Genomic DNA, 113843 nt, shown 5'->3' on the forward strand with positions numbered 1-113843 from the left:
CGTTCAGCATCGCCCCCGCCGTCCACGGCCCGCGCGCGTGGCGGGCGCCCTGCACGTACACCTCCACCGACTCCTCGCGCCGGTCCGGCAGCGTCAACGGCGTTGCCTCCGTGAACGCGAGCGGATCAACCGCCTACGGCTCCGGAGCCGCCGCCCGCGGTGCGGAACCGGTGCCGGCCTTTGGCCAGTTGTCGACGGCGGCGCGCCCGCGCATCCCGCGGTCCGGCATGAAGCGCGTGTAGATCTTCAGCGTGATGTCGGGCGAGGCGTGCCCCGTCCAGTGCGACACGGAGATGACGTCCTCGCCCGCACCGAGCTGCCCGCTCACGCAGGTGTGCCGCCGGCGGTGGTGCACCATCTCCCGCGACGGCTCCCCGACCCGGCTGTTCCGGACCGAACTGCACACCACCCCCGCGCGCCGGGTCGAGCGTGGGCGTCTCGACCGTGCCCAGCGACTCCTCCTCGACGGGCACGGCATCACCTCCGCCGTCGGCACAGCAGCCTCGGCAGCTACGAGACCCCGCGCCGCGCCTTCGCCCGCCATCCGGCCACCACGCCCACCGGGTACCGCAGGCGCTTCACCACCACGCACGGTCAGGTTCCGCAGCCAGGACGGCCCGGCACCGCCGCCGCGTGAGTCCGGCCGGGCGAGGGCGGTCAGCGAGCCGGGATCGGGAAGAGCATGCAGCTGCTGGTGGCATGGGCCAGGAGCCGGTCGTCCGAGTCGCGGAGCTCCGCCTGGGCCAGGGCGGTGCGACGGCCGCTGTTGAGGACGGTGCCGATGGCACGCACCTTCCCGGTGTCGACGGTGATCGGACGCAGGAACTTCACGGTCAGGTCGATGGAGGTGTATCCCACGCCCTGCGGCAGCACGGACTGGACCGCGCAGCCGGCCGCCGAGTCGAGGAGCGTGGCGTAGACGCCGCCGTGGACGCTGCCGATCGGGTTGTAGTGCTCCTCGCCCGGCACCAGGACGAAGACCGCCCGGCCGTACTCGGCCTCCTCCAGGGTGAGGCCCAGGGTGGCGGCGACCGGCGGGGCGGGCAGGCGTCCGGCCAGCATCTCGCGGAGGAAGCCGAGACCGCTGTGGCGGGGGACGGCTTCGGCGCAGAGTGCGGGGTCCTCCCAGCCGAACACGCGCGACCTGTGGGGCACCGCGCCGGCCCGGACGGCCGCGTCGGCGCTCGGGGACTTCTTCGGTGTGTCGGACACGCGTCGGCTCCTCGGAGATGTGTCGTGGGCGCGGGCCCGCGGGACGGTGAGGCGGTGTGGCGGCGGGGGTGGCGGAGGTGGTCACGCCGCGAGGTCAGGGGCTGTCCGGGCCGACACGGATGAGGCCCGGGCCCGCCTCGACGAAGGTCTCCTCGATCGGCACGTCGTGACCGTCGGCGCAGCAAGGCACCGCCCGCACCGGAGCGCCGCAGTTCTTGTGCCGCACGACCACGGGGGGCCCTTGCTCGTCGGCGGCCCAGGCGTCGCCCCACTGCCGCAGCGCCACGATGACGGGCAGGAAGTCCCGACCCTTCTCCGTCAGTTGGTAGGCGAACCGGGTCCGACTGCCGGGCTCCTGGTAGGGGACGCGCTCCAGGATGCCGACGGCCGTCAGGTCCTTCAGGCGCGCCGCGAGGGCGGGTTCGCCGACGCCCACCCGCCTGGCGAAGTCGTCGAACCGACGGGTGCCGAAGAACGCCTCGCGCATGACCAGCACGGCCGTCCTGTTGCCGACGATCTCCAGCGTCCTGGCGACGGAGCAGTTGGCCACGGACCAGGCGTCCCGGTCCTCCAGCAGATCCTTCATCTCTCCACCTTCCACCTGGCTTGCGTTGGGCATAGTCAGCCTATACCGTCAGAGCTAACTTCTGTAGACGTAAGTCAGCCAAGACATGCACGCGCGTCGCCTCTCGACGGCCGCGCACCGCACGTCGCACACCAAATGGGGAGTCATGATGGACATCAGCACCGCAACCGTCCTGGTCACCGGGGCCAACCGCGGACTCGGCAGGGCACTGACCCAGGAACTGGTCGCGCGAGGCGCCACGGTGTACGGGGCGGCCCGGCGGCCGGACCGGATCGACCTGCCCGGCGTGAAGGCGATACGGCTCGACGTCACCGACCCCGCCTCGGTCGCCGCGGCCGCCGAGGAGGCCCGCGACGTCACCGTACTGATCAACAACGCGGGCAGCTCCACGGGCGCCGACCTGCTGACCGGTGACTTGGACGCCGTCCGTCTGGAGATGGAGACCCACTACCTGGGCACCCTCAGGACGATCCGGGCCTTCGCCCCCGTGATCGAGTCCCGGGGCGGAGGCGCGATCCTCAACATCCTCTCCGTGCTGTCGTGGATCAGCTTTCCCAGTGTCGGCGCCTACGCGGCCGCCAAGTCCGCACAGTGGAGTCTGACCAACACGCTGCGCCAGCAGCTCGCGCCCCGGGACATCACCGTGTCCGGGCTCCACGTCGGCTACATGGACACCGACATGGCCGGCCACGTCGAGGGGCCCAAGAACGCCCCGGCGGACGTCGCCCGTGCGGCCGTCGACGGCATCGCCTCCGGGGCCGCCGAGATCCTCGTCGACGACCTCAGCCGAAAGGTCCGGGCCGACCTCGCCGGCGGCGTCGCCGCCCTGTACCCGCAGCACGGCTGAGACAGCATCGTCGCCCCGCCCGCAGGCTCCGCGCGAGGTCGCGGATCCGACGCCTCCATGTCGGACGTGGTCGCGCACGCGAGTGGGCTGCGCCTCCCCGACGGCGCTGTCGGTCGACATCACGGCGCATGCCGCATACGAGTGGGACGACGCCCATGCGGTCGTCGAGCACAGCAGGGAACAGCAAGGAAGAACCGGGAAGGGTGTCCATGCGTGTCATGCAGGTGGAGCTGGCGGTCGTCGGTTTCGGCAAGGGAGGCAAGACGCTGGTCGGGGCGCTGGCGAAGGCGGGCAGGCGTGTGGCCCTGATCGAGCAGTCCGATGAGATGTACGGCGGGACGTGCATCAACATCGCCTGCGTGCCGACCAAGGCGCTGGTGTACCAGTCGGAACATCCGGACGAACGGGTGGACCGGGCGGCCTGGTTCGAGGAGGCCGCCCGGAAGAAGACGGCTCTGGTCGAGGCGATGCGGGCCAAGAACTTCGAGCTCTTCGACTCGCCGGAGACCTCGACCGTGATCACCGGCCGGGCGCGCTTCACCGGCCCGCACACGCTCATGGTCACCGCGGGCGGCGACGAGCTGGAGATCCGCGCCGAGACGATCGTGATCAACACCGGCTCCACCCCGGTCGTGCCGCCGATGCCTGGCCTGGCCGGGAATCCACGGGTCGTCACCAGCACGGGGATGCTGGCGGCGACCGAGCGGCCGAAGGAGTTGGTGGTGCTCGGCGGCGGTTACGTCGGCGTGGAGTTCGCCTCGATGCAGGCCGCGTTCGGCACCCGGGTGACGCTGATCCAGCGGGGCGGGCAACTGCTGCCCGCCGAGGACCCCGACATCGCCGCCGCGATGGAGGCGCTGCTGACCGACGCGGGCGTCCGGGTGCTCACCGGCGCCACCGTCGAGCGGGTCGACGACGCGGACGCGGGCCGTGCGTCCGTCACCTACCGCACCCGATCGGGTGAGACCGCGACTGCACACGGCGACGTCGTGCTGGCTGCTCTCGGTCGGCGCCCGGTGACCAAGGGGCTCGGCCTGGCCGAGGCCGGTATCAGGGTCGGCTCCCGGGGCGAGGTGATCGTCGACCGTCACCTGCGCACGAGTCTGCCGCACGTCTTCGCGATCGGCGACGTCAACGGCGGTCCGCAGTTCACCTACATCTCGCTCGACGACTACCGGATCGTGCTCGACCAGCTCACCGGATCCGGCACCCGCTCCGTGGACGACCGCCGCCACGTGCCGCACGTCGTCTTCACCACCCCGCCGCTGGCGCGGGTCGGCATGACCGAGGCCGAGGCACGGGCCACCGGCCGGCCCCTCAGGACCGCGGTGCGCGAGGTGGCGGACATGGCGACGGTGCCGCGGGCGAAGATCGTGGGCGACCCGCGCGGCGTGATGAAGGCGATCGTCGACGCCGGGACGGACGAGGTGCTCGGCGTGACCGTGCTCGCCCACGACGCGCACGAGACGGTCAACACCCTTGCGGTCGCCCTCCGGCTGGGAGCCACCGCGAGCCTGCTGCGCGACGGAATTTACACCCACCCGTCGATGACCGAGGCGTTCAACGACCTCTTCGCCCACCTCGCCTGAGCCGCCGGTCCGGACCTGAGCGACCGGTCCGGGCCGGGCACCCCGGCACGCACCGGCCGCGTGCGACGGGCCGGCTGACGTGATGTCAGCTGCTGTGTGCGGGCGGGGCCGGCTGGTCGCGCCCGAGCCTGAGGTGGTGCAGCAGGAGCAGTGCGGCGGCCATGTTCGCGGCCGGGACCTCCCCGCGGGTGACGAGGTCGGGGACGAGTTTGAGGGGGACCCATTCCCGGCGCTCGGACTCGAAGTCGTCCACGGGGTGTCCGACGTACGTGCCCCGGTCGGCCCAGTAGACGTGGTGGCGGGCGTCGGTGAGTCCGTTGGAGGGTTCCACGCTCATCAGGTGGTGCAGCGGTCCGGGTCGCCAGCCGGTCTCCTCCTCCAGTTCCCTGGCCGCCGCCACCGCTACGTCCTCGCCGTCCTCGACGACTCCGGCCGCCAGTTCCCAGCCCCAGCTGTCGGTGATGAACCGGTGCCGCCACAGCAGGAGGACCTCGCCCGCCTCGTTCACGACCGTGGCCGCGGCCACGGGGCGCATCCGTATCAGGAAGTGGTCGAGATGTCGGCCGTCCGGCAGGACGACATCGGCGAGATTGACGCTGAACCATCGGTTTGAGTACACATTTTGTTCGCTCTGTTTCGTCCACTGCACTGTTCTGCCACCTTTCTTTGAGTAGGTGGCAATATCGCAGCAGCAGCGTTCCGGCAGCAGGCGTACGAGGGCCGCTCACGGTGCAGGGGTGGGCGCAGGGGCGGGGCGGACGGGACGCCTACAGCGGTACGCGCAGTGCCCCGTCGATGAGTGCGGCGGCCTCGGCCGTGCCCGCGCAACCGCTGCTCACCAGGTGCTCGCGCACCGCGCGCAGTCGGTCGCGCAGCCGATGGGACTCCATTCCCCGGGCCTGCTCGGCCATCCGCACGGCCGTCGCCACCGCCTTGTCGGCGTGGCCCTGACGCAGTTCGATCGTGCTGAGCATGGCGAGCCGGTGCACGCGGCCCCGGTCGTGCGCGGGGGTGTCGACGGCCGCCGCCGCGTGCTCCCCGGCCGCCGCGAGTTCACCGAGGCTCAGCAGCGCCTCCGCCACCTGGACGTTGACCAGTCCGGGCTGGACGTAGCCGGTCTCGTCGGGCTCGTACCCCCGCCGGATGCGCTCGGCGGCCTGCTCGGCCCGGCGGATGCAGGCCAGCGCGCCGCTGCCGTCGCCCAGGTGCGCGTACGCCTTCGCCTGCATCGCGTACAGGTCGGAGGCGAGCGCCGGGGTGATCTGCCGGCCGGCGGCGCGCAGCGCGGCCTCGGCGAAGGCGACGGCCTGCCGGTACTCCCGCGTGAACAGCGCCTGGTTGACCAGCAGCGCGATCACGTAGGCGCCGAGCCCCCGGTCGCCGCTGGCCTTGGCGAGCCGGAGCGCCTGGTGGAAGTAGCGCTGGGCGAGGCCGTGCGCGTCGGAGTCGTACGCGCAGATCCCGGCGACGGCCACCAGGCCCCCGGTGGCCCGGTGCAGCTGCCGCCCGGTGGCGTCGGTGTAGCTGCCGCGCAGCAGCGGCGCGGCCTCGGAGTTGAGGAAACCGACGATACGGGCACGGGTCGCGATGCCGCCGGCCTTGCGGTACATCTGCTCGTAGTGCGTACGGGCGCAGCGCACCGTCTCCAGGTCGGCCGCGGTGACCCGGTGCCGTCCGCCGCGGGAGACGTCCGTGTCCTCGGGCGGGTTCTCCCACTCCCACACGGGCAGCACGGCGGGCGTGCCGGTGAGCGCGGGGGCGCCGAGGATGTGCGGGCGCTGCTGCTGGTCGGACCGCCACAGGGCGGTCGCACGCGCCACGAACCCGGACAGTGATCCGGTGTGCGGGGCGGCGGGTTCGCCGGGCACGCCGAGGCCGATGTCGTCGAGGGTGACGGGCCGGTGCAGCCGGGAGGCGAGGACCTCGCAGATCAGGTCGGGCACCTGGCCGCGCGGCCGCTGTCCCTTCAACCACCGTGCGACGGCGGTGTGTTCGTACCTCAGTGCGAGCCCGCGTGCCCGCCCCGCCTGGTTGACGTGCGCGGCCAGTCCCGCGTGCGAGATCCCGGCCTCGTCGAGGATCGCGTCGAGCAGGGTGTTGGGCTGCATGGGTGCCCCCGGTGAATCGGTGCCGACAGCGTAGTGCGTCGGTCTTCACACGGGGTGTGAACGGAGTACGCGCATCCGCAGCGTGTGCGCGCTGTCGCGGAGAGTGCCGGGCCGGTTGACTGAAGGGCCTCGAAAGAGGCCGGCCGGGCCGCCGGCTCCCCCTCGTACAGTGCGGCGGCCCGTTTCCACGCCGTCCGCCCGGCTGCCTGCCCGACACTCCGTGGCGGGGCGGACGGCTTCGCCGGCTCCAACAGTTTCGGCTTGTCGCCGTTCAGCAGTGCGGGTGCGTTGTCGAGTGCGGGTGCGTTGTGGCTGGTCGCGCAGTTCCCCGCGCCCCTTATCGGTATGACCGCAACGCCCCTCAGAAGGGCCGCGCTCCTTGAGGGACGTCCGCGCAACGTGCCTGCTTCTGGGGGCGCGGGGAACTGCACGGGCGACCACGACGTATCCGCAGCCGCCGAACCGGCAGAAACCCCACGCCCCTTGGGCGAACCGTCAGCTGCGGAGCACCGCTCCGACCCGCTCGCCCGCGAGGGCGACCGCGGCATCGCGGGCGGCCGACGCCTCGTCGACCGTCAGCGTCCGGTCCCCCGCGCGGAAGCGCAACGCGTACGCGAGGGACTTGCGCCCCTCACCGAGCTGCTCCGCGTTGTCGTAGACGTCGAACAGCCGGATGGACTCCAGCAGTTCGCCCGCGCCCTCGCGCAGCGCGGTCTCGACCTCGCTGGCCGGGACGAACGCGTCGACCACCAGGGCGACATCCTGCGTCGCGACCGGGAAGGTGGAGATGCCCGGCGCCTGCGGGGTGTCGTCGCCGACCCGCTCCACCGCGTCGAGGTCCAGCTCCATCGCGCAGGTGCGCGCGGGCAGGCCCAGCGCCTTCAGGACCCGCGGGTGCAGCTCACCGGCGTGTCCGACGACGCGCTCCTCGCCGTCCACGGTGAGGAGCAGCTCGGCGCAGCGGCCCGGGTGCCAGGGACCGTACTGGCCCTTGCGGACGCCCAGTTCGGCGCCGGCCTCGCGGGCGACGGTGCGGGCGGCCTCGACCGCGTCGGCCCAGTCGGCCGGACGGCCCTTGCCCCACCAGCCGGCCTGCTCGCGGGCGCCGGCCAGGACCACGGCGACGTGCCGGGGCTGGTCGGGCAGCGCGGCGTCCAGCGCGGCGAGGTCGTCCTCGCTGGGGCGCCGGTCGACGGGCAGGTTGCCGGCGACCCGCTGCTCGTCGCGCGGGTGGAAGACCAGGCCGGTCTCGAAGAGGGCGAGGTCGTGCGCGCCCCGGCCGTCGTTGCGGCGCAGCGCGCTCAGCAGGCCCGGCAGCAGCGAGGTCCGCAGCGCGGGCTCCTCGTCGCTGAGCGGGTTGACCAGCCTGACGACGCGGCGGGCCGGGTCGTCGGCGTCGAGACCGAGCTGGTCGAAGACCTGCTCGCCGACGAACGGGTAGTTCAGCGCCTCGACGTAACCGGCACCGGCCAGGGCCCGCCCGACGCGGCGGTGCAGCCGCTGCCGGGAGGTCAGGCCGCGGCCCGCCGGGGGCCGGGGCAGCGTGGAGGGCAGGTTCTCGTAGCCCTCCAGGCGGATGACCTCCTCGGCGAGGTCGTTCGGGTCGGTGAGGTCGGGCCGCCAGGACGGCACGGTGACGATCAGCTCGTCCTGGCCGTAGACGTCGCAGCCCACCTCCTGGAGGCGGCGTACGACGGTCTCGCGGCCGTAGGCGACACCGGCGACCTTGTCCGGGTGGTCGGCCGGGAGGCTGATGGTGTGCGGTGCGGACGGGGCGCTGATCTCGGTCACCCCGGCCTCGGCGGTGCCGCCCGCGAGCAGCACCAGCAGGTCGACGGTGCGCTGCGCGGCTGCGGCGGCGGCCTGCGGGTCGACGCCGCGCTCGAAGCGGCGGGACGCCTCGGAGGACAGCTTGTGCCGGCGGGCGGTGCGCGCGATGGACACCTGGTCGAAGTGGGCGGCCTCGATGACCACGTCACTCGTCGCGTTCCCACCGTTCTCGGCGGCGTCGTGGTCCGCGATCTCGGTGTTGGCGCCGCCCATGACCCCCGCGAGGCCGATCGGGCCGCGGTCGTCGGTGATGACCAGGTCCTCGGCGTGCAGCTTCCGCTCGGTGCCGTCGAGGGTGACGATCTTCTCGCCCTCCGTGGCCCGGCGCACGCCGATGGTGCCCTGGACCAGACCGCGGTCGTAGGCGTGCAGGGGCTGGCCCAGCTCCATCATCACGTAGTTGGTGACGTCGACGGCGAGCGAGATCGGGCGCATGCCGACCTTCTGCAGCCGGCGCTGGAGCCAGATCGGCGAGCGGGCCTCGGCGCCGAGGCCGGTCACGGTGCGGGCGGTGAAGCGGTCGCAGCCGGTGGGGTCGCCGATCTTCACCGGGTAGCCGTAGGCGTTCGGGCCGGGCACGTCGAGCAGGGCCGGGTCGCGCAGCGGCAGGCCGTAGGCGATGGCGGCCTCGCGGGCGACGCCGCGGATGGACAGGCAGTCGCCGCGGTTGGCGGTGACGGCGATGTCCAGCACCTCGTCGACCAGTTCCAGCAGCTCGATGGCGTCCTTGCCGACCTCGGTCTCCGGCGGCAGCACGATGATGCCGTGGGTGCCGTCGTCGCCCATTCCCAGCTCGTCGCTGGAGCAGATCATGCCGTGGGACGTCTTGCCGTAGGTCTTGCGGGCGGAGATCGAGAAGCCGCCGGGCAGGGTGGCGCCGGGCAGGACCACGACGACCTTGTCGCCGACGGCGAAGTTCCGGGCGCCGCAGACGATCTCCTGCGGCTCACCGGTGCCGTTGGCCTGGCCGACGTTCACCGTGCAGAAGCGGATCGGCTTCTTGAAGCCCTCCAGCTCCTCGATGGTCAGCACCTGGCCGACGACGAGGGGGCCCTTGAGGTCGGCGCCCAGGTGCTCGACGGTCTCGACCTCAAGGCCGGCCGAAATCAGCTTGGCCTGCACGTCGCGGCCGGTCTCGGTGGCCGGCAGGTCGACGTACTCCCGCAGCCAGGAAAGCGGGACCCGCATCAGATCTCCATCCCGAACGGCCGGGTGAACCGGACGTCACCCTCGACCATGTCTCGCATGTCCTCGACGTTGTGGCGGAACATCAGCATCCGCTCGATGCCGAACCCGAAGGCGAAGCCGCTGTACTTCTCGGGGTCGATACCGCAGGCGGTGAGCACCCGCGGGTTGACCATGCCGCAGCCGCCCAGCTCGATCCAGCCCTCGCTGGAGCAGGTGCGGCAGGGCCGGTCGGGGTTGCCGACGGACGCGCCCTTGCAGACGTAGCAGAGCATGTCCATCTCGGCGGACGGCTCGGTGAAGGGGAAGAAGTTCGGCCGCAGCCGGGTCTTCATCTCCGCGCCGAACAGCGACTGGACCATGTGGTCCAGGGTGCCCTTGAGGTCCGCCATGGTCAGGCCCTCGTCGACGGCGAGCAGCTCGACCTGGTGGAAGACGGGGGTGTGGGTGGCGTCCAGCTCGTCGGTGCGGTACACCCGGCCGGGGCAGATCACGTAGACCGGCAGCTCGCGGGAGAGCGCGGAGCGGATCTGCACGGGCGAGGTGTGGGTGCGCAGCACGACGCCGGACTCGGAGCCGCCCTCCGGGCCCTGGACGAAGAAGGTGTCGGCCTCGCCGCGGGCCGGGTGGTCCGGGCCGATGTTGAGGGCGTCGAAGTTGAACCACTCGGCCTCGGCCTCGGGGCCCTCGGCGACCTCGTAGCCCATGGCGACGAAGATGTCCTCGATGCGCTCGGAGAGCGTGGTGAGCGGGTGGCGGGCGCCGGCCGGTACCCGGTCGTGGGGCAGCGTGACGTCCACGGCCTCCTCGACCAGGACCCGCGCGTCGCGCTCGGCCTCCAGCTCGGTCTGGCGGGCGGCCAGCGCCTTGTTCACGGCGCCGCGGGCCATGCCGACGCGCTTGCCCGCCTCGGCCTTGGCCTGTGGGGGCAGGGCGCCGATCTCGCGGTTGGCCAGCGCCAGCGGGGAGGTGCCGCCGGTGTGGGCGACCTTGGCCTCCTGGAGCGCGTCGAGGGAGTCCGCGGCGGCGAAGGCGGCGAGCGCCTCGTCCCGCATGCGCTCGATCTCTTCCGGTTTCAACGCCTCGACCTCGACAGGGTCGTACGACTTATTCGGTGCCGACATCTCTTCCCGTGCTTCCGGTTGGCTGGCTGGGACGCCCCGTCTACGGTCCTCGGACGCGGCGGAGACGCTTCGTCTGCGCTTCGTCTGCGGATCTGGACGCAAAGGTGCCAAAGACCGAGTCTAACGGGGCTGTGGAACGCGGATTACGCCCGTGGGGGTCGTCGGCCGCCTCTGGTCCTTCTCAGGTGAGGTACGCCGGTGCCGCCACGGGCAACGTAAATCGGAACTCGGCGCCGCCGCCGGGAGCGCGGCCGACCGTGATGGTGCCGCCGTGGGCCTCGACGATGCCCTTGACGATGTACAGCCCGAGGCCGGTGCCACCGCGCTTGCTGCCCCGCCAGAAGCGGGTGAAGACGCGGTTCATGGATTCCTCCGGGATGCCCGCCCCCTCGTCGCTCACCGTGACCGACGTGCCGGTGTCCTCCCCTTCGCGGGGGGACGCCGTGGGCGTGACGTCAATGGTGACGGTTCCCTCGCCGTGCCGCACGGCATTTTCCAGCAGGTTGCTCAGCACCTGGTCGACCTTGTCGGGGTCGGCCCACAGGTCGGGCAGCGGCTGGGCGAGACGGAGCAGGAACCGGTCGGCCTCCTGGCCCGCGGCGACGTACGCCTGGATGTGCCGGCCGACGGCGGCGCCGATGTCGACGGGCTGGCGGCGCACCTCGAGGCGGCCGGAGTCGATCCGGGAGATGTCGAGCAGTTCGGCGATGAGCCGGGTGACGCGGTCGGCGTCGGCGTCGACGGTCTCCAGCATCAGCCGCTTCTGGTCGTCGGTGAACCTCTCCCACTTGGCCAGCAGCGTGGCCGTGAAGCCCTTGACGGAGGTGAGCGGGGAGCGCAGCTCGTGGGCGACGGTGGCGATCAGCTCGGCGTGGCTGCGCTCGGTGCGGCGGCGGGCCTCGGTGTCGCGCAGGGTGACGACGACGCGGTGCACGGGGCCGAGGCGTTCGGCGCGCACGTAGCGGGCGGTGACCAGGACCTCCCGTCCGCCGGGGAGCAGCAGGTTGCGCTCGGGCTGCCGGACCCGGATGGCGAGGCCGCCGTAGGGGTCGGTGAGCTGCCACCAGCGGCGGCCCTCCAGGTCCTCCAGGGGCAGGGCGCTCTCCAGGGGCTGTCCGAGGGCCTCGGCGGCGGGGGTGGCGGTGATGCGGACGGCGGCGGCGTTGAAGCAGATCACCCGGCCGTGCTCGTCGGCGACGACGAGGCCGTCGGGCAGCTGGTCCGGGTCGATGCCGAGGCCGGCGGGATCGCCGGGCGTGCGGGGCGCGGGCGGGCGCGACACCTGGCGTGCTCCCGGTGCGCTGCTCGTGCCGACGCTCATCCCCGTACCCCACCTCTCAACCGCGCAGGGGCCCTGAGCTGGTCACCCTACTAGCTCTCGGTGACGGAGCGGCACCCTCCGGCGGCGCGCTGTGCACGCGCCGACGCGTAGAGACATACGGCGGCGGCGGTCGCGAGGTTCAGACTCTCCGCCTTCCCGTGGATCGGGACGCGCAGGACGGAGTCGGTGAGGGCGCGGGTCTCCTCCGGGAGCCCCCAGGCCTCGTTGCCGAACACCCAGGCCGTGGGGCCGCCCATGGTGCCGGCGTCCAGCTCGGTGTCGAGGTCGTCCTCGCCCGCACCGTCGGCGGCCAGCACCCGTACCCCCGCCTCCCGCAGTCCGGCGACGGCCCGCTCGACGGGGACGCCGACGGCGACCGGCAGGTGGAACAGGGAGCCGACGGAGGCGCGTACCGCCTTGGGGTTGTACAGGTCGACGGAGGCGTCGGTGAGCACGACCGCCTCGGCCCCGGCTGCGTCGGCGCAGCGCAGCACGGTGCCCGCGTTGCCGGGGTCCCGGACGTGCGCGAGGACGGCGACCAGCTTGGGCCGGGCGGCGAGGATCTCGTCGAACGGCGTGTCCAGGAACCGGCAGACCCCGACCAGCCCCTGCGGGGTGACGGTGGTGGAGATGTCCTCGATCACCGAGTCGGCGGCGAGGTGCACCCGGGCACCGGCGTCCCGCGCGGCACCGACGATGTCGGCGTACCGCTCGGCGGCCTCGACGGTGGCGAACAGCTCGACCAGCGTGTCCCCGTACCCCGCGGCCTCCCGCACGGCCTGCGGCCCCTCGGCGAGGAACAGCCGCTCCTTCCCCCGGAAGTTCCGCTTCCCGAGCCGCCGCGCGGCGGCGACACGTGGGGACCGGGGGGAGATCAGCTCGGGGCTGACAGGACGCACTCTTGCTCACCTTCACATCTGAATCGTCGTGGACTGCGACGCGCCCCACAGGGGCGCGGGGAACTGCGCGACCGGCCACAACGAACCTGGGGCAGACAACGAACCGAACAACACCAACCGAAGGGACCCGCAGGCTCCAAGCCTGCGGGTCCCTTCGACAACCGGCTGAAGCCGGCGCAGCGTCACGCCGCCTTCGGCGCGTTCACATCGCTCGGCAGCGCCTTCTGCGCGACCTCGACGAGCGCGGCGAACGCGTTCGGGTCGTTGACGGCCAGCTCGGCGAGGATCTTGCGGTCGACCTCGACGTTGGCGGCCTTCAGGCCCTGGATGAAGCGGTTGTACGTGATGCCGTTGGCGCGGGCAGCGGCGTTGATGCGCTGGATCCACAGCTGGCGGAAGTCACCCTTGCGCTTCTTGCGGTCGTTGTAGTTGTAGACCAGCGAGTGGGTGACCTGCTCCTTGGCCTTGCGGTACAGGCGCGAACGCTGACCGCGGTAGCCGGAGGCCTGCTCGAGGATCGCCCGGCGCTTCTTGTGGGCGTTGACTGCCCGCTTGACGCGTGCCACTTGTTAACTCCTTGTAGCGGGGCCGCGGTCGTTCCTCACGCGGCCCGGTGTCGAATGGGTCCCGGTCCTGCCGTACGGCGCTCAGTGGCGCCCGTACGTCACTTGCCGAGAAGCTTCTTGATCTTCGCGGCGTCGCCCGGGGCCATCTCGGCGTTGCCGGTGAGGCGACGCGTCACGCGGGACGACTTGTGCTCGAGCAGGTGGCGCTTGCCGGCGCGCTCACGCAGCACCTTGCCGGAGCCGGTGATCTTGAAGCGCTTGCTGGCACCGCTGTGCGACTTGTTCTTCGGCATAGCGCCGTTCTCTCCTCGTCGGTGGCGCTCCGGTGCCCGGTCGTGAAACCGGGCACGGTTGGAGCGTCGCTCTTGTATCGGGTATGTGTCCTGGGGACTGGCGGTCCCCCGGGGTCACGCTTCGGCAGGTGCCTCGGCCGGGGCCTCGGCGTCCTCGACCTCGTCGGCCTCCGCGGCGTTCTGCGACTTGCCGGGGTTCGCCTTCGCGTCCGCCTTGCGCGCTTCCTGCGCCTGGCGGGCCTCGGCCATCGCCTCGGTCTTCTTCTTGTGCGGACCGAGGACCATGATCATGTTCCGGCCGTCCTGCTTCGGGTTCGACTCCACGAAGCCGAGGTCCTGGACGTCCTCCGCGAGACGCTGCAGCAGTCGGTAGCCGAGCTCCGGCCGGGACTGCTCGCGACCACGGAACATGATCGTGATCTTGACCTTGTCGCCCTGCTTGAGGAACCGGACGACGTGACCCTTCTTGGTGTCATAGTCGTGCGGGTCGATCTTCGGCCGGAGCTTCATCTCCTTGATGACCGTGTGCGCCTGGTTCTTGCGCGCCTCACGGGCCTTCATGGCCGACTCGTACTTGAACTTCCCGTAGTCCATGAGCTTGCACACGGGCGGACGGGCGTTCGCCGCGACCTCGACGAGGTCGAGGTCGTACTCCTGCGCAAGCTCCAGGGCCTTGGCAAGCGGGACAATCCCGACCTGCTCGCCGCTGGGACCGACAAGTCGCACCTCGGGAACGCGAATCCGGTCGTTGATGCGGGGCTCGGCGCTGATGGATCCTCCTCGGTAGCACCACGCGACGGTCTGGCGGACAGCCGCGTAACGTCTGTGTTCGATAGACCTAACCGCGCCGGCGCACAAAAAATGCCCCGGACGATCACAGGCGGGGCTCCTCGAACTGCTACCGGAGCACCGCCGCGACGGCCGCGGGGCGCGATTTCGGGCTGGTCACCGCCGTGGGACGGGACCGCCTGACCGGTGACCCGCCGTCCGGAGGACGGCCAGGTGGGAGTTCGAAGCCTCCACTTGTGGGCCGGATCCGCTGCCGTGGGCGGGCGTGTCCGACCGGTCGTTACACAAGGTTAGCAGCTCGGCGGGGCAAGGGCTAACCGAGTCCGGGTGGGGCCCGCTCCCCCGCTGCGCCTATCGTGTGCGGCATGAGTGAGACCCCTGCTGAATCCTCGGCGAATCCCGACTTCGACGCCATGACCCGCGACATCGCCGAGGTCCCCGCGGTCGAGGTGATCGTGACGGTCGCCGTCAACCTGATGAGCGCGGCCGCCGTGAAGCTGGGCCTGACCGAGGAGGGCGAGGACCACAAGGACCTGGACGAGGCCCGCAAGCTGGTGCACGCGCTGGCCGGCCTGCTGGACGCCACCGCGACCGAGATCAGCTCGTTCCACGCGGCGCCGCTGCGCGACGGTCTGAAGTCGCTCCAGCTGGCCTTCCGCGAGGCCTCGCTGGTCCCGGACGAGCCCGGCCAGGGTCCGGGCGAGAAGTACACGGGCGCGGTCTACGGCTGACCGCCGCCCGTCCGACCCGGGCTATCCCCGCAGGTACAAGGGCTCGCCCGGCGGCGTCGCCCCGGCCGGCAGCAGTGCCAGGTCGAGGCCGCGCACCAGGCGGGCCCTCAGCGTGTCGTCGGCGGCCAGCCGCTCGGCCACGGCGCGCGCGGCCCTCGGCGCGTCGGAGTCCGGGTCCAGCACCAGTGCGAGCGTGCCGTCGGCCCGGCCCGGTCCGAGGTGGGCCCGCAGCACGGCGGGCTCGTCGGCCAGGACGGCGCGCACCGCCCCGGCCACGGCCGGGTCCGCGAGCGGGTCGGTCGTCGCACGCCCCTCGGCGAGCGCCAGCAGCACCGCTCCGGTCAGCTCGAACGGCACCGGCCCGGCCAGGTCCAGTACGACGGTGTCCGCCTTCTCGTGCGCGGCGGCCTGCAACGCCTGGTGCACGGGTACGGCGACGGGGCGGGCCGCGGGGTCCCAGCGGGCGAGCGACTCGGTGGACGTGAACGCGGGGAGCGCGGTGCGGTCACCGGCCTTCAGGGTCGGTACGGCCATGTCGCTGGTCTTCTCGCGGCGCAGCCCGTTCTCGTCCTCCTCCACCTCACCCAGCACGGCGACGACGGGCACGAGCAGCCGGGCGCCCTTGAGCGCCGCCAGCACGGGGGCCACGGCGGCGCGGTCCTCGGCCCAGGCGGCGAGCGCGGCGCTCAGCCGGGGGTCGGCGGTGCCGTCGTCGTCGGAGAAGGCGGAGTCGGGGATGTTCTTGTTCGCCACGGTTCCCGACCCTACCGGGGCGCGGGTACGGCGCTTCTCACCGGCCTCTCAGGGATCTCTCACCCGGATGTGACCTCCGCCAAAGGACCCGCACAGGCACCGCCCGGACCATCGCCGCCATGGCATCCTCCAGAGCCCGGCGGGCCCGGCGGCACCCCTCGCGGATACGGCCCGCCCTGCTCGCGTTCGCCGTCCTCGGCGCCACGGTCACCGGCGCCGCGTACGGGCAGGGCCACGCACGCCCGGGTGCGGGCGGCGCCGTATCGTCGTCGGCCTCGGCACCCTCGGGCGGGGAGGCAGCGGTGGAGACGGTCGAGCCGGTCGAGCCGGTGGTGGACGGTGACGCGCGGCTGGCGGCGGCCATGGCGTCGGTGCCGGTGCCGGACGGCGCCGAGGTGTCGGTGGCGGTGCTGGACCCGGACTCGGGCGCGGGCGCCGCGTACGGCACGGGTGCCTTCGAGACGGCGAGCATCGTCAAGGTCGACATCCTGGCGGCGCTGCTGCTCCGGGCGCAGGACGCGGGACGGTCGCTGACGGCCGCGGAGAAGTCGTACGCCGCCGCGATGATCGAGAAGAGCGACAACGACTCGGCGTCGGCACTGTGGCGGGCGATCGGGACGGCCGACGGACTCGACGCGGCGAACGAACGCCTCGGGCTGACCGGCACCGAGGGCGGCGACGGCCCGCTGTGGGGGCTGACCCGGACCACCGCCGCCGATCAGGTCGCGTTGTTGCGGCAGGTGTTCGTGGCGGACGGCTCGGCGCTGAGCGGGGCCTCACGCGCCTATGTGCGCGGGCTGATGGAACGGATCGCGGAGGGTCAGCGGTGGGGTGTGTCGGCGGCGGCCGACGCGGCCGGTGGGACGGCCGGTTCGGGGTGGGCGCTGAAGAACGGCTGGCTGCGGCGCAGCACCACCGGGCTGTGGGTCGTCAACAGCATCGGGCGGGTGGCGAGGGGCGGCCACGGCTGCCTGGTGGCGGTGGTGTCGCGGGGCAGCGGTACGCAGGCGGCGGGGATCTCGCTGACCGAGGCGGCGGCGCGCGCGGCGGTGTCCGCGGTCACGGGCGACCCGCCCTAGGAACCCGTCCGGGTGGTCAGAAGTCGTCGTGGCGTTCGCGGCGGCCCCGCCACAGGACCACGGCGGCGACCACCAGGACGCCGCCCGCGCCGCCGGCCAGCGGGGCGGCCCAGGCGGAGGTGTCGTCGTCGGAGGCGGGGGCGTCCGGTCCGGTGCCGAAGTACTCGTCCCCGTACGACGCCGCCCTCAGGCCCTCCGGCTTCAGCCGTCCGGCCGCCTCGATGGCGGCGGCCGGGTCGACGAAGCCGAAGCCCCGGGAGTCGTCGCGGCCCTCGGCCGGGGCGTTGCGGGCGGTGTCCTCCAGGACGGACTTGACCTGGGCCGGGGTGAGGTCCGGGTGGGCCGCCTTCACCAGGGCGGCGGCCCCGGAGACGAAGGCGGAGGCGGCGCTGGTGCCCCAGCCCTCGTAGTAGCGGTGGTCGGGGTCGGCGATGATCACGTCGACGCCTGGGGCACTGACCGTGGCGTACCAGCGGCGGGTGGAGAAGGAGGCGCGGGTGCCGTAGCGGTCGACGGCGGTCGCGGCGATCACACCCGGGTAGGCGGCCGGGTAGGAGATGTGGTCGCCCTTCTCGCCGCCGTTGCCGGCCGAGGCGACGACGATCACGCCTTTCCTCAGGGCGTACTGGATGGCCTCGTCCTCGGCCGGTTCGGGGTGGGCGGAGGCGGAGTCGTCGCCGAGGGAGAGGTTGATGATGTCGGCGCCGTGGTCGGCGGCCCAGCGGATGCCCTCGGCCAGGGCGTTGCCGCGGGTCTTGCGGGCCTTCGCGCGGGACGGGTCGCCGTCCTCCAGGATCACGCGGAGGGGGAGGATCCTGGCCTCCGGGGCGATGCCCATGACGCCGTCGGTGTTGCCGGGGCCGTGTCCGTGACCGGCGATGATCCCGGCCATGGCGGTGCCGTGCCGGGCCCAGGAGCGGTCGCCCTCGCTCGCGCCGAAGCCGACCAGGTCCTTGCCGGTGAGGACGTTGCCGGCCAGGTCGGGGTGGTCGGCCTCGACGCCGGTGTCCAGGACGGCGACGGTGACGCCCGCGCCCTTGGTGGTGCGCCACGCCTGCTGGGTGTGCATGGCGTCCAGGGCCCACTGCTGGGCGCGGATGCCGTCGGCGTGCGCGGCGGGCGCCGGGGCGAGGACGAGGGCGGCGGCGAGGAACAGGCTCAGGGCGCCGGTCCTGCGGCGGATGTCCGCGGGGGTCACGAGGGGTGCTCCGTGGGCGCGCCGACGTGTCTGCGCAGGGCGCGTTCGACGCGGTCGGCGAGGCCCTGCGCCTCGTGGCCGAGACCGGCCTGGGCGGGCGCCGACGCGGCACCGGACTCGATGGCCTCCTCGGCGGGTTCGGGTTCGTCGACGGTGCGGCCGTCGGCCCAGCCGGACACGGCGTAGACGACGACGGGGGCGTCGGTGAGGACCGAGACGGTCCACGATCCCCGCTGGGGTGCGCCGAAGCCCTCGGCGACCGTGTCCTTGGCCGCGTAGGGCAGGGGCATGAGGTCGTCCCGGCGGCCCAGGCCCTCCTTCTCGAACCGGCCGGCCAGCGAGGTCATGGCGGCGGCGTCGGCCTTGGTGAAGAGCAGGCCGACAGTGGTGACGTGGCTCTGGGTGGCGTCGGTGTAGGTGGCCCGCAGCAGCCGCGAGCAGCCGACCGGGTCGAGCACCTTGGCGAGGAGCCGGTCGAAGGCGCCCGCGCAGCCGCCGTCCGGGGCGACCGCGACCCGCGTCCAGGTGCGGTCGGCTCCGCCGGGGCCGGCCCCCTTGCCCTGGACGGTGGGCGGGAACAGCTGGTCGACGGGCACGCTGTGCCACAGGTCCCCGGCCTCGGTGTACGCACTGCGCGCGCCCTCGTCCCCGGAGTCTCCGGCGAGCCAGCTGCCGGTGACGGCTCCGGTGAGGAGCCCCACGCCGAGCACGAGACAGACGGCCGCGGCGACGACCTGCGGCCGCGGGCGCCCGCCGAGCGGCCGCGGCCGGGCCAGTCCGTCGTACCCCTCGGGCTCGCCGAACGAGACCCGGGGCCGCGCCTCGTACGGGGTGCTCCAGGAGAGGGCGGGGTCGGGGGTGGCCGGGGCCGCCGTGCCGGAGGGCGGGGCGGGTGTCGTGTGTGACGCGTGGGGTTCCGTGCGAGCCGACGGTTCCGCGGCCGGCGTCGTTCGCGGCTCCGGTTCCGGGTCCGGCGGGACCGGGCGCAGTCGGGCGGTCGTCTCCGTCGGGGTCTCCTCGGGAGCACCGGGACGGCGCGGCGGTGCCTGCGGTACGCCGCCGCGCGGGGCGTCACGGCCGACGGTCGGCGCGGTGTCGGGGAAGCGGGCGGAGGCACGGGGCGGCGGGGCCGCGGGGTCGGCGGACCGGGGGACGCCGAGCCGGAATCGCGGGTGGCGGGCCCGGACACCGGAGCCTTCGGCGTTCCCGTCCCGGGCGGGACCGAAGGCCGCGTCGGGGCGCGCCTCGGGCTTCGCGGACTCCGGGCCGCCGCGCTCCCCCGGCGCCCGTGCCGGGCGGGGCGGGACGCCGGGACGGGGCGGGGTTCCCGGACGCGGGGGCGCGGCGGGGCGGGACGGAGCCGACGGGTGGGTGGCGGTGTCCGGGCCGGACTCCGGGCGCGGCGGCACCGCACGGCGAGCCGTGGACTCCGGGTGCGACAGGCTGGGGCGCGGCACCGCGCCGGAACCCGGCGGGGACGCCGGCGAATCCGCCGCGGAAACCGCCGGTCCCGCCCCGGGGCCCGGGGCGGGTGCAGGGGTCGGGGCGGGTGCTGGGGTCGGGGCAGGCCCAGAACCCGAGGCAGGCCCAGGATGCGGGGCAGGCCGAGGATGCGGGGCGCGAGCAGGGGCGGAGACAGGAACCGAGGCAGGCCCAGAACCCGAGGCAGGCCCAGGATGCGGGGCGCGGGCAGGGGCGGAGGTGGGCGCAGGAACCGAGCCAGGCCCAGGAGCCGTTGCGGGCGCAGGGGGCGAGGGGGGCGCGGAGTCCGGGCGGGGCGGTGTTTCGGGGTGCGGGGGGAGGGAGGCGCGGCGCGCTTCCGTGCTCATGCACCCCCCGTTTCCTCGGGCCCGGCCCGTTTCTCCGACACGGGCCGGAGACGGTGGTCCTGACCGCGGTCTCCTGCCCGGCCCGGCGCGGAACCGATCCGTCCCGGGCACGCATACCCGCTCGGGGGGACCGCCATCCCGGCGCGGGCTTCTGGGCCCTGCCGCCGGGGCCGGGCCCGCCTTGCGTGCGCGTCACTCTACGGCGTGACCCCGCCGGAGGGGGAACCAGTCCGCGCGCCCGTGGCATTGGCCCGGATCGTCCCCCTACCCTGCGGTAATCCTGTCTGGCAGGCTTCCGTCATGACCGCACGCGCCGCCGACCGGGCCCGCTACGACCGGGCCACCGCCCATCTGGACGCCCCCGTGGCGATCGTGGACCTGGAGGCCTTCGACGCCAACGCGGACGATTTGGTCCGCCGGGCCGGCGGGAAGCCGATCCGGGTCGCCAGCAAGTCCGTACGCTGTCGTGCGCTGCTGGAACGGGCCCTGGCCAGGGACGGTTTCGCGGGCGTCATGTCGTTCACGCTGGCCGAGTCCCTGTGGCTGGCGCGCTCCGGTTTCGAGGACGTGCTGCTCGCCTATCCGTCGGCGGACCGCGCCGGGTACGCCGAGCTGACCGCCGACCCCAAGCTCGCCTCCGCCGTGACGGTGATGGTCGACGACGTGGCCCAGCTGGACCTCGTCGACGCGGCGCGCGGGGGCGACGGCGGCGCGGAAGTCGTGCGGGTCTGTTTGGAGTTGGACACCTCGCTGAGGCTGCTCGGGGGGCGGGTGCGGGTCGGGGCCCGGCGCTCCCCGCTGCACTCCCCCGCCGAGGTCGCCGACCTGGCCCGGGCGGTGGCCCGGCGGCCGGGGTTCGAGGTCGTCGGCATCATGGCGTACGAGGGGCATGTCGCCGGGGTCGGTGACGCGGTGGCGGGGCATCCGTTCCGGTCGCGTGCCGTGCGGCTGATGCAGGCCGCCGCGCGCCGGGAGCTCGCCGAGCGGCGGGCGGCCGTGGTGCGGGCGGTCCGCGCCGTGGTGCCCGGCCTGGAGTTCGTCAACGGCGGCGGCACGGGCAGCGTGCAGCACACCGCCGCCGAGGACGCGGTCACGGAGATCGCGGCCGGCTCCGGGCTGTACGTGCCGCGGTTGTTCGACAACTACACGTCGTTCACCGGTCGTCCGGCGGCACTGTTCGCGCAGCCCGTCGTACGGCGGCCGGGCGTCGGGGTCGTGACCGTGCTCGGCGGCGGGTATCCGGCCTCGGGTGCGGCCGGCGCCGACCGGCTGCCGGTGCCGTATCTGCCCGAGGGCCTGCGCTACGACCCCCAGGAGGGCCCGGGCGAAGTGCAGACGCCGCTGCTCGGCTCGCCCGCCGACGATCTGCTGATCGGCGACAAGGTGTGGTTCCGGCACGCCAAGGCCGGGGAGCTGTGCGAGCGGTTCGACGCGCTGCACCTGGTGGCGGGCGACGCGGTGACGGCGACGGTGCCGACCTACCGGGGCGAGGGGCACACCTTCCTGTAGGCGAGGGGCACACCTTCCTGTAGCGGGGAGCCCTCCGCCGGGCCAGTGTCGGTGTCAGTCCGTCGGGCCGATGCCGCTGCCCACGCCGCCGCCGGTGTCCGCGTCGCCGATGGGCCGGATGCCCTTGGTGATCTTGTCCATGCCGGCCAGGGGCGGTCCGTCCTCCCCGGCGTCGAAGACGTAGCGGACGAGGATCGGGGACTCGGTGCCGACGGTGGAGGGGAACACCATCGACTGCACGTAGCCGCCGGGTCCCTCGGCCGTCGTCACCCGCCAGCGGACGTAGTACCCGGCGCGTCCGGCGACCGCGACGGGGCCGGACGCCACCTCCTCGTGGGACTCGACGCCGCCGAAGGGCTTGTTGCCGATCAGGTCGCGGTCGTAGGCGTCGTCGGCCGCGTCCTCGATGTCCTGCTCGGCCAGGACCTTCGGGGAGGACTCGGCGTTCGCCGTGACGGTGCGCGAGACGACGAGGCCGTGCCGGCACACGCTGCCGTCGGCGGGGCAGTCGTAGGTGCCGTCGGTGGTCATCATGACGTCGTCCTCGGCGACGTACTTGGGCCGGACCCAGCCGTCCGGCAGCGGGAAGGTGATGCCGTTGAGCTGGTCCTCGACCAGGGCCGGGTCGTCGGCGGAGGGCTCGGAGGCGGTGGGTGAGGGGGACGGCGGGTCGCTCCCCGGTGCGGGGTCGGTGGCGGTCGCCGTGACCGGCGGGGTCTGCGTCCGCGGGCTGCCGTCGTCGTCCTCGCCCAGCACGAACACGCCGGTGACGATCGCCGCGACCAGCACGGCCGCGGCGGCGGTGAGGGCGACGGCCTTGCCGCGTCCGCCGGTGCCCGTCCCCGGTCCGGGCACCGGACCCGGCACGGGCACCGGACCCGGCACGGGAGCCCGGCCCACCGCCGGCCCGAACCCGACGGGCTCGGGAGCCCGGCGGTGTTCCGTCCAGGCGGTGCCGTCCCACCAGCGTTCCAGGTGCGGGGCCGACGGGTCCCGGTACCAGCCGGGCGGGGGCGTCATGCTCATCCCGGCACTGTAGGACGCCCCGCACGCTGAGCTACAGCGGTGTGACGTACGCCCCGGAGATCCCGCCGTCCACCAGGAAGTCCGTGGCGTTGACGAAGGAGGAGTCGTCGCTGGCCAGGAAGGCGACGGCGGCGGCGATCTCCTCGGCCTCGGCGAACCGCCCCACCGGGATGTGCACGAGGCGGCGCGCGGCGCGCTCCGGGTCCTTGGCGAACAGCTCCTGGAGCAGCGGGGTGTTGACCGGTCCGGGGCACAGCGCGTTGACGCGGATGCCCTCCCGGGCGAACTGCACGCCCAGTTCCCGGGACATGGCGAGGACGCCGCCCTTGGACGCGGTGTACGAGATCTGCGAGGTGGCCGCGCCCATCCGGGCCACGAAGGAGGCGGTGTTGATGATGGAGCCCCGTCCCTGGCGCCGCATGTAGGGGATGGCGGCCTTGCAGCACAGGTAGACGGAGGTGAGGTTGACCTCCTGGACGCGCCGCCACGCCTCCAGGCCGGTCTCCAGGATGGAGTCGTCGTCGGGCGGCGAGATACCGGCGTTGTTGAACGCGACGTCGACACTGCCGTAGGTGTCGTAGGCCGCCGCGAACAGCGCCTCGACCTGCTCGGGGTCGGTGACGTCGGCCTTGACGAAGGTGCCGCCGGTCTCCTCGGCCGCGGCCTTGCCCCGGGTCTCGTCCACGTCGCCGCAGACGACGTGGGCGCCCTCGGAGGCGAGCCTGCGGGTCGCGGCGAGGCCGATGCCGCTGCCCGCCCCGGTGACGACCGCGGTACGGCCGACGAGCCTGCGGCAGACGATGTCTTCGCTCACTGTGCGGGGCCCTCCGTGCTCGATGGGGTGTCGCTGATGAAGACGTTCTTGGTCTCGGTGAACGCGGTCAGCGCGTCCGGGCCGAGTTCGCGGCCGAGGCCGGACTGCTTGAACCCCCCGAACGGTGTCCAGTAGCGGACGCTCGCGTGGGAGTTGACGGACAGGTTCCCGGCGCGCACCGCGCCCGACACGCGCAGGGCGCGGCCGACGTCCCGGGTCCACAGCGAGCCGGCCAGGCCGTAGTCGGTGGCGTTGGCCAGGCGGACCGCGTCGGCCTCGTCCTCGAACGGCAGGACGACGGCAACGGGCCCGAAGACCTCCTCGACGGCCACGCGCGCGCGTGGGTCGACGCCGGTGAGGACGGTCGGCGGGAACCAGAAACCGGGGCCGCCCTCGGGTGCCTTGCCGCGGATGCCGGCGGCGTCGGCGGGGACGTGGGAGCGGACGCGCTCCAGTTGGGCGCGGGAGATCAGCGGGCCCATCTCGCTGTTCTCGTCGGCCGGGTCGCCGACGCGGACGGCCTCGATCGCGGGGGCGAGGAGGGCGAGGAAGCGGTCGTACACGGACCGCTGGACGAGGATGCGGGTGCGGGCGCAGCAGTCCTGGCCGCTGTTGTCGAGGAAGGACATGGGCGTGGCGGCCGCTGCGGCCTCGATGTCCGCGTCGGCGAAGACGATGTTGGGGCTCTTGCCGCCGAGTTCGAGGGTGACGGGTTTGAGCAGTGCCGCGCCCTTGGCGGCCACCCGTCGGCCCACGGCCGTGGACCCGGTGAAGACGATCTTGGCGACGCCCGGATGCTCGACGAGCGCGTCGCCCGCGACCGGTCCGTGCCCGGGCAGCACCTGGAACAGGCCCTCGGGAAGGCCTGCCGCCAGGGCGAGTTCGGCCAGGCGGAGCGCGGTGAGCGGGGTGGTCTCGGCGGGCTTGAGGAGGACGGCGTTGCCCGCCGCGAGCGCCGGGGCGGTGGCCCAGGCCGCGATCGGCATGGGGAAGTTCCAGGGGGCGATGACGCCCACGACGCCGAGTGGTTCGAGGAGCGTGACGTCCACGCCGCCGGCCACCGGGATCTGGCGTCCGGTGAGCCGCTCCACTCCCCCGGCGGCGTAGTCGAGCAGGTCGCGGACGTTGCCGGCCTCCCAGCGGGCGTTGCCGAGCAGGTGCCCGGCCTGGCGGACCTCCAGGCGGGCCAGCTCCTCCAGGTGCTCGTCGACGGTGGCGGCGAAGCGGCGCAGCAGCCGGGCCCGGTCGCCGGGGGCGAGGGCGGCCCAGGCCGCCTGCGCCCGTGCGGCGCGGGCGACGGCGGCGTCCACGTCGGCTGCAGAGGCGGCGGGGACGGTGGCGAGGACCTCTTCGGTGGCGGGGTTCAGTACGACCAGTTCGGACGACTCATGGGACTCGTGGGTCTCATGCGACTCGTGCGACTCGTGCGACAAGTGGGCCTCACATGCGTTCGAAGGAGCGGCGCAGTTCCCAGTCGGTGACGGCGGCGTCGAACGCGTCCAGTTCGACGCGGGCCATGTTGCGGTAGTGGGCGACGACCTCGTCCCCGAAGGCGGCCTTGGCGAGGGTGCTGTTCTCCCACAGCTCGGCGGCCTCGCGCAGGGTGCTGGGGACGTGTGCGAAGTCGGCGGCGTAGGCGTTGCCGGGGCAGGGCTCGGGCGGTTCCAGCCGCTGCTCGATGCCGTGCAGCCCGGCCGCGACCAGGCCGGCCACCGCGAGGTAGGGGTTGACGTCGCCGCCGGGGAGCCGGTTCTCGAAGCGGAGTGAGCGGCCGTGGCCGACGACGCGCAGGGCGCAGGTGCGGTTGTCGTGCCCCCAGGCGACGGCGGTGGGGGCGAAGGAACCGGGCTGGAAGCGCTTGTAGGAGTTGATGTGCGGGGCGTAGAGGAGGGAGAACTCGCGCAGCGCCACCAGTTGTCCGGCGAGGAAGTGCCGCATGACCTCGGACATGCCGGCCTCGTCGGCCATCGCGTTGCGGCCGTCGGCGTCGGCGAGCGAGAGGTGGATGTGGCAGGAATTGCCCTCCAGCTCGTTGTACTTGGCCATGAAGGTGAGGGACATGCCCTCCTGGGCCGCGATCTCCTTGGCGCCGGTCTTGTAGACGGCGTGCTGGTCGCAGGTGACCAGGGCCTCGTCGTAGCGGAAGGCGATCTCGTGCTGGCCGGGGTTGCACTCGCCCTTGGCGGACTCGACGGTGAGGCCCGCGCCGGTCATCTCGTTGCGGATGCGGCGCAGCAGGGGTTCGACGCGGCCGGTGCCGAGCACGGAGTAGTCGACGTTGTACTGGTTGGCCGGGGTCAGGCCGCGGTAGTTCGCGTCCCAGGCGTGTTCGTAGGTGTCCCGGAAGACGATGAACTCCAGCTCGGTGCCGACCTGCGCGGTGTACCCGTGCCCGGCGAGCCGTTCCAGCTGGCGGCGCAGGATCTGGCGGGGCGCGGCGAGCACCGGGGAGCCGTCCTCCCAGGCGAGGTCGGCGACGACCATCGCGGTGCCCTCGTTCCAGGGGAGCCGGCGCAGGGTGGCGGGGTCGGGGCGCATGGCGAAGTCGCCGTAGCCGCGGTCCCAGGAGGACATGGCGTAGCCGTCGACGGTGTTCATGTCGGCGTCCACGGCGAGGAGGTAGTTGCAGCCCTCGCTGCCGTGTTCCAGGACCTCGTCGAGGAAGAACCGCGCGGCGAACCGCTTGCCCTGGAGGCGGCCCTGCATGTCGGGGAAGGCGAGGACGACGGTGTCGATGTCACCGGCGGCGACGAGGGCGTGCAGTTCCTCGACCCCGAGCGGGGGTGTGCGGTCTGCCACGGGGAGAGCCTCCTTCTGGCCGGGAGCCATAAGGTATTGCCGGGAACCTTTGGTTGGGAAGGGGGCGCGGCCGCGTGCGGGAGGAATCCGGCGGAAGTGCCGGGAGCGTGACGGACCGGCTGGCGCCGGTACTGCGACCGGTGCGCGCCGGGAACGGCTTCGAGGAGGCGCTGGAGCAGATCCTCCAGGTCGTCAGGCTGGGCCTGGTGGCGGGGGGCGAGCGGCTGCCGGCCGAGCGGGAGCTGGCGGAGCGGCTGGGGATCAGCCGGGTGACGCTGCGCGAGGTGCTGCGGGTGCTCCAGGACCAGGGGCTGGTCGAGGCGCGGCGCGGCCGCTATGGCGGGACGTTCGTGCTGCCCCGGGCGGACGCGGGCGGCGGGGACGAGCTGCGGCGCCGGGTGGCCGGGGTCGACATCGAGGACGTGCTGCGCTTCCGGGAGGTGCTGGAGGCGGGCGCGGCCGGGCTGTGCGCGGCGCACGGGCTGACGGACGCGGGGGCGGCGCGGTTGCGCGAGGCGCTGGCCGGTACCCGGGAGGCGCCGCTGGCGCAGTACCGGCGGCTGGACACGATGCTGCACCTCACCCTGGCGGAGCTGTGCGGCTCACCGGCGCTGGCGGCGCAGTACGCGGCCGTCCGCGCCACGCTGAACGACCTGCTGGACTGCATCCCGCTGCTGGTGCGCAACCTGGAGCACTCCCAGCGCCAGCACGCCGCGCTGGTGGAGGCGGTGCTCGACGGGGACGCGGACGGGGCGCGGGAGATCGCCCGGGAGCACTGCGCGGGCACGGCGGCGCTGCTGCGCGGGTTTCTGGCGTGAGGGTATTGCCGTGACCACGCCCTCCGGCAAAGGTGTGAGAACGGTCCATTGCCCGATCCATCCACCCCATCACCGACCCATCACCAACCCATCATCTGGAGGACGGATGGCCGACCGGCCGCTGATCGGGGTCAGCACGTATCTGGAGTCCGGGGCGCGCTGGGGCGTGTGGGAGCTGGAGGCGGCGCTGTTGCCGGCCGGTTATCCGCGGCTGGTGCAGCGGGCGGGCGGGCTGGCCGCGATGCTCCCGCCGGACGCGCCGGAGCAGGCCGCCGCGGCCGTAGGCCGTGTCGACGGGCTGGTGATCGCGGGCGGCCCGGACGTGGAGCCGATGCGTTACGGCGCCGAGCCCGACCCGCGCACCGGCCCGCCGGCCCGGGCCCGGGACACCTGGGAGCTGGCGCTCATCGAGGCGGCCCTGGCCGCGCGCGTCCCGCTGCTCGGCATCTGCCGGGGCATGCAGCTGCTCAACGTCGCCCTGGGCGGCACCCTCGTCCAGCACATCGAGGGGCACGCCGAGGTGGTGGGCGTCTTCGGCGGCCACCCGGTCCACCCGGTGCCGGGCACGCTGTACGCCGGTGCCGTGCCGGAGGAGACGTTCGTGCCGACGTACCACCACCAGGCGGTCGACCGGCTCGGCACCGGCCTGGTCGCGTCGGCCCACGCGGCGGACGGCACGGTGGAGGCCCTGGAACTGCCCTCCGGCCGCGGCTGGGTTCTTGGTGTGCAGTGGCATCCGGAGATGGGCGAGGACGTACGGGTGGTGCGGGCCCTGGTGGACGCGGCCCGGGCGGGCTGACCGGGGCCCGAGGACCGGACCGGACCGGCCCCGACCCTCAGCCCACAACCCGCAGCCCTCAGCCCTCAGCCCTCAGCCCTCAGCCCTCAGCCCTCAGCCCCCAGCCCATGAGGGTCCCCCTTACGACCCCGGGCCGGTCGCGTCGGTGCGTCTACGCCCTGGTCAGGGACAGCAGTTGACGGGCCGGGCCGGTGGGGCGGTGGCCGGTGGGCCACACCGCTCGCAGGTCGCGGGCCAGGACGACGTCCGCCACGGGGACGCTGACCAGGCGCCGGGTGGTCAGTTCCTCGCCGACGGCGAGCTCGCTGAGGACGGAGGGGCCGGCGCCGCCCACCGCGGCCGCCTTCACCGCCGTGGTCGAGGACAGTTCGATCAGGGGGCGGGCCAGGCCGCCCAGCGCCGCGTCCAGGACCTGCCGTGTGCCCGAGCCCTTCTCCCGCAGGATCAGCGGGGTCGCCGCCAGCTCCGCCGCCTCCAGTGGGCGTCTGCGGCGGGCCCAGGGGTGACCCGGCGCGGTCACGACGATGAGCCGGTCGTGACCGATGACCGCGGAGTCGAGGCCGGTCGGCACACTGACCCCCTCCACGAAGCCGAGGTCGGCGTCGTCGGCCAGCAGGCGCTCCGCGACGGCCGCCGAGTTGCCCGCGAGCAGCGACACCGCGGTGTCCGGCAACTGGGCGCGCAGCGCGACCAGCCAGCCCGGCAGCAGGTACTCGGCGATCGTCATGCTCGCCGCGACCCGCAGCCGTGAGTCCCGCCGGTCGCGCAGCGCCTGCGCCCCCGCGTCGAACGCCTCGGCGGCCTCCACGATCCGCCGCGCCCAGTCCGTGACCAGCGCCCCCGCGTCGGTGAGCCGGGAGCCGCGCGGCGACCGGTCCACCAGGGCGACGCCGAGTTGCCGTTCCATCGAGCGGATGCGGCTGCTGGCGGCCGGCTGGGTGATGCCCAGTTCGCGCGCCGCCCCGCCGAGGCTCCCCAGGCGCGCCACCGCCAGCAACAGCTCCATCGCCCCGAGGTCCGGTACCCGGTGTGCCAGCGAGCCCGCCACCTGCCGTGCCCGCGTGTCGTGCCCGCCCTCGGTGCCACCGCTCGTGCCACCGCTCGTGCCACCGCTCGTGCCACCGTTCGCGCTGCTGCCCGTACCGCTGCCCATAACTCCAGCTTATGCCCTCATAGAGACAGGGTCCCTGGTCAGGGGTTACGCCCGCGGCGACCGTGGAGCCATGGTCACCGCAGCCCAGCCCCGCTCCCCCTCCTCCGTCGCCGGCCCGGCCGTCCGGCGGGTCCCGGCCGTCCGGCATCTCGGGCCCAACTGGTACGCCTGCGTCATGGGCACCGCCATCGTCGGCACGGCGGGAGCCGCGCTCCCCGGGCAGCTGCCCGGCCTGCGCGCCGTCTGCACCGCGGTCTGGGCCCTGTCCCTCGTGCTGCTGGCCGTCCTGCTGACCGCCCGGTCGCTGCACTGGCTCCACCACCGCGACCAGGCCCGCGCCCACCTCCTCGACCCCTCGGCGGCCCCGTTCTACGGCTGCCTGTCGATGGCCCTGCTGGCGGTCGGCGGCGGCGCGCTCGCCCTCGGCCGGGACTGGATCGGCGCCCCGGCCGCGGTCGCCCTGGCCACCGTGCTGTTCACCGCCGGTACGGTGATCGGGCTCGCGGCGGCGGTCGCCGTGCCGTACCTGATGGCCGTACGCCACCGCATCGAGCCGGGGCAGGCCAGCCCGGTGTGGCTGCTGCCGCTCGTCGCACCGATGGTGTCCGCGGCCGTCGGACCGCTGCTGGTGCCGCACCTCCCGGCGGGGCAGCCCCGCGAGACGCTGCTGCTCGCCTGTGTGGCCATGTTCGGCGTGAGTCTGTTCGCGACGCTGGTGACGCTGCCGGTGGTCTTCGGCAGGCTGCTCACCGGCGGACCGCTGCCGCTCGCCCTGACCCCGTCGCTGTTCCTGGTCCTCGGTCCGCTCGGGCAGTCGACGACCGCCGTGGGAAAGTTCGCGGACATGGCGCCGGGGGTCGTGCCGGAGCCGTACGCCGAGGGCTTCTCGGTCTTCGCCGTGCTGTACGGGGTGCCCGTGATGGGCTTCGCGCTGATGTGGCTGGCCCTCGCCGCCGCACACGTCGTACGGGCCCGCCGGGCGGGCATGCGCTTCTCGATGACCTGGTGGTCCTTCACCTTCCCGGTGGGCACCTGCGTCACCGGCGCCGAGGCGCTGGCCCGCGAGACGGACCTGGTCGTCTACGACGGGCTCACCGTCGCCCTGTACGCCCTTCTCGTGGCCGCCTGGGCCGTGGCCGCCGTGCACACCGCTCGCGGCCTGGTCAGCGGCGTACTGCTCGCAGGGCCGCGGCCAGCGTCCGGGGCGCCTCGGCCAGCGACGGCCCGTACCACGTGAGATGCCGCCCGTCGACGAGGGCGCAGGGCAGGCCGGGGAAGGCCTCCGGGCCGTCGTCGGCGGTGAAGCGGTACGGCTCGTCCGGCAGGACCACGACGTCCGGGCGGGCCGCCCGCAGTTCGTCCACCGGGATTTTGGGGTAGCGCTCGGCGTGCGCGGCGTACAGGTGGTCGACGCCGAGGCGGGCGAGGACGTCGCCCGCGAAGGTGTCGCGCCCCAGCACCATCCAGGGCCTGCGCCAGACGGGCACGACGGCCGTGGCGCGCCGCTCCGGGACCGGCTGGGCCGTCCAGGCGGCCTGCGCCTCGTCCAGCCAGCGGGGCCTGGAGGGTGCGCCGCAGGCCGTCAGTACCCGGTCCAGCTCGCTGATGGCCTGCGGGACGGTGCGGACCTCGGTCACCAGCACCTCGACGCCTGCCGCCCGCAGGGCGTCCAGGTCGGGGGCCCGGTTCTCCTCCTCGTTGGCGACGACCAGGTCGGGGGCGAGGGAGAGGACGCGGCCGGTCTCCGGGTTCTTGGTGCCGCCGACGCGGACGACGTCGAGACCGGCCGGGTGGGTGCACCAGTCCGTGGCGCCGACCAGGGCACCCGGCACCGTACGCGCCACCGCCTCGGTCAGCGACGGCACCAGCGAGACCACCCTCACCGGCACGCCCTCACCGGCGGGGGCCTTCCCGGACCGCCTCGATGTGCTCGGCTACGGCGACGACGATCAGCCGGGTGTCCGGCACGGTGGCCCGCCAGCGGTGCCGCACCCCGCCGGTGAGGTACAGCGTGTCGCCGCGCCCGAGCCGGTAGGCCCGGCCCTCGGCCTCGATCTCGACCGCGCCCTCGGTGACGTACATCAACTGGTCGTTGCGGTACTGCAGTTCCCGCCCGGCGTCGTGGTCGCCGGTGAACTCGGAGGCGTGCATCTGGTGGTGCCCGCGCACCAGGGAGCGCACCCTGGGTGTCAGCTCGGGGTCGGGGTCCTCGGCACGGACCACGTCGACGCTGCACGCGGGGTCGGCCGCGGCGAGCAGTTCCACGGCGGTGGTGCGCAGGGCGTCGGCCACCTTCTCCAGGGAGGTCTGGCTGGGCCGCGCCCGGTCGTTCTCGATCTGGCTCAGGAAGGGCACGGACAGGCCGCTGCGCTCGGACACCACGGCGAGGGTGAGTTCGAGGTCCCGGCGCCGCCGCCGTACGGCCGCGCCCACCCGGAGGTGCTGATCTTTGTGGTCGCCCATCGCTCCGGCTCCCTCCTTCGCCCGTCGTCGTACCGTCGCCGTGCCCCGCGCGGGGCACCGTCCTCCTGATGAGTTCTCTGCACCCTACGCATGTTCGGCAAACCGTTTCATGCGGCCGTCACATCGATGTCACGGTGTGGTGGCCGCGACCTCACGTTTCTCGCCACGGGTGGGACCGTCCGCGCGCCGTGGCACACGTCTTACCGGTTCAAGGCGTGGACGGCCTTCCGTGTTCCCGCCAGCCGCTGGCGCCCCGGCCGGGTCACGCTCAGGCCGGGGCTTGGCGCTCCGTGGTTGGCCGAATCCCTACCGTGTCCGGGCCGGGAAAGCCCCGAGGGGTGGGTCCGAGGCGCCCTGGGAGGACGCCGTCGGGCCCACCCCTCGGGGTGACCGTCACGGAGTGCCGCGCTCCTACGGGGTCATCCGGCCGACCATGTCCGGGTGCTCCTTCAGCCAGGCGGCGACCGCTTCCTCCTCCTGGCCCTGACCGCGGTCCTTGATCTCGGCCTCCAGGCTGCCCAGCTCGTCCTCGCTCATCTTGAAGTTCTTGATCCACTCGGTGAGCTGCGGGTACTGCTCGGGGAACTTCTTGCTGGAGATGGTCCGGATCGTGTTGCCCTCGCCGAAGGCCTTCTTCGGGTCCTTCAGCTTGGTCAGCTCGTAGTCGCTGTAGGCCCAGTGCGGCGACCAGAGGGTGACCGCGACCGGCTCCTTCTTGGCGAGGGCGCGCTTGAGCTCGGCCAGCATGGCGGGCGTGGAGCCGTCGACGACCTCGTACTCGTCCTCCAGGCCGTAGCCGGGCAGCACCTCGTTCTTCAGGAGCTGCATCTCGCCGGTGCCGGGCTCGATGCCGATGATCTTCCCGTCGAAGAGGTCGCTCTTGCCCTTGAGGTCGGCGAGGGACTTGACGTCCTTCACGTACGAGGGGACGGCGATCTCCAGGGAGGTCGGCTCGTACCAGGTGCCCAGGTCGACGAGGTTGTCCTTGTGCTTGTTCCAGTAGTTGCTCTGGGCGTAGGGCAGCCATGCGTCGAAGTTGAGGTCGATGCCTCCTGAGGCCAGGCCGGTGTAGACCGGGCCGACGTCCATCTGCTTCAGGTTCATCTCGTAGCCGCGGCGCTCGAGGACGTTCTTCCACAGGTAGGTGACGGCGACGTCCTCCTCCCACGGGAACCAGGCCACGTCGAGGGCCTGCTTGGCCTCGGCAGGAGTGCCGCCGGCGGCGTTCTCGACCGGGGCGAGCTTGTCGACGACGCCCGGGTTGGCCTTCAGCCAGGTGCGGACGGCGTCCTGCTGGCGGCCCTTGCCGGCCTTGTTGATCTCGGCCTCGAGGCTGGTGAGCTGCTTCTCCGTCATGGAGAAGTCCTTCAGCCACTTGGCCGCGACCGGGTTGTCCGCGGAGAAGCCCTTGCGGGACAGCGAATGCACGCCGTCGCCCTTGCCCCAGGCGCCCTTGGGGTCCTTCAGCTTCTTCAGCTTGTAGTCGTTGTACGCCCAGTGCGGGGACCACAGCGTGGTGACGATCGGTTCCTGCTTGCTGTAGGCCCGCTTCAGCTCGGCCAGCATCGCCGGCGTGGAGCTGTCGACGACCTTGTACTCCTTGTCGAGGCCGTACTCCTTGAGCACCTTGGTCTTGAGCAGGTTCATCTCACCGGCGCTGGGCTCGATGCCGGTGATCTTCCCGCCGAAGAGGTCGGCCTTGCCCTTGAGGTCCTCGAGGGAGTCGATGTCCTTCATGTACGCCGGGACGCTCAGCTCCAGCGACGTCTCGTCGTACCAGGAGCCGAGGTCCTCGAGCTGCTTGCCGTACTTCTTCCAGTACTGCTCGTGGGTCGTCGGCAGCCACGAGTCGGTCTGGAAGTCGATGTTGCCCTGGGCGAGCGCGGTGTAGAGCGGGCCGGCCTCGAACTGCTTGGCCTCGACCTCGAAGCCGCGCTGTTCCAGGATCTCCTTCCACAGGAACGTGGAGGCGACGCCCTCGTCCCAGGGGATGTAGCCGATGGAGATCTTCTTGCCGTCGCCGACGTTCTTGCCGCCGCCCGCCGTGTCGGCGTCGTCGGAGCTGCCGCCGAACATGCCCATGCCGCCGGCCACCAGGGCGAGGATCACGATGCCGACCACGGCGACCTGCGGCTGGGGGCGGTAGGACCAGATCTTCAGGCCCTTGGCGGCGCGCGCCTTGGCCGCGGCGCGGCGACCCAGCGGGGAGACGTGGGTGCCCAGGGCACTGGTCATGCGGTCCAGGTAGATCGCGAGGATCACGATGGCGAGACCGGCCTCGGCGCCGAGGCCGACGTTGAGCTGGCCGATGGACTCCATGACGTCGCCGCCGAGGCCGCCGGTGCCGACCATGCCGGCGATCGCCGCCATGGACAGGCCGAGCATGATGACCTGGTTGACGCCCGCCATCACCGTGGGCAGCGCCAGCGGGAGCTGGACGCGCAGCAGGGTGTTGCCGGGCGTGGTGCCGAACGCCTCGGCCGCCTCGACCAGTTCCTTGTCGACCTGGCGGATGCCCAGCTCGGTCATGCGGACGCCGGGGGCGAGGGCGAAGATCAGGGTGGCCACGATGCCCGGGGCGGAGCCGGTCCCGAAGAACAGGATCGCCGGGATCAGGTAGATCATCGCGGGCAGCGTCTGCATGAAGTCCAGGACCGGCCGCACGAACGCGCTCACCCGGTCCGAGCGGGCCGCCCAGATGCCCACCGGCACCGCCACGACCAGGGCGATGATCGTGGCGACCAGCAGGAGCGCCAGGGTGACCATCGCGTTCTCCCACAGTTCGAGGGAGTCGATGAAGGCGAATCCGGCGAAGGAGAGGATGCCCGCGAAGGTGCCGCGCAGCCAGAAGGCGATCACGGCGAAGATACCGGCGAGCAGCAGCGGCTCGGGGGCCTGGAGGACGGCGTTGATGCCGTCGTAGGCGCCGGTGAAGATGTCCTTGAGGAAGGTGAAGAGCCAGGAGACGTTGTCGAGCAGCCAGTCGACGCTGCTGTTGACCCAGTCGCCGAGGGGAATCCTAGGCACGGCTGATCACCTTCTTGCCGCCCTTGTCCCGCGGGCTGTCGCAGACACCGGGGACCACGTTCTCGTCGTCGCCGAGGAACCCGATGAGCCGCTGGGCCGGGACGACGCCGACCAGTCGGCGGTCACCGTCGACCACCGCCACCGCGTGGGGCACGCGGGCGCTGATCGCGCACAGCTCCGAGAACGGCGTCCCGGGCGTCGCGGTCTCGCAGTCGCAGTCCGCCTCGTCGCCACGCACGTCGGTCTCCATGACGGCGGCGGCGGTCAGGACGCGGGAGCGGTCGACGTCCTTGGTGAAGGAGGCGACGTAGTCGTTGGCGGGACGTATCAGGATGTCCTGCGCGGTGCCTATCTGCACGATCCGGCCGTCGCGCATGACGGCGATGCGGTCGCCCAGGCGCATGGCCTCGTTGAGGTCGTGGGTGATGAAGACGATGGTCTTCTTCAGGGTCTTCTGCAGGTCGAGCAGCTGGTCCTGCATGTCGCGGCGGATCAGCGGGTCGAGGGCGCTGAAGGACTCGTCCATCAGCAGCAGGTCGGCGTCCGTGGCGAGCGCGCGGGCCAGGCCGACGCGCTGCTGCATGCCGCCGGACAGCTCGTCGGGCCAGGACTTCTCCCAGCCGGCCAGGCCGCACAGGGCGAGCGCCTCGTCGGCGCGGCGCTCGCGCTCGGCGCGGGGCACGCCCTGCACTTCAAGACCGTAGGCAGCGTTGTCACGGACGCTGCGGTGGGGGAAGAGCGCGAAGTGCTGGAAGACCATGCTGATCTTCATGGAACGGACCACGCGCAGCTCGCGGTCGCTGAGTTCGGTGAGGTTCTGGCCCCCGAAGCGGACGTGCCCGGCGGTCGGCTCCGACAGACCGTTGAGCATGCGCAGCAGCGTGGACTTGCCTGATCCGGACAGCCCCATGACCACGAAGATCTCGCCGGGCTCCACGGTGAAGGACGCGTCGATGACGGCGGCGGTGGTGCCGTCGGCGCGCAGTTCCTCCCGGACGTCTTCGCCCTGGCGCAGTCGTTCGACCGCCTGATCCGGTTTCCTGCCGAAGACCTTGTACAGGTTCTCGGCCTCTAGTCTGGCTGACACGCTTACCTCTTGGCTCGGGGGCAGGGGCAGGGCCCAAAGCTCCCCTAACAGTTGAATGCATCAACCAGCTTCGGCCCGGGTGCGCGCCTGCCCCGATCCTTATGCGCCAAACATTTGAGTGATTCAGTTCACAGGTCCTCCCTCACTCACCCACACCACCTGCGGCATGATGCGAGGCGTGACCGGACGACTGATGCTTCTCGACACCGCCTCCCTCTACTTCCGCGCCTACTTCGGCGTGCCGGACTCGGTGAAGGCGCCCGACGGCACGCCGGTGAACGCCGTGCGCGGGCTGCTGGACTTCATCGACCGCCTGGTCAAGGACCACCGGCCCGAGCACCTGGTGGCCTGTATGGACGCCGACTGGCGACCGCGGTGGCGGGTGGAGCTGATCCCCTCCTACAAGGCGCACCGCGTGGCCGAGGAACGACCGGCGGGGCCCGACGAGGAGGAGATGCCCGACACGCTGTCCCCGCAGGTGCCGGTCATCGAGGCCGTACTCGACGCGCTCGGCATCGCCCGCGTCGGCGTGGCGGGGTACGAGGCGGACGACGTCATCGGCACGTACACCGCGCGGGCCACCGGCCCGGTCGACATCGTCACCGGCGACCGCGACCTGTACCAGCTCGTCGACGACGCGCGTGGCGTGCGCGTGCTCTACCCGGTCAAGGGCGTCGGCACCCTGAACCTCGTCGACGAGGCCGCGCTGCGCGAGAAGTACGGCGTCGACGGCGCCGGGTACGCCGATCTGGCGCTGCTGCGGGGGGACCCGAGCGACGGGCTGCCCGGGGTGCCAGGCATCGGCGAGAAGACGGCGGCCAAGCTGCTCGCCGAGTTCGGGGACCTGGCCGGGATCCGGGCCGCCGTCGACGATCCGAAGGCGAAGCTGACGCCCTCGCAGCGCAAGCGGCTGACCGAGGCCGGGCCGTATCTCGCGGTCGCCCCGAAGGTCGTCCGGGTCGCGGACGACGTGCCGCTGCCGGACACCGGCACCCTCCTGCCGCACGGCCCGCGCGACGCCGGGGCGCTGGACGCGCTGGCGGCCCGCTGGGGGCTCGGCGGGTCGCTGCAGCGGCTGCTGACCACGCTCACCGCCTGAGCGGCGCCGCACGGCGGCCTGTTTCCATGAGCCACCTACGGGCGGGGATGCTAGCTTAGGTATGCCTAACTCAGGGAACCGCACGCAGGGAGCAGGGAGGCCGTCATGGCAGACCGTCCGGCACGCAAGCCGCGCAAGCCGCACACCGCGCAGGTCGTCCGCACCGAGCGGCTGACCCCGCACATGCAGCGCGTGGTGCTCGGCGGCGAGGGACTCTCCGCGTTCGCGGCGGACACCTGCACCGACCACTATGTGAAGCTGCTCTTCCCGTCCGGGGGCGCGACCTACCCGGAGCCCTTCGACATGGAGCGGATCCGCGAGGACTTTCCCCGCGAGCAGTGGCCGGTGACCCGGACGTACACCGTCCGCCACTGGGACGCCGAGCACCGCGAGATGACGCTGGACTTCGTCATCCACGGTGACGAGGGGCTCGCCGGGCCCTGGGCGAAGCGGGTGCGGCCGGGCGAGACGGTCCACTTCATGGGCCCCGGCGGCGCCTACGCCCCCGACCCCGCCGCCGGCTGGCACCTGCTCGCCGGTGACGAGAGCGCGCTGCCCGCGATCGCCCGCTCCCTGGAGGCGCTGCCCGACGGTGCCCGCGCGTTCGCCTTCGTCGAGGTCGAGGGGCCCGAGGAGGAGCAGAAGATCGACTCCGACGTGGAGGTCGTCTGGCTGCACCGCGCCGGCCGCCCGGTCGGGCAGGCCCTGGTCGAGGCCGTGCGCGCGCTGGAGTTCCCCGAGGGCAGGCTGCACGCGTTCGTCCACGGCGAGGCGGCCTGCGTGAAGGAGCTGCGCCGGTACCTGCGCGTGGAGCGCGAGATCCCCCGCGAGGACCTGTCGATCTCCGGCTACTGGCGGCTCGGCCACAACGAGGACGGCTGGCAGGCCTCCAAGCGCGAGTGGAACGCCCGCGTCGAGGCCGAGCAGGAGGGCGCGACGGCGGCGTAAGGCTCCGCCCGCCCTCGAACACGCCCCCGCCGGTCTCCTTGGCGGCCCCCTCGGGCCACGAGCCCGTCAGTCGCCGCGCACGCATCCGGGCGAGCGCATGCCGTGCCACCCGCCCGGGATCGCGGCAGGGCAGTGCCACCGGTCCCCGCCGCCCTCCACGGCGAAGCCCGCACGGGTAACCGGCCCCGCCCGCTCAGCCGCGCACGGCGCCGCCCCGGCTCCCACCCCTCCGGTGGGCAGCCACGCCGGTCACACCCTTGAGTCGCCGCGTACGTACCCGTACGGGCGCGTTCCAGCGCGAGGTTGCCGCGGGGGCGCCGGGAACGGGCCCCGCCCGCGGGGGCACCGCCCCGGCCCCCGCCGGGACCTGGCAGACCCGCGGGTCACGCTTGCGTCAGTCGCCGCGCACGCGCGCGTGCAGGTGCATGTCGTGCCACCCGTCCGCGTGGAGCACGGCGCTGCGCTTGGTGCCCTCCAGGGCGAAGCCGGTCTTCTGGGCGACCCGGCACGAGGCCTCGTTGGCCACGGCGTGCAGGAGTTCCAGGCGCTGGAAGCCGATCTCGTCCAGCGCCCAGTGGGCGAGGGCCCGCGTGGCCCGTGGGGCGACATCCCGGCCGCGTGCGTCGGCCGTCGTCCAGTAGGCGACCTCGGCCACCCCGTCACCCAGCACCCACTCGCGCAGCGCGACCCGGCCGAGCAGTCGGTCGTCCGCCGCGTCGGCGACGGCCCACTGGACGCCGCGCTCCCGTTCCCAGGCGCGCTGCCACTCGGTGATCCAGCCCCGCACCTCCTCCTCGGAGTCGGCGGCGCGGACGTGCCACTGGTGCATCACCGGGTCCTGGAAGGCCGCGTGCACGGCGGGGGCGTCCTCGGTGCGCCACGGGCGCAGCACCAGCCCGTCGCCGGTGGGGAGCGTGGGCTGCGGGGCGCGGGAAAGGGTGCCGGCCGGGAGGACCGGGCGGGTCAGGAAAGGCATGGACGGCATCCTGCCAACGGGCTCGGACCGCGGCCCAGCGGTTTTCCGGCGGACCCGGCCCACTCGGCCTGCCGCAGCGGGTCACCGCCTCGTACGCTGGCAGGTGATGAGACGCCGTACCCCTCCCCCGCCCTCGCCCCTGCCGCAGCGCGACGGCATCGACGCGGTGCGGGTACGGCTGCCCGCGGACGGGCCGTGGTGCACGGTGCGCGAGCACCTGACGGAGCGGCTGTCGGGGGCGGGCGCCGGCGTCGTGGACGGCATGTTCGACGCCGGGCTGTTCGTCGGGGCGGACGGGCGCCCCGTGGCGGGCGACGCGCCGTACGAGCCGGGCATGTTCGTGTGGTTCCACCGCGAGCTGCCCGCCGAGGTGCCGGTGCCCTTCCCACTGGAGGTCGTGTACCGCGACGCGCACATCGTCGTCGTGGACAAGCCGCACTTCCTGGCCACCACCCCGCGCGGCGGCCACGTCACGCAGACGGCGCTGGCACGGCTGCGCCGGGAGCTGGACATCCCGGCGCTGGGTGCCGCGCACCGCCTGGACCGGCTCACGGCGGGGCTCGTCCTGTTCACCGTGCGCCCCGGGGAGCGCGGCGCGTACCAGGGCCTGTTCGCCGCCCGGCGGGTGCACAAGGAGTACGAGGCCGTCGCCCCGTACGACGCGGCGCTCGCCCTCCCCCGGACGGTCCGCAGCCGGATCCTGAAGGAGCGCGGGGTGCTCGCCGCCCGCGAGGTGGCCGGCGAGCCGAACGCCGTGACCCGCGTCGAGCTGCTCGCACACCGGCCGGAGCACGGGCTGGGCCGGTACCGGCTGGTGCCCGGCACCGGCCAGACGCACCAGCTGCGCGTCCACATGAACGCGCTCGGCGTGCCGATCCTCGGCGACCCCCTCTATCCGGAGGTGGCCGCTCCGGTGCCGGCCGGTGACTTCCGGCGCCCGCTGCAACTGCTCGCGCGGGAGCTGGGATTCACCGATCCGGTCACCGGGCGCGAGCACCGCTTCCGCAGCGGCCGGTCCCTCGGCGCCTGGACCGCGTACGAGGACTGGGCCGCGTAAAGGACCGGGCCGGGTCGGCCGTCAGTAGCCGCGCCACCAGAGCAGGAACCGCTGCCAGGCACCGCGGGGGCGGGGGTGCCCCGCTCCCGGCGCCTGCTGGGGCTCGGCGGCCGTCACCGACGCGGGCTGCGGCGGTTGGGAGGGCAGCGGGGGCTGGGTCCGCCGTTCCGGCTTCGGCAGGCCGACGTGCCAGGGGGCGCTCCGGGCCGGGGCCGGTGCGTGACTCGGCTGCTGCATGATGTCCTGCTGTGCCCGGGGCTCGAAACGCACCGGGAGTTCCACCAGGTGCCGCGAGGCGATCGACGACCGCCAGCGCAGGTCGTCCTCGTCGCAGTCGAGCTGGAGGTCGGGCAGCCGCATCAGCAGTGCGTCGATGCCGGCGTCGGCGATGGCCCGCCCGATGTCCTGGCCGGGGCACTCGTGCGGCCCGCCGCCGAAGGCGAGGTGGGCGCGGTTGCCCATCATGCTGGCGCTCAGGTCCGGGCGGATGCGCGGGTCGACGTTGCCCGGCGCGATGCCGAGCAGCAGGCCGTCGCCGGCGCGGATGCGCTGGCCGCCGAGTTCCGTCTCCTGCTTGGCGAAGTAGGCGAAGACGGTGCTGAACGGCGGCTCGTCCCACAGGGACTGCTCGACCGCCTGGGGCACCGTCATCTGCCCGCCGCTGAGCTGGGCGCGGAAGCCCGGGTCGGTGAGCACCACGCGCATCACGTTGGCGATCAGGTTGACCGTCGCCTCGTAGGCGGCCAGCAGGACCACCCGCAGGTGTTCGCGGACCTCGTCGTCGGTGAGCCCGGCCGGGTGGTTGACGAGACGGCCGGCGATGTCGTCGGCCGGGTCGGCCCGGCGGGCGGCGGTGAGCCGTCCCAGCGCCTCCATGACGTAGGCGTGGCTGGCGATCGCCGTGTCGGTGCCCTTGAGGGTGTCGCGGGCGGCCTCCACCAGGCGGTCGTTGTACTCCTCGGGCATGCCGAGCAGATGGCACATCACGCCCATCGGCAGGTGCTCGGCGAACCGGCTGACGAGGTCGGCGCGGCCCTCCTCGCAGAAGCGGTTGACGACGCGCTGGGTGTAGCGCTTGATGTGCCGGCGCAGCTCGCGGTAGTCGAGGTCGGACATGGCGCTGGTGACCGCGCCGCGCAGGCGCTTGTGCTCGTCGCCCTCGGCGTGCGAGCAGATGGGCTGCCAGGCGATGTGCGGCATGAGGGGGTGGTCGGGCTTGACCATGCCCTCGTTGAGCGGGGTCCAGATCCGGCTGTCGCGGCAGAACTGGGAGGGGGTGCTCACCATGTGCAGGTTCTCGGCGTGCCCGAGGACCACCCACATGGGTACGTCGTCGTGGAGCAGCGCGGGCGCCACCGGCCCGTGCTGCTCGCGCAGCTTCTCGTACAGCTCTTCCAGGTCGTCCGCCTCGTGCAGCCGGTGCAGTCCGCCCGGCCCGAGGCCGTGCGCGGGGCAGCCGGGGGGTGGTTCGAGCAGGGGTTCGCCCGTTCCGGTCGGGGAGTGGCTTTCAGGCGTCACAGTCTCGCTCCGCAACAAAAGGTGTGGTCACGTCAGAAGGGGTGGGTCACGTCGGAGGTGGTGGGTGGGGCGCGCGGGTCAGGTGAGCGCGCCCTTCATGGCGAGGGAGTGCAGGAAGCGCATCAGGGTCATCAGGACGTCCCGGCTGGAGGCCCGGCGCCGCACGTCGCAGTCGAGGATGGGGATCTCCTCGGGCAGGTCGAGCGCGGTGCGCAGTTCCGCGACGGGGTAACGGGGGGCGTCGGGGAAGGTGTTGACGGCGACGACGAAGGGCACGCCGCGTTCCTCCAGGCGGCCCATGACGTCGAAGCTGACCTCCAGGCGGCGGGTGTCGACCAGGACGACCGCGCCGAGGGCGCCCTCGAACAGGCCGTTCCACAGGAACCAGAAGCGCTCCTGGCCGGGCGTGCCGAAGAGGTAGAGCACCAGCTCGTCGGTGATGCTGATGCGGCCGAAGTCCATGGCGACGGTGGTGGCCGTCTTGGAGGCCGAGCCGTAGTTGTCGTCGACGCCGATGCCGGCCTGGGTCATCGTCTCCTCGGTGGTCAGCGGCCGGATCTCGCTGACCGAACCGACCATGGTGGTCTTGCCGACCCCGAAGCCGCCCACGATGACGATTTTCACGGCGGCCTCGGCCGTGTGCGGCAGCCGGTCCTCGGTGCGTGGGCCCGGGATCGTGTCAGAGCTTTTGAAGTCCATGCATCACCGCTTCGAGGAGGTTTCGGTCGGCGACCTTCTGGCGGACGATCGGGGCGCGGGCCTGCACCAGTTCCGACGCCAGCAGGTCGGTGAGCAGCACGGTCACCACACTGAACGGCAGGCTCAGATAGGCCGACAGCTCGGCCACGGACAGGGGCGCGGCGCACAGCCGCAGCAGGGCGGCCTGTTCCGGTGTGGCGGACACCGGAGGGTCGGCGCGGGCCACGATCAGGGTGACGAGGTCGATGTCGGCGCGTTCGCCGCCTCCTTCACCGCCGATGACGAAGAGCCGCTCGGGGTTGCGGACCTCGCCCTCCCTAACGGACGCGCCGGGAGGGGCGGGCGCGGCGGGCCGGTGGGGCGCGGCGGGCCGGTCGGGCCCGGGGGATCGCCTCTGGCGCCTGGGAGGAGTCATACGGTCTGCCCGTTGCGCCGTGCCGGACTGGTGAGGTGGGGGCCGATCCGGGCGACCAGGTCGGCCATGCTCAGGCCCATCCGGCCGGGTTCGCAGCGGACGTCGGAGAGTACGGCGAGATAGGCGTTGGGACCGGCGGCCATCAGGTAGAAGTAGCCGCCGTTCATCTCGATGAGCACCATCTTCATGTCGCCGTCGCTGGTGGGGATCTCCTGGCTGACGGCGCTGGCCAGGCTCTGCAGTCCCGCGCAGGCGGCGGCGACCCGGTCGGCGGCGTCCGGGTCTCCGGAGTAGCGGGCGATGCGCAGGCCGTCGGCGGAGAGCACCACGATCATCTCGATGCCCGGGACACCGTCGTAGAGGTCCCGGAGCATCCAGTCGAACTTGCCTTGCTGCTCGATCACTTGAGGTTCCCCTCGTCGTCAGCCGGGGCGTGGGCCGGCTGGTTGCTGCTGGACTGCTGGTGGGCCTGGGTGCTGCCCGGGTGCTGCTTGAGCCCCTCCCAGAAGGCGCCGATGAAGTGGCCCGGCGGGAGGCCGCCCTGGTCCTTGTCCTGCGCGGGCTCCGGCTCCGCGGGCGCCGGGATGCCGTTGCGGGCGCGTTCGGCGGCCTGCCGTGCCTCGCGTTCGGCGTCCTCCCGCTCCCACGCCGCCTGCTCGGCGAGGCGCTGGCTGAGCGGCATCTTGACCCGGCTGCGGCGCTGCGGGAGCCCGCCCGCCGTCCACTCGGTCACCTCCGGAACGTCGTCCTCCATGGACACCGTCGCGGGGATCCGGGGGCTGGTGGGACGGCGCTTCTTGGGCTTGCGCTCCGGTCCCGGCAGCGCGTCGGGGCCGGGGGTGGGGATCGAGGTCGCGCCGATGCCGTGGGCGAGGCCGACGCCGGGCTCGGTGGTCATCATCTTGCTGGGCACGATGAGGATGGCGCGGACGCCGCCGTACGCGGAGGCGCGCAGCGAGACGTCCATGCCGAACTGGGTGCACAGCCGGCCGACGACGGACAGGCCCAGGCGCGGGTGGTGGGCGAGGTCCTGTACGTCGGTGCCGCGCTTGGCCTGCTCCAGCAGGCCCTCGATGCGGCCGCGGGACTCCTCGCTGAGGCTGACGCCGGCGTCCTCGATCTCGATGCACACACCGCTCTGCACCTCGGTGGCGGTGACGTGCACCTTGGCCGCGGGCGGCGAGTAGCGGGTGGCGTTGTCGAGGAGTTCCGCGGCGGCGTGGATGACCGGTTCGACGGCGGTGCCCTTGATGTTCACCTTGGCGATGGAGGCCAGGTTGATCCGGCGGTACTCCAGGATCCGGGACATGGCGCCGCGCAGCACGCTGTAGAGGGCGACCGGTTCGGGCCACTGGCGTCCGGGCCGGCCGCCGCCGATCACGGAGATGGAGTCGGCGAGGCGGCCGATCAGCGAGGTGCCGTGGTCGATGCGCAGGAGGTCGTCGAAGACCTCGGGGTTGCGCCCGTGGTCCTCCTCCATCTCGCGGAGTTCCTTCTGCTGCTGGTGGACGATCGCCTGGACACGGCGGGCGATGTCGACGAAGGAGCGCTCCGCGGACTCGCGCATCGCGTCCTCGTGGTCGACGATCTCGCAGACCATCCGGATCAGCTCGCGCTGCGGCCCGCCGAGTTCGGTGTAGGCGGGCTTCACCTCGCCGAGGCGGCTCATCAGCTCGCGGGGCGTGACGCCCCGGCGCATGAAGTGCAGGACGTCGGGGATGACTTCGGCGCCGAGGCGGACCATCTCCTCGTGGTGGCTCGCGGCCCGGTGCTCCAGATACGCGGTGTGACGGGCGTGTTCGGCGCCGAGGGCCCGCAGCGCGCGGCCGCGGCGTACCGCTTCGGCGGCCGCGGCGATCACGAGGACGGTGGCGACGGCACCGCACAGGCCGACGGCGAGCCGGGCCGGTTCCGTCACGAGGGCGACGGCGGCCCCGGTGGCCGCGGCCATCATTATGGCCGGCAGCAACAGCGTTCGCGCGTAGGGAAGTTCACGGCGACCTGGAGGGGAATCAACACTCACCATGTAGGCCCTCTGAAAAGGAATCGGCTGGGATGGGGAAGCTTGCGGCGGGGTATGTCTGGGAGTTGTCGGGATCTTCGGCGCATTGGGAACAAGCGCGCGATTACACCTCAACTCGGTGCGCTGCGGGCGAGCTTAGTCCGGGGGGATCAACGCCGTGTCATATTCGGCAAGCACCTGAAACGGGCATGGGGACTGGAGTATGGTCGGGCCCATTTGCACGCCGGGGAGTCATTCGAACACATGGAGTAATGCCTCAAGGGTGCTCGAAAATCACTCACCGTGATGAGGGACCGGCGGCGCGGTGGGTGGGGAACGCGCGAAGGCCCGGCGGGTTCTCCCGCCGGGCCGGTGAGGTGTCGGAGCCGGGGTCAGCCCACGGACGAGTAGGCGACCACCCCGCGCAACAGCTCGTCGACCGCCTTGCGCGCGTTCTTCGGGACGGTGGAGCCCGCGCCGGGCGCGGCGGCCGAGATCTGACCGAGGACGTCGATGACCTGCTTGCACCAGCGCACGAAGTCGCCGGCGGGCATCTCGACCTCGCGCAGCACCTCGTCGAGCCCCTTGCCCGAGGCCCACATGTACGCCGCCCAGGCGAAGCCGAGGTCCGGCTCGCGCTGGCCGACGCCCTCGGTCTGGCTGATCCGGAAGTCCTCCTCCAGGGCGTCCAGGCGGCCCCAGATGCGGACCGTCTCGCCGAGCGCGGCCTTGGCCCTGCCGGAGGGCAGCTTCGGTGCCGTCGCGTCGTCCGCGGCCCGCGACTCGAAGACCAGCGCCGAGACGCAGGCGGCCAGCTCGGCCGGGGAGAGCCCCTCCCAGACGCCCTCGCGCAGGCACTCGCTGGCGAGCAGGTCCAGCTCGCCGTAGAGCCGTGCCAGGCGCTTGCCGTGCTCGGTGACCTCGTCGCCGCGCAGGTAGTCCAGCTCCGTCAGCAGCGCGACGATCCGGTCGAAGGTGCGGGCGATGGTGTTGGTCCGGCCCTCGATCCGGCGCTCCAGCTGCGAGGTGTCGCGCAGCAGCCGGTGGTAGCGCTCGGCCCAGCGGGCGTGGTCCTCGCGGTCGTCGCAGCCGTGGCAGGGGTGGGCGCGGATCGCCTTGCGCAGCCTGGCGATCTCCCGGTCGTCGGCCGCCTGGGAGCGCTTCTTGCGGGCCCGCTCCGGCGGGATGTGCCCGGCCTTGGTGCGCAGTGCGGAGGCCAGGTCGCGGCGGGACTGCGGCGAGCGCGCGTTGAAGGACTTCGGGATCCGCATCCGGTCCAGTGCCTCGACGGGGACCGGGAAGTCGATCGACGCCAGCCGCTTGACCTGCCGCTCGGCGGTCAGCACCAGCGGGCGGGGCCCGTCGTGGTGGTCGAAGCCGCGGTGGCCGTTGGACCGCCCGGCGGGCAGACCCGGGTCGAGGACCAGGGCGAGGCCCGCGTACTTGCCGGTGGGCACGTGGATGACGTCGCCCGGCTTCAGCTTCTCCAGCGCCACGGCGGCCTCGGCACGCCGCTGGTCGGCGCCCTGCCGGGCCAGCTCCTGCTCGCGGTCCTTCAGCTCGCGGCGCAGCCGGGCGTACTCGTCGAAGTCGCCGAGGTGGCAGGTCATGGACGCCTGGTAGCCCTCCAGGCCCTCCTCGTTGCGCTGCACCTGCCGGGAGATGCCGACGACCGACTTGTCCGCCTGGAACTGCGCGAACGACGTCTCGAGCAGCTCCCGCGAGCGGTGCCGGCCGAACTGCTCGACCAGGTTGACCGCCATGTTGTACGACGGCTTGAAGCTGGAGCGCAGCGGATACGTGCGGGTGCCGGCCAGTCCCGCGAGGTGCTCGGGGTTCATGGCACGCTGCCACAGCACCACCGCGTGGCCCTCGACGTCGATGCCGCGCCGGCCGGCCCGGCCGGTGAGCTGGGTGAACTCGCCGGGGGTGATGTCGGCGTGCTGCTCGCCGTTCCACTTGACGAGCTTCTCGAGGACGACCGAGCGGGCAGGCATGTTGATGCCGAGGGCCAGGGTCTCGGTCGCGAAGACGGCCTTCACCAGTCCGCGGACGAACAGCTCCTCGACGACCTCCTTGAAGGTGGGCAGCATGCCCGCGTGGTGGGCGGCGATGCCGCGCTCCAGCCCCTCCAGCCACTCGTAGTAGCCCAGGACGTGCAGGTCCTCGCGGGGGATGGCGGCGGTGCGCTCCTCGACGAGGGCCCGCACCCGCTCCCGGGCGTCCTCGTCGTTGAGCCTGAGGCCGGCGTACAGGCACTGCTGGACGGCGGCCTCGCAGCCGGCCCGGCTGAAGATGAAGGTGATCGCGGGCAGCAGGCCCTCGGAGTCCAGCCGCTCGATGACCTCGGGGCGGCTCGGCGTCCACACGCGCGAGCGCTGTCTGCGTTCCCGCTCCCGGTCGGCCTCCTTCATGGCGCGGCCGCGCCTGCGGTCCTGGTAGGAGGGGCGGCTGGCCTCCAGGCGCGCCATGCGCGTGAGGTCGGGGTTGACGGCCTTCTTGTGGCCCTCGGCCTCCTCGAACAGGTCGTACATCCGCCGTCCGGCCAGCACGTGCTGGAACAGCGGCACGGGCCGGTGCTCGGAGACGATCACCTGGGTGTCGCCGCGCACGGTGTCGAGCCAGTCGCCGAACTCCTCCGCGTTCGACACGGTCGCCGAGAGTGACACCAGGGTGACGGACTCGGGGAGGTGGATGATCACCTCCTCCCAGACTGCGCCGCGGAACCGGTCGGAGAGGTAGTGCACCTCGTCCATGACCACGTGCCCGAGGCCGAGGAGGGTCTGCGAGCCCGCGTACAGCATGTTCCGCAGGACCTCGGTGGTCATCACGACCACCGGGGCTTCGGAGTTCACGCTGTTGTCGCCGGTGAGCAGGCCCACCCTGTCGCTGCCGTAGCGGCGGCAGAGGTCGGCGTACTTCTGGTTCGACAGGGCCTTGATGGGCGTCGTGTAGAAGCACTTCCTGCCCTGCTGGAGGGCGAGGTGGACGGCGAACTCGCCGACGATCGTCTTGCCGGAGCCGGTGGGCGCGGCCACCAGTACGCCCTTGCCCGCCTCGAGTGCCTGACAGGCCTCGATCTGGAAGGGGTCGAGGCCGAAGTCGTACATCTCGCGGAAGGAGGCGAGCGCGGTGGCCTGCTCGACAGCGCGCTGGCGGGCTGCCGCGTACCGCTCGGCCGGTGAGAGATCCTCTGTCATCGTGCTTTCGAGCGTACCGGCCCGCACCGACAACCGGACGATCATTATCGGGATCGGCCGTGTGGGGGGCGCGTGTGGGCGGCGACGCGTGCCGTCACCGCCCCGGCGGTCCTCAGGTCACGTCGTCGTAGCCGTTGACCCGGTCCTTCGTGGCCTGCTCGGGCAGGGCGCGGGCGGTGGTCACGGGCTCGACCTCGCCGATGTCCTCGGGGGTGAGGTCCAGGTCGGACGCCTCGTCGTCGTCGGGCTCCAGGGCCTCGCGGCGGGCCTTGCGGCGGTCGTTCAGCAAGGAGATGGTGACCGCGGCGAAGTACAGGACCCAGATCGGACCGGCCAGCATGATCATGGTCAGGGGGTCCGTGCTGGGCGTGGCGATGGCCGCGAACAGCGTGATGCCCATGATCATCGCGCGCCACCAGCCGAGCATCCGCTTGCCGGTCAGCACGCCGGTGAGGTTGAGCATGACCAACAGCAGGGGCAGTTCGAAGGAGAGGCCGAAGACGACCACCATGCGCGTGACCAGGTCGAGCAGCTCGTCCAGCGGCAGCAGGTTGTCGACGTCGTTCGGCGTGAACTCGATCAGCACCTTCGCCGAGGTGGGCAGCACGGCGTAGGCGAAGTAGGCGCCGACCAGGAACAGCGGGGCGCCGGTGGCGACGAAGGCGTAGGCGTACTTCTTCTCGTTCCGGTGCAGCCCCGGGGCGACGAACGCCCACAGTTGGTAGAGCCAGACCGGCGAGGCCAGCACGACGCCGGCCGTCAGGGACACCTTCAGCGCCAGGGTGAAGGGACCGAGCAGACCGTTGATGGTGATCTGCGCGCACGGCTCCGAGCCGGCCTCCGACTGGGCCAGCTCCGCGAACGACTTCTCACAGCCGATCGACTGGAGGATCGGATCCGTGAGGGCGTTGATGATCCACTGATAGAAGAAGGCGGCGACCACCGTGACGACGACGATGGCCAGCAGCGCCTTCGCGAGCCGGTTGCGGAGCTCACGAAGGTGTTCCGCGAGCGGCATCCGCCCCTCGGGGTCCTTCTCCTTGTTGCGGGCAGGCTTCAGCAACCCACGTTCCCATCTCGTGCGGCGGGCCGGAGGTCACCGGCCCTGCGTCAGCGCTTGGTCGTGTCCGTCGGCTCGGTGACCGGCCGGGAGCTGGTCACGTCGCCGGGGGCGGCCTGGATGGTGCGCTGCGCCGCGGACTGCTCGGGGTTCGGCGGGTCGGCGGGGGCCGCGTCGTCGGACTTGGCCTCGCTCTTCATGGCCTTGGCCTCGCTCTTGAGGATGCGCGCCGACTTGCCGAGCGAGCGCGCCATGTCCGGAAGCTTCTTCGCGCCGAACAGCAGGATGATGACGACGAGGATGAGAATGATCTCGGGGGCGCCGAGCCTTCCGAACATAAGTCTTTACCTTCTCACCGAGGCGGCTGGGTGGGGTGCTGTCCGACCGGCCGGACATACGTCCGATCGATCGTCTTGTGCAGCGATCGTAACGCTCAGGGGTGAACGTGAGGCAATCCCCGTGCGTACTCCCGTCCGCGACCGGGCCTCGTTTTCCTGGCCGCGACCAGCAGCGTACCGCCCGGGGCCCGTGAGGTGACAGGGCGAAGTGTCCCAAAACGTGACTCCCACCGGCCTGTCGGGCCGCCGGTACCGTCCCGTGGCGGGTCCCAGCAGTTCACAGGGTGTCCACGGCACGGGCGGCGCTCTCGGTCGCGCGCTCCAGGTCCTCGGCGGCCCGGCTGATCCGGCGGGCGGAGTCCGTCACCTGCCGGCCGAGGCGCTCGGCCTCCACGAACACCTTCACGGCGAACACCGCGAGGACGGCGAGACCCAGGAAACCCACGGCAACCGCGAACATCGGCCAGAACATGACGTCGAGACTAGACGGTGGAATGAAGACGCAGCGTCCTGACCCCGCCGCCGGTGAGCAGCTCCACGACCCGCTCACCCGCCGGCTTGCGCACGGCCGACCCGCACTCCGGGCAGGTGAACGAGTAGAAGGTGGTCCGGCTCGTGGCGCCGATGGCCAGGCGCAGGGCGCTCGCTGCGAGTTCGAACCGTCCCCGGCAGTCCGGGCAGCCCGCCTTGAACACGACCGGTGACACGCGTCTCATGCCGGCGAACGCGACCGCCGCCGTCATACCCGGCCCGGACGGCCCGGACGGCCCCAGGGGGTCGCTCACAGTCCTTGCTCCTGCCTGTCGTGCTGCCCCTCGCCGGTGTTGTGGTCCCCGCCGGGCGCCCCGGACGCCTCGATCCCGTCGTACGCGGCGAGCGCCTCGCGGGCGGCCCGTCGGGCGCTGTCGGCGAGCGCGGACGGGGAGACGATCCGGCCGTCACGCCCGAGCCGCAGCGCGAGGCGCCGCAGGGAGGCCGGGTCGGGAGTGCGCAGAGTGATACGCAGACCGCCGTCGGGACGTTCATCCGCGCTGTCGTGCGGGTAGTACTCGGCGACCCAGCGCCCGCCGGGGCCGACCTCCACGACGACCTCGGGGTCCTCCGCGGCGGGCTGCACCAGCCCTTCGGACAGGTCCCGCAGCTCCACCTCCGGCGGTGCGGAGGGCTCGTCCAGGATGCGGATCTCGGCGACGCGGTCGAGCCGGAAGGTGCGCCGGGCCTCGGAGCGGCGGCACCACGCCTCCACGTACGTGTGCCCGACGCTGACCAGGCGGATGGGGTCGATCTCCCGCTCGGTGACCTCGTCGCGGGCCGGCGAGTAGTAGCGGATCCACAGTCGGCGGCGCTCCGAGATGGCCCGGTCGACGTCGGCGAAGACTCCGCCCTCGGACTCGAAGGTGACGGACAGGCGCGAGCTGGCACCGGCGGCCTCACCGGCCGAGGTCTCCACCTTCGCCGTCGCCCGCAGCAGCGCCTGCCGGTCGCTCTCACGCAGCCCCGGCAGGGTCGCGACGGCGCGGGCGGCGACGAGCAGCGCGGTCGCCTCGTCGGCCGCCAGCCGCAGCGGCTCCGCCGCGTCCGCGCCGAGCGCGGCCGGGTTGTGCCACCAGATGCGCTCGCCGTCCGTGTCGATGTCGAGCAGATCGCCGCCGCGGAAGCTGGTCCCGCACATCGGGAGCACGTCGAGGTCGGAGACCAGCTCGTCCTCGGTGATGCCGAAGGCGCGGGCCACGTCCTCGACCCGGGCCCCGGGACGCTCACGCAGATACGTCACCAGGGACAGCATCCGCCGGGTCTGGTCGATGGCGTTCACGGGCCTGACCGGTTTGCCTGCCACAGTGTTGTCCGCTCCCCCTCAGCCCTTGGCGACGGCACGCAGCCGGTCCACCACGTCCGCACGCAACTCCGCGGGCTCCAGCACCACCACGTCCGGCCCGAACTCCACCAGCCAGGCGTCCAGGCCGTGCCCGTACGGAATCTCCAACTCGTCCCAGCCGTCACCGAGTTCCCGCACCCCGGTGGCCTTCGCCCGAAGGGGGTACCCGGCGCCCGTACGCAGCCGGATCAGCGCGGAACGGTCGGCGGTCTCCCCCGCCCAGCTCGCGACCGTCTCCCGGACCGTCACGACGTCGGGCACCGGCGCGGTGAGGCGGGAGCCGCGCGAACGCACCTTCCCCGTGATCCGCGACAGCCGGAACACCCGCTCGGCACCCCGGTCGCGGTCGAAGCCCGCCAGGTACCAGTGGCCGCGCCAGCACTCCAGCGCCCAGGGCTCCACGTGCCGGGGCTCGGGCTGGGCGGCGTTCGCCTTGCGGTAGTCGAAGAGGACCGGCCGGCGGTCGCGGCAGGCCAGCATCAGCGGCTCGAAGGCCGCCTCGTGCACCGGGATGCGGGGCTCCAGCGCACTGTGCGCCTCGTACGGGTCGACATCCTCGGGCAGCCCGGCCGCCCGCAGCTTCTGCAGCGCGCCGCTGGCGGCACCGGCGAGGCGGGCCTGCTGCCACACCTTGGCGGCCAGTCCGAGCGCGGCGGCCTCCTCGGCGTCCAGGGTGATGGCCGGCAGCCGGTTGCTGTCCCGGCGGGCCAGGTAGCCGATCTCGCCGTCGAGGCTCTCCACGGTCTCGATGACCAGTCCCAGCTCGCGCAGATCGTCCTTGTCGCGCTCGAACATGCGGTTGAAGGAGTCGTCGGAGCCCGCCTCGAGATAGGCCTCGACGGACTCACGCAGCTCGCGCTTGCTGAGTGGCCGCCGCGTCCCGAGCAGACACAGCGCCAGGTTCATCAGCCGCTCGGCCTTGGCAATGGCCATCGACGCCCTTCTCCCTATGGTGCTTACGACGGATGACCGTACCGCCCCGCGGTGGCGCGGCAAAAGCCGAGGGCCCATGCCCGGACAGGCATGGACCCCAGGTGACCGGCTCCGAACGCCGAACGTTCGTACTTCGATCAGACTCCGAGCAGATCGACCACGAAGATCAGCGTCGAGCCGGCCGGGATCGCCGGGGCCGGGCTCTGGTCGCCGTAGGCGAGGTGCGCGGGGATGGTCAGCTGACGGCGGCCGCCGACCTTCATGCCCTGCACGCCCTGGTCCCAGCCCGCGATGACGCGGCCGCCGCCGAGCGGGAAGCGGAACGGCGCACCGCGGTTCCAGCTGGCGTCGAACTCCTCGCCCGTGCTGAAGGTCACGCCCACGTAGTGGACGGTCACGGTCTGACCGGCCTCGGCAACCGCGCCGTCGCCCTCCCAGATGTCCTTGATCTCGAGGTCCGCCGGGGGCTCGCCGCCCGGGAAGTCGACCTCGGGCTTGTCGATGCTCACGTGTTCAGCTCCTGCTTGTCTGCGGAAAGGCAACGGCCCAAGTCTTACATCTCCGAGGCGTCACATCTTCGCGAGGATGTCCACGGAGAAGACCAGCGTGGAGTCCTTCTCGATGCCGCTGCCCTCCGGCGGGCTGTCGCCGTAACCCAGGTCCGGCGGAATGACGATGAGGACGCGGCTGCCGACCTTCTTGCCCGTCAGGCCCTGCGCCCAGCCCTTGACGACCTGCTGCAACGAGAACGACGTCAGCTGCTTCCTGCCGTACGTGGAGTCGAACTCCTTGCCGCCGTCCCACAGCACACCCTTGTACTGCACGAGCACGCTGTCCTGGGCACCGACCTCGGCGCCGTCGCCCTCCAGGACGTACTCCGCCACGAGCTTCTTCGGCGCGTCGGCCTTCGGCACCTCGATGGAGGGTGCCTTGCCGTCGGTGTTCGTGCCGACCTTCGGCAGGGCCGCGTCGTCCTGCGGGACCTTCTTGCCGTCGGCGCTGCTCCTGGCGTTGAAGGTGTCCTGGACGTCGACCACGAACACCAGCGTGTCGTCGCCCTTGATGCCCGCCTGCTCGTTGCCCCCCTCCCCGTACCCCCAGGTCGGCGGGACCGAGAACTGGACGCGGCTGCCGGTCTTCTTGCCGGTGAGCGCGTATCGCCAGCCGTCGATGATGCTGCCCTGGGCGAGCTGGATGACCAGCGGGGCCTTGCGGTCGTAGGAGTTGTCGAAGACCTTCGCGCTCTGCCAGACCTGGCCGAGGTAGTTCGCCGAGATGAAGTCGTTCTCCGCTACGGCCTTGCCGCCGCCCGCGATGACCGTCTTGACCGCGAGGTCCTTGGACGGCTCGCCGCTGCCCTTGGCGACGGTCGGCTTCTCGTCGAACTTCGTCCCGGCCGTGATCGCCGGCAGCGGACCGTCCACGATCTTCGGCGGCGGGGCGGCCGACGTGGCCGACGCGTCGGGCGACGCGCCGTCGCTCGCGCTGCTCGATGAGCCGGAGTCGTCTTCGTCACCGCATGCGGCGAGCGTGGCCAGTCCGGCGGGGACGGCGATGAGGAGTGAGCGTCGGCGCACGGTGGGGGCCTCGTATCGGTATCGGGTCGGTCCTGCTGGCTGGCGTGCGCGCAACTCTACGGCGTGAGAAGGGCACCGCACGGCTAACGTACGGTGCCCGTGTGGCGTTCCGCCCTTTCGCGCGGAGCCGCTTCTCTCACCCGTCCGGGTCCCGAACCGCCCGGATCACATCCCGGCGATCAGCTTCTCCACCCGGTCGTCCACCGAACGGAACGGGTCCTTGCACAACACGGTGCGCTGCGCCTGGTCGTTGAGCTTGAGGTGGACCCAGTCGACGGTGAAGTCCCGGCGCTGCTCCTGGGCCCGCCGGATGAAGTCGCCGCGCAGCCGGGCCCGAGTGGTCTGCGGCGGAACGGACTTGCCCTCGAAGATCTTCAAGTCGTTGGCGACCCGGGCCGCCTGGCCCTTCTTCTCGAGCAGGTAGTACAGACCACGACGCCGGTGGATGTCGTGGTAGGCGAGGTCTATCTGCGCGACCCGCGGATGCGACATGGTCATGTTGTGCTTGGCCCGGTACCGCTCCAGCAGCTTGTACTTCATGACCCAGTCGATCTCGGTGCCGATGCGGTCCAGGTCCTCGGCCTCGATGGCGTCCAGCGTGCGGCCCCACAGCTCCAGCACCCGCTCCACGGTGCCCGTGCGGATGCCGCGGCGCTCACAGAAGTCCACGGCCTTCTCGTAGTACTCCCGCTGCACCTCCAGCGCCGACGCCTCCCGGCCGCTGGCCAGACGCACCTTGCGGCGCCCGGTGATGTCGTGGCTGACCTCGCGGATCGCCCGGATCGGGTTCTCCAGGGTCAGGTCCCGCATCACCGTGCCCGCCTCGATCATGCGCAGCACCAGGTCGGTGGCGCCGACCTTGAGCAGCATGGTCGTCTCGGACATGTTCGAGTCGCCCACGATGACGTGCAGGCGCCGGTAGCGCTCGGCGTCGGCGTGCGGCTCGTCGCGCGTGTTGATGATGGGCCGGGACCGGGTGGTCGCCGAGGAGACGCCCTCCCAGATGTGCTCGGCCCGCTGGCTGACGCAGTACACGGCACCGCGCGGCGTTTGCAGCACCTTGCCCGCACCGCACAGCAACTGCCTCGTCACCAGGAACGGAATCAGGATGTCCGCGAGCCGCGAGAACTCCCCGTGCCGGGCCACGAGGTAATTCTCGTGACAGCCGTAGGAGTTGCCCGCGGAGTCGGTGTTGTTCTTGAAGAGGTAGACGTCGCCCGCGATTCCCTCCTCGTGCAGGCGTCGTTCGGCGTCCACCAGGAGTCCTTCGAGAATGCGCTCGCCCGCCTTGTCGTGGGTGACGAGTTCAGTCACGTTGTCACATTCGGGTGTCGCGTATTCCGGATGTGATCCCACGTCGAGATACAGACGGGCCCCGTTGCGCAGAAAGACATTGCTGCTGCGGCCCCATGACACGACACGGCGGAAGAGGTACCGCGCCACCTCGTCAGGCGACAGGCGGCGCTGTCCCCTGAACGTGCACGTGACGCCGTACTCGTTCTCCAGCCCGAAAATGCGGCGGTCCATGACTGAACATTACGCCTGATGACCCGAACTGAAACGGGGTTCGACGGCACGGTTTGGATCATTTTCCGGTGAAGCCGCAACCACCGCTCCCCGCGCGGGAGCTGCGAGGACCCGCCCGGTACACGCCAGCACGACCAGCGACACGCACCCCGCCGCCCCCGGCAGCGCGAAGCCCCACAGGGCGCCACCATGCTCCACGACGGGCCCCGCGAGGCCCGTCCCCACCGAGGCACCCACGGTGAACGTCGTCACGAGCCACGAGAACGCCTCCGTCACCGTGCCGCGCGGCGCGTGCACGTCGACGAGCACGAACGCACAAGCGATGCACGGCGCGAGGAAGACCCCCGCGAGCATCGTGAGCAGCACCATGGCCACCGCGCCCGGCATCAGCATCAGCGGCAGGTAACAGACCGCCAGCAGAGCCACCAGCACCCGCAGCCGCCGCGCCGGCTCACCGGCCCACTGCCGCGCCCCGTAGACCGCTCCCCCCACCAGCGCCCCGAGCCCCAGCGCGGCCATCAGCCAGCCGTACACGGCGTCACCCCCGTGCTCGTCGGCGTACGGCACCGAGGCCACCGTGATCGAGCCCAGCGCCATCCCGATGAACAGGAACGCCCCCAGCAGCGCCAGCAGGCCGCCCGAACGCAGCGCACCCAGCCAGTGCGCCTCCCGGGGCGCCGACCGCCACGCCCGCGAGGGCGGCGACACGACCACCGACAGCGCGCCCAGCACGCCGACTCCGTTCAGCACCAGCAGCGCCGCCTGCGGCGACCACAGCGACACGCACACCGTGACCAGCAGCGGCCCGACGGTGAACATGACCTCCTGCGCCACGGCATCCATCGCGTACGCCGTGTGCACCTGGTCCTCCTTGCGGAGCACGCTCGGCCACAGCGCCCGCAGTCCGCCCTCCAGCGGCGGCGTGAACAGCCCCGCGGCCCCCACGGACAGGTACGCGAGCGCGGCCGTCCCCGTGCCCGCGAAGGCGAACACGGCCATCGCCAGCGCCGACAGCACCGCGGCCGGCAACTGCACCCGCGGCTGCCCGCGCAGATCCACCAGCCGCCCCAGCACCGGCTGCCCCACGGCGTTCGCGACGCCGTACACCGCCGCCAGCGCCCCCGCGAGGCTGTACGAACCCCCCTCCGCCCGCACGAACAGCACGATCGCGATCGCCGCGGTGGCGTTGGGCAACCGCCCGACCAGCGTGCCGACGAGCAGCCGCACGGCATGCCTCGCCCGGAGGATGTCCAGATACCCGGCGACCACGACGCACCTCCTTGTCCCACTCCAGCAAGTGTTACGTATAACTTCCCTCGCCATACGTACCATGTCGCCAGTTCAGCAGTCCAGACGAAAGCGCAGGCGAACGGTGGCACGAGGCAGCACCCGCCCCACGAGCCGGGACGTCGCCCAGGCCGCCGGCGTCTCCCAGGCAGCGGTCTCCCTGGTCCTCGGCGACAAGTGGCGGGGCCGCGTCTCCGAACCGACGGCCCAGCGAGTCCGCGACGCCGCGCTGGAACTCGGCTACCGCCCCAACCTCGCCGCACGCAACCTGCGCCTCGGCCGCACCCGCACCGTCCTGCTGGTCGTCCCCGCGCTCACCACGGAGTTCTTCGCGGAGGTGTACACCGGCGCGGCGCGGGTCGCCGCGGAACACGGCTTCGGCGTGGTCCTGTATCCCTCACCCGAGGGCGTGGGCCCCGCCCGGGACCCCTTCGCCTCCGCCCAGGCCGCACTGGACGGCGTCATCGCCTCCTCCATGGCCGCCGACGCCCTCTCCGCCATCCGGGGCGACCAACTCCCCCTCGTCATGCTCGACAGCGACCCGGAGGGCAGCCTGGGCGCCGCCACCGTCAACCTCGACATCGCCGACGGCATCCGCCAGGTCACCCACCACCTGCTGGCCCTCGGCCACCGCAGCTTCCTCCACCTCGCCGCGGACATCCCGTCCTGGACCTTCGCGGTACGCGCCCGCGAACTGGCCTCACGGCTCGCCGACGCCCCCGGCACCGAGCTGCGCACGATCCGGGCACCCATCTCGATCGAGGGCGCCCTGAGGGCCACCGAGGCCGCCCTCGCCACGCCCGGGCCCCGGCCCACCGCGCTGGTCTGCGACGACGACAAACTCGCGGCCGGCGCCTACAAGGCCGTCCGCCGGGCCGGACTCCGCGTCCCCGACGACCTCTCCGTCACCGGCCTGGACGACCTCGGCCTCGCCACCGCCATCGACCCCGAACTCACCACCGTCCGCCTCGACGCGGAGGCCTTCGGCGAACGGGGCATGCGCGCCCTGCTGGCGGTACTGGAAGGCAGGCCCCCCGAGAAGGGGGACCTGCCGGTCAGCCTGGTCGTACGGGGGTCTACGGCCCCCGCCGCGATGAGGTGAGCGCCTACTCCTCGTCCGACCCGGAGTCGGCCTCGTCCGTCTCAGGCGTCTCGCTGACGTCGGCACCCGCACCCGACTCCAACAGCCGCGACAACTGGCCGCCCACGATGCGCTTGAACTTCCGCTGCTGCGGACGCGTCCGGTCCAGCACCGCGACCTCCAGCCGCTCCGCCGGAATCTCCCGCTCACTGCCATTGGTGTCCCGGGACAGCGCCTGCACCGCCAGCTTCAGCGCCTCGGCCAGCGTCATCCCGTCCCGGTGCCGCTGGTCCAGGTACCCGCTGATCTGCTCCGCGTTCCCCCCGACCGCCACCGAACCGTGCTCGTCCACGATCGAACCGTCGTGCGGCAGCCGGTAGATCTGGTCGTTCTCCGGACTGTCCCCGACCTCCGCGACGACCAGCTCCACCTCGTACGGCTTCTCGGCCTGGCTGGAGAAGATCGTGCCCAGCGTCTGGGCGTACACGTTCGCCAGACCCCGCGCCGTCACGTCGTCACGGTCGTACGTGTAGCCCCGCAGGTCGGCATAGCGCACCCCGCCGATCCGCAGGTTCTCGTACTCGTTGTACTTGCCGGCGGCCGCGAAGCCGATCCGGTCGTAGATCTCACTGAACTTGTGCAGCGCACGGGACGGATTCTCACCGACGAACACGATGCCGTCGGCATACTGCAGCACCACCAGGCTGCGGCCACGCGCGATGCCCTTGCGGGCGTACTCCGCCCGGTCCGCCATCGCCTGCTGAGGAGATACATAGAACGGCGTCGACACCGGTTATCCGTCCCTTCCTGTCGAAATCACTGGACCACCTGACAACACGAGGATCCGCGCCCGCTACAACAGCGCGGCCCGCGGACCGTCGGGCTGCTCGAGCCGGGCCTGCAGCACCGAGCCGGCCAGCTCCGCGGCCTCGTCCTCACCGAGCCGGCGGAAACCGTCCTCGGTGATCACAGTGATGATCGGATAGATCCGGCGGGCGACATCGGGACCACCGGTCGCCGAGTCGTCGTCAGCCGCGTCGTACAGCGCCTGCACCACGAGCGTCGTGGCCTGCTCCTCGGTCAGGTCCTCACGGAACAGCTTCTTCATCGCACCGCGCGCGAAGACCGAGCCCGAACCCGTGGTCGCGAAGTTCCGCTCCTCGGACCGGCCACCCGTCACGTCGTACGAGAAGATGCGGCCCCGGCCCCGGTCCACGTCGTACCCGGCGAACAGCGGCACCACGGCCAGGCCCTGCATCGCCATGCCCAGGTTGGACCGGATCATCGTCGACAGGCGGTTCGCCTTGCCCTCCAGGGACAGCTGCGCGCCCTCGACCTTCTCGAAGTGCTCCAGCTCCAGCTGGAACAGCTTCACCATCTCCACGGCCAGGCCGGCCGTACCGGCGATGCCCACCGCCGAGTACTCGTCGGCCGGGAAGACCTTCTCGATGTCCCGCTGGGCGATCATGTTGCCCATGGTGGCCCGCCGGTCACCGGCGAGCACGACACCGCCGGGGAAGGTGACCGCCACGATCGTGGTGCCGTGCGGTGCCTCGATGACGCCCTGCACCGGCGGCAGCTGCCGGTTGCCCGGGAGGATCTCCGGCTGGTGCTCCCCGAGGAAGTCCATGAATGAGGAGGACCCGGGCGTCAGGAAGGCAGCCGGTAGACGCCCGGTGCTACGAGTGTTGGCTTCCACGCGATTCCTTCCACGTAAGCGGCAGCCCGCCTTATGGCATCGGGCCGGTCCTTGAACTGCCCCAGCGCAGCGTTGCAGCTGAAGCACAGTACGCCACGGACCCTACCCGTCTCGTGGCAGTGATCCACATGTGCGGCGGGAGCGGCAAGACATATGCAGCAGACGCCGCCCTGGTCGGCGATCAACTGATCGCGCTCGGCTTCGGTGAGGCCGTAGTTCCTCTTCAGGTGGTCCTGTCGCAGCAACGGGACACGGCACGCCTTGCAACGGCTCGACAAGCCGTCCGGCGCACTGCGCTTGAGGTGCCATTCGCTCCGCGGCTTGATCTGGTCACACCCACGGCAGAGCTTGTGCCCTTCAGGAACGTCCACCTTCTCGCGGACCGTCTTCCCAAGAGCCTCCCGGCGGCGCCGGTAGCGCGCAGCGGAATACTCGGCCACGCACTCCCGGCACCACACCTGGAGACCGTCACGCCGGTTCTTGTCGCGCGCGAAGTCACCAGGGTGCAAGTCTCGCTTGCACTGCCTGCACCACTTCGCGTCCGGCTCTTCAGTCATCCACCCCCCTCACACCTTCACTTCAAAGCGAAAGTGGGCGACAGGCCTTCACTCTCCACCTTTTTGCACGAAGCTTCGAACGAAATCCTCTGCGTTCTCCTCGAGCACGTCATCGATCTCGTCCAGGACGGAGTCCACGTCGTCGTTCAGCTTTTCCTGGCGTTCCTTGAGGTCCTCGGAGGCCTGCGCGTCCTGCGCCTGCTCCTCGACCTCCTCGGTGGACCGCGTGGCCTTCTGCTGCCCGCCGCCGGTGTCCTTGGTCGCCATAACCCTCACCCCGCTCGGTTCGCCCGACACAGTTGCTCGGTCAAGATCAGACCCTACAAGCCGGGTCCGACATCGGCCCCGCACTCTCCTCAACGTACGGGGGCCATCTCCATGGTTCCCGGACCTGGGATATTCCACCCTGTCCGGCTGTCTACTCCCCGGTACCCGCTCGGTCCGCTCACCCGCCGGACAGGACCCTGACCAGGTCGTCCGCGGTGCGGCAGCGGTCCAGGAGCTCCTTGACGTGATTACGCGTTCCGCGAAGCGGTTCCAGGGTTGGCACCCGCTGGAGCGAGTCCCGGCCCGGCAGATCGAAGATCACCGAGTCCCAGGAGGCCGCCGCGACGTCGTCCGCGTACTGCTCCAGGCAGCGCCCGCGGAAGTAGGCCCTGGTGTCCTCCGGCGGCTTCGTACGGGCCCGCTCGACCTCGTTCTCGTCCAGCAGGCGCTTGATGCGGCCGCGGTCCACCAGGCGGTTGTAGAGGCCCTTGTCGGGCCGTACGTCGGCGTACTGGAGGTCGACGAGGTGCAGCCGGGCGGCGTCCCAGTCGAGGTTGTCGCGGCGGCGGTAGCCCTCCATGAGTTCTCGCTTGGCGACCCAGTCCAGTTCGCCGGCGAGGCTCATCGGGTCGTTCTCGAGCCGGTTGAGGGTGTCTTCCCAGCGGCCGAGGACGTCCTTGGTCTGGTCGTCGGCGTCCGCGCCGTAGCGCTCCTCGACGTATTTGCGGGCCAGCTCGTAGTACTCCATCTGGAGCTGTACGGCGGTGAGTGTGCGGCCGCTGCGCAGCGTGACGAGGTGCTTGAGCGTGGGGTCGTGCGAGACCTGGTGGAGGGTGCGTACGGGCTGGTCGACGGCGAGGTCGACGGCGATGAAGCCGTCCTCGATCATGGAGAGGACCAGGGCCGTCGTGCCCAGCTTGAGGTAGGTCGAGATCTCCGACAGGTTCGCGTCGCCGATGATCACGTGCAGGCGGCGCCATTTCTCGGCGTCGGCGTGCGGTTCGTCGCGGGTGTTGATGATGGGGCGCTTGAGTGTCGTCTCCAGGCCGACCTCGACCTCGAAGTAGTCGGCGCGCTGGCTGAGCTGGAAGCCGTGTTCGTGGCCGTCCTGGCCGATGCCGACGCGGCCGGCGCCGGTGAAGACCTGGCGGGAGACGAAGAAGGGTGTCAGGTGGCGCACGATGTCCGAGAAGGCGGTTTCCCGCTTCATCAGGTAGTTCTCGTGTGTGCCGTAGGAGGCGCCCTTGTTGTCGGTGTTGTTCTTGTAGAGGTGGATGGGCTGGGCGCCGGGCAGCTGGGCGGCGCGTTCGGCGGCTTCGGCCATGATGCGTTCGCCGGCCTTGTCCCACAGGACGGCGTCGCGTGGGTTGGTGACTTCCGGAGCGCTGTATTCGGGGTGGGCGTGGTCGACGTAGAGCCGTGCTCCGTTGGTGAGGATGACGTTGGCGAGGCCGATGTCCTCGTCGGTGAGCTGGCTGTTGTCGGCGGCCTCGCGGGCGAGGTCGAAGCCTCGCGCGTCCCGGAGCGGGTTTTCCTCCTCGAAGTCCCAGCGGGCCCGGCGGGCCCGGTGCATCGCCGCCGCGTAGGCGTTGACGATCTGGGACGAGGTGAGCATGGCATTGGCGTTGGGGTGGCCGGGGACGGAGATTCCGTACTCCGTCTCGATGCCCATTACTCGCCGTACGGTCATGCGGCCCTCCTTGCCCGGCGGCGCCCGTAGTGGGCGCCGCTCAAGTACCGCTGGCGCTCCGATGCGTGTGCGGTGCCCGTCCCCGCACTGCGCGACCCGGCGGTATGGAAGAGCCTAGAACGCCTTTGCGCTGGCGGGGAGATCATTTGCGTCATTGCCTTGCTCCAGCCGGGGCTCCGGAAACCAGTCGGCTGCGGGTACCCGGTGTGGGCACCCGCAGCCGCCCGCGTTTTACAGGTACTGGCCGGTGTTTGCCACCGTGTCGATGGAGCGTCCGGTGTCCGCGCCCTGCTTTCCGGTGACGAGCGTACGGATGTACACGATCCGTTCGCCCTTCTTTCCGGAGATGCGGGCCCAGTCGTCGGGGTTGGTGGTGTTGGGCAGGTCTTCGTTCTCCTTGAACTCGTCCACGCAGGCCTGGAGGAGGTGGGAGACGCGGAGGCCCTTCTGATTCGCGTCCAGGAAGTCCTTGATCGCCATTTTCTTGGCGCGGCCCACGATGTTCTCGATCATGGCACCGGAATTGAAGTCCTTGAAGTAGAGGACTTCCTTGTCGCCGTTGGCGTAGGTGACTTCCAGGAAGCGGTTTTCCTCGGATTCGGCGTACATCTGTTCCACCGCCGTCTGGATCATGCTCTGGACGGTGGCGGCCTTGTCCTTCTCGTGCTCCGCGAGGTCGTCGGAGTGGAGCGGGAGGCGTTCGGTGAGGTACTTGCCGAAGATGTCCTTGGCCGCTTCCGCGTCCGGACGTTCGATCTTGATTTTCACGTCGAGCCGGCCGGGCCGCAGGATGGCGGGGTCGATCATGTCCTCGCGGTTGGAGGCGCCGATGACGACCACGTTCTGCAGGCCTTCCACGCCGTCGATCTCGGCGAGGAGCTGGGGGACGATGGTGTTCTCCACGTCGGAGCTGACGCCGGAGCCGCGGGTGCGGAAGAGGGATTCCATCTCGTCGAAGAAGACGATGACGGGGGTGCCCTCGCTGGCCTTCTCACGGGCCCGCTGGAAGACCAGGCGGATCTGCCGCTCGGTCTCGCCGACGTACTTGTTGAGCAGCTCGGGGCCCTTGATGTTGAGGAAGAAGCTCTTGCCGGCGGCCTGGCCGGTGACCTCGGCGACCTTCTTGGCCAGCGAGTTGGCGACGGCCTTGGCGATGAGCGTCTTGCCGCATCCGGGGGGTCCGTAGAGCAGGACGCCCTTGGGCGGCCGCAGCTCGTGCTCCCGGAACAGGTCGGGGTAGAGGTAGGGGAGCTCGACCGCGTCGCGGATGGCTTCGATCTGTCCGCCGAGGCCACCGATCTGCTCGTAGCCGATGTCGGGGACCTCTTCGAGGACGAGTTCTTCGACCTCGCTCTTGGGGACGACCTCGTAGACGTATCCGGAGCGGGGTTCGAGCAGGAGGGCGTCGCCGGGGCGGATGGTGAGTCCGCGCAGGGGCTCGGCGAGCCGTACCACCCGTTCCTCGTCGGTGTGGCCGAGTACCAGGGCGCGCTCGCCGTCCTCGAGGATCTCCTTGAGGGTGACGATGTCGCCGACGCTCTCGTACTCCATGGCCTCGACCACGTTGAGTGCTTCGTTGAGCATCACTTCCTGGCCGCGCCTCAGCTCGTCGAGCTCGACGCTCGGGCTGACGTTCACCCTGAGCTTGCGGCCGCCGGTGAAGATGTCGGCGGTGCCGTCCTCGTTGGCCTGTAGGAAGACACCGAAGCCGGCTGGTGGCTGGGCCAGCCGGTCGACCTCTTCCTTGAGGGCCACGATCTGGTCACGGGCCTCGCGGAGTGTGCCGGCGAGTCGCTCGTTCTGGGCGGACACGCCGGCCAGGTTGGTCTGCAGTTCGACGATCCGCTCTTCGAGAATTCTCGTGTGTCGCGGAGATTCGGCGAGCTTGCGTCGCAGGACGGCGATCTCCTGCTCAAGGTAGGCCACCTGCCCGGCCGGGTCCTCGGACCCGCGTCCCGGGCGGATGCCGCGGTTCATGTCGTCGTCGTGGGCTGCCACGGTCCTCACCTCCTCCAAGGGGAGCTGGACGCTTCCAGACCCTACCTGGGTGGGTGTCGATTGAAACCCCTAGATCACAAAGACTGTCGGGGTGTGTCCGATCTTCACCCTTGCGCTCTCCCTCACGCCAGGGGAATACCCACGGAACGTGGGGGGAACCCCGGCGGGGGTAGGGTCGAAGTGTTCAACACCCGTCAGAGCTGGCCGGATTCCCGAACGGCTCGGCGCAGGAAACGGCAGGAGATATGGGCGTGCAGCAGGAGGCCGTTGTCGACGGCGAGGCTCTGGAGGTCTGGATCGACCAGGACCTGTGTACCGGCGACGGCATCTGCGCGCAGTACGCGCCCGAGGTGTTCGAGCTGGACATCGACGGTCTGGCCTATGTGAAGGGCGCGGACGACGAGCTTTTGCAGGCTCCGGGGGCGACAACGCCCGTGCCGCTGACGCTTCTCACGGATGTGGTGGACTCGGCTAAGGAGTGTCCGGGCGAGTGCATCCATGTGCGTCGCGTTTCGGACAGGGCCGAGATCTACGGCCCGGACTCAGAGTGACCAAAATGTGACTTGGCGCGTACGTTCCGTGACCGCTGTCTGGTGTGTCACACCGGCTGCCCCGGGGTCGCCGGTCACACGGTGCGTGCCTGTGAGGGCGTGTCGCTGACGAACGCGCCGTTCTTCCACTGCCACTTCACGTCGTCGGTGACGTCGGGGCAGCAACTGGGCACGTCGGTGGACGAGTAGCCGAGGAGAGTGGCGCGGACGGCGCCGTCGCGCACCGAGAGTCCGGTGGCCGTGCGCCGGTCCTTGGGGTCCACGAGGGTGGCCACGACGCGGGGCTTGCCGCCGTCGGTGTCCCGTGTGATGACGTACACGCCGTCGGGCGGGGTGCCCATGGGTGCGTCGCAGTGCACCGCGGCCACCGTTTCGGGGCGGCCGTCGCCGTCGAGGTCGCCGGAGGCCTTCCTCTGCACCAGCGCCTTGACGGGGCCGCAGTCCAGGGGGAAGGCCACGGCGGCCGGGTCCGGCGGCGCGATGTGGGCGGGGGCACTCCTCGGTCCGGGGGCCGCGGCCTTGTCGGCGCTCTGGGCGGCCGTCGCGGCGTCGGGCTGGAGGACCGAGGACAGGGCGACCACGCCCGCGACGGCCGTGGCGGTGGCGACCCAGTGGATCGGCCGGGTGTGAGTGTGCGAGAGGTCCGGAACGGCGGGGTGCTGCACGAGGAGTGTCTCCTGTGAGGGCTGTGCCGGTGGGGGTGGCCAGCATCGTGCCACACGTCACAGTGCGGGGGAACGGCGGGGTGGGTAATCGTTCCGATTCCTGTGCGGGCGCCCGTCCCGTCGGGTGGTCGCCGTCAACGCGTCGACGCCGTGGTGGAGTTCCCGGACGCTGCCGGAACTGCACCACGGCGTCTGTACGTTGTACGCGGCACGGGGCCGTCTCAGCGGCCGGAGCCTCCGTCGGCGTTGGGGCCGTCGTAGTCCTCGCCGTAGGCGCCCTTGGCGGGGCGGCGGCGGCGCATGGGCGGCTCGACGCCGTCGGCGAGGCGGCGGGCGGTGAGCAGGAAGCCGGTGTGGCCGATCATCCGGTGGTCGGGGCGGACGGCGAGGCCCTCGACGTGCCAGTTGCGGATCATCGTCTCCCAGGAGGTCGGCTCGTTGAAGCAGCCGATCTCGCGGATGGACTCGACGGTCCGGGCGAGCTGGGTGGTGGTCGCGACGTAGCAGCAGAGGATGCCGCCGGGCACGAGCGCCTTGGAGACGGCTTCCAGGCACTCCCAGGGGGCGAGCATGTCGAGGATGACGCGGTCGACGTCGGCGTCGGACAGGTTGTCCTGGAGGTCGCCGACGGTGAGCTGCCAGGCGGGGTGCGGGCCGCCGAAGTAGCGCTGGACGTTCTGCTGGGCGATCTCGGCGAAGTCCTCGCGGCGCTCGTAGGAGTGCAGCATGCCCTGGTCGCCGATGGCGCGCAGCAGGAAGCTGCTGAGGGAGCCGGAGCCCACACCGGCCTCCACGACGCGTGCGCCGGGGAAGATGTCGGCGAAGGCGAGGATCTGCCCCGCGTCCTTCGGGTAGACGACGGCTGCCCCTCGGGGCATGGACAGGACGTAGTCGGGGAGCAGGGGGCGCAGCGCGAGGTAGGCGACGTTCCCGGTGGTGCGGACGACGCTGCCCTCCGGAGCACCGATCAGTTCGTCGTGGGGGAAGGAACCCTTGTGGGTGTGGAAGTTCTTCCCGGCCTCGAGCGTGAACGTGTAGTGGCGGCCCTTGGGGTCGGTCAGCTGAACCTGGTCCCCGACCTTGAAGGGCCCGCGCCTGCGGGCGGCACCGGTCGGTTCGGACATGTGACCAGCCTACCGGTCCCCGGCCGGGCCTCCGACCACCGCTTTGGGAGAGCGGTGCTCAGGAGGGGCGGGCCATGGCCTTGACGAAGGCGCGTTCCACGTCGGCCGCGGACAGGACGCCGTAGATCTCGCCGGTCTCCTCGACGACGAGGTACTCGGTGGCCGGGTTCGCGCGCAGAGCGTCCAGGAGTTCTTCGCCGGACAGTTCGGCGGAGACGCGCATGCCGTCGGTGAGGTCCTGGGCGAGGGTGCTGACCGGTACCCAGGGGCGGCGGTGCTCGGGTACGCCGACGATGGCGGCCTCGCGGACCAGGGAGGCCGGGGTGCCTTCGCCGTCGACGACGACCAGGGCGCGGGCGCCGGACGCGTTGGCGCGCCGCAGGGCCTCGGAGAGGGGGGTGTCGGCCTGCACGGGGACGGCGCGCCGGGTGAGGGCGCGGGCGCGCAGTTCGGGGAGGTGTTCGCGCAGGCGGGCCATGCGGAGGCTGTTTCCGGCGCCGGTCCAGATGATCGCGGCGAGGATGGCGGCGAGCAGCGCGTCCATGACGGTGTCCATGCCGACGTCGTCCGCGGCGTCGCTGCCGAGGGACTGGGTGAGCAGCGGCAGGCCGATCAGTACGGCGATGGCGAGGGCGCGGCCGACCCAGGCGGCGGCGATCGTTCCGCTCATCGGTTTGCCGGTGATCTTCCAGACGACGGCGCGGAGCATGCGGCCGCCGTCGAGGGGGAGGCCGGGCAGCAGGTTGAAGACGGCCACGATGAGGTTGGAGACCATCAGGCCGGCCAGCAGCACGCCGGCGACGCTGTCGGGCTCCACGGGCAGCAGGGCGGCGTAGAAGACGCCGGAGAGGACGAGGGAGAGCAGGGGGCCGACGAAGGCCAGCACGAATTCGCGGCCGGGGGTTTCGGCTTCCTTCTCGATCTCGGAGACGCCGCCGAAGAACTGGAGCTGGATGCGGCGGACGGGGAGCTTGAAGCGGAGGGCGGCGACGGTGTGGGCCAGCTCGTGGACGAGGACGGAGGCGTAGAAGGCGACGGCGAAGAAGAGGGAGACCAGGTAGCGGGCGGCGCCCAGCTCGGGCAGTACGCGGTCGAGCTGGCCGCCGAACACCCAGGTGATCAGGACGGCGACCAGGAACCAGCTGGGGGCGACGTACACGGGCACGCCGAAGGGCCGGCCCATGAGCAGCCCGCCCCCGGGTTCCGGTCGGCGCTGCGGCGGCTTGCCCGGCCCGCCCGCGCCCTCGGTGTGGGCCTCGGCGCGGTGGTGGTGCGGGGTTCCGGTGCCGTGAGCGGCGTGCCGGGGGCCTGCGGCCGGTTCGGTGGGCCTGGGGGTTGCTGGGGCTTGGGGGGCCTGGGGGGCTGCGGAGGGACGGTCACCGTCCGACGGTGATGTCGGCCGGGCGTCCGTGTCGCGCCGGCCACCGGCACCCGGCTCCGGTTGTTGCCCGGTCACGCCATCCGGGACGTCCCGGCCGGGCTCGCCGGGTACGGCGGGGGCTTCGCCGGGGGTCTCCCCCGGCCTGGGCGGCGTCGGCGCCTGCGCACCCGGGGTCGCAGGGCCTGGAGTCTGGGCGCCCGAGGCCTCGGAGCCCGGCGTCCCGTGGCCCGGCGCCTCGGAGCCCGGCGCGTCGGAGCCCGGCGCGTCGGAGCCCGGCGTCTCGCGGCCCGGCATCTCGGAGCCCGACGCCTCGGAGCCCGACCCCTCGCGGCCCGGCGTCTCGAAGCCCGAGGCCTCGGAGCCCGGCATCTCGGAACCCGGCGCCTCGGAACCCGGCATCTCGGAGCCCGCCGCCTCGCGGCCCGGCATCTCGGAGCCCGGTGCCTCGGGGCCCGGGGCTTCGGTCCCACGCTCCTCGGGGCCCGGGGCCGTCGGGCCCGTGTTCGTCGGACCCGTGGGTTCCAGTGGTGCGGAGTCGGTGGGGTCGTCGGCGGCCGGGGCCGTGGGATGTGCCTGGGGCTCGGCCGACTCGTCGTTGCCGGACCGCGGCTGCCCGCTCCCGCCGCTCACGTCCACGGTGTCCCCTCGTTCGAAGCGTCTCCCGCCTGCGGACGGGAGGGTCTCGTGTCGATGGTATGCGTCCGTCGACGCCCCTTCCGCTCCGGCACCCCTGTGCTTCCCATCCGTCACACGGGTCACGCCTGCGGGCTGGGTCGTTGTCAGTGCCCGGCCGTAAGGTCTGTGGGCATGGAGACGAGTACCGAGGACGTCGCGGAGGACGCCGGCGGACCAGCCCGACCGGTGGCGGCAGTGGTGGACCGGGCGGACGCGGCGGTGGAGCCGCAGCCCCTGGCGTCGGAGGCGACGGCCCCGGCCGCCGCGCCCGCACCTGTGGCGATACCGCCCACCTCGCTCTCGCCCTCCCGGGCCGGTGACTTCATGCAGTGCCCGCTGCTGTACCGGTTCCGGGTCATCGACCGGCTGCCGGAGAAGCCCAGCGAGGCGGCGACCAGGGGCACCCTGGTGCACGCGGTGCTGGAGCGGCTCTTCGACGCCCCGGCGGCCGAGCGCACCGCGCCGGCGGCTAGGGCGCTGGTCCCCGGTCAGTGGGACCGGCTGCGGGAGAGCAGGCCGGAGGTCGGTGAGCTGTTCGCGGACGACCCGGAGGGCGAGCGGCTCGCACAGTGGCTCGACGAGGCGGAGCGGCTCGTCGAGCGCTGGTTCAGCCTGGAGGACCCGAGCCGCCTGGAGCCCGCCGAGCGGGAGCTGTTCGTCGAGGCCGAGCTGGACTCCGGGCTGCGGCTGCGGGGCATCATCGACCGGGTCGACGTGGCCCCCACCGGCGAGGTGCGGATCGTCGACTACAAGACGGGCAAGGCACCCCGGCCGCAGTACGCGGAGGGCGCGCTGTTCCAGATGAAGTTCTACGCGCTGGTGGTGTGGCGGCTGAAGAAGGTCGTCCCGCGGCGCCTGCAGCTGGTCTATCTGGGCAGCGGTGACGTGCTCACGTATGACCCTGTCCTGGCGGACCTGGAGCGGGTCGAGCGCAAGCTGCTGGCGCTGTGGGAGGCGATCCGGCTGGCGACCGAGACGGGTGACTGGCGGCCGCGTCCCACCAAGCTGTGCGGCTGGTGCGACCACCAGGCGCACTGTCCGGAGTTCGGCGGCACTCCCCCGCCCTACCCGCTGCCGGTGAGGGCGGCCGACTCCGCCGGCACCGAGCAGGGCAGAATGGGGCCGGACTAGCGAGAAGGAGACTTACGTGGCCATCCGCGTCCTACTGGTCGACGACCAGCCGCTGCTGCGCACGGGCTTCCGGATGATTCTGGAGGCGGAGCAGGACCTCGCGGTCGTCGGCGAGGCCGGAGACGGCCTCCAGGCGCTCGACCAGGTGCGGGCGCTGCAGCCCGATGTGGTGCTGATGGACATCCGCATGCCGCGGATGGACGGTGTGGAGGCGACCCGCCAGATCACCGGGCCCGAGCGGGACGGTCCGGCGAAGGTGCTGGTGCTGACCACCTTCGACCTGGACGAGTACGTCGTGGAGGCGCTGAAGGCGGGCGCCAGCGGCTTCCTGCTCAAGGACGCCCCGGCCAACGAACTGGTGCAGGCGATCCGGGTGGTGGCGAACGGCGAGGCGATGCTCGCGCCGAGCATCACCCGGCGGCTGCTCGACAAGTACGCCACGCATCTGCCCTCCGGGGACGAGCCGGTGCCGGACACCTTGCACACGCTCACGGACCGTGAGGTCGAGGTGCTGAAGCTGGTGGCCCGGGGGCTGTCCAACGCGGAGATCGCCGCGGACCTGTTCGTCAGCGAGACCACCGTCAAAACGCATGTGGGGCACGTGCTGACCAAGCTGGGCCTGCGGGACCGGGTGCAGGCCGCGGTGTACGCGTACGAGAGCGGTCTGGTGCGTCCCGGCGCCCAGTAGCCGCAGCCGCTCCCTGCGCGTAGCCGCTGTCCGCGGTCCGTGCGCAACGCGAAGGGCGCCCTCTTCCGGACGGGAAGAGGGCGCCCTTCGGGTTTGTCCGGTGCCGGCGTCAGTCGCTCACGCCCCGGCCCAGCTCCCACAGCTGGAGCGAGGAGGAGGAGTTGAGGAGGTAGGCCGTGCCGGTGACGTCGTCGCGGGTGGCGACGTACTGCTTGCCCTGCCAGAGCGGGATCAGCGGGACGTCCTTGGCGGTGATGTCCTGGATCTCGGTGAGGGTGTCCACCGCGGAGAGCCGGTCGGCCTCGCCGCGGGAGCCGGGGATCAGGTTGTTGATGATCTCCGGGTTGGAGTACGGGATGTTGAGGGTGTTCTTCTTGTCGAGGAACGGCGCGATGAAGCTGTCCGCGTCCGGGAAGTCGGGGAACCAGCCCATGCCGAAGACGTCGTACTCGCGGTTCCGCTCCGCCTTGTGGAACTTCTCCCAGGGCGTGCCCTTGATGTCGACGTCGAACAGGCCGCTGTCGTTCAGCTGCTTCTGGAGCTGCTCGAACTCCGGCTTGGTCGCGGCGCCGTAGTGGTCCGTCGTGTAGTCCAGCGTCAGCTTGACCGGCGTGGTGACGTCCGCGTCCTCCAGCATCGCCTTCGCCTTGGCGACACTGGGGTCGCCGTACTTGTTGAAGAACGAGTTGGAGTGGCCGGTGATGCCGGCCGGAACCATCGAGTACAGCGGTTCGGCCTGGGATCCGTAGACCGCGGAGACGAGTTCGCTGCGGTTGATCAGCTGGGCCATGGCGACGCGGACGGCCTTGTCCTTGACCGAGGCGGCGTCCGTGTTGAAGGCGAGGTAGCGGATCTCGAGACCGGCCACCTCGACCAGGTCGACGTCGCCGTCCGTGGCCTTGGACAGGTTCTGGATCTGTTCCGGCGTCATCGCGCGGGTCATCACGTCGATGTCGCCCTTGTCGATGGCGTCGCCCATGGCCTCGGCGTCGGCGAAGGACACGAGTTCGACCTTGTCGTTGTTCACCTTGAGACTCCCCTTGTAATTGGGGTTCTTGGTGAACACGGCCTTGGTCATCTCGTCGCCCTTGACCTCGGCCTTCATCGTGTACGGGCCCGAGCCGGTCAGCTCGAAGCCGTCGCGCAGCTTGTCCTTCTCGTATTCGTCCGGGTTGACGATGCCGGCGACCGGCGTCGACAGCTTGAACGGGAAGGTGGCGTCGGCGGTGTTGAGGTGGAAGATGACCTCGCGGTCGCCCTTCGTCTCGACCGTGTCCACGGTGGACAGCAGCGACGCCACCTCGGTGTCGGCGTCGATCTTCCGGACGCGCTCGATGGAGTACTTCACGTCCTCGGCGGTGACGGGGTCGCCGTTGGCGAACTCCAGGCCGTCTCGCAGGGTGCACGCGTAGCGCTCGTTGCCGGTGTCGGTGAATCCGCACTGCTGCGCGGCCTCGGGCACGGGTTCGCCGTCACCGCGGGGCAGCACCATCAGCGTCTGCGAGGTCTGGCGCATGATGTTCCAGGCGCCGACGTCGTAGGCGTACGCCGGGTCGAAGGGCGCGGTGATCTCTTTCGAGACGCTGAACCCGTCCGTGGTGCCGACGGCGATCGCGTCCCCGTCGCCGCTGCCGCTGTCCGATCCGCCGCAGGCGGCGAGCACCGGCGCGAGCAGACCGACGACGGCCGGCAGCACCAAAGTCTTGCGGTTCATGCTCGAGTTTCTCCAGAGCTGTCGGTCCGTGTATCCGGCATGCAGGGGTGTCGCGGCGGATCACGGGGGTAGTGGCCGATGTTCTTGCCACGAGATTAGTCCGCGCCCGCACGGGCGCTCGCAGCCACCGGAGTTGAGGGCTCATCACGGAGCGAAACCGGGTGTGGACACACCGAAAACCCGACAGTGGAAGGATTCGTGCAGGGTTTCACCAATCAGGACACAAAGGCTCCTCGACAACGTTCGCCAAGCTCGCGGCAGCACACCTGAGCCCCGCTGTCGACCCCCGGGGGCGTGGTGAACATCACAGCTGGTCTTCAGCTGCTCCTGCTGGAATTCGGCCATCCGGGGCGGTGGAAATGGTCGGTGCACATCCGTCGGGTCGTGCCGCGGGGCCATTTCCCGGAATTGCCGTGCCGACACCGCTGCACGCTCGGTGAACGGCTAGCGCATGTGCGTCATCAGACCGCGCAGAAATGTCAGGTCGACCTCTTCCAGGGAGGTGACCACCGTGCGCCGGACGGCCGCGGTGATGGGGGCGACCGAGGGCACCGCCACGACGTGGCAGCCGGCCGACTCCGCGGCGGCGACGCCGGTCGCGGTGTCCTCGACGACGGCGCACCGGGCCGGGTCCGCGCCGAGTCCGGCCGCGGCGGCCAGGTAGGGATCGGGGTGGGGCTTGGTGCGCGGCACCTCGTCACCGGCGACGGTCAGGGCGAAGTGCTGGGGGCCGAGGGAGGTCAGCACGCGGTCGATGATGCGCCGGTGCGAGGCGGAGACCAGGGCCGTGGGGATCTCGTGCGCGGAGAGCTCCGCGAGCAGCCGGGCGGCGCCGGGCATGAGCGGCAGGTCACGGCCGATGCGCTGCTCGAAGCCGTCGTTGAGCAGGACGCTGAGTTCGGCGAGGGTGATGTCGGCGCCGGTGGCCTCGATGAGGAAGCCCGCGCTGCGGGTCATGGGGCCGCCGACCACGACGTGGCGCCAGGAGTCGTCCAGGGTGTGGCCGAGGGAGGCGAAGACCTCCACCTCGACGTCCCACCAGAAGCCCTCGGTGTCCACCAGGGTGCCGTCCATGTCGAGGAGCACCGCCTGCAGGGCGGAGCCCTCGGCCGTACGGGTTCCGAGCGCGGGGACCGTACTGGTCATCCACGTACCTCCTTGAGGGACGATCAGGCCGGCTCCCACGAAGGGAGCCGGCCTGCGGTGGACCGACCAGTGTACGTCGTGCGGGGCGCGAACGCCTGGTGAGGCCCGGGAGGCCCTGCGGGGCCTCAGCGGGCGTTGAAGTACTTGGCCTCCGGGTGGTGGATGACGATGGCGTCGGTGGACTGCTCGGGGTGGAGCTGGAACTCCTCGGAGAGGTGGACGCCGATGCGCTCCGGCTCGACGAGGGCCGCGATCTTGGCGCGGTCCTCCAGGTCGGGGCAGGCGCCGTAGCCGAGGGAGAAGCGGGCGCCCCGGTACTTCAGGGCGAACATGTCCTCCATCTCGGCCGGGTCCTCCCCGGCGAAGCCGAGTTCCGAGCGCACGCGCGCGTGCCAGTACTCGGCGAGGGCCTCGGCGAGCTGGACGGACAGGCCGTGCAGTTCGAGGTAGTCGCGGTAGGCGTTGGCCTCGAACATGCGGGCCGTCTCCTCGCCGATGCGGGAGCCGACGGTGACGACCTGGAAGCCGACCACGTCGATCTCGCCGGCCTCCTCCGGGCGGAAGAAGTCGGCCAGGCACAGGCGCCGGCCGCGGCGCTGGCGGGGGAAGGTGAAGCGGGTGCGTTCGTTGCCGTCGTCGTCGAGGACGATCAGGTCGTCGTCCTTGGAGACGCAGGGGAAGTAGCCGTAGACCACGGCCGCCTCCAGCAGGTTGTCCGTCTGGAGCCGGTCGAGCAGGCCGCGCAGCCGCGGCCTGCCCTCGGACTCGACCAGTTCCTCGTAGGAGGGTCCCTCGCCGGTGCGGGCCTGCTTGAGGCCCCACTGGCCCTTGAAGAGGGCGCCCTCGTCCAGCCAGGAGGCGTACTCCTTGAGCTGGATGCCCTTGACGACGCGGGTGCCGCGGAAGGGCGGGGCGGGGACCGGGTTGTCGGTGGCGACGTCGGAGCGGACGTGGCCTTCCTCGGGACGCTCGTCGATCTCGACGGTGGCGGCCCGCACCCGGCGCTGCTTCAGCTCCGGCAGCTTGGCGCCGGGCACGCCGCGCTTGATGCCGATCAGCGCGTCCATCAGGCGCAGGCCCTCGAAGGCGTCGCGGGCGTAGCGGACCTCGCCGTCGTAGATCTCGTGGAGGTCCTGCTCGACGTAGGCCCTGGTGAGGGCCGCGCCGCCGAGGATGACCGGGTAGTCGGCGGCCAGCTTGCGCTGGTTCAGCTCCTCCAGGTTCTCCTTCATGATCACCGTGGACTTGACCAGGAGGCCGGACATGCCGATGACGTCGGCCCGGTGTTCGTCGGCCGCTTCCAGGATCGCGGAGACGGGCTGCTTGATGCCGAGGTTGACGACGTTGTAGCCGTTGTTGGACAGGATGATGTCGACGAGGTTCTTGCCGATGTCGTGGACGTCGCCGCGGACGGTGGCCAGCACGATGGTGCCCTTGCCGTCGTCGTCGGTCTTCTCCATGTGCGGCTCCAGGTGGGCCACCGCGGTCTTCATGACCTCGGCGGACTGGAGCACGAACGGCAGCTGCATCTGGCCGGAGCCGAACAGCTCGCCGACGACCTTCATGCCGTCGAGCAGGGTGTCGTTGACGATGTCGAGCGCCGGGCGCTCCTGGAGGGCCTCGTCGAGGTCCTGTTCGAGGCCGTTCTTCTCGCCGTCGATGATGCGGCGCTTGAGGCGCTCCTCGAGCGGGAGGGCGGCCAGTTCCTCGGCCTTGGAGGCCTTCAGCGACTTGGCGGTGGCGCCCTCGAAGAGCTGCATGAGCTTCTGCAGCGGGTCGTAGCCCTCGCGGCGGCGGTCGTAGATCAGGTCGAGCGCGGTGGTGACCTGCTCCTCGTCGAAGCGGGCGATCGGCAGGATCTTGCTCGCGTGCACGATCGCCGAGTCCAGGCCGGCCTTGACGCATTCGTCGAGGAAGACGGAGTTGAGCAGGATGCGGGCGGCCGGGTTGAGGCCGAAGGAGATGTTCGACAGGCCGAGCGTGGTCTGTACGTCCGGGTGGAGCCGCTTGAGTTCCCGGATGCCCTCGATGGTGGCCAGGCCGTCCCCCCGGGACTCCTCCTGGCCGGTGCAGATGGTGAAGGTCAGACAGTCGACGAGGATGTCGGACTCGTGGATGCCCCAGTTGCCGGTGAGGTCGTCGATGAGCCGTTCGGCGATCTCGACCTTCTTCTCGGCGGTGCGGGCCTGTCCCACCTCGTCGATGGTCAGCGCGATCAGCGCGGCGCCGTGCTCCCGGGCGAGCGTCGTGACGCGGGCGAACCGGGATTCGGGGCCGGCGCCGTCCTCGTAGTTGACCGAGTTGATCACCGCGCGGCCGCCGAGCTTCTCCAGGCCGGCCCGGATGACGTCGACCTCGGTGGAGTCCAGCACGATCGGCAGCGTGGAGGCGGTGGCGAACCGTCCGGCCAGTTCCTCCATGTCGGCGACGCCGTCCCGGCCGACGTAGTCGACGCAGAGGTCGAGCATGTGCGCGCCTTCGCGGATCTGGTCGCGGGCCATCTCGACGCAGTCGTCCCAGCGGCCGTCCAGCATGGCCTCGCGGAACTTCCTCGAACCGTTGGCGTTGGTGCGCTCGCCGATGGCGAGGTAGGAGGTGTCCTGGCGGAAGGGCACGGTCTGGTAGAGCGAGGCGGCGCCGGGCTCGGGGCGCGGGTCGCGTGCGGTGGGGGCGGTGTCCCGGACCCGCTCCACGACCTGGCGCAGGTGCTCGGGGGTGGTGCCGCAGCAGCCGCCGACCAGGGACAGGCCGTACTCGCGGACGAAGGTCTCGTGCGCGTCGGCCAGCTCGGGCGCGGTCAGCGGGTAGTGGGCGCCGTCCTTGCCGAGGACGGGCAGACCGGCGTTGGGCATGCAGGTCAGCGGGATGCGGGAGTGCCGGGCGAGGTAGCGCAGGTGCTCGCTCATCTCGGCGGGGCCGGTCGCGCAGTTCAGGCCGATCATGTCGATGCCGAGCGGTTCCAGCGCGGTGAGCGCGGCGCCGATCTCGGAGCCGAGCAGCATGGTGCCGGTGGTCTCGACGGTGACGGACACGATGAGCGGCAGGTCGAGGCCCAGGGCGTCCAGGGCGCGCCGGGCGCCGAGCACGGAGGCCTTGGTCTGGAGCAGGTCCTGCGTGGTCTCCACGAGCAGTGCGTCCGCGCCGCCGGCGACCAGGCCCTCGGCGTTGCGCTGGTAGGCGTCGCGCAGGACGGTGTACGGGGCGTGGCCGAGGGTGGGGAGCTTGGTGCCGGGGCCCATGGAGCCCAGCACCCAGCGCTGCCGGCCGTCGCGGGCGCCGAACTCGTCGGCGACCTCGCGGGCGACGCGTGCGCCGGCCTCGGACAGTTCGTGGACGCGCTCGGGGATGTCGTACTCCCCGAGGGCGGAGTGGTTGGCGCCGAAGGTGTTGGTCTCGACGCAGTCGACCCCGGCCGCGAAGTACTCCTCGTGCACCGAGCGGACGATGTCGGGCCGGGTGAGGTTCAGGACCTCGTTGCACCCTTCGAGCTGCTGGAAGTCGTCCAGCGTGGGGTTCTGGGCCTGGAGCATGGTGCCCATGGCGCCGTCGGCGACCACCACGCGGGTGGCGAGGGCCTCTCGGAGGGCGGACACGCGGGTGCGGGTGTCGGCGGGCGGGGTGGATGGCGACGAGGCCATGAAAGGGCTCCCTAGGATGCGACGGCTGTCGGCTTTGCCTCTGCCCGGTGCCGCCCGTCGCGGACGTCCCCGGGGAGAACGCACGCCGCCAGGGTAGCCGGGACCGGGGGCCGATGGTCAGGGCGTCCACGAGACGGACGAGGATGGCGGGGCGAATACCCGCCGAACGGACGAGCCTCCCGGGCGCCCGGACGTCCCGCTCCGGCGGTGGCCCGCACCCGGCGCACGTGCGGGGTGCACGCGCCTCGTACGGGACGTCCGCGGCCACCGGGAAGTGGCCGAAGTGCAACAGTTGCCCGCCGACCATTGGCGGGAGGTCGACATGGACCGGTAGTGTTCGGCATTGCCGAACGACGTCAGCGACGCCGAGGTCGGCAGTCGAAGGGGACGGAGGCAGTACGTCGATGGCACGGAACATCCAGTCGCTCGAGCGGGCGGCCGCGATGCTGCGCCTGCTCGCGGGCGGCGAGCGGCGGCTCGGCCTGTCGGACATCGCCTCGTCGCTGGGTCTGGCCAAAGGCACGGCGCACGGCATCCTGCGCACCCTCCAGCAGGAGGGGTTCGTGGAGCAGGACGACGCCTCCGGGCGCTACCAGCTGGGCGCGGAGCTGCTGCGCCTGGGCACGACCTACCTGGACGTGCACGAACTGCGGGCCCGCGCCCTGGTGTGGACCGACGACCTGGCCCGGTCCAGCGGCGAGAGCGTCCACCTCGGGGTCCTGCACCAGCAGGGTGTCCTGATCGTGCACCACGTCTTCCGGCCCGACGACAGCCGGCAGGTCCTGGAGATCGGGGCCATGCAGCCGCTGCACTCCACGGCGCTCGGCAAGGTGCTGTCGGCGTACGACCCGGTGGCGCACAGCGAGGCGCTGGAGGCCGACCGCAAGGCGTTCACGGACCGGACCGTCTGCGAGCCGGACAGCTTCGAGCACGTTCTGGACATCACGCGCGCGCGTGGGTACGCCGCCGACGTCGAGGAGACCTGGGAGGGCATCGCCTCCATCGCCGCCCCCATCCACGACCGCAGGCGCATGCCGGTCGGGGCGGTCGGCATCACCGGGGCCGTGGAACGGCTGTGCCGGGAGGGCGAGCTGCGGCCCGAGCTGGTCGCGGCGGTGCGGGACTGCGCCCGCGCGGTGTCGCGGGACCTGGGCGCCGGGCGGTTCTAGAACACACACGCGCCGACACGCGCCGACACGGGCAGCCACGGGCCGGCACGGGCCGGCAGCGGCAGACAAGGGCCGGGACACCGAAGGTGTTCCGGCCTCCGACGTTCCCGCGGCACGACCCGGCGGGAGATCGATAACCCACGACGATCAATAACGATCGTGCTTTCGATAACACAGCTCTTGACGCACGCGTGACGCCGAACGAGACTCGCGTCCATCGGTCGGCATTGTCGAACACCTACCGGCAATACGCGTTAGAGTGTCCACAGTGCCAAGGGCCGCCATCGCTCTCACACCGAGGGCGCCGGAACACCCGGAGGGACCCGGGGTTCGGCTTTCCCTGGACGAAGGACAAAGGAGTCGCGGGTGTCCAGCTCCGACATCTTCATCGGCGAGACCATCGGTACCGCCCTGCTCATCCTGCTCGGCGGCGGCGTGTGTGCCGCCGTCACGCTCAAGGCCTCCAAGGCCCGCAACGCCGGCTGGCTCGCCATCGCCTTCGGGTGGGGCTTCGCGGTCATGACGGCGGCGTACATATCGGGTCCGCTCTCCGGCGCCCACCTCAACCCGGCCGTGACCGTCGGTATCGCGATCAAGGACGGCGACTGGAGCAACACCCCGACCTACTTCGCGGGTCAGCTCCTCGGCGCCATGATCGGCGCGGTCCTGGTCTGGGTCGCCTACTACGGCCAGTTCCAGGCCCACCTCACCGACCGCGAGATCGTCGGCGGCCCCGGCGCACAGGACACGACGGCCAAGTCCGTCGAGGCGCAGGAGAAGGGCGCGGGCCCGGTCCTGGGCGTCTTCTCCACCGGCCCCGAGATCCGGCACACGGTCCAGAACCTCGCCACCGAGATCATCGGCACCTTCGTGCTGCTGCTCGCCATCCTCACCCAGGGCCTGAACGACGAGGGCAACGGCCTCGGCATCCTGGGCGCCCTGATCACCGGCTTCGTCGTGGTCTCCATCGGTCTGTCGCTCGGCGGTCCGACGGGGTACGCGATCAACCCGGTCCGCGACCTCGGCCCGCGCATCGTGCACGCCCTGCTGCCGCTGCCCAACAAGGGCGGCTCCGACTGGTCCTACGCCTGGATCCCGGTCGTCGGTCCGCTGATCGGCGGTGCGATCGCCGGAGGTGTCTACAACGTCGCGTTCGCCTGAGCGGGCCCCCGCTCGGCGATCATCGAGCCGCAGACCACGCGCCGTACGCACCGGCCACCGCCACCCACCACGGAACCCCAGGAGCACACAGTGACCGACGCCCACACCACCGGCATCGCCTCCCACGGCCACGGGCCGTTCATCGCCGCGATCGACCAGGGCACGACCTCCTCGCGCTGCATCGTCTTCGACCGCGACGGGCGCATCGTCTCCGTCGACCAGAAGGAGCACGAGCAGATCTTCCCCAAGCCGGGCTGGGTCGAGCACGACGCCACCGAGATCTGGACCAACGTCCAGGAGGTCGTCGCCGGAGCCGTCGAGAAGGCCGGCATCACCCGCGACGACATCAAGGCCATCGGCATCACCAACCAGCGCGAGACCACCCTCGTCTGGGACAGGAACACCGGTGAGCCCGTCCACAACGCCATCGTCTGGCAGGACACCCGCACCGACGCCCTGTGCAGGGAGCTCGGCCGCAACGTCGGCCAGGACCGCTTCCGCCGCGAGACCGGCCTGCCGCTCGCCTCCTACTTCGCCGGCCCCAAGGCCCGCTGGCTGCTGGACAACGTCGACGGTCTGCGCGAGCGCGCCGAGGCGGGCGACCTGCTCTTCGGCACCATGGACACCTGGGTCATCTGGAACCTGACCGGCGGGGTGAACGGCGGCAAGCACGTCACCGACGTCACCAACGCCTCCCGCACCATGCTGATGAACCTGCACACCATGGCGTGGGACGAGAAGATCGCCGAGTCGATCGGCGTGCCGATGCAGATGCTCCCCGAGATCCGCTCCTCCGCCGAGGTGTACGGCGAGATCACCGGCGGCCGCCTCGGCGAGCTGCTCGGCGGCATCCCGGTCGCCTCGGCGCTCGGCGACCAGCAGGCGGCGCTGTTCGGGCAGACCTGCTTCTCCGAGGGCGAGACCAAGTCGACGTACGGCACCGGCACCTTCATGGTGATGAACACCGGTGACAAGCTGATCAACTCCTACTCGGGCCTGCTGACCACGGTCGGCTACAAGATCGGCGACCAGGACACGGTCTACGCCCTGGAGGGCTCGATCGCCGTCACCGGTTCGCTGGTGCAGTGGATGCGCGACCAGATGGGCCTGATCTCCACCGCCGCCGAGATCGAGACCCTCGCCCTGACCGTGGAGGACAACGGCGGCGCCTACTTCGTGCCGGCCTTCTCCGGCCTGTTCGCCCCGTACTGGCGCTCCGACGCCCGCGGTGTGATCGCCGGCCTGACCCGGTACGTGACCAAGGCGCACCTCGCGCGCGCCGTCCTGGAGGCCACCGCCTGGCAGACGCGGGAGATCGCGGACGCCATGACGAAGGACTCCGGCGTGGAGCTGACCGCGCTCAAGGTCGACGGCGGCATGACCTCCAACAACCTGCTGATGCAGACCCTCGCCGACTTCGTGGACGCCCCCGTGGTGCGCCCGATGGTCGCCGAGACCACCTGCCTCGGCGCCGCCTACGCCGCCGGCCTGGCCGTCGGCTTCTGGAACAGCACCGACGACCTGCGCGCCAACTGGCGGCGGGCCGCCGAGTGGACCCCCCGCATGGACGCGGACATCCGCGACCGTGAGTACAAGAGCTGGCTCAAGGCCGTCGAGCGGACCATGGGCTGGCTCGAGGACGAGGAGTAAGAACCACCATGACCACTCAGTCCACCCTGCAGTCCGTGCCTGCCCTGGGTACGCACCCGGCCTCCGGCTCCAACCCGAGCCGGGCCGAGACCCGGGAGCAGCTCTCCAAGGCGTCGTACGACCTTCTCGTGATCGGCGGCGGCATCCTGGGCATCTCCACCGCCTGGCACGCCGCGCAGTCCGGTCTCAGGGTGGCCGTGGTCGACGCCGGCGACTTCGCCGGCGCCACCTCCTCCGCCTCCTCCAAGCTGCTCCACGGCGGACTGCGCTACCTGCAGACCGGCGCGGTGAAGCTGGTGGCGGAGAACCACTTCGAACGCCGTGCGGTCTCCCGCCAGGTGGCCCCCCACCTGGCGAACCCGCTCACCTTCTACCTCCCCGTGTACAAGGGCGGGCCGCACGGCGCGGCGAAGCTCGGGGCCGGCGTCTTCGCGTACTCGGCGCTGTCCGCCTTCGGCGACGGCGTCGGCCACCTGCTCTCCCCGGCCAAGGCCGCGCAGGACGTGCCGGAGCTGCGCACCGACAACCTCAAGGCCGTGGCCGTGTACGGCGACGACCAGATGAACGACGCGCGCATGGCCCTGATGACCGTCCGCGCGGCGGTCGAGTCCGGCGCCGTGGTCCTCAACCACGCCGAGGTCACCGGCCTGCGCTTCACCAACGGCCGGGTGACCGGCGCCGAGCTGAAGGACCGGCTGTCCGGCGACGAGTTCGGGGTGAACGCCCGCCTGGTGCTCAACGCCACCGGACCGTGGGTCGACCACCTGCGCCGCATGGAGGACCCCGCCGCTGCTCCGTCGATCCGGCTCTCCAAGGGCGCGCACCTGGTGCTCAAGCGCACCGCGCCGTGGAAGGCGGCGCTGGCCACCCCGATCGACAAGTACCGGATCACCTTCGCCCTCCCCTGGGAGGACATGCTGCTGCTCGGCACGACCGACGAGGAGTTCGAGGGCGACCCGGCGGACGTCGCGGTCAACGACAAGGACATAGCCCAGATCCTGGACGAGGCCGCGTTCTCCATCCGCGACCAGCAGCTCGGCCGGGACCTCATCACGTACTCCTTCGCCGGTCTGCGCGTGCTGCCGGGCGGCCCCGGTGACACGGCGAAGGCCAAGCGCGAGACGGTCGTCACCGAGGGCCGGGGCGGCATGCTGTCCGTCGCCGGCGGCAAGTGGACCACCTTCCGCCACATCGGCCGTACGGTGATGAAGAAGCTGGAGGCGCTGCCGGGCCACCCGCTGGGCGACGACTTCGAGCCGATCGCGTCGCTGCCGAAGAAGCTGCCGCTGCCCGGCGTGGCCAACCCGCGCGCGGTGGCTCACCGGCTGCTGGTGGACGGTTCGGCGCCCGGCCCGCGCATGGCGGCGGACACCGCCAGGCACCTGGCCACGCACTACGGTTCGCTCGCCTTCGACATCGCCCGGCTCGCGAACGAGAGCCCGGAGCTGGCGCAGCGCGTCCACCCGGACGCCCCGGAGATCTGGGCGCAGGTGGTGTGGGCCCGGGACAACGAGTGGGCCGAGACGGCGGACGACGTGCTGCGCCGCCGTACGACGCTGACGATCCGCGGCCTGGCCACGGACGACGTCCGCGCGCAGGTCCAGGACGTGCTGGACAAGAAGTAGGCCCGCGTTTCAGCACCGCTCGGCGGGTTCCGGACCCCGGGGACGGGGCAGTGATCCGTTCACTGCCCCGTGCACAGGGGCTGCGGGCGGCCCCTCGGCACGCCGTAAGGTTGGGGGGTACGCGAGGGCACGTCGGAAGGAGGCGCTGGGTGATCGAGCTCGAGGGGGTTCCCGAGCTGGTCGACCCGGTCATGGTGGCCGCGTTCGAGGGCTGGAACGATGCCGGTGACGCCGCCTCCACCGCGGTCGCGCATCTCGACAGGGAGTGGAAGGGCGAGGTGTTCGCGGCGCTGGACGCGGAGGACTACTACGACTTCCAGGTCAACCGTCCCACGGTGTTCATGGAGGACGGCGTCCGCAAGATCACCTGGCCCACGACCAGGCTGTCGGTGGTCAGGGTCGGCGGCGACAAACCGCGCGACCTCGTGCTCGTCCGTGGCATCGAACCCTCCATGCGCTGGCGCTCGTTCTGCAACGAACTGCTCGGCTTCGCGCACGAGCTGGGCGTCGAGCTGGTGGTAGTCCTCGGCGCCCTGCTGGGCGACACGCCGCACACCCGTCCGGTCCCGATCAGCGGTACCACGTCGGACGCCGACCTGGCGCGGCGCATGGACCTGGAGGAGACCAAGTACGAGGGGCCCACGGGCATCGTCGGCATCCTCCAGGAGGCCTGCACGCACGCCGGTGTGCCGGCGGTGTCGCTGTGGGCGGCGGTGCCGCACTACGTGTCGCAGCCGCCGAACCCGAAGGCCACGCTGGCCCTGCTGAACCGGCTCGAGGACCTGATCGGCGTGCGGGTGCCGCTGGGCGAGCTGCCCGAGGACGCGCGTGCCTGGCAGGTGGGCGTGGACCAGCTGGCCGCGGAGGACACCGAGGTCGCCGAGTACGTGCAGTCGCTGGAGGAGGCCCGGGACACGGCGGAGCTGCCGGAGGCGTCGGGCGAGGCGATCGCGCGGGAGTTCGAGCGGTATCTGCGGCGGCGGGACGGGTCGGGGACGGGTGGGCCCGGCCCCGGGGGCCCCGGTGGGCACGCCACGGCGGACGGGGGCGACGGGCCGTCCGGAACGCCGTTCCTGCGGGACAACCCGAGCGGGCGGGCCCGCCCGCCGAAGCCGCCGAAGGCGGGCGGGGACGACGAGGAGTCGTCGGAGGACTGAGCGAAGGACCAGGGCCGCTTCCGGAGAAGCGGCCCTGGTTCTTTCGTCCGTACGCCTGTTTACAGCGCCACGCCCAGCAAGGCGTCCACAGCTCGGGAGACCACGCCCGGGGCGCCGGTGTCCGTGCCGCCCGACTCCTGCTGGAGGGCGGCCCAGCGGTCGATCGCGTCGAGGGCGGCCGGGGAGTCCAGGTCGTCCGCGAGGGCCTCGCGGATCTGGTCCACCAGGGTCTCGGCGGGCGGGCCGTCGGGACGGGAGACGGCGGCGCGCCAGCGGTCGAGGCGGGCGAGGGCGTCCTGAAGCACCTGGTCGGTCCACTCCCAGTCGGAGCGGTAGTGGTGGGCGAGCAGCGTGAGCCGGATGGCGGCCGGGTCGACGCCCTCGTGGCGCAGCCGGGACACGAAGACCAGGTTGCCCTTGGACTTGGACATCTTCTCGCCGTCGAGACCGACCATGCCGGCGTGCACGTACGCCTTGGCCATGGGGAACTCGCCGGTGAGGGCCTGGGCGTGCGAGGCGCCCATCTCGTGGTGCGGGAAGGCGAGGTCGGAGCCGCCGCCCTGGACGTCGAAGCCCATGCCGAGGTGGTCGAGGGCGATGGCGACGCACTCGATGTGCCAGCCGGGGCGCCCGCGGCCGAGGGTGCCGCCGTCCCAGCTGGGCTCGCCCTCGCGGGCGGCCATCCACAGCATCGGGTCGAGCGGGTTCTTCTTGCCGGGCCGGTCGGGGTCGCCGCCGCGCTCGGCCGAGAGCAGCCGCATGGTGGCGGCGTCCAGGTGGGAGACGCCGCCGAAGTGCGGGTCCGCCTCGACGGAGAAGTAGGTGTCGCCCTCGAGCTCGTAGGCGGCGCCGGCGTCACGCAGCCGCTCGACGAGCGGGACGATGCCGGGTATGGCCTCGACGGCGCCTATGTAGTGCCGCGGCGGGAGCATCCGCAGCGCCGTCATGTCCTCGCGGAAGAGGGCGGTCTCCTGCTCGGCGAGGGCGGTCCAGTCGACCCCGTCGCGCACGGCCCGCTCCAGGAGCGGGTCGTCCACGTCGGTGACGTTCTGGACGTAGTGGACCTGCCGCTTGGTGTCGAGCCACACGCGCTGCACGAGGTCGAACGCGTTGTAGGTCGCCGCGTGACCCATGTGGGTGGCGTCGTACGGCGTGATGCCGCAGACGTAGATACGGGCGACGGGACCGGGGTCGAGGGTGACGGGGCCGCCGGTCGCGGTGTCGTGGATCCTCAGGTCGCGGCCCTGACCAGGCAGGGCGGGGACCTCGGAAGCGGGCCAGGCATGCATGTCATGAGCCTAACCGGACGGGTGTTCCGTACACGAACCGGACCGGGCCGGATGGCCGGTAGGGCGCTCTTGCGCCCCACCGGCCGGTGTGGCATCGGACGTCTACACGGGCGGCCAGGGGATGGCCGGCCACTCGCCGCTCGGTTCGGGGTGCCTGCCGGAGGCCAGCAGGGCGTCGACCCGCGCGCGCGTGGCGTCGAGTTCGGCGGGGGTGATGAGCGCGGCGAGCCGGATGGCCAGGGTGCCGCCGTCCTTCAGCGCCTGTCTGAGCGCGTCGAGCACCTCGAGGGCCTCCGCGGTCAGGGGATCGCCCGCCCAGCCCCACAGCAGGGTGCGGAGCTTGTTCTCGGCGTTGAAGGTGACCCCGTGGTCGATGCCGTACAGCCGCTCCCCCGCCGCGGGCAGCAGGTGGCCGCCCTTGCGGTCGGCGTTGTTGATCACGGCGTCGAGTACGGCGAGCCGGCGCAGCCGTTCGTCGTCGGCGTGGACGAGCAGCGCGGTGCGGCCCTCGCCGACGTCCGCGAGGACGATGCCCTTCCAGCCCGGGCCGGCCTCCTCCTCGTCGACCAGGGCGAGCAGTTCCGTCTCCGGCAGGGTCTCGATCCACAGCTGGACCATGCCCTCGCCGTACGGGCCGTCGCGCAGCACGGTGGGCGGGACCAGGCCCCAGCCGGTGGCCTCGGAGACCGCGTAGGCGGCGACCTCGCGCTGGGCGAGGGTGCCGTCGGGGAAGTCCCACAGCGGGCGCTCCCCGGCGACCGGCTTGTAGACGCAGGCCGCCTCGCGCCCCTCGTGCGTCACCGTGCAGTACAGGGCCGCGTTGGAGGCGTCACGGATGCGTCCGCGCACGGTCAGTTCGCCCAGGGCGAGCAGTTCGGCCGCCGCCGCGTCGGTGGTCACGCTCCGCGGCGGTATCCGTTCTGGCGCGGACATACGTGTCCTTCCGGGTCGAGCGGGAGGCTGCACAGCGGGCACGGCGGCCGCCCGGCGTTGACGACGTCGAGGGCGCGCTTGGCGAAGGCCCTGGCCTGCGCGCCGGTGAGGCGGACCCGGAGCATCGGCGGGCCGTTCTCCTCGTCCTGGAGGAGCCGCTCCTCGGCCTCCGCCAGGTCCTCCTCGGACTCGGCGTCCAGCTCCACGAGGGCCTGCGCCTCGACGATCATGCGCTGGTCCTCGCCGTCCCAGGCCAGCGCCATGGTGCCGACCCTGAACTCCTCCTCGACGGGGGTGTCCAGCGGCGCCGTGTCGGCGGGCCCGGTGGGCGCGGTGGCGGGGACGACGGTGCTGCCGCCGCTGCGCCGTACGACCTCGTCCAGAAGCTCGTCCATGCGTTCGGCAAGGGCGGCGACCTGGGTCTTCTCCAGGGCCACGCTGGTCACCCGGGAGCCGGCGATGGCCTGGAGGAAGAACGTACGGCGCCCGGGCAGCCCGACCGTACCGGCCACGAAACGTTCCGGTTGGTCGTAGAGGAACACCTGACGGGACACGTCCTGTCTCCATGGAAGTCGGGGAAAGCGGAAGATCGGGATCGGGGTCACTGCCGCGACCGGTTCACCCTACTGCGGCGGACGATCACGGTGCGCCCGCACCACCCCCGACCGGGGCCTGGCCACCGGCCGGCTCCTCGTGCGGCGCGAGGGAGGCGAAGTCGCCCGTGTCGCCGAGGCGGACGAGGAAGGGGCGCAGCCGGGTGTAGCGGATCGCGGTGACGGAGCAGGGTTCGACGGAGATCCGCTGGAAGAGGTCGAGGTGGAGGCCGAGTGCCTCGGCGACGAGGGATTTGATGATGTCGCCGTGGGAGCACATGAGGTAGACGGCGTCGGGGCCGTGGTCGCGCTCCACGCGCGCGTTCCACTCGCGTACCGCCTCGGCGGCGCGGGTCTGCATGGCGCGCATCGACTCGCCGCCGGGGAAGGCCGCGGCGGAGGGGTGCGCCTGCACCACCTCCATCAGGGGCTCGTCCTTGAGCTCGGTGAGCTTGCGGCCGGACCAGTCGCCGTAGTGGCACTCCCCGATCCGTTCGTCGGTGTGTGCCCGCAGCTCGGGCCGGGCGTCGAGCAGCGGCCGGAGGGTCTCCTGGCAGCGCTGCAGGGGGCTGGTGACGATCTCGGAGAGTGGCAGGCCGGCGAGCCGCACGGGGAGCGCGGCGGCCTGCGCGGCGCCGCGTTCGTCGAGGGCGACGCCGGGCGTCCAGCCGGCGAGCAGCCCCTCGGTGTTGGCGGTGGAACGTCCGTGCCTAACCAGGATCAGCGTGGGCATGCGGCCAGGGTAGGCGTACGGCGCGGTACAGGGGCGCCGGGACGAGGGGAGAATGGGTCCGGTGATCGTCGACTGCGCCATCTACCGGGACGGGCACCGTACGGACGGGCCCGAGGACCTCTCCGACGCGCTCGCCGGGGCGCGGGCGGCGGGCGGTTTCGTGTGGATCGGTCTGTACGAGCCGACGGCGGAGGAGTTCGGCCTGGTCAGGCAGGAGTTCGGGCTGCATCCGCTGGCGGTGGAGGACGCCCTCAAGGCGCATCAGCGGCCCAAACTGGAGGTGTACGACGACTCGGTCTTCGCCGTCCTCAAGCCGGTGGTGTACGAGCCGGACAGCGACGCCGTCTCCACCGGCGAACTCATGATCTTCCTGGGCGACGCCTTCGCGGTCGTCGTCCGGCACGGCGAGGGCTCCCCGCTGAAGGCCGTACGGCGGCGGCTGGAGCACGAACCGGAACTGCTCGGCAAGGGTCCCACCGCGGTGCTGTACGCCATCGCGGACGCCACCGTCGACCACTACCTGGACGTGGCGGTCGAGCTCCAGACCGACCTGGAGGAACTGGAGGCGGAGGTCTTCTCGCCGGACGGCGGCGGCACCCGGCACACCGCGTCGCGGATCTACACGTTCAAGCGGCAGGTGCTGGAGTTCCGCCGGGCGACGGGTCCGCTCGCGCCGCCGCTGGCCCGGCTGGCGGGTACCGGCGTGTACGGCGGCGGCGTGCCGTTCGTGAACGACAGGGCGCGGCCGTTCTTCCGGGACGTGAGCGACCACCTCACGCGCGTGAACGAGTCGGTGGAGAGCCTGGACCGGCTGGTCTCGGACATCCTGTCGGCGCACCTGGCGCAGACGAGCGTCCGGCAGAACGACGACATGCGGAAGATCTCGGCGTGGGCGGCCATGGCGGCGGTCCCCACGATGATCGCGGGGATCTACGGCATGAACTTCGACCACATGCCGGAGCTGCACTGGGTGGGGGGCTATCCGGCGGTGATCGCGCTGATGGCCGTCCTGGAGGTGCTGCTGTACCGGCAGTTCAAACGCCGGGGCTGGCTGTAGGGGCCGGGGCCCCTCAGGCGACCTCGGGGGCTGTTGTGGCGGGTCCGCCGAGCGCGTCGCGCCGTTCCGGCGTCCGCAGGATCACCATGCGGCGCCAGCCGGCGAGCCGCTCGGCGGCGTACATCGCGTGGATGCCCGCCGCGAGCAGCGCCGACCTGGTGCGCGACCAGCCGAGGAGGCGCCCCATGTGGGCCGTCACCGCGAGGCTGACGTCGCGGTGGACGCGGATCTCGGCGAGCGCGCACTCGCGCAGCGTCCGCCGGATGTACGGGCCGTGCCCGGCGGCGGCGTAGCGCAGCAGTTCCTCGTGGGAGTAGGCGAGGTGGTTGTCCTCGTCGGCCGAGATCATCCGGACCGCCCGGCCGAGTTCCGGATGGTCCGCGAAGTACTTGAGGAGCATCGCCATCTGCTCGGCGGCGCGCTGCTCGGTGACCCTGCTGTGGGCGAGGTAGGTGATGACGTCCCGCACCGTGAGCGGCTGGTCGGCCTTGAGCTGTTCGTGGGCGAGGCCGATGCCGTGCCGCTCCAGGAGCATGGTGTAGTCGGTCTCGGGCGGTACGCCGACGGGTTCGAGGCCGCGCTTCTTCAGCAGGGCGTTGAAGATCCGGCCGTGCTTGTCCTCGTCGGCGCCGTGTCGGGCGATCTTGGGCGCGAGGGCGCGTTCGCTCTCGGGCACCAGCGCAGCGATGCGCGCGTTCTCCCAGCCGCCCTGGGACTCCCCGCTGGCCGCGATGGAGCAGAAGAGACGGTACGACTCGTCGTTGTCGAGGATCTCCTGGAAAAGGCTCTTGGCCGAAAGCATCGGTGGCACCTCTCTGCCGCTGCGTGGTCCGCAGGTCCGCACACTCCGCGAAGCACGAGTCAAATGCGGGTGCCGGAGCGCGGCAACAGGTGCGGTGGACGACTGCGCCAAAAGAAGGACGGCCGGGAGCAACGGGAGGCGTAACCCCGCGCGCGTGGGCGCGTTGTTCCTCGTGACGGCCGTGGCGGGGAAGACCCCCGAGCCCCCACCACGGCCGCAGAAACTTTCCTGTGACGACAGGGCCTCAGGTGCCTCAGGCCAGTCCGGCGCGTTCCAGGGCCTCGGTGCCGGCGCGGAGGGCGGCGAGCCGCTCGTCCAGGGTGAAGCCGGCGGGGGCGAGGGTCAGGGTGGTGACACCGGCCGCGGCGTAGGCCTTCATCCGGTCCGCGATGCGGTCGACGGAGCCGAGCAGTGTCGTCTGGTCGATCAGCTCGTGCGGGACGGCCTCGGCGGCGCCCTGCTTGTCGCCGGCCAGGTACTTGTCCTGGATCTCGGCGGCCTCGCGCTCGTAGCCCATGCGCTGGGCGAGCTGGTTGTAGAAGTTCTGCTTGCGGCTGCCCATGCCGCCGACGTAGAGCGCCGTGTAGGGCCGGAAGGTGTCGGCGAGGGAGGGGACGTCCTTGTCGTCGCCGAGGGCGAGCGGCAGGGTCGGGCAGATGTCGAACCCGTCGAGGGTGTGGCCCGCCTTCTCGCGTCCGGCGCGCAGGTGCTTGACGGCGGTCTCCTCCAGGTGGTCGGCGGAGGGGAAGATGAGCAGCGCGCCGTCGGCGATCTCGCCGGTCTGCTCCAGGTTCTTCGGGCCGATCGCCGCGATGTACAGCGGGATGTGCTCGCGCTGCGGATGCACGGTCAGCTTGATCGGCTTGCCGGGGCCGTCGGGCAGCGGCAGCGTCCAGTGCCGGCCCTCGTAGGACAGCCGCTCCCGGGTCATCGCCTTGCGCACGATCTCCACGTACTCGCGGGTGCGGGCGAGCGGCTTGTCGAACTTGACGCCGTACCAGCCCTCGGAGACCTGCGGTCCCGACACGCCGAGTCCGAGGCGGAAGCGGCCCTTGGACAGGGAGTCCAGGGTGGCGGCGGTCATCGCGGTCATCGCGGGCTGGCGGGCCGGGATCTGGAAGATGGCCGAGCCCACGTCGATGCGCTCGGTCTGGGCGGCGACCCAGGTCAGCACGGTGGCCGCGTCGGAGCCGTAGGCCTCGGCGGCCCAGCACACGGCGTATCCGAGCCGGTCGGCCTCCTGGGCGACGGCCAGATTGTCCGCGTCCATTCCGGCACCCCAGTAGCCGAGGTTGATACCGAGCTGCATGGCCGATTCCCCTTACCGATCAGTAACGTGGCTGGTGCCCCGACCTTAGCGCGCGGAAATCGGTTGTCCACAGGCCCCCACAGCGCAAGCGGCGGCCAGTAATGTCGGCGTTCATGGAGCAGAGGCATCTCGGCCGCACCGGCCTGCGCGTGTCCCGCATCGGTCTCGGCACCCTGACCTGGGGCCGGGACACGGACGAGCACGACGCCGCGGACCTCTTGAAGACCTTCTGGGAGGCGGGCGGGACGCTCGTCGACACCGCGGACGTCTACGGCGACGGCGAGTCGGAGTACCTCCTCGGCCGCCTCATGGAGGGCCTGGTGCCGCGCCGGGACCTGGTGATCTCGACGAAGGCCGGCAGCGTTCCGGATCCCGACCGCCGGTTCGACGGTTCGCGCGCCCATCTGCTCTCCGCGCTGGACGCCTCCCTCGCCCGTCTGGGCACGGACCACGTCGACGTGTGGCACCTGCACGCCTTCGACCCGCACACGCCGCTGGAGGAGACGCTGCACGCCCTCGACGTGGCGGTGAGCAGCGGCCGTGCGCGCTACGCGGGGGTCTCCAACTTCTGCGGCTGGCAGCTGGCCAAGGCGGCGACCTGGCAGCTGGCGGCGCCGGGCGTACGGAACCGGGTGGCGAGCACCCAGATGGAGTACTCGCTGCTCCAGCGGGGCGTGGAGCGGGAGGTGCTGCCGGCCGCCCTGGACCTGGGCATCGGTTTGCTGCCCTCGTCCCCGCTGGGCCGCGGGGTGCTCACGGGCAAGTACCGCAAGGACGCGACGCCGCCGGACTCGCGGGGCGCCTCGGACCATCTGGCCCCGTTCGTCGAGCCCTACCTCGACGACACGGCCGGGCACATCGTGGACGCGGTGGCGACGGCGGCGGACGGGCTGGCGGTGACGCCGCTCCAGGTCGCGCTGGCCTGGGTCCGCGACCGGCCCGGGGTGGTCGCCCCGATCATCGGCCCGCGCAACGCGCAGCAGCTCACGACGGCGTTGTCAGTGGAGACCCTTAGTCTTCCTGACGAGATCTGCCGGGCGCTCGACGACGTGTCGGCGCCCGTGCACCGCTATCCCGATCACGACTGGAGCACGCTGTGAGCACGGAGCCCGAGCCCGTCACCGAGGACACCACGGACGCCGTGGCCGCCGGGCCGGAGACCCCGGGCACCGCGGCGGCGCCCGCCACGGATACCGCCGGGGAGACCGCCCGCCCGGAGGGCGAGCGGGAGACGGCCGATGCCGGGGCCGCCTCCGGCACGCGGCCGGGCGAGCCCGCCGGGCAGGGGCCCGATGCCGGGGACGGGGCCGAGGCGGCCGCGCAGGTGTCCGAGGGCGAGGCCGAGCTGGCCGCGCAGCGGCTCGAGCGCGAGCGGATCGAGCGGCGGAAGGCCGAGAAGCAGGGACCGATCGACGCCGGGGCCAAGCTCAGCGGCACGGCGGCCGACCTGCTCGCCGCCGTACGTGCGGTGGAGAGCGGTGAGAAGCCGGCGGCCGCGGTCTTCGGAGCTCCCGAGCCCGCGCGCCGCCCCGCACCGGAGCCGGTGCGACGGCCCCTGGCCACGCCCGCCGAGCCGGCCGCCGCGTCCGCCGGTTCCACGGGGCCGGCGCCGGAGACCGTGCAGACGGTGCGGCGCGTACTGGCGGAGGGCGGCGCCCCCGAAGCGCTCGCGCCGCAGGCGGCCGCGCTCCTCGGTGAGGACGCGGAGGAGGCGCTGCGTGCGGACCCCTGGCAGCTGCTCAGGGTCGGCGGGGTGCGGCCGGAGCAGGCCGACGGGTTCGCCCGTGCGCTGCTCGGCGCCGGGTGCGGCCCGGACGACGAGCGGCGCGGCCGTGCCGTCACCGTCTGGCTCCTGGAGCAGGCGGCCCTGGCCGGGCACACGGCGCTGGAGCTGCCGCGGCTCGTCGCCACGCTGGCCCAGCGGGGCGTGCCGGATCCCGACGCCGCCGTGCAGAGCACGCTCGCCGAGGGCGAGGCACTCGCCTTCCAGGACGCCCTGGAGGAGACCGGCACCCACCGGGAGCCCGCGGCGGGGGCGGACGAGCAGGACGAGGGGGGCCAGGGGGGCGAGGAGCGTCCCGTCCGGGTGCTGATCGGCCTGGAGCGGTACGCCCTGGCCGAGGAGAGCCTCGCCGACGGTCTGGCCCGACTGGTCAACTCGACCCCCAAACAGGACGGGTCCGCGGCGGACTGGGAGCAGGCCGCCGCCTCCGCTCAGGGCTCCGCCACCGAACTGATCCGGGCCGTCGCGGGCCACGGGCTGGTCCTGCACACCGGCGGCGAGGCGTCCCTGGCCGAGCCCGCCGCTCTGCTGCACGCGGCGCACGCCCTGGGCCTGCGGGCCTGGGCCGCGGCGCCAGGACCGCTCGGCCGCGACCGCTTCGCCGCCCTGCTGGGCGACCCGTCGCCCGAGCCGCCCTCCCCGGGCCCGGTCTCCCCCTCCGCCGTCACCGTGGCCGGGCTGCTGGCCGGCGCCGAGGGGCCGGGGCGGGACGCCGACGGGGCGCTGGACCTGGATCTGCTCGTCGTGCTCGACGCGCCGCAGCTCGACGTCGAGGCGGGCGCCCTGCTCGCGGAGTCGCTGCCGGACGGGGCCCGGCTGGTGCTGGCGGGGGACCCTGCGGTGCTCTGGTCCGTGGGCCCCGGGCGGGTCTTCGCGGACCTGCTGGCGGCACGGGTCTGCCCCCAGATCGCCTCGCGGCGCCCGGACCCCGGCCCGCTCGGCGAGCTGGTCTCCGGCGTCGGCATCGGCGAGCTGGGTCAGGTGGAGGCGCCCGGCAAGGAAGTCGTGATCGTGCCGGTGCGGGACGCGGGCGAGGCCGTGCACCGCACCGTCCAGCTCCTGGCGGACTCGGTGCCGCGCGCGATCGGTGTCCCGGCCGAGGAGACCCAGGTCATCACGCCGGGCCACGGCGGTGCCGTGGGCACGCGGGCGCTCAACGCCGCCCTGAAGGAACGGCTCAACCCCGGCCCCGGCCGCTTCGGCGGCTTCGACCCCGGCGACCGGGTCGTCCACACCCCCGCGCCCGGCCGGGTGCTGCCGGGCCGGGTGGTCGGGGCCGACGCCGACGGACTGCGCCTGTCGTGCGCGGGCGAGACCGTGGTCGTGCCCAGAGACCGGGTGGAAGGGTCCGTGCGGCACGGCTGGGCGCTGACCGCCCACCAGGCGCTGGGCGGCCGCTGGCCCGCGGTGGTCGTGGTGCTGCCCGGCGACGCCGTGCCGGCCCTCAGCCGCCCCTGGATCTACACGGCGTTCGGCCGGGCCGCCCGGCACCTGTCCGTGGTGCACGGCGTGGAGCAGGCGCTCCCCCGCGCTGTGGCCGAGGTCCTGGCCAAACCGCGCACGACCCGTCTGCCGGTGCTCCTGGCACCGCAGACCCCGGCCACTGACTGACCAGGGCCCCGGCCCTCCGGCCGTCCCCGCCCGACCGCTCCGGGCCGGGCGGGCCACGGCAGTGGTCGGGTGCCGCTCGCGCCGCGTGTCGCGGTTGCGCTGCTCAGCGGCCCGCCTCCAGGCGGGCCGCTTCGTCCTCCTCGTCCAGATCCGTCAGGCCGGCGTCGCCGTCCTCGTCCTCGCCGTCTTCGTCCTCGCCGTCTTCGTCCTCTACGTCTTCGTCCTCGCCGTCACCGATGTCGTCGTCACCGATGTCGTCGTCACTGATGTCGTCGATGCCGTCGTCGAACTCCTCGTCGAAGACCGTGCTGACGTCGAACCGGCAGACCACCCGCTCCGGGTCGACCTCCTCGAACGGGGCCTCCAGCCACTCGCCGGGGTCGGCGCTCTCGTCCGCGGCCGTCACCCAGAGCGTGGAGTCCCCCTCCTCCAGCCCGAACTCCTTGTGCCGGGAGGCGATCTCGTCCGCCTCGAACTCGCCGAAGAGGAGGCCGAGGGCTCCGTGCACCGTGCCCGAGGCCTCGACGTCCGGCGCGTCCTCGTCCGCCGCCTCGACCCGTCGGGCCTGGGCCATCAGCCGCTGCGGCTCGGCCACGGCGTAGTCGCGGCGGATCAGGACGCTCAGCGCACTGGGTTCCTCGGGGCCCGTGTACGGCGGCAGCGTGTCCTCCCCGGGGATCTCGAAGGGAGTGACCTCGTCGTACCGGTCGTAGAGCAGTTCGTCGTACGCCTCCGCGGCGGCGGCCAGCTCGTTGAACGCGTCGTAGACGGCCGGGTCTTCCTCTCCCGACCGGCGTTCGACCGCGGCAAGGTGGCGGTCGAGCGCGGTCTTGACCGCGTCGGCGGCGGCGCGTACCTCGGCAGCGGTGGGCTGCGCAGCATCAGACATAGTGCAGACGCTATCCGTACTGGGCCCCAGCCCGCACAATAGATTCGATGCCGGAATACGAATTTGTCGATGTGTACCTACCGCGCGGGGTCACCCGCAAGGAGGCGACGCGTCAGTTGACGGACCATGCCGAGTACGGACACTGGGAGTTGTACCGCCTGACCCTGCTGCGCGACGGCAGCCGCAAGGTGCGGTTGCGACGGCGGATCATCCGCCAGGTGCGCGCCACCTGGTGACAGAGGCGTACCCAGAGCGGGCCCCGCCGGTGCGGAGCCCGCCGCGTGCGCCACCGCGCCCGTCTCACGCCGAGGCGCGCGCCTTGCGGTAGAGCACCGTGCCCGCGAGCAGCGCGCCGGCGCCCACCGGAAGGGCCAGGCCCAGCGGCAGGTCGCTGCCGGTCTCGGCGAGCGCCACGTCGCCGCGGGGCTGGTCGACGGTCTGGGCGCCCGGCTGGTTGCCGTCCGTGGAGTCGCCCGGTGTCTCGTCGCCCGGCTCGGAAGGCTTGTCCGGGGTGTCGGGATTGCCGGGGTTGTGCGGCTCTCCGGGAGGCGTTTCGTGGTCGCCGGGGGGCGTCGAGTGGTCCCCGCCCCCGTTGCCGCAGTCGTTGCCGAAAGCCGGGTTGAGGGCGCCGACCACGTCGATGCTGTTGCCGCACACGTTCACCGGCACGTCGATCGGCACCTCGACGTGGTTGCCGGAGCCGACGCCCGGTGAGTCCGTGGCGTGACCGCCCGCGTGGGAGCCCCCGCCGTGAGAGCCGCCCTCGCCCCCGGAGTCGCCGTATCCGCCCTGGTCTCCGTGTCCGCCGGAGGTACCGCCGCCCTGGTTGGCGCACGCGTTGCCCATCGCCGGGTTGAGGACGCCGACGACGTCCACCGTGTTGCCGCAGACGTTCACCGGCACGTGCACCGGGGCCTGCACCGTGTTGCCGGACAGCACGCCGGGCGAACCCGAACTCGAGCCGTGCGCGCCCGAGTCCGCGTGGGCGGTGCCGCCCGCGGCGGCGATCACGCCGGTGGCCGCCGCCATCGTCATCAGGCCCTTGCGGGTGACCTGTCGCATTTCCTGAATCCCTGCCTTGTCCTGGTCCCGTGGTACCGAGAATGCCGAGAGTGCCGTAATTCCGGCGCTGCCGTCGCCTCCCTGCCTCGAATGTCCCCCAAAAGGCCGTCGGCCCCGGAGCGCATGGCGTGCGCTCCGGGGCCGGCGGAATCAGACCCTCACGGGGCGAGGCACAACGTCACTTGTTGATGCAGACGTTGCCGAAGGCGGGGTTCAGCAGACCGATCACGGAGATCGTGTTGCCGCAGACGTTCACCGGCACGTGCACGGGAACCTGGACGACGTTGCCGGAAAGGACGCCGGGCGAGTGCACGGCGGCACCCTGGGCACCGGAGTCGGCGACGGCCATGCCCGCGCCCGCGAGAACCAGACCACCGGTGGCTGCCGCGGCGGCGACGACCTTCTTGAGCATTGTTCCTCCTAGTTGGCAAACGCGATCCCAAAATTGCCGATCGCATCACCTGTAACGAGGAGGGAGTAATGAGGCTACGAGCTTATGAGCGCATTCACTCGCCCCGGTCACTTCCCGCACGCACGGGCGAATTTCAGGATGCGTCGATGAAGCGGTCGAGCACCCGCACGCCGAACTGGAGTCCCTCGACCGGCACCCGCTCGTCCACTCCGTGGAACATGCCCGCGAAGTCCAGCTCCGGGGGCAGCTTGAGCGGCGCGAAGCCGAAGCCCCGGATGCCGAGTTCGTCGAAGGACTTGGCGTCCGTGCCGCCGGAGAGCATGTAGGGCACCGCCTTCGCGGCCGGGTCCTCGGCCACCAGGGCGGACTGCATCGCGTCGACCAGCGCTCCGTCGAAGGTGGTCTCGACGGCCTTGTTGGCGTGCACGTCCTCGCGCCGCACGAGCGGTCCGAGGATGCGGTCGACGTCGGCGAGGAACTCCTCCTCGTACCCGGGCAGGTAGCGCCCGTCGACGTGCGCGGTGGCCTCGCCGGGAATGACGTTGACCTTGTAACCCGCGCCCAGCTGGGTCGGGTTGGCGGTGTTGCTCAAGGTGGCGCCGATGAGCTTGGCGATGCCGCCGAGCTTGGCGAGCGTGCCCTCCATGTTCTCCGGGTCGAGGTCGGTGCCGAGCGCGTCGCCCAGTTCGTCGAGGAAGGCCCGGGTGGTCTTGGTGACCCGGACCGGGAACTGATGCCGGCCCAGACGCGCGACGGCCTCCGACAGCTCGGTGATGGCGTTGTCGCGGTGGATCATCGACCCGTGCCCCGCGGTGCCGGCCACCGTCAGCTTCATCCAGTGGATGCCCTTCTCGGCCGTCTGGATCAGGTACAGGCGGCGCTGCTCGTTCACGGTGAAGGAGAAGCCGCCCACCTCGCTGATCGCCTCGGTGACGCCCTCGAAGAGGTCGGGGTGGTGGTCGACGAGGTGACGGGCGCCGTAGGTGCCGCCGGCCTCCTCGTCGGCGAGGAACGCCAGCACGATGTCGCGCGGGGGCTTGCGTCCGCTGCGCAGCCGGTCGCGGACGACCGCGAGGGTCATCGCGTCCATGTCCTTCATGTCGACGGCGCCGCGCCCCCACACGCACCCGTCGGCGACCTCCCCGGAGAAGGGGTGGTGGGTCCAGTCGTCCGCGTTGGCCGGGACGACGTCCGTGTGCCCGTGGATGAGCAGCGCGGGCCGGGACGGGTCCTCGCCCTCGATCCGGGCCACCGTGGAGGCGCGTCCGGGGTGGGACTCGAAGATCTTCGGTTCGAGTCCCACCTCGGCGAGCTTCTCGGCGACGTACTCGGCGGCCTTGCGCTCGCCCGGCCCCGAGTGGTCGCCGTAGTTGCTGGTGTCGATCCGGATCAGCTCGCGGCAGAGGTCGACGACCTCGTCCTCGCCGGTGACGCTCCTGGCCGTGCCCGTGCCCGAGTCGCTCACGTGGTTCCTCCCGCTGTCACTGCTGGTGGGTCCCCCTCATCCTCCTCCCTGAGCCGTCCGGGCCCAAGAAGGGGGTGATCGGCCACCCCGGAAAGCCTGGTAATGTTTACGTCGTCGCCAAGGGGAACACCTCGCGCGACAGACACCTTGTCCGGGTGGCGGAATGGCAGACGCGCTAGCTTGAGGTGCTAGTGCCCTTTATCGGGCGTGGGGGTTCAAGTCCCCCCTCGGACACCAGCTGAAACCCCTGCTGAGCAGGGGTTTTTTGCTTTTCGCCCCCTGCTCTTCCGCCACGGCGGCCGCTCTACAGTGGTCGGCATGACCACCCCTCCCTGCCCCTGCGGGCGGTCCGAGTCGTACGAGCTGTGCTGCGGCCGGTTCCACGCCGGGACCGCCGCCGCCCCGACCGCCGAGGCCCTGATGCGCTCGCGCTACAGCGCCTTCGTGCGCCTGGACGCGGGCTATCTGCGGCGCACCTGGCACCCGCGCACGCGGCCCGCGCGGGTCGACCTCGATCCGGGCATGCGGTGGACCGGGCTGGAGATCCTGGGCACCGGCGACGGTTCCGCCTTCCACACCACCGGCACGGTGACGTTCCGGGCGTCCTACCGCGGCGGCTCGCTGCACGAGCGGAGCCGGTTCGAGCGGGTGGACGGGGCGTGGGTGTACGTGGACGGGGAGTTCCTCGACTGACGCCTGCTGCCGACGCCCCGGCGCTCAGGGCGCCAGGATGTCCAGCTCCTGGAGGGCCCCCTCCGTGATCTCCCGGGTCAGCCGCTCCGCGCGCTCGGCGTCACGCGCCCGGACCGCCTCGGCGACCTGGACGTGCAGGGTGACGGCGGCCGGGTCGGGATCCTCGAACATCACGTCGTGGTGCGTACGCCCGGCCAGGACCTCGGCGACCACGCCGCCGAGGCGGGCGAACATCTCGTTGCCGGAGGCGGTCAGGATGACGCGGTGGAAGGCCACGTCGTGGAAGAGGTACTCCTCGAGCCGGTGCCCGCGCGAGTTGGCGACCATGCCTAGCGCGCACTCGGTCAGCTCGGCGCACTGCTCCGCGGTGGCGTGCCGGGCGGTCAGGCCGGCCGCGACCGGTTCGACGGCCGACCTCAGCACGGTCAGGGAGCGCAGCTGCCGGGGGCGCTCGGAGCCGGCCAGGCGCCAGCGGATGACCTGCGGGTCGTAGACGTTCCACTCGCACTCGGGCAGGACGGTGACGCCCACGCGGCGGCGCGACTCGACGAGGTGCATGGACTCGAGCACCCGGACCGCTTCCCGCATCACGGAGCGCGAGACCTCGAAGCGCTGTGCGAGTTCGTCGGTGCGCAGCACGCTGCCCGCGGGGTATTCGCCCGCGGTGATCGCGGGGCCGAGGGTGTCAAGTACGCGGCCGTGCAGCCCCCGGCCCGGTGTGCTCATGCACTCAGCGTACGGGGCGCGTCACCGGAATAAAAAGTCAGACTTATATGTCACAGACTCTTGAAGTCGTCGTACCTAATGCGTTTCAGTTACGTCGACATCAGGTGTCGACGAAGACAGCAGACAGCGAGAGTGCGATGCAGCAACTGCGCAGCCCCCACGTGGTCGTGGTCATGGGCGTAGCGGGCACCGGGAAGACCACCATCGGTCCCCTGCTCGCGGCCCGGCTCGGCGTTCCGTACGCCGAGGGCGACGACTTCCACCCTCCGGCCAACATCGCCAAGATGACGGCCGGCACCCCGCTCACCGACGAGGACCGCTGGCCCTGGCTGGACGCCATCGGCGGCTGGGCGCACGGGCGGGCCGGGCTCGGTGGGGTGGTGAGCAGTTCGGCGCTGAAGCGGTCGTACCGCGACCGGCTGCGGGCCGCCGCTCCCGGTGTCGTCTTCGTGCATCTCACGGGCAGCCGTGAGCTGATCGAGGACCGGATGTCGCACCGGCAGGGCCACTTCATGCCGACGGCCCTGCTCGACTCCCAGTTCGCCACGCTCCAGCCGCTGCAGCCGGACGAGGCGGGAGTCGCGGTGGACGTCTCCGGCACCCCCGAGGAGATCACCGAACGGGCGATCGACGCCCTGACGGATCTTCCCGAGCCGGTGCAGTAACCCTCCGCAACCACCTCCCCCGGGGTCGTGCCGCTCACCGCGCGCACGGCCCCGAACTCCCCCGAATCCCCATCACCGCAAGGGAACCACCGTGACCAGACTCAGCGTCGAGATGCTGGCAGCGGACCCCGTCGAGCCGATCACCTCGGCGGGCCACGCCCAGCTCGGCATCGCCGTGCTCCTGGGCATCGCCGTCATCGTCCTGCTCATCACCAAGTTCAAGCTGCATGCCTTCCTGGCGCTGACCATCGGGTCGCTGGCGCTCGGCGCGTTCGCCGGTGCGCCGCTGGACAAGGTCATCACCAGCTTCACCGCCGGGCTCGGCTCCACCGTCGCGGGCGTCGGCGTCCTGATCGCCCTCGGCGCGATCCTCGGCAAGATGCTCGCCGACTCCGGCGGCGCCGACCAGATCGTGGACACCATCCTCGCCAAGGCCACGCCTCGTTCGATGCCGTGGATGATGGTGCTGATCGCCTCCGTCATCGGGCTGCCGCTGTTCTTCGAGGTCGGCATCGTCCTGCTGATCCCGGTCGTCCTGATGGTCGCCAAGCGCGGCAACTACTCCCTGATGCGGATCGGCATCCCGGCCCTGGCCGGTCTGTCCGTGATGCACGGTCTGGTCCCGCCGCACCCCGGCCCGCTGGTCGCCATCGACGCGGTGGACGCCAACCTCGGTGTGACCCTGGCGCTGGGCGTGCTGATCGCGATCCCCACCGTGATCATCGCGGGTCCGGTGTTCTCGAAGTACGCGGCCCGCTGGGTGGACGTCCCGGCGCCCGACCGCATGATCCCGCAGCGCGCCTCCGAGCAGCTGGACAAGCGCCCCGGCTTCGGGGCCACCCTGGCCACGATCCTGCTGCCGGTCGTGCTGATGCTGCTCAAGGCCCTGGTCGACATCATCATCGACGACCCCGAGAACGGGGTGCAGCGCACCTTCGACGTCATCGGCAACCCGCTGATCGCCCTGCTGGTCTCCGTGATCGTCGGCATCTTCACGCTGCTGCGGCCCGCCGGGTTCGGCAAGGACCGCCTGTCGGGCCTGGTCGAGAAGGGGCTGGCGCCCATCGCCGGCATCCTCCTGATCGTCGGCGCGGGCGGCGGCTTCAAGCAGACGCTGATCGACTCCGGCGTGGGCCAGATGATCCTGGAGATCTCCAAGGACTGGTCGATCCCGGCACTGCTGCTGGCCTGGCTGATCGCGGTGGTGATCCGGCTGGCGACCGGTTCGGCGACCGTGGCGACCGTCTCGGCGGCCGGTCTGGTCGCGCCGCTGGCGGCCGACATGTCGACCACGCACGCCGCGCTGCTGGTCCTGGCCATCGGCGCCGGCTCGCTCTTCTTCAGCCACGTCAACGACGCCGGCTTCTGGCTGGTGAAGGAGTACTTCGGGCTGAACGTGGGTCAGACCATCAAGACCTGGTCCGTCATGGAGACGATCATCTCGGTGGTCGCCGGTGCCCTGGTCCTGCTGTTGTCCCTGGTCATATAGCCGCACCACGCACCATGCACCAGCCAGCAGGAACAGGAGTACGACGATGACGGCCCACCCCCTCTTCGACATCGGCGGGCGCACCGCCCTGGTGACGGGTTCCAGCCGGGGCATCGGGCTGGCGCTGGCCCGGGGCCTCGCGGAGGCCGGCTGCCGGGTGATCCTCAACGGGCGCGACGGCGACCGCCTGGCGAAGGCCGCCGCCGGACTGCCCGGCGAGGTCCACACGGCGGTGTTCGACGTGACCGACGGTCCGTCCGTGACCGCCGGGATCGCGGAGGTCGAGGAGCGGGTGGGCCCGCTCGACATCCTGGTCAACAACGCGGGAATGCAGCTGCGGGCGCCCCTGCTGGAGTTCGCGGACGCGGACTGGCACCGCATCCTGGACACCAATCTCACCAGCGCCTTCCTGGTGGGCCGGGAGGCCGCGCGCCGGATGACGGAACGCGGCCACGGCAAGATCGTGAACATCTGCTCGCTGCAGAGCGAGGTGGTCCGCCCGGGCATCGCGCCCTACGCGGCCACCAAGGGCGCGCTGAAGATGCTCACCAAGGGCATGTGCGCCGACTGGGGCCCCTACGGCGTCCAGGTCAACGGGCTCGGCCCCGGTTACATCGAGACCGAGCTGACCCGGCCGCTCGTCGAGGACGAGAAGTTCAGCGCGTGGGTGCGCGGCCGCACTCCGGCGGGCCGCTGGGGCCGTACGGAGGACCTGGTGGGCGGGCTGCTGTTCCTCGCCTCGCCCGCCGCGGACTTCGTCGGCGGACAGATCCTGTACGTCGACGGCGGAATGACGAGCGTCCTGTGAGCGCCGGGGAGCGGACCGGAGAGGTCTTCGTCCCTGGCTGTGTGATCCACGGTGCGGGCGACCTGCGCGTGGAGGACGTACCGGCCCCGCTGCCCGGTCCGGGCGAGGCGTTGGTCGCCGTCCGCTACGGCGGGGTGTGCGGCTCGGACCTGCACTACTGGCGGCACGGCGGCGTCGGCGACTTCCACCTGCGGGAGCCGATGCTGCTCGGGCACGAGGTGGTCGGGACGGTCGTGGCGTACGGCTCCCCGGACACGCCGGGTCCGGCGGCCGGTACGTCCGTCGCGGTGCACCCGGCGACCCCGTGCGGGGTGTGCCCGGAGTGCGTGGACGGTCGGCGCAACGTCTGCCGGGACACCCGCTACCTGGGCAGCGCGGCCCGCTTCCCGCACGTCCAGGGCGGCTTCGCGGCGCGGATCGTGGTCCCCGCCGGGCAGCTGCGCCCGCTCCCGGCCGGGCTCGACCCGCGCCGCGCCGCCCTCGCCGAGCCGCTCTCCGTCGCGCTGCACGCCGTGCGCCGGGCCGGGGACGTGACGGGCCGGCACGTGCTGGTCACCGGCGCCGGGCCGATCGGCTGCCTGGTGGTCGCGGCGGCGAAGGCGGCGGGCGCGGCGCACGTGACCGTGACGGACCTGCTGCCCGCGGCCCTGGAGTACGCGCGGGCCGCCGGCGCCGACACCCTCGTCCGGGCCGACGACCCGGACGACGCCGGCTGGCCGGTGGAAGTGGACACCGCCGTCGAGGCCTCCGGGGTGGCCGCGGGCCTCGACACCTGCCTGCGGCTGGTGCGGCGCGGCGGTGTGGTCGTCCAGCTCGGCATGCTGCCCCCGGGCCAGAGCCCTTTCGCGGGGAACCTGCTGGTGAGCCGGGAGATCGAGCTGCGCGGCGCGTTCCGCTTCGACGGCGAGTTCGACGGGGCGCTGCGCCTGCTCGCGGCCGACCCCGCCTTCGACGCGCTGGTCAGCGCGGTGGTGCCGGTGCGGGACGCGGCGTCGGCGTTCGAACTGGCCGCGGACCGGAGCCGGTCCTGCAAGGTCCTGCTGGACTTCGGCACGGACGGGGCCGCCTGAGCCCCCACCCGTGCCCCGCACATGTCCGGGCCCCGGCCACTCAGGCGGCCGGGGCCCGGTCGCGTCGGCTTACGGACGCTTGCCCGCGCGCGTCAGGAGGACGCGGCCTTGTCCAGCTGGAACGCCTCGTTGCCCTGGCCGATGCGGGCGTGCCGTTCGGGCGCCCGGGAGCGCAGGACGAGGCCCTGCACCACGCCGGCGACGGCGGCCAGGCCGATGATGCCGGGCAGCGCCCAGCTCAGGGCGGAGCCGGGTCCCGCGCCGACGAGGACGTCGAAGTCCTTGACGGTGTACCCGGCGATCACCAGCAGGGCGATGCCCGCGACGGTCGACGTGACCAGGCGTACGCCCTGGGCCCCGGCGGCGCCGCGCCGGACGAAGAAGGCCACGACGGAGAACGAGGCCGCGGCCATCAGCACGATCACGCCGAGGGCCCCGATGTTGCCGCCCCAGGTGAACAGGTGCAGTACGGGCTCGGTCGGGTCGCCGTTCGGCTTGTCGTCGGCGACCGCGAAGCCGATGACGACGACTGCGGACACGGCGGTCTGGAGCAGGGAGCCGGTGCCGGGCGCACCGCTGGTGCCGCTGGTCCGCCCGAAGGCGGCGGGCAGCAGCCCCTCGCGTCCCATGGCGAACGCGTACCGGGCGACGACGTTGTGGAAACTCAGCAGCGCGGCGAACATGCCGGTGACGAACAGGACGTGCAGTACGTCGGTGAAGGTGTCGCCGAGCCGTGACTCGGTCAGGAAGAACAGCAGTCCGGCGCTCTGTTCCTGCGCGGTGCCGACGATCTTGTCCGGGCCGGTGGCCACGGTCAGGGCCCAGCTGCTGAGCGCGAAGAAGACGGCCACCCCGCCCACCGCCAGGAACATGACACGCGGGACGAGCACGTGCGGCCGGCTGGTCTCCTCGGCGTACACCGGCGCCTGCTCGAAGCCGAGGAAGGCGGCGATGCAGAAGCAGAGCGCGGTGCCGACCCCGGCGCCGCTCAGGGTGTCCGGGTTGAAGGCGTGCAGCGACAGCCCCTGGGCCCCCGGGTCGGCGACGGCGGCGATGTCGAACACCACCACCAGCGCCACCTCGATGAGCAGCAGGACGCCCAGCACGCGCGCGTTGACGTCGATCTTCAGCCAGCCCAGCGCGCCGACCGCGAGCACCGCCACGAGAGCCGGGATCCACCAGGCCACGTCGAGGTCGGCGTAGGTGGACAGCAGGCCGGAGACCTCGAAGCCGAAGATGCCGTAGATGCCGACCTGGAGGGCGTTGTAGGCGACCAGGGCGACCAGGGCCGCGCCCGCACCGGCGGTGCCGCCGAGTCCGCGGGAGATGTAGGCGTAGAAGGCGCCCGCGTTGTGGACGTGCCGGCTCATCTCGGCGTACCCGAGGCTGAAGAGGATCAGCACCACGCCCAGCACCACGAAGAGCAGCGGCTGCCCGACGATGCCCATGACCGCGAAGGTGGTGGGCATGACGCCCGCGACCACCATCAGCGGGGCGGTGGCGGCGAGCACGGACAGGAGCAGCCCTCCCGTGCCCAGCCGGTCGGCGCGCAGCGCGCGCTCCTCGCCCTTGAAGGTGCTGATGGCGCCACCGCTCGCGGAACTGCTCGTGCTCGAACTGCCCGTGGTCATCGCAGGACGTCCTTTTCTCTCATGGCTTTCGTGTGGGTGGTGTGCGTCGGGGCGGTCAGGCCGTGCCGAGCGCGCCCGCGCGGGCGGCACGGAAGGCGGAGAACGGGTCGCGGTCCGGGTACGACCATGGGGCCGGCGTGGCGTGCTCGCCGATGCGGTGGAACAGGGCGGCGGCCTCGGCGCCGCGGCCCTCGCAGGACTTGGCGTGGGCGAGGAAGTTGAGGTCGATCAGCCGGCGCGGATGGCCGTCCTGCTCCCACTCCAGCCACCAGTCGAAGGCCGCCTTCATCACCAGCCGGGCGCGCCGGCCGACCCAGTGCCCCGAGGCCCGCGGATCGGGGGACTCGTGGCCCGCGGCGGCCAGCACGCGGTAGCGCTCGGCGTGCGCGACGACCGGGAGGATGGCCAGCGGGGAGTCGGCGGGCGCCTGCTCGGCGGCCCAGTTGGCGAAGTCGTACACCTCGTGCAGCGGGTCGGGCCCGCCGTCGCCGCCGCGCTCGGCGAGCCGGGCCACCATCAGGTGGTGGGCGTGGTGGTGGTCGGCGTACCGTCCGCGCACCTCGTCGAAGACCCGGATGACGTCCTCGTCGGCGCCCAGGGAGCGCTCCAGCACGAGGAGCCCGAGCCAGGGCGTGGGATCGTCCGGCACGAGGGCGGCAGCGGCCCGGCACGCCTCGCGGACCCGGTCCGGCTTCTCCTTCCCCCGCAGGGCGCGGTGCACCAGGGCGTGGGCGAGCAGTACCGAAGCATCGGCGGAGTCGGGCTCGGCGAGCAGCCACTCGCGGGCCCAGGGGGCACAGTGGGACTCCTTGGCGAGTACCACCACCCGGTGGCCCCGGCGGTCCCAGTCGTCACCCGTGTGGACCAGCAGGGAGCGGACGGACTGCCACCGCCCCTGGGACAACGCCGCGCGGGCGGCGACGAGTTCGGCGTCGTCGAGGGCCTCGTCGAAGGCCTGGGCCGCGCGTTTGCGGCCGCGGCCGAGGGGAGGCGGGGGTGGGGACACCGCGGGAAACTTCCTCACGCGACGCGGTACGTCGTCGTAGCCGGACTGTCATGACCGGATTGCCATGAACTGATCACGCACAGCAAACCGGCAGCCAATGCTTGACGTCAAGAGGAATCAACCTGTTACACGCGTCAACTCACGTGACAGCAGGGGAACTTGTTGATCAGGCCGCCCCTCGGCGCCCCTCCGGGACGCCCGCTGCGGCCGGGGCCCCGAATGCGCCACTCACCCCGCACCCGCCGCCCACCCGCACTAGAGTCGTCCCCGACGCCCCCGTGACCCGACTGATGATCGAGGTACGCAGCGTGTCGGTTCTCGTTCTGGTTCTGGCCGTGTGCGCCGCGTGCTGTCTGGGTTTCGGCTTCGTCCTCCAGCAGAACGCGGCCCAGCGCGCCCCGCTGGGCGACTTCCTCTCGCCCCGCCTCCTGCTCGACCTGATGCGGGTGCCGCGCTGGCTGGCCGGCATGGGCCTGATGGTGGCCGGCATGGTGCTGGGCGCGCTCGCGCTGGGCGGCGGCGAACTGACCCTGGTCGAACCCCTTCTGGCGACGAACCTCCTCTTCGCCCTCGCCCTCTCCCGCATCCAGACCCGGCAGCCGCTGGGCCGGCAGGGCTGGGCCGGTCTGGCGCTGCTCGCGGGCGGGGTGACCGCGTTCATCCTGGCGGGCGAGCCGCGCGGGGGCAGTGCGGTGACCGACCCGCTGCGGCACTGGCTGATCGTCGGCGTGATGCTGGGCCTGGCCCTCCTGCTCACGCTGTGCGCCGCCCGCCTGCGGCTGACCTGGGGGCCGACCCTGTTGGCCCTGGCCGCCGGCCTGCTGTACGGGGTCCAGGACGCCTTGACCCGGGTCAGCGGCCGGCGCTTCTCGGCGGGCGGTTTCGCGGAACTGCTGACGGGCTGGCAGCCGTACGCCGTGGTGGTGCTCGGGATCACCGGCCTGATCCTGGTCCAGAGCGCCTTCGAGACGGCGCCCCTGCGCAGGTCGCTGCCCGCACTGACGGCGGCCCAGCCGCTCGCGGGCATCGCCTGCGGGGTGGGCTTCCTCGGCGACCGGCTGCACAGCGACGCCGGGGCGCTCGCCTGGCAGGCGGGCGGCCTCGCGGCGGTCGTGGCGGGCATCGTCCTGCTGGGCCTGCACCCGGCGATGCCGCAGGGCACGGGCGAGAGCGGGCGCGAACGTGCACTGGAGCGAAGCTGAGGCGGCGTCTGCTGCTTGGATGAGGGCATGAGCTCCGCAGACGAGATCCTGGACGTCGTCGACGAGAACGACCGCGTCATCGGGCGGGCCCGGCGGGGCGACGCGTACGCACAGGGGCTGCGGCACCGCTGCGTGTTCGTGTGGGCCCGGGACCCCCAGGGGCGGGTCTTCGTCCACCGCCGCACGGCGACGAAGCTGGTGTTTCCCGCGCTGTACGACATGTTCGTCGGCGGGGTGGTGGGTGCGGGCGAGTCCTACGACGACGCGGCGCTGCGGGAGGCGGAGGAGGAACTGGGGGTGAGCGGGCTGCCGCGGCCGGAGTTCCTGTTCAAGTTCCTGTACGACGACGGGGCCGGGCGGACGTGGTGGTCGGCGGTGTACGAGGTGCGGGTGGCGGGGGCGGTGTCTCCTCAGGTGGAGGAGGTGGCGTGGTACGGGTTCCTGCCGGAGGCGGAGCTGGAGGGGCGGCTCGGGGAGTGGGAGTTCGTGCCGGACGGTTTGTCGGCGTATGCGCGGCTGCGGGCTTGGCGGGGGGCGAGTGGGCCGGGGTCGGTCGGGTGACCCCGGGGGCTCGGCGTTGCACCCGGTGCCCGGGGTGGGTGCGGGCGCGAGGGGGACGCGGCCCGGCGTAGCGGGGTGCCGCTGCGCCCACCCGTGCCGCCCCAGCGGCACGACTGCCCGCAGCGATGGGCGGCGGCGACACGGCGGGAGAGCCGTGTACGGCGAGAAGGGGTCGTGTCGGGGGGTGTCCGCCCGCAGCGGTTGGCGCGTCAACGCCCCGAGCCTCTTGAAGGAACCGATTCCGCGCCGTTCCGAGGACGGACACCCCCCGGCGCGGCCCCGACCCACCCACCGGACAAACGGCGCAACGCGCACCCACACCACACCCGCACAGGCCGCCGCAGGCACCCGCGACGGGGTCCGGATAGGGTCCCCGGGTGAGCGGATTCGTGCGGAGTGTTCGGCTGTGGTTCGTGCCCGCGGAGGTGCGGCAGGAGGGGGCCACCCCCGACTACCGCTTCTCGCTGGCCAACGAGCGTACGTTCCTGGCCTGGCTGCGCACCGCCCTCGCCCTGATCGGCGGCGGGTTCGCGGTGGATCAGTTCCTGCCCGACCTGCGCTGGGGCTGGCGGGTCGGCCTCGCGCTCGTGCTGCTCGCCGCGGGCGTGCTGTGCTCGCTGCGCGCCGTGAACCACTGGGCGCGTTGCGAACGCGCCATGCGCCGGGGCGAGGACCTCCCCGTCTCCCGCTTCCCGGCGCTGCTCAGCCTGGTCGTGGCCGTGGTCGCCGTCGTCATGGTCGTCGTGGTCCTCGTCGGCTGGGAGGGCTGAGCGTGAGCGGGGCCGACGCTGCGCCCCCGGACCGCGACCCCGGCCTCCAGCCCGAGCGCACCCGGCTCGCCTGGCGCCGCACCACCCTGTCCGGCACGGTCGTCGCCGTACTCGCCGCGAAGGCCGCGCTGCACGACGGGGTGACGGCCCTCCCGGTGCTCGCCGTCGCCCTGTGCTGCGTCCTCTGGCTGGCCTTCCTCCTGATCGCCCACGGCCGCATCCGCACCCTCGCCTCGGCCAACAGACCCCGGGCGCTCGCTCCGCCGCACGCCGCCGCGGCGGCCCTGTGCACGCTCGCCCTCGCCGTCTGCGGAGCGTTCCTCGTCTTCTGAGGGCACGAGGCCCACGACCCACGACTCACGGCCCACCCCCGCAGCCCCGCCCCGCAGCCCCACCCCCGTAACGCCGATCACGTTCCGCCCACCCACTGGACGGCATACCGACCGGTCGGCATCATGTGTCGGGTATTGTTCACCTGTCCCAGGGAGAGCCGATGAGCCCCGACCACCCGCCCGGACTCGATCCCGACCGGTTGCGCGTCCTGCTCGACCGCGAGCGGCCCGGCCTGGTGACCGGCCCGCTGTCCGGCCGGCTGATCGAGGGCGGACGGTCGAACCTCACCTACGCCGTCACCGACGGCACCGCCCGCTGGGTGGTGCGACGCCCCCCGCTCGGCCACGTCCTGGCCACCGCGCACGACATGCGGCGCGAGCACCGCGTCATCAGCGCCCTGCACCCGACCGACGTGCCCGTGCCGCGCCCGGTACTCCTGTGCGAGGACGAGGAGGTGCTGGGAGCGCCCTTCTACGTGATGGAGTTCGTGGACGGCACCCCGTACCGCACCGCCGAACAGCTCGCCCCCCTCGGCCCCGAGCGCACCCGCGCCGCCGTGCTGAACCTCGTCGACACGCTGGTCGGACTGCACGCCGTGGACCCCGCCGAGGTGGGCCTCGCGGACTTCGGCCGCCCCGACGGCTTCCTGGACCGCCAGCTCCGCCGCTGGGCCAAGCAGCTCGACGCCTCCCGCGACCGCGACCTGGCCGGCATCGACGAACTGCACGCCACCCTCGGCCGGGAACTGCCCCGCTCCCCCGCCCCGACCGTCGTCCACGGCGACTACCGCCTCGACAACGTCCTGATCGGCGGCGAGGGCGACGAGATCCGGGCGATCCTGGACTGGGAGATGTCCACGCTGGGCGACCCGCTGACCGACCTCGGCCTGCTGGTGATGTACAGCAGCCCGCTCGGCATGCCCGACTCCCCCGTCTCCACCACCGCCCAGGCCCCCGGCCACCCCGCCCCCGCCGAGCTGATCGAGCGCTACGCCGCCCGCTCGGGCCGCGACGTCTCCACAGTCGCCTGGTACACGGCGTTCGCGTGGTTCAAGCTCGCCGTGATCCTGGAGGGCATCCACTACCGCTACACGCTGGGCCAGACGGTCGGCCGCGGCTTCGACCGCATCGGCGACCTCGTCCCCGTCTTCATCGAGCACGGCCTGACCACCCTTCAGAAGGGCTGACCCGCATGGACTTCGCGTACGACGCACGCACCGAGGAACTCCGCGCCAAGCTGCTCGCCTTCATGGACGAGCACGTCTACCCGGCCGAACAGACCGCCCACGAGCAGCGCGCCCGCCTCGCCTCGCCGTGGGACACCCCGCAGGTCGTGGAGGACCTCAAGGCCGAGGCCCGCCGCCAGGGCCTGTGGAACCTGTTCCTGCCCGACGCCGAGCACGGAGCCGGCCTCACCAACCTCCAGTACGCCCCGCTCGCCGAGATCACCGGCCGCAGCCCGCAGCTGGCGCCGACGGCGACGAACTGCGCGGCGCCGGACACCGGGAACATGGAGGTGCTGGCCCAGTTCGCCGACGAGGCGCAGCGGAAGCAGTGGCTGGAGCCCCTGCTCGCCGGGGAGATCCGGTCCGCGTTCGCGATGACGGAGCCGGAGGTGGCCTCCTCGGACGCCACGAACATCACCACGCACATCGAGCGCGAGGGCGACGAGTACGTCGTCACGGGCCGCAAGTGGTACATCTCCGGGGCGATGAACCCGGACTGCAGGATCTTCATCGTGATGGGCAAGACGGACCCCGGGGGCGAGGACATCCGCCGCCAGCAGTCGATGGTGCTGGTGCCGCGCGACACGCCCGGGGTGACGGTCGACCGGGCCATGCAGGTCTTCGGCTACGAGGACCACTACCACGGCGGCCACGCCGAGGTGACCTTCGACCACGCGCGCGTGCCGGTGTCGAACCTGATCGGCGAGGAGGGCGGCGGCTTCGCCATCGCCCAGGCCCGGCTCGGTCCCGGCCGGATCCACCACTGCATGCGGCTGATCGGCATGGCCGAGCGGGCGATCGAGCTGATGTGCCGCCGCGCGGTGTCCCGCAACGCCTTCGGCAAGGCGCTGGCCCAGCAGGGCGTGGTCCACAACTGGATCGCGGACGCCCGGGTCACCGTGGAGCAGCTGCGACTGCTGGTGCTGAAGACCGCCTGGCTGATGGACACGGTCGGCAACCGGGGCGCGCACACCGAGATCCAGGCCATCAAGATCGCCACGCCCCGCGCGGTGGTCGACATCATCGACCGGGCGATCCAGCTGCACGGCGCGGGCGGTGTGAGCCAGGACTTCCCGCTGGCCGAGCTGTACGCGGGCGCGCGGACGCTGATGATCGCGGACGGCCCCGACGAGGTGCACCAGCGGTCGCTGGCCCGGCGGGAGATCAAGAAGTACCTGTGAGGCGGGCGCCTCAGGGCCGCAGGGCGCGCAGCAGCAGGTCGGCGAGGTGGTCGGCGACCTCCTGCGGGCTGAGCGGGCCGTCGGGTCGGTACCAGGTGGACAGGTGGTGGATGGACCCGAAGTGGTAGTCCACCACCAGGTCGGCCGGGGTCTCCTTGGTGAAGACGCCGGTCCGCTGGCCCTCCTCGATCAGTGCGCGGAAGCGCTCGTGGTAGCGCCGGCGCTCCGCGCGCACCTGTTTGTTCTTCTCCGGGCTGAGCTGGTGCATGGAGCGGAAGAAGATCGACGCGTCGTCGAGGTTCTCGATGGTGGTGACGACGACGTCGGCCGCCGCGTCCCGCACCCGCGTCTCGACCGGCGCGTCGGCGTCCGCGAAGGCGTCCAGGCGTTCCTGCTGGAGGCGCAGCACGCGCGCGTACACCTCGTGCAGGAGGTCGTCCTTGGAGCCGAAGTAGTGGTAGAGCGCCCCTTTGGTGACGCCGGCCGCCTCGACGATCTCCTGTACCGAGGTGCGGTCGTAGCCCTGCTCGGCGAAGAGCCGGGTGGCGGCGGCCAGGAGCCGCTGCGGCACCGGAGTGCCGTCCCCGTCCGTGGACCTGGGCACTGCCATCACCTGCCTTTCCGTCGCACTGTCGTTCAGTGCGTTCAGTGTCCGTCCTGATGCCCGTGGGAACGCGGTTCCCGACGGAGGATCTTCCCACCTGCCGTCCCCGGCGCGTCGGGCAGGGCGGCCCGGACCGGGGCGTGCACCCGGGAGGGGGTCACAGGGACGTCGTCTCCTCCCACTGCCGCTGGAGCCGGTTCATGCCGTGCAGCCAGCGGTCGGGGTCGGCCGCCCGGGCCTGGTAGTACCCGGCCACCTCGGGGTGCGGCAGGATCAGGAAGCGGTCCTCCTGGATGCCCTGGAACAGGGCGTCCGCGACGTCTCCCGGTTCGATCGCGGTGGGCCGCAGCACCAGGTCGCCCGCGCTGCCGGTGCCGGCCAGCATGTCGGTGCGCACCCCTTGCGGACAGATGGCGTGCACCTTGATCCCGCGGTGGCGGTACGTCAGGGACAGCCACTCGGCGAAGGCGTACGCGCCGTGCTTGGTCACGCTGTAGGGGGCGGCGCCGATCATGGTGAGCAGCCCGGCGGCCGACACGGTGGAGACGAAGCGGCCGCTGCCGCGCTCCAGCCAGTCGGGGAGCAGCTCGTGGGCCGCCCGTACGTGGGCCATGACGTTGACGTCCCAGGCGAGCGCCCAGACGGCCTCCTCCGCGGCCTGCGAACCCTCCGACCCGACGCCCGCGTTGGCGCAGTACACGTCGACCGTGCCGCCCAGCGCCTCACGTGCCTCGGCGACGATCGCCGAGGCGTCGCCGGGGACCGCGACGCCGCCGATCTCGTCGGCGACGTCCTTCGCCCGGGCGGCGTCCAGGTCGTTGACGACGACCCTGGCTCCCTCGGCGGCGAAACGGCGGGCCAGGGCGGCCCCGATGCCGCCTCCCGCCCCGGTGACGACGACTCCGGCATCCTGCACGGCTTCCACCATCGGTCTCCTCCGACACGGCTCGGGCACTGCTCGCTCCCTGTTGCAGCGCCAGACTAACCAGTCGGTATGTGCGACGGAAGAGGCGAACCGCGGTCTACTCCATTCCCCGCAGCCCGGGGTGCGGGTTAGCGTGCGTGCGCATGACACCCGCCGCGATCACGGAGGTCACCGCATGACGCTGTCCAGACGGAACCTGCTCGCCACGACGGCCGCGGTGGCGGCCGGCACCACCGCCGCCGCGGCCTCGGCGGGCACGGCTCACGCGGCACCCGCGGGCCACGGGGGCCGCCGGCTGCGCACCGGCTTCGAGCGCCTCGGCGACGACGGCTACGCCCGGCTCGACGGGCAGAGGGTCGGCATCGTCACCAACCCGACCGGCATCACCCGGGACGTGCGCCACATCGTCGACGTCATGCACGCCGACGACCGGGTGAACCTGACCGCCGTCTTCGGCCCCGAGCACGGCTTCCGCGGTACGGCGCAGGCGGGCGGCTCCGAGGGCCGTTACGACGACCCCGCCACCGGGCTGCCGGTCTACGACACGTACCTGAAGAGCGGGCAGCCGCTCGCGGACGTGTTCACGGCGTCCGGCGTGGACACCGTCGTCTTCGACATCCAGGACGTGGGCGCGCGCTTCTACACGTACATCTGGACGCTGTTCGACTGCATGGAGGCGGCCGGGCTCGCGGGGAAGCGGTTCGTGGTCCTGGACCGGCCGAACCCGGTGACCGGGCGGGCGGCCCTCGGCCCGATCCTGCACAAGGAGTTCGCGACCTTCGTCGGCCGGCAGCCGGTCGCGCAAGCGCACGGCATGACGGTCGCCGAGCTGGCCCTGCTCTTCAACGGCGAGTTCCTGCCGTCGCCGGTGCCGCTGGAGACGGTGACGATGACGGGCTGGAGGCGATCCGAGTTCTACGACGCCTCCGGACTGCCCTGGGTGCCGCCGAGCCCGAACATGCCCACGCCGGAGTGCGCGCTGGTGTACTCGGGGACCTGCCTCTTCGAGGGCACGAACCTCTCCGAGGGGCGCGGCACCACCCGCCCGTTCGAACTGCTGGGCGCCGAGGGGATCGACGGGGGCTGGGCCGCCGCGGTCAACGACATCGGCCTGCCGGGCGTGCGCTTCAGGGAGGCGTACTTCTCCCCCACCTTCTCCAAGTTCCAGGGCAAGACGGTCGGCGGGGTGCAGCTCCACGTGCACGACCGGGCGGCGTTCGACCCGGTGCGCACCGGAATCGCCCTCCTGGTGACCGCGAAGCGGTCCTGGGACGGCTTCGCCTGGCGGTCGGACAACTGGATCGACAAGCTCACCGGGTCCACGCAGGTGCGCACGATGATCGACGCGGGCGCGGACACCGACGAGGTGGTGGCCGGCTGGCAGGCGGAACTGGCGGCGTTCAGAAGGACACGCCGCCAGTACCTGATCTACAGGTGACCGTCGGGCCGGCCGGTCACCGGTGGGAGGTGAACTCCACGACCTGCTGGTAGGTGGGCCGGTTCTGCCAGCCGATGCCGCCGTGCTTGATGCCGCCGAGGGTGCGGTGGATCACCGAGTCGGCGCACCACTGGTCCCCCGCCGAGCAGTTGTCGTCGCCGGGGTAGACCTGGGCGGCCGTGCGGCCCGCCGCCTCCTTCAAGGTGGAGACCAGGGAGTCCCGGCAGGCGGCGAGGTCGCCGTCGCCGCAGTACGGACGTGCCAGCGGGCCCTTGACGGGCTCGCCGAGCACGGCCCTGATGTCCTTGTCGACATAGCTCCACCAGCCGTACTGGAAGGCGCTGCCGGCGTGGGCGCCGGTCGGGCCGTGGGCGGCGGACGGGGACTCGTCGACGGGCAGGTTGCGGGTGAAGGCGGTGTACAGGTCGGCGCCGAGACCGGGTTCGAACTCGGCCTTCACCAGCAGCGGCCACCAGGCGTCCAGGGTGCGGATCGCGTCGGTGTGGGCGTACTTCCTGGCGCCCGCCGAGGTCTCCGTGCGCAGCCCGCCCGCGGACAGCCACGCCTTCAGCCCGTCCACAGCCGACTTCACCGCCGGGTCGGTCACCGGGGCGGACTCGACCGCCTTCAGCAGATCCGGCACGACGTCCTCGGCCCGCAGGTCGGCGAGGGCCGCCTCGGCCATGGCCTTCACCAGCGCGGTGCGGGTGACGCCGCCTTCGGCGACCAGCTTCTTCACCCGGTCGTCGAGGAGGTTGCCGCGGTGGACGGAGCCGTTGCCCCAGGAGGCTGCCGGGTAGTCCTTGGCCTGCTTGTTGTTCCAGGAGACGTAGTAGTCCTGGTCGACCGACCGCGGGTGGGCGGA

General features: G+C 72.0%; 106 protein-coding genes and 1 tRNA gene (2 of these 107 only partly in view). 37 read left to right on the forward strand and 70 right to left on the reverse strand.

Going from position 1 to position 113843, the window contains the following annotated elements; genetic code table 11:
• From C4J65_RS35985 to C4J65_RS04750, 4 genes are all read right to left on the reverse strand, one after another.
• On the reverse strand, positions 1-97 hold the 5' portion of the coding sequence (locus C4J65_RS35985) for a hypothetical protein (protein ID WP_162833025.1). It extends 47 nt beyond the left edge of the window; the window shows 97 of its 144 coding nt (coding positions 1-97); its start codon is at positions 95-97; its stop codon lies off the left edge, out of view.
• Between the two features lie 36 nt (positions 98-133).
• A complete protein-coding gene (locus C4J65_RS04735; RefSeq protein WP_162833026.1) occupies positions 134-358 on the reverse strand; it encodes a hypothetical protein in 225 nt (74 codons plus the stop codon).
• A 299-nt stretch (positions 359-657) separates the two neighbouring features.
• On the reverse strand, positions 658-1137 hold the full coding sequence (locus C4J65_RS04745; protein ID WP_240330619.1) for a PaaI family thioesterase: 480 nt from the start codon (positions 1135-1137) through the stop codon (positions 658-660).
• Positions 1138-1306: 169 nt separating this feature from the next.
• Positions 1307-1798 (reverse strand): helix-turn-helix domain-containing protein, encoded by a 492-nt coding sequence (locus C4J65_RS04750; RefSeq protein WP_115741243.1) that lies wholly within the window; start codon positions 1796-1798, stop codon positions 1307-1309.
• A 148-nt stretch (positions 1799-1946) separates the two neighbouring features.
• On the opposite strand from C4J65_RS04750, the gene C4J65_RS04755 reads away from it, so the two are divergent.
• Positions 1947-2645 carry an SDR family oxidoreductase gene (locus C4J65_RS04755; RefSeq protein WP_115746299.1) on the forward strand — a complete coding sequence of 233 codons (699 nt, stop codon included), beginning with the start codon at positions 1947-1949 and terminating at the stop codon, positions 2643-2645.
• Between the two features lie 209 nt (positions 2646-2854).
• Positions 2855-4234, forward strand: a complete 1380-nt coding sequence (locus tag C4J65_RS04760) for an FAD-dependent oxidoreductase (protein ID WP_115741244.1) — start codon at positions 2855-2857, stop codon at positions 4232-4234.
• 85 nt (positions 4235-4319) lie between these two features.
• Here the strand turns inward: C4J65_RS04760 and C4J65_RS04765 are convergent, their stop codons facing one another.
• The 9 genes from C4J65_RS04765 to infC form a co-directional block, all read right to left on the reverse strand.
• A complete protein-coding gene (locus tag C4J65_RS04765) occupies positions 4320-4883 on the reverse strand; it encodes an NUDIX hydrolase (RefSeq protein ID WP_115741245.1) in 564 nt (187 codons plus the stop codon).
• 118 nt (positions 4884-5001) lie between these two features.
• Positions 5002-6342 carry a transcriptional regulator gene (locus tag C4J65_RS04770; RefSeq protein WP_115741246.1) on the reverse strand — a complete coding sequence of 447 codons (1341 nt, stop codon included), beginning with the start codon at positions 6340-6342 and terminating at the stop codon, positions 5002-5004.
• A gap of 495 nt (positions 6343-6837) precedes the next feature.
• A complete protein-coding gene (gene pheT / locus C4J65_RS04775; RefSeq protein WP_115741247.1) occupies positions 6838-9360 on the reverse strand; it encodes a phenylalanine--tRNA ligase subunit beta in 2523 nt (840 codons plus the stop codon).
• Positions 9360-10481, reverse strand: coding sequence for a phenylalanine--tRNA ligase subunit alpha (pheS, locus tag C4J65_RS04780; protein WP_115741248.1), 1122 nt, complete (start codon positions 10479-10481; stop codon positions 9360-9362). Before pheS ends, pheT begins: the two co-directional genes overlap by 1 nt.
• A 181-nt stretch (positions 10482-10662) precedes the next feature.
• A complete protein-coding gene (locus tag C4J65_RS04785; protein ID WP_115741249.1) occupies positions 10663-11802 on the reverse strand; it encodes an ATP-binding protein in 1140 nt (379 codons plus the stop codon).
• A gap of 50 nt (positions 11803-11852) precedes the next feature.
• Entirely contained in the window at positions 11853-12701 is an 849-nt protein-coding gene (locus C4J65_RS04790) for an RNA methyltransferase (protein ID WP_115741250.1), read from the reverse strand.
• 182 nt (positions 12702-12883) lie between these two features.
• A complete protein-coding gene (gene rplT, locus C4J65_RS04795; protein ID WP_003977226.1) occupies positions 12884-13267 on the reverse strand; it encodes a 50S ribosomal protein L20 in 384 nt (127 codons plus the stop codon).
• Positions 13268-13365: 98 nt separating this feature from the next.
• Entirely contained in the window at positions 13366-13560 is a 195-nt protein-coding gene (gene rpmI / locus C4J65_RS04800) for a 50S ribosomal protein L35 (protein ID WP_003977225.1), read from the reverse strand.
• Between the two features lie 114 nt (positions 13561-13674).
• Entirely contained in the window at positions 13675-14331 is a 657-nt protein-coding gene (infC, locus tag C4J65_RS04805) for a translation initiation factor IF-3 (RefSeq protein WP_115746300.1), read from the reverse strand.
• Positions 14332-14714: 383 nt separating this feature from the next.
• Here infC and C4J65_RS04810 point away from each other — a divergent pair, with 383 nt between their 5' ends.
• Positions 14715-15080 (forward strand): DUF1844 domain-containing protein, encoded by a 366-nt coding sequence (locus C4J65_RS04810; RefSeq protein WP_115741251.1) that lies wholly within the window; start codon positions 14715-14717, stop codon positions 15078-15080.
• Positions 15081-15101: 21 nt separating this feature from the next.
• Here the strand turns inward: C4J65_RS04810 and C4J65_RS04815 are convergent, their stop codons facing one another.
• Complete coding sequence (locus C4J65_RS04815; protein WP_115741252.1) at positions 15102-15833, reverse strand: SseB family protein; 732 nt, start codon at positions 15831-15833, stop codon at positions 15102-15104.
• A gap of 119 nt (positions 15834-15952) precedes the next feature.
• On the opposite strand from C4J65_RS04815, the gene C4J65_RS04820 reads away from it, so the two are divergent.
• The gene (locus C4J65_RS04820; protein WP_162833027.1) at positions 15953-16912 is read left to right on the forward strand and encodes a serine hydrolase; all 960 of its coding nucleotides are present in this window, start codon (positions 15953-15955) and stop codon (positions 16910-16912) included.
• 16 nt (positions 16913-16928) lie between these two features.
• Here C4J65_RS04820 and mycP read toward each other — a convergent pair whose 3' ends face one another.
• Positions 16929-18110, reverse strand: a complete 1182-nt coding sequence (gene mycP, locus C4J65_RS04825) for a type VII secretion-associated serine protease mycosin (protein ID WP_115741254.1) — start codon at positions 18108-18110, stop codon at positions 16929-16931.
• Positions 18107-19567, reverse strand: a complete 1461-nt coding sequence (locus tag C4J65_RS04830) for a hypothetical protein (protein WP_346265861.1) — start codon at positions 19565-19567, stop codon at positions 18107-18109. Before C4J65_RS04830 ends, mycP begins: the two co-directional genes overlap by 4 nt.
• Positions 19568-20239: 672 nt before the next feature.
• Between C4J65_RS04830 and C4J65_RS04835 the strand changes: the two genes are divergently transcribed.
• Complete coding sequence (locus C4J65_RS04835; protein ID WP_115741255.1) at positions 20240-21448, forward strand: amino acid deaminase/aldolase; 1209 nt, start codon at positions 20240-20242, stop codon at positions 21446-21448.
• 54 nt (positions 21449-21502) lie between these two features.
• Here C4J65_RS04835 and C4J65_RS04840 read toward each other — a convergent pair whose 3' ends face one another.
• The 4 genes from C4J65_RS04840 to glnA4 all read right to left on the reverse strand — a co-directional run bounded on the left by C4J65_RS04840 (position 21503) and on the right by glnA4 (position 26087).
• Positions 21503-22468: a DUF2510 domain-containing protein gene (locus C4J65_RS04840; protein WP_115741256.1), complete on the reverse strand. Its 966-nt coding sequence runs from the start codon at positions 22466-22468 to the stop codon at positions 21503-21505.
• 37 nt (positions 22469-22505) lie between these two features.
• Complete coding sequence (locus tag C4J65_RS04845; protein WP_115741257.1) at positions 22506-23288, reverse strand: 3-oxoacyl-ACP reductase; 783 nt, start codon at positions 23286-23288, stop codon at positions 22506-22508.
• A complete protein-coding gene (locus C4J65_RS04850; protein WP_115746302.1) occupies positions 23285-24664 on the reverse strand; it encodes an aldehyde dehydrogenase family protein in 1380 nt (459 codons plus the stop codon). Before C4J65_RS04850 ends, C4J65_RS04845 begins: the two co-directional genes overlap by 4 nt.
• A 64-nt stretch (positions 24665-24728) precedes the next feature.
• Entirely contained in the window at positions 24729-26087 is a 1359-nt protein-coding gene (gene glnA4, locus C4J65_RS04855; RefSeq protein ID WP_115741258.1) for a gamma-glutamylethanolamide synthetase GlnA4, read from the reverse strand.
• Between the two features lie 107 nt (positions 26088-26194).
• On the opposite strand from glnA4, the gene C4J65_RS04860 reads away from it, so the two are divergent.
• Together C4J65_RS04860 and C4J65_RS04865 are read left to right on the forward strand one after the other, a co-directional pair.
• Positions 26195-26905 carry an FCD domain-containing protein gene (locus tag C4J65_RS04860; protein WP_115741259.1) on the forward strand — a complete coding sequence of 237 codons (711 nt, stop codon included), beginning with the start codon at positions 26195-26197 and terminating at the stop codon, positions 26903-26905.
• A gap of 106 nt (positions 26906-27011) precedes the next feature.
• The gene (locus C4J65_RS04865) at positions 27012-27704 is read left to right on the forward strand and encodes a gamma-glutamyl-gamma-aminobutyrate hydrolase family protein (protein ID WP_115741260.1); all 693 of its coding nucleotides are present in this window, start codon (positions 27012-27014) and stop codon (positions 27702-27704) included.
• A 151-nt stretch (positions 27705-27855) separates the two neighbouring features.
• Here C4J65_RS04865 and C4J65_RS04870 read toward each other — a convergent pair whose 3' ends face one another.
• Positions 27856-28857 carry a LysR family transcriptional regulator gene (locus C4J65_RS04870; RefSeq protein ID WP_115741261.1) on the reverse strand — a complete coding sequence of 334 codons (1002 nt, stop codon included), beginning with the start codon at positions 28855-28857 and terminating at the stop codon, positions 27856-27858.
• 70 nt (positions 28858-28927) lie between these two features.
• Between C4J65_RS04870 and C4J65_RS04875 the strand changes: the two genes are divergently transcribed.
• Positions 28928-30094 (forward strand): TDT family transporter, encoded by a 1167-nt coding sequence (locus C4J65_RS04875; RefSeq protein WP_115741262.1) that lies wholly within the window; start codon positions 28928-28930, stop codon positions 30092-30094.
• Here the strand turns inward: C4J65_RS04875 and C4J65_RS04880 are convergent.
• The 4 genes from C4J65_RS04880 to C4J65_RS04895 form a co-directional block, all read right to left on the reverse strand.
• The gene (locus tag C4J65_RS04880; protein ID WP_115746303.1) at positions 30021-30740 is read right to left on the reverse strand and encodes a helical backbone metal receptor; all 720 of its coding nucleotides are present in this window, start codon (positions 30738-30740) and stop codon (positions 30021-30023) included. The two genes, C4J65_RS04875 and C4J65_RS04880, sit on opposite strands and share 74 nt — an antisense overlap.
• A gap of 10 nt (positions 30741-30750) precedes the next feature.
• The gene (locus C4J65_RS04885) at positions 30751-31320 is read right to left on the reverse strand and encodes an XRE family transcriptional regulator (RefSeq protein WP_115741263.1); all 570 of its coding nucleotides are present in this window, start codon (positions 31318-31320) and stop codon (positions 30751-30753) included.
• 411 nt (positions 31321-31731) lie between these two features.
• On the reverse strand, positions 31732-34347 hold the full coding sequence (locus C4J65_RS04890; RefSeq protein WP_115741264.1) for an ABC transporter permease/substrate binding protein: 2616 nt from the start codon (positions 34345-34347) through the stop codon (positions 31732-31734).
• A complete protein-coding gene (locus tag C4J65_RS04895; RefSeq protein WP_115741265.1) occupies positions 34340-35434 on the reverse strand; it encodes a betaine/proline/choline family ABC transporter ATP-binding protein in 1095 nt (364 codons plus the stop codon). Before C4J65_RS04895 ends, C4J65_RS04890 begins: the two co-directional genes overlap by 8 nt.
• A 193-nt stretch (positions 35435-35627) precedes the next feature.
• Here C4J65_RS04895 and C4J65_RS04900 point away from each other — a divergent pair, with 193 nt between their 5' ends.
• Positions 35628-36533, forward strand: coding sequence for a 5'-3' exonuclease (locus C4J65_RS04900; RefSeq protein WP_115746304.1), 906 nt, complete (start codon positions 35628-35630; stop codon positions 36531-36533).
• Between the two features lie 105 nt (positions 36534-36638).
• Positions 36639-37481, forward strand: coding sequence for a siderophore-interacting protein (locus C4J65_RS04905; RefSeq protein WP_115741266.1), 843 nt, complete (start codon positions 36639-36641; stop codon positions 37479-37481).
• A 394-nt stretch (positions 37482-37875) separates the two neighbouring features.
• On the opposite strand, the gene C4J65_RS04910 is transcribed toward C4J65_RS04905, so the two are convergent.
• Entirely contained in the window at positions 37876-38457 is a 582-nt protein-coding gene (locus C4J65_RS04910) for a GNAT family N-acetyltransferase (protein ID WP_162833030.1), read from the reverse strand.
• A 106-nt stretch (positions 38458-38563) separates the two neighbouring features.
• Between C4J65_RS04910 and C4J65_RS04915 the strand changes: the two genes are divergently transcribed.
• Positions 38564-39514, forward strand: coding sequence for an RluA family pseudouridine synthase (locus tag C4J65_RS04915; protein ID WP_115741268.1), 951 nt, complete (start codon positions 38564-38566; stop codon positions 39512-39514).
• A 21-nt stretch (positions 39515-39535) separates the two neighbouring features.
• Here the strand turns inward: C4J65_RS04915 and C4J65_RS04920 are convergent, their stop codons facing one another.
• The 16 genes from C4J65_RS04920 to C4J65_RS04995 all read right to left on the reverse strand — a co-directional run bounded on the left by C4J65_RS04920 (position 39536) and on the right by C4J65_RS04995 (position 55928).
• Positions 39536-41032, reverse strand: coding sequence for a cytochrome P450 (locus C4J65_RS04920; protein WP_115741269.1), 1497 nt, complete (start codon positions 41030-41032; stop codon positions 39536-39538).
• Between the two features lie 78 nt (positions 41033-41110).
• Positions 41111-41731 carry an ATP/GTP-binding protein gene (locus tag C4J65_RS04925; RefSeq protein WP_115741270.1) on the reverse strand — a complete coding sequence of 207 codons (621 nt, stop codon included), beginning with the start codon at positions 41729-41731 and terminating at the stop codon, positions 41111-41113.
• A complete protein-coding gene (locus C4J65_RS04930; protein WP_115741271.1) occupies positions 41712-42146 on the reverse strand; it encodes a DUF742 domain-containing protein in 435 nt (144 codons plus the stop codon). The genes C4J65_RS04925 and C4J65_RS04930 overlap by 20 nt, the downstream gene beginning before the upstream one ends.
• Positions 42143-42550 carry a roadblock/LC7 domain-containing protein gene (locus C4J65_RS04935; protein WP_003977197.1) on the reverse strand — a complete coding sequence of 136 codons (408 nt, stop codon included), beginning with the start codon at positions 42548-42550 and terminating at the stop codon, positions 42143-42145. Before C4J65_RS04935 ends, C4J65_RS04930 begins: the two co-directional genes overlap by 4 nt.
• A complete protein-coding gene (locus C4J65_RS04940; RefSeq protein WP_115741272.1) occupies positions 42547-44172 on the reverse strand; it encodes an ATP-binding protein in 1626 nt (541 codons plus the stop codon). The genes C4J65_RS04935 and C4J65_RS04940 overlap by 4 nt, the downstream gene beginning before the upstream one ends.
• Positions 44173-44540: 368 nt before the next feature.
• A complete protein-coding gene (locus C4J65_RS04945) occupies positions 44541-47393 on the reverse strand; it encodes a DEAD/DEAH box helicase (RefSeq protein ID WP_115741273.1) in 2853 nt (950 codons plus the stop codon).
• A gap of 67 nt (positions 47394-47460) precedes the next feature.
• Positions 47461-48411, reverse strand: a complete 951-nt coding sequence (gene tatC, locus C4J65_RS04950) for a twin-arginine translocase subunit TatC (RefSeq protein ID WP_115741274.1) — start codon at positions 48409-48411, stop codon at positions 47461-47463.
• A 47-nt stretch (positions 48412-48458) separates the two neighbouring features.
• Positions 48459-48746 (reverse strand): Sec-independent protein translocase subunit TatA, encoded by a 288-nt coding sequence (gene tatA, locus C4J65_RS04955; RefSeq protein ID WP_109033667.1) that lies wholly within the window; start codon positions 48744-48746, stop codon positions 48459-48461.
• 277 nt (positions 48747-49023) lie between these two features.
• Complete coding sequence (locus C4J65_RS04960; RefSeq protein ID WP_115741275.1) at positions 49024-49218, reverse strand: hypothetical protein; 195 nt, start codon at positions 49216-49218, stop codon at positions 49024-49026.
• A gap of 10 nt (positions 49219-49228) precedes the next feature.
• A complete protein-coding gene (locus C4J65_RS04965) occupies positions 49229-49489 on the reverse strand; it encodes a hypothetical protein (RefSeq protein ID WP_030870814.1) in 261 nt (86 codons plus the stop codon).
• A gap of 38 nt (positions 49490-49527) precedes the next feature.
• Positions 49528-50583, reverse strand: coding sequence for a WYL domain-containing protein (locus C4J65_RS04970; protein ID WP_115741276.1), 1056 nt, complete (start codon positions 50581-50583; stop codon positions 49528-49530).
• Between the two features lie 18 nt (positions 50584-50601).
• The gene (locus C4J65_RS04975) at positions 50602-51555 is read right to left on the reverse strand and encodes a WYL domain-containing protein (RefSeq protein ID WP_115741277.1); all 954 of its coding nucleotides are present in this window, start codon (positions 51553-51555) and stop codon (positions 50602-50604) included.
• Positions 51556-51692: 137 nt separating this feature from the next.
• Positions 51693-52064, reverse strand: coding sequence for an FKBP-type peptidyl-prolyl cis-trans isomerase (locus tag C4J65_RS04980; RefSeq protein ID WP_115741278.1), 372 nt, complete (start codon positions 52062-52064; stop codon positions 51693-51695).
• 60 nt (positions 52065-52124) lie between these two features.
• Positions 52125-53132: an FKBP-type peptidyl-prolyl cis-trans isomerase gene (locus C4J65_RS04985; protein WP_115741279.1), complete on the reverse strand. Its 1008-nt coding sequence runs from the start codon at positions 53130-53132 to the stop codon at positions 52125-52127.
• A 165-nt stretch (positions 53133-53297) separates the two neighbouring features.
• Complete coding sequence (gene pafA, locus C4J65_RS04990; protein ID WP_003977186.1) at positions 53298-54659, reverse strand: Pup--protein ligase; 1362 nt, start codon at positions 54657-54659, stop codon at positions 53298-53300.
• A 9-nt stretch (positions 54660-54668) separates the two neighbouring features.
• Positions 54669-55928 (reverse strand): MFS transporter, encoded by a 1260-nt coding sequence (locus tag C4J65_RS04995; protein ID WP_115741280.1) that lies wholly within the window; start codon positions 55926-55928, stop codon positions 54669-54671.
• A gap of 103 nt (positions 55929-56031) precedes the next feature.
• On the opposite strand from C4J65_RS04995, the gene C4J65_RS05000 reads away from it, so the two are divergent.
• Positions 56032-57048, forward strand: coding sequence for a LacI family DNA-binding transcriptional regulator (locus tag C4J65_RS05000; protein WP_162833031.1), 1017 nt, complete (start codon positions 56032-56034; stop codon positions 57046-57048).
• A gap of 4 nt (positions 57049-57052) precedes the next feature.
• Here C4J65_RS05000 and prcA read toward each other — a convergent pair whose 3' ends face one another.
• The 6 genes from prcA to arc form a co-directional block, all read right to left on the reverse strand.
• On the reverse strand, positions 57053-57817 hold the full coding sequence (gene prcA, locus C4J65_RS05005; RefSeq protein WP_115741282.1) for a proteasome subunit alpha: 765 nt from the start codon (positions 57815-57817) through the stop codon (positions 57053-57055).
• A 63-nt stretch (positions 57818-57880) separates the two neighbouring features.
• Positions 57881-58726, reverse strand: coding sequence for a proteasome subunit beta (gene prcB, locus C4J65_RS05010; RefSeq protein WP_115741283.1), 846 nt, complete (start codon positions 58724-58726; stop codon positions 57881-57883).
• Complete coding sequence (locus C4J65_RS05015) at positions 58678-59283, reverse strand: endonuclease VII domain-containing protein (RefSeq protein ID WP_115741284.1); 606 nt, start codon at positions 59281-59283, stop codon at positions 58678-58680. The genes prcB and C4J65_RS05015 overlap by 49 nt, the downstream gene beginning before the upstream one ends.
• A gap of 48 nt (positions 59284-59331) precedes the next feature.
• Complete coding sequence (locus C4J65_RS05020) at positions 59332-59550, reverse strand: ubiquitin-like protein Pup (protein ID WP_043374843.1); 219 nt, start codon at positions 59548-59550, stop codon at positions 59332-59334.
• A gap of 178 nt (positions 59551-59728) precedes the next feature.
• Entirely contained in the window at positions 59729-61240 is a 1512-nt protein-coding gene (gene dop / locus C4J65_RS05025) for a depupylase/deamidase Dop (protein ID WP_346265862.1), read from the reverse strand.
• Between the two features lie 231 nt (positions 61241-61471).
• The gene (arc, locus tag C4J65_RS05030; protein WP_115741286.1) at positions 61472-63238 is read right to left on the reverse strand and encodes a proteasome ATPase; all 1767 of its coding nucleotides are present in this window, start codon (positions 63236-63238) and stop codon (positions 61472-61474) included.
• Between the two features lie 245 nt (positions 63239-63483).
• Here arc and C4J65_RS05035 point away from each other — a divergent pair, with 245 nt between their 5' ends.
• On the forward strand, positions 63484-63789 hold the full coding sequence (locus tag C4J65_RS05035) for a ferredoxin (RefSeq protein ID WP_115741287.1): 306 nt from the start codon (positions 63484-63486) through the stop codon (positions 63787-63789).
• A gap of 74 nt (positions 63790-63863) precedes the next feature.
• On the opposite strand, the gene C4J65_RS05040 is transcribed toward C4J65_RS05035, so the two are convergent.
• The 3 genes from C4J65_RS05040 to C4J65_RS36505 form a co-directional block, all read right to left on the reverse strand.
• Positions 63864-64454, reverse strand: a complete 591-nt coding sequence (locus C4J65_RS05040) for a hypothetical protein (protein WP_115741288.1) — start codon at positions 64452-64454, stop codon at positions 63864-63866.
• Between the two features lie 221 nt (positions 64455-64675).
• Positions 64676-65578, reverse strand: coding sequence for a tRNA (adenine-N1)-methyltransferase (locus tag C4J65_RS05045; protein WP_115741289.1), 903 nt, complete (start codon positions 65576-65578; stop codon positions 64676-64678).
• A 58-nt stretch (positions 65579-65636) separates the two neighbouring features.
• Complete coding sequence (locus C4J65_RS36505; protein ID WP_240330376.1) at positions 65637-67595, reverse strand: site-2 protease family protein; 1959 nt, start codon at positions 67593-67595, stop codon at positions 65637-65639.
• A 171-nt stretch (positions 67596-67766) separates the two neighbouring features.
• On the opposite strand from C4J65_RS36505, the gene C4J65_RS05060 reads away from it, so the two are divergent.
• Complete coding sequence (locus tag C4J65_RS05060) at positions 67767-68765, forward strand: RecB family exonuclease (protein WP_162833032.1); 999 nt, start codon at positions 67767-67769, stop codon at positions 68763-68765.
• A 16-nt stretch (positions 68766-68781) separates the two neighbouring features.
• Positions 68782-69453, forward strand: a complete 672-nt coding sequence (locus C4J65_RS05065) for a response regulator transcription factor (protein WP_003977171.1) — start codon at positions 68782-68784, stop codon at positions 69451-69453.
• 109 nt (positions 69454-69562) lie between these two features.
• On the opposite strand, the gene C4J65_RS05070 is transcribed toward C4J65_RS05065, so the two are convergent.
• The 3 genes from C4J65_RS05070 to metH all read right to left on the reverse strand — a co-directional run bounded on the left by C4J65_RS05070 (position 69563) and on the right by metH (position 75951).
• A complete protein-coding gene (locus C4J65_RS05070) occupies positions 69563-71167 on the reverse strand; it encodes an ABC transporter substrate-binding protein (RefSeq protein WP_115741291.1) in 1605 nt (534 codons plus the stop codon).
• A 444-nt stretch (positions 71168-71611) separates the two neighbouring features.
• A complete protein-coding gene (locus C4J65_RS05080; protein WP_115741293.1) occupies positions 71612-72313 on the reverse strand; it encodes an HAD family phosphatase in 702 nt (233 codons plus the stop codon).
• A gap of 125 nt (positions 72314-72438) precedes the next feature.
• A complete protein-coding gene (gene metH, locus C4J65_RS05085) occupies positions 72439-75951 on the reverse strand; it encodes a methionine synthase (protein WP_115741294.1) in 3513 nt (1170 codons plus the stop codon).
• A gap of 404 nt (positions 75952-76355) precedes the next feature.
• On the opposite strand from metH, the gene C4J65_RS05090 reads away from it, so the two are divergent.
• The 5 genes from C4J65_RS05090 (at position 76356) to parJ (ending at position 82713) form a co-directional block, all read left to right on the forward strand.
• The gene (locus tag C4J65_RS05090; RefSeq protein ID WP_003977167.1) at positions 76356-77120 is read left to right on the forward strand and encodes an IclR family transcriptional regulator; all 765 of its coding nucleotides are present in this window, start codon (positions 76356-76358) and stop codon (positions 77118-77120) included.
• A 366-nt stretch (positions 77121-77486) separates the two neighbouring features.
• Positions 77487-78281, forward strand: coding sequence for an MIP/aquaporin family protein (locus tag C4J65_RS05095; protein ID WP_003977166.1), 795 nt, complete (start codon positions 77487-77489; stop codon positions 78279-78281).
• A gap of 114 nt (positions 78282-78395) precedes the next feature.
• Positions 78396-79931 (forward strand): glycerol kinase GlpK, encoded by a 1536-nt coding sequence (gene glpK / locus C4J65_RS05100; RefSeq protein WP_115746306.1) that lies wholly within the window; start codon positions 78396-78398, stop codon positions 79929-79931.
• An 8-nt stretch (positions 79932-79939) separates the two neighbouring features.
• Positions 79940-81556 carry a glycerol-3-phosphate dehydrogenase/oxidase gene (locus C4J65_RS05105; RefSeq protein ID WP_115741295.1) on the forward strand — a complete coding sequence of 539 codons (1617 nt, stop codon included), beginning with the start codon at positions 79940-79942 and terminating at the stop codon, positions 81554-81556.
• 149 nt (positions 81557-81705) lie between these two features.
• Positions 81706-82713: a filament polymerization regulator ParJ gene (gene parJ, locus C4J65_RS05110; protein WP_115741296.1), complete on the forward strand. Its 1008-nt coding sequence runs from the start codon at positions 81706-81708 to the stop codon at positions 82711-82713.
• 59 nt (positions 82714-82772) lie between these two features.
• Here the strand turns inward: parJ and mshC are convergent, their stop codons facing one another.
• The 4 genes from mshC to C4J65_RS05130 form a co-directional block, all read right to left on the reverse strand.
• The gene (gene mshC, locus C4J65_RS05115; RefSeq protein ID WP_115741297.1) at positions 82773-84002 is read right to left on the reverse strand and encodes a cysteine--1-D-myo-inosityl 2-amino-2-deoxy-alpha-D-glucopyranoside ligase; all 1230 of its coding nucleotides are present in this window, start codon (positions 84000-84002) and stop codon (positions 82773-82775) included.
• A 102-nt stretch (positions 84003-84104) separates the two neighbouring features.
• Positions 84105-84935, reverse strand: a complete 831-nt coding sequence (locus C4J65_RS05120; protein WP_205350954.1) for an SCO1664 family protein — start codon at positions 84933-84935, stop codon at positions 84105-84107.
• Entirely contained in the window at positions 84899-85489 is a 591-nt protein-coding gene (locus C4J65_RS05125) for a DUF3090 domain-containing protein (protein WP_115741299.1), read from the reverse strand. Before C4J65_RS05125 ends, C4J65_RS05120 begins: the two co-directional genes overlap by 37 nt.
• Positions 85490-85574: 85 nt before the next feature.
• Positions 85575-86261, reverse strand: a complete 687-nt coding sequence (locus C4J65_RS05130; RefSeq protein ID WP_115741300.1) for a histidine phosphatase family protein — start codon at positions 86259-86261, stop codon at positions 85575-85577.
• Positions 86262-86322: 61 nt separating this feature from the next.
• Between C4J65_RS05130 and corA the strand changes: the two genes are divergently transcribed.
• Positions 86323-87318, forward strand: coding sequence for a magnesium/cobalt transporter CorA (corA, locus tag C4J65_RS05135; RefSeq protein WP_162833033.1), 996 nt, complete (start codon positions 86323-86325; stop codon positions 87316-87318).
• A 13-nt stretch (positions 87319-87331) separates the two neighbouring features.
• Here the strand turns inward: corA and C4J65_RS05140 are convergent, their stop codons facing one another.
• Complete coding sequence (locus C4J65_RS05140; RefSeq protein ID WP_115741302.1) at positions 87332-88120, reverse strand: ferritin-like domain-containing protein; 789 nt, start codon at positions 88118-88120, stop codon at positions 87332-87334.
• Between the two features lie 253 nt (positions 88121-88373).
• A complete protein-coding gene (locus C4J65_RS05145; protein WP_115741303.1) occupies positions 88374-89429 on the reverse strand; it encodes an LLM class F420-dependent oxidoreductase in 1056 nt (351 codons plus the stop codon).
• A gap of 113 nt (positions 89430-89542) precedes the next feature.
• Between C4J65_RS05145 and C4J65_RS05150 the strand changes: the two genes are divergently transcribed.
• Together C4J65_RS05150 and C4J65_RS05155 are read left to right on the forward strand one after the other, a co-directional pair.
• Positions 89543-90529 (forward strand): aldo/keto reductase, encoded by a 987-nt coding sequence (locus C4J65_RS05150; RefSeq protein WP_115741304.1) that lies wholly within the window; start codon positions 89543-89545, stop codon positions 90527-90529.
• Positions 90526-92823 (forward strand): helix-hairpin-helix domain-containing protein, encoded by a 2298-nt coding sequence (locus C4J65_RS05155; protein WP_115741305.1) that lies wholly within the window; start codon positions 90526-90528, stop codon positions 92821-92823. Before C4J65_RS05150 ends, C4J65_RS05155 begins: the two co-directional genes overlap by 4 nt.
• 103 nt (positions 92824-92926) lie before the next feature.
• On the opposite strand, the gene C4J65_RS05160 is transcribed toward C4J65_RS05155, so the two are convergent.
• Complete coding sequence (locus C4J65_RS05160; protein WP_115741306.1) at positions 92927-93712, reverse strand: hypothetical protein; 786 nt, start codon at positions 93710-93712, stop codon at positions 92927-92929.
• Positions 93713-93759: 47 nt separating this feature from the next.
• On the opposite strand from C4J65_RS05160, the gene C4J65_RS05165 reads away from it, so the two are divergent.
• The gene (locus tag C4J65_RS05165; RefSeq protein ID WP_007388288.1) at positions 93760-93948 is read left to right on the forward strand and encodes a DUF5703 family protein; all 189 of its coding nucleotides are present in this window, start codon (positions 93760-93762) and stop codon (positions 93946-93948) included.
• Between the two features lie 64 nt (positions 93949-94012).
• Here C4J65_RS05165 and chpC read toward each other — a convergent pair whose 3' ends face one another.
• From chpC to C4J65_RS05180, 3 genes are all read right to left on the reverse strand, one after another.
• Positions 94013-94774 carry an LAXTG-anchored chaplin ChpC gene (chpC, locus tag C4J65_RS05170; RefSeq protein WP_115741307.1) on the reverse strand — a complete coding sequence of 254 codons (762 nt, stop codon included), beginning with the start codon at positions 94772-94774 and terminating at the stop codon, positions 94013-94015.
• A gap of 178 nt (positions 94775-94952) precedes the next feature.
• On the reverse strand, positions 94953-95186 hold the full coding sequence (gene chpH, locus C4J65_RS05175) for a chaplin ChpH (protein WP_003977150.1): 234 nt from the start codon (positions 95184-95186) through the stop codon (positions 94953-94955).
• Between the two features lie 133 nt (positions 95187-95319).
• On the reverse strand, positions 95320-96651 hold the full coding sequence (locus C4J65_RS05180) for a M20/M25/M40 family metallo-hydrolase (RefSeq protein ID WP_115741308.1): 1332 nt from the start codon (positions 96649-96651) through the stop codon (positions 95320-95322).
• 149 nt (positions 96652-96800) lie between these two features.
• Here C4J65_RS05180 and C4J65_RS05185 point away from each other — a divergent pair.
• Together C4J65_RS05185 and C4J65_RS05190 are read left to right on the forward strand one after the other, a co-directional pair.
• Positions 96801-96888 (forward strand) — tRNA-Leu (locus tag C4J65_RS05185).
• Positions 96889-96969: 81 nt separating this feature from the next.
• Entirely contained in the window at positions 96970-97344 is a 375-nt protein-coding gene (locus tag C4J65_RS05190; protein WP_115741309.1) for a YchJ family protein, read from the forward strand.
• A 24-nt stretch (positions 97345-97368) separates the two neighbouring features.
• Here C4J65_RS05190 and C4J65_RS05195 read toward each other — a convergent pair whose 3' ends face one another.
• Positions 97369-98070 (reverse strand): FCD domain-containing protein, encoded by a 702-nt coding sequence (locus tag C4J65_RS05195; RefSeq protein ID WP_115741310.1) that lies wholly within the window; start codon positions 98068-98070, stop codon positions 97369-97371.
• Between the two features lie 137 nt (positions 98071-98207).
• Between C4J65_RS05195 and C4J65_RS05200 the strand changes: the two genes are divergently transcribed.
• The 4 genes from C4J65_RS05200 (at position 98208) to C4J65_RS05215 (ending at position 102102) form a co-directional block, all read left to right on the forward strand.
• On the forward strand, positions 98208-98735 hold the full coding sequence (locus tag C4J65_RS05200; RefSeq protein ID WP_115741311.1) for a gluconokinase: 528 nt from the start codon (positions 98208-98210) through the stop codon (positions 98733-98735).
• Positions 98736-98826: 91 nt separating this feature from the next.
• Positions 98827-100224, forward strand: coding sequence for a gluconate:H+ symporter (locus tag C4J65_RS05205; RefSeq protein ID WP_115741312.1), 1398 nt, complete (start codon positions 98827-98829; stop codon positions 100222-100224).
• Between the two features lie 46 nt (positions 100225-100270).
• The gene (locus C4J65_RS05210; RefSeq protein ID WP_115741313.1) at positions 100271-101032 is read left to right on the forward strand and encodes an SDR family oxidoreductase; all 762 of its coding nucleotides are present in this window, start codon (positions 100271-100273) and stop codon (positions 101030-101032) included.
• Complete coding sequence (locus C4J65_RS05215) at positions 101029-102102, forward strand: L-idonate 5-dehydrogenase (protein ID WP_115741314.1); 1074 nt, start codon at positions 101029-101031, stop codon at positions 102100-102102. Before C4J65_RS05210 ends, C4J65_RS05215 begins: the two co-directional genes overlap by 4 nt.
• A gap of 92 nt (positions 102103-102194) precedes the next feature.
• Here C4J65_RS05215 and C4J65_RS05220 read toward each other — a convergent pair whose 3' ends face one another.
• Positions 102195-103733 carry an APC family permease gene (locus C4J65_RS05220; RefSeq protein ID WP_115741315.1) on the reverse strand — a complete coding sequence of 513 codons (1539 nt, stop codon included), beginning with the start codon at positions 103731-103733 and terminating at the stop codon, positions 102195-102197.
• Positions 103734-103788: 55 nt separating this feature from the next.
• A complete protein-coding gene (locus C4J65_RS05225) occupies positions 103789-104739 on the reverse strand; it encodes a hypothetical protein (protein ID WP_115741316.1) in 951 nt (316 codons plus the stop codon).
• 308 nt (positions 104740-105047) lie between these two features.
• On the opposite strand from C4J65_RS05225, the gene C4J65_RS05230 reads away from it, so the two are divergent.
• From C4J65_RS05230 to C4J65_RS05265, 6 genes are all read left to right on the forward strand, one after another.
• Complete coding sequence (locus C4J65_RS05230) at positions 105048-105941, forward strand: DMT family transporter (RefSeq protein ID WP_115746307.1); 894 nt, start codon at positions 105048-105050, stop codon at positions 105939-105941.
• 27 nt (positions 105942-105968) lie between these two features.
• Complete coding sequence (locus C4J65_RS05235; protein ID WP_162833035.1) at positions 105969-106502, forward strand: NUDIX domain-containing protein; 534 nt, start codon at positions 105969-105971, stop codon at positions 106500-106502.
• A 377-nt stretch (positions 106503-106879) separates the two neighbouring features.
• Positions 106880-107272 carry a DUF202 domain-containing protein gene (locus C4J65_RS05250; RefSeq protein WP_115741319.1) on the forward strand — a complete coding sequence of 131 codons (393 nt, stop codon included), beginning with the start codon at positions 106880-106882 and terminating at the stop codon, positions 107270-107272.
• Positions 107273-107274: 2 nt separating this feature from the next.
• Positions 107275-107604: a DUF202 domain-containing protein gene (locus C4J65_RS05255; RefSeq protein WP_115746308.1), complete on the forward strand. Its 330-nt coding sequence runs from the start codon at positions 107275-107277 to the stop codon at positions 107602-107604.
• Between the two features lie 161 nt (positions 107605-107765).
• Positions 107766-108791, forward strand: coding sequence for a phosphotransferase family protein (locus tag C4J65_RS05260; protein ID WP_115741320.1), 1026 nt, complete (start codon positions 107766-107768; stop codon positions 108789-108791).
• A 5-nt stretch (positions 108792-108796) separates the two neighbouring features.
• Positions 108797-110011, forward strand: a complete 1215-nt coding sequence (locus tag C4J65_RS05265; RefSeq protein ID WP_115741321.1) for an acyl-CoA dehydrogenase family protein — start codon at positions 108797-108799, stop codon at positions 110009-110011.
• Between the two features lie 10 nt (positions 110012-110021).
• Here C4J65_RS05265 and C4J65_RS05270 read toward each other — a convergent pair whose 3' ends face one another.
• Complete coding sequence (locus C4J65_RS05270) at positions 110022-110615, reverse strand: TetR/AcrR family transcriptional regulator (protein WP_115746309.1); 594 nt, start codon at positions 110613-110615, stop codon at positions 110022-110024.
• A gap of 157 nt (positions 110616-110772) precedes the next feature.
• On the reverse strand, positions 110773-111543 hold the full coding sequence (locus tag C4J65_RS05275) for an SDR family oxidoreductase (RefSeq protein ID WP_115741322.1): 771 nt from the start codon (positions 111541-111543) through the stop codon (positions 110773-110775).
• 172 nt (positions 111544-111715) lie between these two features.
• On the opposite strand from C4J65_RS05275, the gene C4J65_RS05280 reads away from it, so the two are divergent.
• Complete coding sequence (locus C4J65_RS05280; protein WP_205350955.1) at positions 111716-112978, forward strand: DUF1343 domain-containing protein; 1263 nt, start codon at positions 111716-111718, stop codon at positions 112976-112978.
• Between the two features lie 16 nt (positions 112979-112994).
• Here the strand turns inward: C4J65_RS05280 and C4J65_RS05285 are convergent, their stop codons facing one another.
• Positions 112995-113843: the end of a penicillin acylase family protein gene (locus tag C4J65_RS05285; RefSeq protein ID WP_162833036.1), read on the reverse strand. Its footprint extends 1959 nt past the window's final position; the window shows 849 of its 2808 coding nt (coding positions 1960-2808); the start codon falls outside the window, past its right edge — the gene reads right to left on this strand; the stop codon is at positions 112995-112997.

The sequence above is a fragment of the Streptomyces sp. CB09001 genome (genome assembly GCF_003369795.1).
In the GTDB taxonomy this organism is placed as follows: Bacteria; Actinomycetota; Actinomycetes; order Streptomycetales; family Streptomycetaceae; genus Streptomyces.

Coding starts and splice junctions, on each gene's coding strand:
- C4J65_RS04735 (WP_162833026.1), bottom strand. CDS start 358: ATGGTGCACCACCGCCGGCGGCACACCTGCGTGAGCGGGCAGCTCGGT.
- C4J65_RS04750 (WP_115741243.1), bottom strand. CDS start 1,798: ATGAAGGATCTGCTGGAGGACCGGGACGCCTGGTCCGTGGCCAACTGC.
- C4J65_RS04755 (WP_115746299.1), top strand. CDS start 1,947: ATGGACATCAGCACCGCAACCGTCCTGGTCACCGGGGCCAACCGCGGA.
- C4J65_RS04760 (WP_115741244.1), top strand. CDS start 2,855: ATGCGTGTCATGCAGGTGGAGCTGGCGGTCGTCGGTTTCGGCAAGGGA.
- C4J65_RS04770 (WP_115741246.1), bottom strand. CDS start 6,342: ATGCAGCCCAACACCCTGCTCGACGCGATCCTCGACGAGGCCGGGATC.
- pheT (WP_115741247.1), bottom strand. CDS start 9,360: ATGCGGGTCCCGCTTTCCTGGCTGCGGGAGTACGTCGACCTGCCGGCC.
- pheS (WP_115741248.1), bottom strand. CDS start 10,481: ATGTCGGCACCGAATAAGTCGTACGACCCTGTCGAGGTCGAGGCGTTG.
- C4J65_RS04785 (WP_115741249.1), bottom strand. CDS start 11,802: ATGAGCGTCGGCACGAGCAGCGCACCGGGAGCACGCCAGGTGTCGCGC.
- rpmI (WP_003977225.1), bottom strand. CDS start 13,560: ATGCCGAAGAACAAGTCGCACAGCGGTGCCAGCAAGCGCTTCAAGATC.
- C4J65_RS04810 (WP_115741251.1), top strand. CDS start 14,715: ATGAGTGAGACCCCTGCTGAATCCTCGGCGAATCCCGACTTCGACGCC.
- C4J65_RS04820 (WP_162833027.1), top strand. CDS start 15,953: ATGGCATCCTCCAGAGCCCGGCGGGCCCGGCGGCACCCCTCGCGGATA.
- C4J65_RS04835 (WP_115741255.1), top strand. CDS start 20,240: ATGACCGCACGCGCCGCCGACCGGGCCCGCTACGACCGGGCCACCGCC.
- C4J65_RS04840 (WP_115741256.1), bottom strand. CDS start 22,468: ATGACGCCCCCGCCCGGCTGGTACCGGGACCCGTCGGCCCCGCACCTG.
- C4J65_RS04865 (WP_115741260.1), top strand. CDS start 27,012: ATGGCCGACCGGCCGCTGATCGGGGTCAGCACGTATCTGGAGTCCGGG.
- C4J65_RS04870 (WP_115741261.1), bottom strand. CDS start 28,857: ATGGGCAGCGGTACGGGCAGCAGCGCGAACGGTGGCACGAGCGGTGGC.
- C4J65_RS04875 (WP_115741262.1), top strand. CDS start 28,928: ATGGTCACCGCAGCCCAGCCCCGCTCCCCCTCCTCCGTCGCCGGCCCG.
- C4J65_RS04885 (WP_115741263.1), bottom strand. CDS start 31,320: ATGGGCGACCACAAAGATCAGCACCTCCGGGTGGGCGCGGCCGTACGG.
- C4J65_RS04900 (WP_115746304.1), top strand. CDS start 35,628: ATGCTTCTCGACACCGCCTCCCTCTACTTCCGCGCCTACTTCGGCGTG.
- C4J65_RS04905 (WP_115741266.1), top strand. CDS start 36,639: ATGGCAGACCGTCCGGCACGCAAGCCGCGCAAGCCGCACACCGCGCAG.
- C4J65_RS04910 (WP_162833030.1), bottom strand. CDS start 38,457: ATGCCTTTCCTGACCCGCCCGGTCCTCCCGGCCGGCACCCTTTCCCGC.
- C4J65_RS04915 (WP_115741268.1), top strand. CDS start 38,564: ATGAGACGCCGTACCCCTCCCCCGCCCTCGCCCCTGCCGCAGCGCGAC.
- C4J65_RS04925 (WP_115741270.1), bottom strand. CDS start 41,731: ATGGACTTCAAAAGCTCTGACACGATCCCGGGCCCACGCACCGAGGAC.
- C4J65_RS04930 (WP_115741271.1), bottom strand. CDS start 42,146: ATGACTCCTCCCAGGCGCCAGAGGCGATCCCCCGGGCCCGACCGGCCC.
- C4J65_RS04940 (WP_115741272.1), bottom strand. CDS start 44,172: ATGGTGAGTGTTGATTCCCCTCCAGGTCGCCGTGAACTTCCCTACGCG.
- C4J65_RS04945 (WP_115741273.1), bottom strand. CDS start 47,393: ATGATCGTCCGGTTGTCGGTGCGGGCCGGTACGCTCGAAAGCACGATG.
- tatA (WP_109033667.1), bottom strand. CDS start 48,746: ATGTTCGGAAGGCTCGGCGCCCCCGAGATCATTCTCATCCTCGTCGTC.
- C4J65_RS04960 (WP_115741275.1), bottom strand. CDS start 49,218: ATGTTCTGGCCGATGTTCGCGGTTGCCGTGGGTTTCCTGGGTCTCGCC.
- C4J65_RS04965 (WP_030870814.1), bottom strand. CDS start 49,489: ATGACGGCGGCGGTCGCGTTCGCCGGCATGAGACGCGTGTCACCGGTC.
- C4J65_RS04975 (WP_115741277.1), bottom strand. CDS start 51,555: ATGGCCATTGCCAAGGCCGAGCGGCTGATGAACCTGGCGCTGTGTCTG.
- pafA (WP_003977186.1), bottom strand. CDS start 54,659: ATGGACCGCCGCATTTTCGGGCTGGAGAACGAGTACGGCGTCACGTGC.
- C4J65_RS05015 (WP_115741284.1), bottom strand. CDS start 59,283: ATGACTGAAGAGCCGGACGCGAAGTGGTGCAGGCAGTGCAAGCGAGAC.
- C4J65_RS05020 (WP_043374843.1), bottom strand. CDS start 59,550: ATGGCGACCAAGGACACCGGCGGCGGGCAGCAGAAGGCCACGCGGTCC.
- dop (WP_346265862.1), bottom strand. CDS start 61,240: ATGACCGTACGGCGAGTAATGGGCATCGAGACGGAGTACGGAATCTCC.
- C4J65_RS05035 (WP_115741287.1), top strand. CDS start 63,484: ATGGGCGTGCAGCAGGAGGCCGTTGTCGACGGCGAGGCTCTGGAGGTC.
- C4J65_RS05045 (WP_115741289.1), bottom strand. CDS start 65,578: ATGTCCGAACCGACCGGTGCCGCCCGCAGGCGCGGGCCCTTCAAGGTC.
- C4J65_RS05060 (WP_162833032.1), top strand. CDS start 67,767: ATGGAGACGAGTACCGAGGACGTCGCGGAGGACGCCGGCGGACCAGCC.
- C4J65_RS05070 (WP_115741291.1), bottom strand. CDS start 71,167: ATGAACCGCAAGACTTTGGTGCTGCCGGCCGTCGTCGGTCTGCTCGCG.
- C4J65_RS05080 (WP_115741293.1), bottom strand. CDS start 72,313: ATGACCAGTACGGTCCCCGCGCTCGGAACCCGTACGGCCGAGGGCTCC.
- metH (WP_115741294.1), bottom strand. CDS start 75,951: ATGGCCTCGTCGCCATCCACCCCGCCCGCCGACACCCGCACCCGCGTG.
- C4J65_RS05090 (WP_003977167.1), top strand. CDS start 76,356: ATGGCACGGAACATCCAGTCGCTCGAGCGGGCGGCCGCGATGCTGCGC.
- C4J65_RS05105 (WP_115741295.1), top strand. CDS start 79,940: ATGACCACTCAGTCCACCCTGCAGTCCGTGCCTGCCCTGGGTACGCAC.
- mshC (WP_115741297.1), bottom strand. CDS start 84,002: ATGCATGCCTGGCCCGCTTCCGAGGTCCCCGCCCTGCCTGGTCAGGGC.
- C4J65_RS05120 (WP_205350954.1), bottom strand. CDS start 84,935: ATGTCCGCGCCAGAACGGATACCGCCGCGGAGCGTGACCACCGACGCG.
- C4J65_RS05130 (WP_115741300.1), bottom strand. CDS start 86,261: ATGCCCACGCTGATCCTGGTTAGGCACGGACGTTCCACCGCCAACACC.
- C4J65_RS05140 (WP_115741302.1), bottom strand. CDS start 88,120: ATGCTTTCGGCCAAGAGCCTTTTCCAGGAGATCCTCGACAACGACGAG.
- C4J65_RS05145 (WP_115741303.1), bottom strand. CDS start 89,429: ATGCAGCTCGGTATCAACCTCGGCTACTGGGGTGCCGGAATGGACGCG.
- C4J65_RS05150 (WP_115741304.1), top strand. CDS start 89,543: ATGGAGCAGAGGCATCTCGGCCGCACCGGCCTGCGCGTGTCCCGCATC.
- C4J65_RS05160 (WP_115741306.1), bottom strand. CDS start 93,712: ATGTCTGATGCTGCGCAGCCCACCGCTGCCGAGGTACGCGCCGCCGCC.
- C4J65_RS05165 (WP_007388288.1), top strand. CDS start 93,760: ATGCCGGAATACGAATTTGTCGATGTGTACCTACCGCGCGGGGTCACC.
- chpC (WP_115741307.1), bottom strand. CDS start 94,774: ATGCGACAGGTCACCCGCAAGGGCCTGATGACGATGGCGGCGGCCACC.
- chpH (WP_003977150.1), bottom strand. CDS start 95,186: ATGCTCAAGAAGGTCGTCGCCGCCGCGGCAGCCACCGGTGGTCTGGTT.
- C4J65_RS05190 (WP_115741309.1), top strand. CDS start 96,970: ATGACCACCCCTCCCTGCCCCTGCGGGCGGTCCGAGTCGTACGAGCTG.
- C4J65_RS05195 (WP_115741310.1), bottom strand. CDS start 98,070: ATGAGCACACCGGGCCGGGGGCTGCACGGCCGCGTACTTGACACCCTC.
- C4J65_RS05200 (WP_115741311.1), top strand. CDS start 98,208: ATGCAGCAACTGCGCAGCCCCCACGTGGTCGTGGTCATGGGCGTAGCG.
- C4J65_RS05210 (WP_115741313.1), top strand. CDS start 100,271: ATGACGGCCCACCCCCTCTTCGACATCGGCGGGCGCACCGCCCTGGTG.
- C4J65_RS05220 (WP_115741315.1), bottom strand. CDS start 103,733: ATGACCACGGGCAGTTCGAGCACGAGCAGTTCCGCGAGCGGTGGCGCC.
- C4J65_RS05235 (WP_162833035.1), top strand. CDS start 105,969: ATGAGCTCCGCAGACGAGATCCTGGACGTCGTCGACGAGAACGACCGC.
- C4J65_RS05260 (WP_115741320.1), top strand. CDS start 107,766: ATGAGCCCCGACCACCCGCCCGGACTCGATCCCGACCGGTTGCGCGTC.
- C4J65_RS05265 (WP_115741321.1), top strand. CDS start 108,797: ATGGACTTCGCGTACGACGCACGCACCGAGGAACTCCGCGCCAAGCTG.
- C4J65_RS05275 (WP_115741322.1), bottom strand. CDS start 111,543: ATGGTGGAAGCCGTGCAGGATGCCGGAGTCGTCGTCACCGGGGCGGGA.
- C4J65_RS05280 (WP_205350955.1), top strand. CDS start 111,716: ATGACGCTGTCCAGACGGAACCTGCTCGCCACGACGGCCGCGGTGGCG.